This is a genomic window from Paracoccus pacificus (genome assembly GCF_042680785.1).
GTDB lineage: Bacteria > Pseudomonadota > Alphaproteobacteria > Rhodobacterales > Rhodobacteraceae > Paracoccus > Paracoccus pacificus.
Genome location: NZ_JBHUEN010000006.1, coordinates 21,238 through 136,580 on the forward strand (window position 1 = coordinate 21,238; position 115,343 = coordinate 136,580).

Annotated in this window: 89 protein-coding genes and 1 pseudogene (1 of these 90 running past the window's edge); 35 read left to right on the forward strand and 55 right to left on the reverse strand. The window is 65.6% G+C overall.

All coding sequences use genetic code 11. The features are described 5' to 3' along the window. Nucleotides 1–19 precede the first annotated feature (19 nt). From ACFSCT_RS01720 to ACFSCT_RS01730, 3 genes are read right to left on the reverse strand one after another with little or no spacing between them, the layout of a single operon-like run. A complete protein-coding gene (locus ACFSCT_RS01720) occupies nt 20–415 on the reverse strand; it encodes a hypothetical protein (protein WP_379139614.1) in 396 nt (131 codons plus the stop codon). Between the two features lie 17 nt (nt 416–432). Further along, on the reverse strand, nt 433–1,917 hold the full coding sequence (locus tag ACFSCT_RS01725; protein ID WP_379139615.1) for an FAD-binding oxidoreductase: 1,485 nt from the start codon (nt 1,915–1,917) through the stop codon (nt 433–435). Beyond that, the gene (locus ACFSCT_RS01730) at nt 1,914–2,699 is read right to left on the reverse strand and encodes an exodeoxyribonuclease III (protein WP_379139617.1); all 786 of its coding nucleotides are present in this window, start codon (nt 2,697–2,699) and stop codon (nt 1,914–1,916) included. Before ACFSCT_RS01730 ends, ACFSCT_RS01725 begins: the two co-directional genes overlap by 4 nt. A 152-nt stretch (nt 2,700–2,851) precedes the next feature. On the opposite strand from ACFSCT_RS01730, the gene ACFSCT_RS01735 reads away from it, so the two are divergent. After that, nucleotides 2,852–3,913, forward strand: a complete 1,062-nt coding sequence (locus ACFSCT_RS01735) for an aldo/keto reductase (protein WP_379139619.1) — start codon at nt 2,852–2,854, stop codon at nt 3,911–3,913. Between the two features lie 323 nt (nt 3,914–4,236). On the opposite strand, the gene ACFSCT_RS01740 is transcribed toward ACFSCT_RS01735, so the two are convergent. Next, nucleotides 4,237–4,923, reverse strand: a complete 687-nt coding sequence (locus tag ACFSCT_RS01740; protein WP_379139621.1) for a response regulator transcription factor — start codon at nt 4,921–4,923, stop codon at nt 4,237–4,239. Nucleotides 4,924–5,068: 145 nt separating this feature from the next. On the opposite strand from ACFSCT_RS01740, the gene ribA reads away from it, so the two are divergent. Both ribA and ACFSCT_RS01750 read left to right on the forward strand, forming a co-directional pair. After that, nucleotides 5,069–6,142 carry a GTP cyclohydrolase II gene (gene ribA, locus ACFSCT_RS01745; RefSeq protein WP_379139622.1) on the forward strand — a complete coding sequence of 358 codons (1,074 nt, stop codon included), beginning with the start codon at nt 5,069–5,071 and terminating at the stop codon, nt 6,140–6,142. Then, nucleotides 6,139–6,686 (forward strand): annotated as a pseudogene (locus ACFSCT_RS01750) (L,D-transpeptidase family protein). Before ribA ends, ACFSCT_RS01750 begins: the two are co-directional and overlap by 4 nt. Here the strand turns inward: ACFSCT_RS01750 and ACFSCT_RS01755 are convergent. Together ACFSCT_RS01755 and ACFSCT_RS01760 are read right to left on the reverse strand one after the other, a co-directional pair. Then, nucleotides 6,677–7,330 (reverse strand): YggS family pyridoxal phosphate-dependent enzyme, encoded by a 654-nt coding sequence (locus ACFSCT_RS01755; RefSeq protein ID WP_379139624.1) that lies wholly within the window; start codon nt 7,328–7,330, stop codon nt 6,677–6,679. The pseudogene ACFSCT_RS01750 and the gene ACFSCT_RS01755 sit on opposite strands and share 10 nt — an antisense overlap. 70 nt (nt 7,331–7,400) lie before the next feature. Next, nucleotides 7,401–8,396: a porin gene (locus tag ACFSCT_RS01760; protein ID WP_379139626.1), complete on the reverse strand. Its 996-nt coding sequence runs from the start codon at nt 8,394–8,396 to the stop codon at nt 7,401–7,403. 291 nt (nt 8,397–8,687) lie between these two features. Between ACFSCT_RS01760 and ACFSCT_RS01765 the strand changes: the two genes are divergently transcribed. The 5 genes from ACFSCT_RS01765 to ACFSCT_RS01785 all read left to right on the forward strand — a co-directional run bounded on the left by ACFSCT_RS01765 (nt 8,688) and on the right by ACFSCT_RS01785 (nt 14,528). Then, nucleotides 8,688–9,176, forward strand: coding sequence for a DUF3576 domain-containing protein (locus tag ACFSCT_RS01765; protein WP_379139627.1), 489 nt, complete (start codon nt 8,688–8,690; stop codon nt 9,174–9,176). 71 nt (nt 9,177–9,247) lie between these two features. Continuing rightward, nucleotides 9,248–11,788, forward strand: coding sequence for a leucine--tRNA ligase (gene leuS, locus ACFSCT_RS01770; RefSeq protein ID WP_379139629.1), 2,541 nt, complete (start codon nt 9,248–9,250; stop codon nt 11,786–11,788). Beyond that, nucleotides 11,775–12,278 (forward strand): LPS assembly lipoprotein LptE, encoded by a 504-nt coding sequence (gene lptE / locus ACFSCT_RS01775; RefSeq protein WP_379139631.1) that lies wholly within the window; start codon nt 11,775–11,777, stop codon nt 12,276–12,278. The genes leuS and lptE overlap by 14 nt, the downstream gene beginning before the upstream one ends. Nucleotides 12,279–12,288: 10 nt before the next feature. Next, nucleotides 12,289–13,320, forward strand: coding sequence for a DNA polymerase III subunit delta (holA, locus tag ACFSCT_RS01780; protein ID WP_379139633.1), 1,032 nt, complete (start codon nt 12,289–12,291; stop codon nt 13,318–13,320). Continuing rightward, on the forward strand, nt 13,317–14,528 hold the full coding sequence (locus ACFSCT_RS01785; RefSeq protein ID WP_379139635.1) for a TIGR03862 family flavoprotein: 1,212 nt from the start codon (nt 13,317–13,319) through the stop codon (nt 14,526–14,528). Before holA ends, ACFSCT_RS01785 begins: the two co-directional genes overlap by 4 nt. Here the strand turns inward: ACFSCT_RS01785 and ACFSCT_RS01790 are convergent. Continuing rightward, complete coding sequence (locus tag ACFSCT_RS01790) at nt 14,507–15,094, reverse strand: glutathione S-transferase family protein (protein WP_379139637.1); 588 nt, start codon at nt 15,092–15,094, stop codon at nt 14,507–14,509. The two genes, ACFSCT_RS01785 and ACFSCT_RS01790, sit on opposite strands and share 22 nt — an antisense overlap. 122 nt (nt 15,095–15,216) lie before the next feature. On the opposite strand from ACFSCT_RS01790, the gene ACFSCT_RS01795 reads away from it, so the two are divergent. Further along, complete coding sequence (locus ACFSCT_RS01795) at nt 15,217–16,470, forward strand: MFS transporter (protein WP_379139638.1); 1,254 nt, start codon at nt 15,217–15,219, stop codon at nt 16,468–16,470. A gap of 28 nt (nt 16,471–16,498) precedes the next feature. Here ACFSCT_RS01795 and ACFSCT_RS01800 read toward each other — a convergent pair whose 3' ends face one another. Together ACFSCT_RS01800 and ACFSCT_RS01805 are read right to left on the reverse strand one after the other, a co-directional pair. Further along, on the reverse strand, nt 16,499–16,912 hold the full coding sequence (locus ACFSCT_RS01800; RefSeq protein WP_379139640.1) for a PaaI family thioesterase: 414 nt from the start codon (nt 16,910–16,912) through the stop codon (nt 16,499–16,501). Between the two features lie 14 nt (nt 16,913–16,926). After that, complete coding sequence (locus ACFSCT_RS01805; protein ID WP_379139642.1) at nt 16,927–17,844, reverse strand: ornithine cyclodeaminase family protein; 918 nt, start codon at nt 17,842–17,844, stop codon at nt 16,927–16,929. 120 nt (nt 17,845–17,964) lie between these two features. On the opposite strand from ACFSCT_RS01805, the gene choX reads away from it, so the two are divergent. Both choX and betC read left to right on the forward strand, forming a co-directional pair. Continuing rightward, nucleotides 17,965–18,897, forward strand: a complete 933-nt coding sequence (gene choX, locus ACFSCT_RS01810; RefSeq protein ID WP_379139644.1) for a choline ABC transporter substrate-binding protein — start codon at nt 17,965–17,967, stop codon at nt 18,895–18,897. After that, nucleotides 18,894–20,387, forward strand: a complete 1,494-nt coding sequence (betC, locus tag ACFSCT_RS01815; protein ID WP_379139645.1) for a choline-sulfatase — start codon at nt 18,894–18,896, stop codon at nt 20,385–20,387. The genes choX and betC overlap by 4 nt, the downstream gene beginning before the upstream one ends. A 52-nt stretch (nt 20,388–20,439) precedes the next feature. Here betC and ACFSCT_RS01820 read toward each other — a convergent pair whose 3' ends face one another. The 8 genes from ACFSCT_RS01820 to ACFSCT_RS01855 all read right to left on the reverse strand — a co-directional run bounded on the left by ACFSCT_RS01820 (nt 20,440) and on the right by ACFSCT_RS01855 (nt 28,440). Beyond that, the gene (locus ACFSCT_RS01820; protein ID WP_379139647.1) at nt 20,440–21,585 is read right to left on the reverse strand and encodes an iron-containing alcohol dehydrogenase; all 1,146 of its coding nucleotides are present in this window, start codon (nt 21,583–21,585) and stop codon (nt 20,440–20,442) included. After that, nucleotides 21,582–22,970: an aldehyde dehydrogenase family protein gene (locus tag ACFSCT_RS01825; protein WP_379139649.1), complete on the reverse strand. Its 1,389-nt coding sequence runs from the start codon at nt 22,968–22,970 to the stop codon at nt 21,582–21,584. Before ACFSCT_RS01825 ends, ACFSCT_RS01820 begins: the two co-directional genes overlap by 4 nt. 7 nt (nt 22,971–22,977) lie before the next feature. After that, entirely contained in the window at nt 22,978–23,367 is a 390-nt protein-coding gene (locus tag ACFSCT_RS01830; protein WP_379139650.1) for a VOC family protein, read from the reverse strand. 5 nt (nt 23,368–23,372) lie between these two features. Then, nucleotides 23,373–24,734 carry a glutamine synthetase family protein gene (locus ACFSCT_RS01835; RefSeq protein ID WP_379139652.1) on the reverse strand — a complete coding sequence of 454 codons (1,362 nt, stop codon included), beginning with the start codon at nt 24,732–24,734 and terminating at the stop codon, nt 23,373–23,375. Between the two features lie 64 nt (nt 24,735–24,798). Beyond that, complete coding sequence (locus tag ACFSCT_RS01840) at nt 24,799–25,839, reverse strand: TRAP transporter substrate-binding protein (RefSeq protein WP_379139654.1); 1,041 nt, start codon at nt 25,837–25,839, stop codon at nt 24,799–24,801. A gap of 23 nt (nt 25,840–25,862) precedes the next feature. Next, on the reverse strand, nt 25,863–27,188 hold the full coding sequence (locus ACFSCT_RS01845; RefSeq protein ID WP_379139656.1) for a TRAP transporter large permease: 1,326 nt from the start codon (nt 27,186–27,188) through the stop codon (nt 25,863–25,865). Further along, nucleotides 27,185–27,694: a TRAP transporter small permease subunit gene (locus ACFSCT_RS01850; RefSeq protein WP_379139657.1), complete on the reverse strand. Its 510-nt coding sequence runs from the start codon at nt 27,692–27,694 to the stop codon at nt 27,185–27,187. Before ACFSCT_RS01850 ends, ACFSCT_RS01845 begins: the two co-directional genes overlap by 4 nt. Continuing rightward, nucleotides 27,694–28,440 (reverse strand): N-formylglutamate amidohydrolase, encoded by a 747-nt coding sequence (locus ACFSCT_RS01855; protein WP_379139659.1) that lies wholly within the window; start codon nt 28,438–28,440, stop codon nt 27,694–27,696. Before ACFSCT_RS01855 ends, ACFSCT_RS01850 begins: the two co-directional genes overlap by 1 nt. 96 nt (nt 28,441–28,536) lie before the next feature. Between ACFSCT_RS01855 and ACFSCT_RS01860 the strand changes: the two genes are divergently transcribed. Further along, nucleotides 28,537–29,469: a MurR/RpiR family transcriptional regulator gene (locus ACFSCT_RS01860; protein ID WP_379139661.1), complete on the forward strand. Its 933-nt coding sequence runs from the start codon at nt 28,537–28,539 to the stop codon at nt 29,467–29,469. 11 nt (nt 29,470–29,480) lie between these two features. Here the strand turns inward: ACFSCT_RS01860 and ACFSCT_RS01865 are convergent, their stop codons facing one another. The 9 genes from ACFSCT_RS01865 to ACFSCT_RS01905 all read right to left on the reverse strand — a co-directional run bounded on the left by ACFSCT_RS01865 (nt 29,481) and on the right by ACFSCT_RS01905 (nt 44,589). Next, entirely contained in the window at nt 29,481–31,058 is a 1,578-nt protein-coding gene (locus ACFSCT_RS01865) for an alpha-amylase family glycosyl hydrolase (protein WP_379139663.1), read from the reverse strand. Between the two features lie 10 nt (nt 31,059–31,068). Continuing rightward, nucleotides 31,069–32,694 (reverse strand): alpha-D-glucose phosphate-specific phosphoglucomutase, encoded by a 1,626-nt coding sequence (locus ACFSCT_RS01870; RefSeq protein WP_379139664.1) that lies wholly within the window; start codon nt 32,692–32,694, stop codon nt 31,069–31,071. Beyond that, nucleotides 32,691–34,808 carry a glycogen debranching protein GlgX gene (glgX, locus tag ACFSCT_RS01875; protein WP_379140046.1) on the reverse strand — a complete coding sequence of 706 codons (2,118 nt, stop codon included), beginning with the start codon at nt 34,806–34,808 and terminating at the stop codon, nt 32,691–32,693. Before glgX ends, ACFSCT_RS01870 begins: the two co-directional genes overlap by 4 nt. Nucleotides 34,809–34,855: 47 nt before the next feature. Continuing rightward, on the reverse strand, nt 34,856–36,289 hold the full coding sequence (gene glgA, locus ACFSCT_RS01880; RefSeq protein WP_379139666.1) for a glycogen synthase GlgA: 1,434 nt from the start codon (nt 36,287–36,289) through the stop codon (nt 34,856–34,858). Between the two features lie 4 nt (nt 36,290–36,293). Further along, on the reverse strand, nt 36,294–37,568 hold the full coding sequence (gene glgC / locus ACFSCT_RS01885; RefSeq protein WP_379139667.1) for a glucose-1-phosphate adenylyltransferase: 1,275 nt from the start codon (nt 37,566–37,568) through the stop codon (nt 36,294–36,296). 17 nt (nt 37,569–37,585) lie between these two features. Next, nucleotides 37,586–39,784, reverse strand: coding sequence for a 1,4-alpha-glucan branching protein GlgB (gene glgB, locus ACFSCT_RS01890; protein WP_379139669.1), 2,199 nt, complete (start codon nt 39,782–39,784; stop codon nt 37,586–37,588). A gap of 20 nt (nt 39,785–39,804) precedes the next feature. Further along, a complete protein-coding gene (locus ACFSCT_RS01895) occupies nt 39,805–42,207 on the reverse strand; it encodes a glycogen/starch/alpha-glucan phosphorylase (protein WP_379139671.1) in 2,403 nt (800 codons plus the stop codon). A gap of 155 nt (nt 42,208–42,362) precedes the next feature. Then, a complete protein-coding gene (locus ACFSCT_RS01900) occupies nt 42,363–43,853 on the reverse strand; it encodes a UxaA family hydrolase (RefSeq protein ID WP_379139672.1) in 1,491 nt (496 codons plus the stop codon). 25 nt (nt 43,854–43,878) lie between these two features. Then, the gene (locus tag ACFSCT_RS01905; protein WP_379139674.1) at nt 43,879–44,589 is read right to left on the reverse strand and encodes a GntR family transcriptional regulator; all 711 of its coding nucleotides are present in this window, start codon (nt 44,587–44,589) and stop codon (nt 43,879–43,881) included. A gap of 101 nt (nt 44,590–44,690) precedes the next feature. On the opposite strand from ACFSCT_RS01905, the gene uxuA reads away from it, so the two are divergent. The 11 genes from uxuA (at nt 44,691) to ACFSCT_RS01960 (ending at nt 56,413) form a co-directional block, all read left to right on the forward strand. Beyond that, complete coding sequence (gene uxuA, locus ACFSCT_RS01910) at nt 44,691–45,902, forward strand: mannonate dehydratase (protein WP_379139676.1); 1,212 nt, start codon at nt 44,691–44,693, stop codon at nt 45,900–45,902. A gap of 48 nt (nt 45,903–45,950) precedes the next feature. Further along, complete coding sequence (gene uxaC, locus ACFSCT_RS01915) at nt 45,951–47,360, forward strand: glucuronate isomerase (RefSeq protein WP_379139677.1); 1,410 nt, start codon at nt 45,951–45,953, stop codon at nt 47,358–47,360. An 8-nt stretch (nt 47,361–47,368) separates the two neighbouring features. Further along, nucleotides 47,369–48,367 (forward strand): TRAP transporter substrate-binding protein, encoded by a 999-nt coding sequence (locus ACFSCT_RS01920; RefSeq protein WP_379139679.1) that lies wholly within the window; start codon nt 47,369–47,371, stop codon nt 48,365–48,367. Between the two features lie 86 nt (nt 48,368–48,453). Next, nucleotides 48,454–49,011, forward strand: coding sequence for a TRAP transporter small permease (locus tag ACFSCT_RS01925; protein ID WP_379139681.1), 558 nt, complete (start codon nt 48,454–48,456; stop codon nt 49,009–49,011). A 3-nt stretch (nt 49,012–49,014) separates the two neighbouring features. Next, entirely contained in the window at nt 49,015–50,295 is a 1,281-nt protein-coding gene (locus tag ACFSCT_RS01930; RefSeq protein WP_379139683.1) for a TRAP transporter large permease, read from the forward strand. After that, a complete protein-coding gene (locus tag ACFSCT_RS01935; RefSeq protein ID WP_379139685.1) occupies nt 50,295–50,576 on the forward strand; it encodes a cupin domain-containing protein in 282 nt (93 codons plus the stop codon). Before ACFSCT_RS01930 ends, ACFSCT_RS01935 begins: the two co-directional genes overlap by 1 nt. A gap of 12 nt (nt 50,577–50,588) precedes the next feature. Further along, complete coding sequence (gene kduI, locus ACFSCT_RS01940; RefSeq protein WP_379139686.1) at nt 50,589–51,413, forward strand: 5-dehydro-4-deoxy-D-glucuronate isomerase; 825 nt, start codon at nt 50,589–50,591, stop codon at nt 51,411–51,413. Then, the gene (gene kduD / locus ACFSCT_RS01945) at nt 51,410–52,132 is read left to right on the forward strand and encodes a 2-dehydro-3-deoxy-D-gluconate 5-dehydrogenase KduD (protein ID WP_379139687.1); all 723 of its coding nucleotides are present in this window, start codon (nt 51,410–51,412) and stop codon (nt 52,130–52,132) included. The genes kduI and kduD overlap by 4 nt, the downstream gene beginning before the upstream one ends. Continuing rightward, complete coding sequence (locus tag ACFSCT_RS01950) at nt 52,122–53,516, forward strand: mannitol dehydrogenase family protein (RefSeq protein ID WP_379139689.1); 1,395 nt, start codon at nt 52,122–52,124, stop codon at nt 53,514–53,516. The genes kduD and ACFSCT_RS01950 overlap by 11 nt, the downstream gene beginning before the upstream one ends. After that, nucleotides 53,513–54,427 carry a sugar kinase gene (locus ACFSCT_RS01955; protein ID WP_379139691.1) on the forward strand — a complete coding sequence of 305 codons (915 nt, stop codon included), beginning with the start codon at nt 53,513–53,515 and terminating at the stop codon, nt 54,425–54,427. Before ACFSCT_RS01950 ends, ACFSCT_RS01955 begins: the two co-directional genes overlap by 4 nt. Nucleotides 54,428–54,538: 111 nt before the next feature. Then, the gene (locus tag ACFSCT_RS01960) at nt 54,539–56,413 is read left to right on the forward strand and encodes a M10 family metallopeptidase C-terminal domain-containing protein (protein WP_379139692.1); all 1,875 of its coding nucleotides are present in this window, start codon (nt 54,539–54,541) and stop codon (nt 56,411–56,413) included. Nucleotides 56,414–56,699: 286 nt separating this feature from the next. Here ACFSCT_RS01960 and ACFSCT_RS01965 read toward each other — a convergent pair whose 3' ends face one another. From ACFSCT_RS01965 to ACFSCT_RS01995, 7 genes are all read right to left on the reverse strand, one after another. Beyond that, complete coding sequence (locus ACFSCT_RS01965; protein WP_379139694.1) at nt 56,700–65,171, reverse strand: glycoside hydrolase family 94 protein; 8,472 nt, start codon at nt 65,169–65,171, stop codon at nt 56,700–56,702. A gap of 162 nt (nt 65,172–65,333) precedes the next feature. Beyond that, the gene (locus tag ACFSCT_RS01970; RefSeq protein WP_379139696.1) at nt 65,334–66,044 is read right to left on the reverse strand and encodes a ribonuclease activity regulator RraA; all 711 of its coding nucleotides are present in this window, start codon (nt 66,042–66,044) and stop codon (nt 65,334–65,336) included. A 149-nt stretch (nt 66,045–66,193) separates the two neighbouring features. Next, on the reverse strand, nt 66,194–67,159 hold the full coding sequence (locus ACFSCT_RS01975) for an ABC transporter substrate-binding protein (protein WP_379139698.1): 966 nt from the start codon (nt 67,157–67,159) through the stop codon (nt 66,194–66,196). Nucleotides 67,160–67,181: 22 nt separating this feature from the next. After that, on the reverse strand, nt 67,182–68,153 hold the full coding sequence (locus ACFSCT_RS01980) for an ABC transporter permease (RefSeq protein ID WP_379139699.1): 972 nt from the start codon (nt 68,151–68,153) through the stop codon (nt 67,182–67,184). Then, on the reverse strand, nt 68,150–69,655 hold the full coding sequence (locus ACFSCT_RS01985; RefSeq protein WP_379139701.1) for a sugar ABC transporter ATP-binding protein: 1,506 nt from the start codon (nt 69,653–69,655) through the stop codon (nt 68,150–68,152). Before ACFSCT_RS01985 ends, ACFSCT_RS01980 begins: the two co-directional genes overlap by 4 nt. Further along, nucleotides 69,631–70,737 (reverse strand): Gfo/Idh/MocA family protein, encoded by a 1,107-nt coding sequence (locus ACFSCT_RS01990; protein ID WP_379139703.1) that lies wholly within the window; start codon nt 70,735–70,737, stop codon nt 69,631–69,633. The genes ACFSCT_RS01985 and ACFSCT_RS01990 overlap by 25 nt, the downstream gene beginning before the upstream one ends. Then, nucleotides 70,734–71,789, reverse strand: a complete 1,056-nt coding sequence (locus ACFSCT_RS01995; RefSeq protein ID WP_379139705.1) for a sugar phosphate isomerase/epimerase family protein — start codon at nt 71,787–71,789, stop codon at nt 70,734–70,736. Before ACFSCT_RS01995 ends, ACFSCT_RS01990 begins: the two co-directional genes overlap by 4 nt. A 107-nt stretch (nt 71,790–71,896) precedes the next feature. On the opposite strand from ACFSCT_RS01995, the gene ACFSCT_RS02000 reads away from it, so the two are divergent. Beyond that, nucleotides 71,897–72,937 (forward strand): LacI family DNA-binding transcriptional regulator, encoded by a 1,041-nt coding sequence (locus ACFSCT_RS02000; protein ID WP_379139707.1) that lies wholly within the window; start codon nt 71,897–71,899, stop codon nt 72,935–72,937. 6 nt (nt 72,938–72,943) lie between these two features. Here the strand turns inward: ACFSCT_RS02000 and ACFSCT_RS02005 are convergent, their stop codons facing one another. The 4 genes from ACFSCT_RS02005 to ACFSCT_RS02020 are packed head-to-tail and all read right to left on the reverse strand — an operon-like array spanning nt 72,944 to nt 76,333. Further along, the gene (locus ACFSCT_RS02005; protein ID WP_379139709.1) at nt 72,944–74,071 is read right to left on the reverse strand and encodes a thioesterase family protein; all 1,128 of its coding nucleotides are present in this window, start codon (nt 74,069–74,071) and stop codon (nt 72,944–72,946) included. Further along, a complete protein-coding gene (locus ACFSCT_RS02010; RefSeq protein WP_379139710.1) occupies nt 74,064–74,840 on the reverse strand; it encodes an ABC transporter permease in 777 nt (258 codons plus the stop codon). The genes ACFSCT_RS02005 and ACFSCT_RS02010 overlap by 8 nt, the downstream gene beginning before the upstream one ends. Then, nucleotides 74,837–75,550: an ABC transporter permease gene (locus tag ACFSCT_RS02015; RefSeq protein WP_379139712.1), complete on the reverse strand. Its 714-nt coding sequence runs from the start codon at nt 75,548–75,550 to the stop codon at nt 74,837–74,839. Before ACFSCT_RS02015 ends, ACFSCT_RS02010 begins: the two co-directional genes overlap by 4 nt. Nucleotides 75,551–75,562: 12 nt before the next feature. After that, the gene (locus ACFSCT_RS02020) at nt 75,563–76,333 is read right to left on the reverse strand and encodes a transporter substrate-binding domain-containing protein (RefSeq protein WP_379139713.1); all 771 of its coding nucleotides are present in this window, start codon (nt 76,331–76,333) and stop codon (nt 75,563–75,565) included. A 130-nt stretch (nt 76,334–76,463) separates the two neighbouring features. On the opposite strand from ACFSCT_RS02020, the gene ACFSCT_RS02025 reads away from it, so the two are divergent. From ACFSCT_RS02025 to ACFSCT_RS02055, 7 genes are all read left to right on the forward strand, one after another. Further along, nucleotides 76,464–77,117, forward strand: a complete 654-nt coding sequence (locus ACFSCT_RS02025; RefSeq protein ID WP_379139715.1) for a TetR/AcrR family transcriptional regulator — start codon at nt 76,464–76,466, stop codon at nt 77,115–77,117. Further along, on the forward strand, nt 77,117–78,304 hold the full coding sequence (locus tag ACFSCT_RS02030; protein ID WP_379139716.1) for a pyridoxal phosphate-dependent aminotransferase: 1,188 nt from the start codon (nt 77,117–77,119) through the stop codon (nt 78,302–78,304). The genes ACFSCT_RS02025 and ACFSCT_RS02030 overlap by 1 nt, the downstream gene beginning before the upstream one ends. 30 nt (nt 78,305–78,334) lie before the next feature. After that, nucleotides 78,335–80,389, forward strand: a complete 2,055-nt coding sequence (locus ACFSCT_RS02035; protein WP_379139717.1) for an oxidoreductase — start codon at nt 78,335–78,337, stop codon at nt 80,387–80,389. A gap of 65 nt (nt 80,390–80,454) precedes the next feature. Further along, on the forward strand, nt 80,455–81,615 hold the full coding sequence (locus tag ACFSCT_RS02040; protein ID WP_379139718.1) for an acyl-CoA dehydrogenase family protein: 1,161 nt from the start codon (nt 80,455–80,457) through the stop codon (nt 81,613–81,615). 12 nt (nt 81,616–81,627) lie between these two features. Further along, on the forward strand, nt 81,628–83,685 hold the full coding sequence (locus ACFSCT_RS02045; protein WP_379139719.1) for an acetate--CoA ligase family protein: 2,058 nt from the start codon (nt 81,628–81,630) through the stop codon (nt 83,683–83,685). After that, nucleotides 83,682–84,470 (forward strand): enoyl-CoA hydratase-related protein, encoded by a 789-nt coding sequence (locus tag ACFSCT_RS02050; RefSeq protein ID WP_379139720.1) that lies wholly within the window; start codon nt 83,682–83,684, stop codon nt 84,468–84,470. The genes ACFSCT_RS02045 and ACFSCT_RS02050 overlap by 4 nt, the downstream gene beginning before the upstream one ends. Nucleotide 84,471: 1 nt before the next feature. After that, on the forward strand, nt 84,472–86,061 hold the full coding sequence (locus tag ACFSCT_RS02055) for a 5-guanidino-2-oxopentanoate decarboxylase (protein WP_379139721.1): 1,590 nt from the start codon (nt 84,472–84,474) through the stop codon (nt 86,059–86,061). Nucleotides 86,062–86,080: 19 nt separating this feature from the next. Here ACFSCT_RS02055 and ACFSCT_RS02060 read toward each other — a convergent pair whose 3' ends face one another. From ACFSCT_RS02060 to ACFSCT_RS02080, 5 genes are all read right to left on the reverse strand, one after another. Beyond that, entirely contained in the window at nt 86,081–86,899 is an 819-nt protein-coding gene (locus ACFSCT_RS02060; RefSeq protein ID WP_379139723.1) for an ABC transporter permease, read from the reverse strand. After that, nucleotides 86,896–87,717 (reverse strand): ABC transporter permease, encoded by an 822-nt coding sequence (locus ACFSCT_RS02065; RefSeq protein WP_379139725.1) that lies wholly within the window; start codon nt 87,715–87,717, stop codon nt 86,896–86,898. Before ACFSCT_RS02065 ends, ACFSCT_RS02060 begins: the two co-directional genes overlap by 4 nt. Nucleotides 87,718–87,745: 28 nt before the next feature. Further along, the gene (locus ACFSCT_RS02070) at nt 87,746–88,861 is read right to left on the reverse strand and encodes an ABC transporter substrate-binding protein (RefSeq protein ID WP_379139727.1); all 1,116 of its coding nucleotides are present in this window, start codon (nt 88,859–88,861) and stop codon (nt 87,746–87,748) included. 48 nt (nt 88,862–88,909) lie between these two features. Then, complete coding sequence (locus ACFSCT_RS02075) at nt 88,910–89,962, reverse strand: ABC transporter ATP-binding protein (RefSeq protein ID WP_379139729.1); 1,053 nt, start codon at nt 89,960–89,962, stop codon at nt 88,910–88,912. Between the two features lie 97 nt (nt 89,963–90,059). Next, complete coding sequence (locus tag ACFSCT_RS02080) at nt 90,060–90,950, reverse strand: LysR substrate-binding domain-containing protein (protein WP_379139731.1); 891 nt, start codon at nt 90,948–90,950, stop codon at nt 90,060–90,062. Between the two features lie 159 nt (nt 90,951–91,109). Between ACFSCT_RS02080 and ACFSCT_RS02085 the strand changes: the two genes are divergently transcribed. Genes ACFSCT_RS02085 through ACFSCT_RS02095 form a run of 3 tightly spaced genes read left to right on the forward strand, consistent with a single transcriptional unit; the run spans nt 91,110 to nt 94,969 of the window. Next, entirely contained in the window at nt 91,110–92,711 is a 1,602-nt protein-coding gene (locus tag ACFSCT_RS02085; RefSeq protein ID WP_379139733.1) for a zinc-binding metallopeptidase family protein, read from the forward strand. Between the two features lie 13 nt (nt 92,712–92,724). Then, on the forward strand, nt 92,725–93,648 hold the full coding sequence (locus ACFSCT_RS02090; RefSeq protein WP_379139735.1) for a dimethylarginine dimethylaminohydrolase family protein: 924 nt from the start codon (nt 92,725–92,727) through the stop codon (nt 93,646–93,648). Then, a complete protein-coding gene (locus ACFSCT_RS02095; RefSeq protein ID WP_379139737.1) occupies nt 93,635–94,969 on the forward strand; it encodes an FAD-binding oxidoreductase in 1,335 nt (444 codons plus the stop codon). Before ACFSCT_RS02090 ends, ACFSCT_RS02095 begins: the two co-directional genes overlap by 14 nt. Nucleotides 94,970–94,972: 3 nt before the next feature. Here the strand turns inward: ACFSCT_RS02095 and hslU are convergent, their stop codons facing one another. From hslU to hslV, 3 genes are read right to left on the reverse strand one after another with little or no spacing between them, the layout of a single operon-like run. Further along, nucleotides 94,973–96,277 carry an ATP-dependent protease ATPase subunit HslU gene (gene hslU / locus ACFSCT_RS02100; RefSeq protein WP_379139738.1) on the reverse strand — a complete coding sequence of 435 codons (1,305 nt, stop codon included), beginning with the start codon at nt 96,275–96,277 and terminating at the stop codon, nt 94,973–94,975. A 30-nt stretch (nt 96,278–96,307) separates the two neighbouring features. Then, complete coding sequence (locus ACFSCT_RS02105) at nt 96,308–97,396, reverse strand: hypothetical protein (protein WP_379139740.1); 1,089 nt, start codon at nt 97,394–97,396, stop codon at nt 96,308–96,310. After that, nucleotides 97,389–97,952 (reverse strand): ATP-dependent protease subunit HslV, encoded by a 564-nt coding sequence (gene hslV, locus ACFSCT_RS02110; protein ID WP_379139742.1) that lies wholly within the window; start codon nt 97,950–97,952, stop codon nt 97,389–97,391. The genes ACFSCT_RS02105 and hslV overlap by 8 nt, the downstream gene beginning before the upstream one ends. A 136-nt stretch (nt 97,953–98,088) precedes the next feature. Here hslV and ACFSCT_RS02115 point away from each other — a divergent pair, with 136 nt between their 5' ends. Then, nucleotides 98,089–98,988 carry a hypothetical protein gene (locus tag ACFSCT_RS02115; protein ID WP_379139743.1) on the forward strand — a complete coding sequence of 300 codons (900 nt, stop codon included), beginning with the start codon at nt 98,089–98,091 and terminating at the stop codon, nt 98,986–98,988. 39 nt (nt 98,989–99,027) lie between these two features. Here the strand turns inward: ACFSCT_RS02115 and trxA are convergent, their stop codons facing one another. The 10 genes from trxA to ACFSCT_RS02165 all read right to left on the reverse strand — a co-directional run. Then, a complete protein-coding gene (gene trxA, locus ACFSCT_RS02120) occupies nt 99,028–99,348 on the reverse strand; it encodes a thioredoxin (RefSeq protein WP_379139745.1) in 321 nt (106 codons plus the stop codon). Between the two features lie 60 nt (nt 99,349–99,408). After that, a complete protein-coding gene (gene addA, locus ACFSCT_RS02125; RefSeq protein ID WP_379139747.1) occupies nt 99,409–102,831 on the reverse strand; it encodes a double-strand break repair helicase AddA in 3,423 nt (1,140 codons plus the stop codon). Next, on the reverse strand, nt 102,821–105,811 hold the full coding sequence (gene addB, locus ACFSCT_RS02130; RefSeq protein WP_379139749.1) for a double-strand break repair protein AddB: 2,991 nt from the start codon (nt 105,809–105,811) through the stop codon (nt 102,821–102,823). The genes addA and addB overlap by 11 nt, the downstream gene beginning before the upstream one ends. Next, entirely contained in the window at nt 105,808–106,482 is a 675-nt protein-coding gene (locus ACFSCT_RS02135; protein ID WP_379139751.1) for a nucleotidyltransferase family protein, read from the reverse strand. Before ACFSCT_RS02135 ends, addB begins: the two co-directional genes overlap by 4 nt. Then, complete coding sequence (gene tsaE / locus ACFSCT_RS02140; RefSeq protein ID WP_379139753.1) at nt 106,470–107,930, reverse strand: tRNA (adenosine(37)-N6)-threonylcarbamoyltransferase complex ATPase subunit type 1 TsaE; 1,461 nt, start codon at nt 107,928–107,930, stop codon at nt 106,470–106,472. Before tsaE ends, ACFSCT_RS02135 begins: the two co-directional genes overlap by 13 nt. 70 nt (nt 107,931–108,000) lie before the next feature. Then, complete coding sequence (locus ACFSCT_RS02145; RefSeq protein ID WP_379139754.1) at nt 108,001–109,311, reverse strand: MFS transporter; 1,311 nt, start codon at nt 109,309–109,311, stop codon at nt 108,001–108,003. A gap of 117 nt (nt 109,312–109,428) precedes the next feature. Then, entirely contained in the window at nt 109,429–110,115 is a 687-nt protein-coding gene (locus ACFSCT_RS02150) for a rhodanese-like domain-containing protein (protein WP_379139756.1), read from the reverse strand. A 176-nt stretch (nt 110,116–110,291) separates the two neighbouring features. Then, complete coding sequence (rpe, locus tag ACFSCT_RS02155; protein WP_379139758.1) at nt 110,292–110,984, reverse strand: ribulose-phosphate 3-epimerase; 693 nt, start codon at nt 110,982–110,984, stop codon at nt 110,292–110,294. Nucleotides 110,985–111,082: 98 nt separating this feature from the next. Next, entirely contained in the window at nt 111,083–114,196 is a 3,114-nt protein-coding gene (locus ACFSCT_RS02160; protein WP_379139760.1) for an efflux RND transporter permease subunit, read from the reverse strand. Between the two features lie 2 nt (nt 114,197–114,198). Then, on the reverse strand, nt 114,199–115,343 hold the 3' portion of the coding sequence (locus tag ACFSCT_RS02165; protein ID WP_379139762.1) for an efflux RND transporter periplasmic adaptor subunit. It continues 280 nt past the right edge of the window; 1,145 of the gene's 1,425 nt are visible here — the last part of the coding sequence; the start codon falls outside the window, past its right edge — the gene reads right to left on this strand; its stop codon occupies nt 114,199–114,201.

Below are 115,343 nucleotides of genomic sequence, written 5' to 3' on the forward strand. Positions count from 1 at the left end.
CGCCGCAGCCAGCGCCATATCACCAACGGCGCAGCCCCATCGAAAGCGCGAAGCCGCCCAGCAGGATATGCGGCCCGCTGGCCAGAACCTTGAATTTGAACGGCTGGTCCAGCACGCCATAGTTGAAGATGCCGAGATCAAGAAAGCCCGAGCCGGTCGCCAGCCCCAGCAACCCGTCGGCCAGATAAAGCCCTCCGAAGATCAGCAGGAACTGCCGCGCCGCCCGGCCGCCGATAAGGGCCGCGAAAAACGCCCAGAGCGCCGACGCGAGGTGCAGAAGATCGTCGAAGATGTCCAGAGCGAAAATGCCGAACACGCGGCCCTGATCATCGGTCAGCCCCGGCAGATAGTTCAGCGCGGCCGCGCCCAGCAGCAACAGCGCATAAAGCATCGCGACTTTCTGTTGCGTGGTCATGCCGGTCCCCTTCTGTGTCAGACCATCGACAGATACCTGTCCCACAAAGCGTTGCGCAGCGTCAGGCCCGGGTCAAGCTGACGTTTGCGTTCGGCGAATTCGGCGGCGCGGCGATAGGCGCCGGTGAATTGCGGGATCGTGGCATGGGGACGGTACGGCAGGTAATAGCTGCCGCCGATGGCGATCATGCCGTCGATCATCTCACGGGTGATCCGGGCCATGTCCGCCTCGGCCCGCGCCGACATTTCCTGTGAAAACGACATGACCGCAGCCAGTCGCGGCGCCGGCGCATAGGCCAGCCAGCTGTCGGGGTCGGTGTCGACATGGCGGATGGTGACGTTCAGCATCTCTTGATAGCTGGGGGGAATGACCGCGCCGCAAAGCGCCACGAAGTCGCCCCAGCGGTCGGCCGGAACGAAATATTCGTGCAGGATGTCGGTGCGGGTCGGATCACCGTCGTCCAGCGTGATCACCGGCTCGTTCATCAGGCTGTTGCGGGTCGCGCTGCCGGCCAGCCGGGGGTTCAGATCGGCCTCGAGCCACCAGCGGACCGCTTTGGCCGGCTCGCGCAGCAATTGCCAGCGATAGATATGCGCCCCGATCCGGGCCACCGCGCCCGAGCCCTCGGCCGGGGGCAGATCGGTCTGGTCGGCGTCGGGGCGATAGGCGATCATCAGCCCGTCGCGCAGGAAATCGCCGCGCCCCACCGACAGCCTGCCATAGGCCATGCCGACCTGTGGATCGGCCAGCGCCCCGGCAAAGGCTTCGGCCAAGCTGACGCCCGGCACTTTCCGGAACTCCGGCGCCATGCGCAGATTCGGCGCGGCCTCGACCTGCATCGACAGGATCAGCCCGACCAGCCCATAGCCGCCCATGGCCATGCCGAACAGATCGGGATTTTCCTGACGCGAGGCGGTGATCAGTTCACCGTCCGGCAGCATCATCTCGATCTGCCGCACGGTCGAGCCCATTGGCCCATGCGGCACCGGCCAGCCATGCGCGTTCACGCTGAAGGTGGCGCCGATGCCGAAGTCGTTGTTCGACTGCATGACCTTGGGCGACAGCCCGACCGGGTCCAGTGCCGCGATGATCTGCGACCAGCGCGCGCCCGACTCGCAGCGGTAAAGCTGATTTTCGGTGTCGATCTCGATTCCGGCGGAGTCCCAGGTCAGCGCGATTCCCTCGCGCGGAATGGACTGGCCGCCCATCGAGTGGCGGGCAGCCGACAGACAAAGCGGCTGGCCGGACCCGCGCGCCTCGGCCAGCAGGGCGCGCAATTCGGCAATCATCTTGTCGCTGCGCTTCTCGGCGATCACGATGTGCTTGGCGATGGGCGTGGCCGATAGCAGCGAGGCGTCGTTCAGCCATCCATCGGGCGTAGGCGCGCTCAGCGCCACACCCGCCGCCGTGTCACGCCACGGCATCAGCCGGCTGGCGCCATAAGCGCCGACCGCGACACCCGATCCGAACAGCAAGGCGCGGCGGGTCAGTTTCAGGGTCATAGATCGAAACGCGCCAGCACCGGGACGTGGTCGCTGGGCTGTTCCCAGCCGCGCACCGGGCGTAGGATGCGGCTGCCATGCGCGGCCGAGGCGATATCGGGCGAGGCCCAGATGTGATCCAGCCGCCGGCCCTTGTCCGCCGCGTCCCAATCCCGCGCGCGATAGCTCCACCACGAGTACAACCGGCCATCGGGAATATCGCGCCGGGTCACGTCCACCCATCGGCCGGCGTCCTGCGCCGCGGCCAGATGTTCGACCTCGATCGGGGTGTGGCTGACGACCTTCAGCAATGCCTTGTGGTTCCAGACGTCATCTTCGCGCGGGGCGATGTTCAGGTCGCCCACCAGAATCGCGCGGCTGGGCGCATCGGCGTGAAAGGCGTCCCGCATCTCGGTCAGGAAATCAAGCTTCTGGCCGAATTTCGGGTTCAGATCGCGGTCTGGAATATCCGCCCCCGCCGGCACATAGAAATTATGCACCGTCACCCCGTTTTCCAGCCGGGCCGCGACATGGCGCGCATGGCCTAGGCCCGCATAGTCGCGGTCGCCGGCGTCGGTGATCGGCAGTTTCGAGATGATGGCGACGCCGTTATAACCCTTTTGCCCCCGGGCAACCATCCAGTGATAGCCAAGCGCATGGAACAGCTCGGCCGGAATCAGATCGACGGGGGACTTGCATTCCTGAAGGCACAGGATGTCGGGCGCCTCTTCGCTCATCAGCCGCGTGACCAGCCCGGATCGCAACCGGACCGAGTTGATGTTCCATGTGGCGATCGTGAACACGCGCTGCCTCATCTGCCTGCAAAACCGCCCGCGACCCTAGAACCAAGGCCCGGTTTTGTCCATCTGGCCGCCGGATCGTGCATTTCGGACTGGCATTCACCGCGCGGTATTGGTTCTTTGCGCAGGCACCGCACTTGTTTGAGGATTATCGGATGGATCAGGTCGAACTGGGCCGAAGCGGCATCAGGGTCAGCGCGGTCTGCCTTGGCACCATGACCTTCGGCAACCAGACCGGGCAGAAGGACGCCTTTGCGCAGATGGACCGGGCGCTGGACGCCGGCATCAGTTTTCTGGACACGGCCGAGATGTACCCGGTCAACCCGGTCCGCAAGGAAACCGTCGGCAACAGCGAACGGATGATCGGCGCGTGGCTGGCGGCGCGCGGCAACCGGGCAAAGGTGCAGATCGCGACCAAGATCGCCGGCCCCGGCAACATGCAGGTCCGGAACGGCCAGGGTTATGACGGCGGCAATGTCGGGACACAGATCGACGTTTCGCTGTCGCGGCTGGGGGTCGATGTCATCGACCTGTATCAGCTGCATTGGCCCTCGCGCGGCTCTTACGCCTTTCGGCAGAACTGGGGATATGATCCGTCGCGGATTGATCCGGGCAAGACGCTGGCCGAGATGGCCGATATGATCGGCGCGCTGCAAAAGGCGGTCGACGCCGGCAAGATCCGCGCCTTTGGCCTGTCGAACGATTCCGCCTGGGGAACCATTCGCTGGATCGACACCGCCGCCCGTCTGGGCGGCCCGCGCGTGGCCAGCGTACAGAACGAATATTCGCTTCTGAACCGGCATTACGATACCGACATGGCCGAGATGGCGATTGCCGAGGGGGTGACGCTGTTATCCTATTCACCCCTCGCTGCCGGCCTGTTGACCGGCAAATACCAGAATGGGGCGGTGCCGCCGGGCAGCCGCGTGGCGGTCGATATTGCGAACGGCGGTGCTGGGCATCTGGGTGGGCGCAAGACCGACCGCGCATTCGGCGCGGTCGCGGCCTATCAGGATCTGGCGAACCGGCTGGGCTGGGACCTGATCCACATGGCCAATGCGTGGGGTCTGGCCCGGCCCTTCCCGGTCATCCCGATCATCGGCGCGACCAGCGACGACCAGCTTGCCCATAACCTTGCCGGGATCGAAAAGCGGCTGAGCGCGGAGGAAGTGGCCGAGATCAACCTTGTTCACCGCGCCTGGCCGATGCCCTATTAGCGCCGCCTTCCAGCCGTTCCGCGCAACGCAATTGACCCCGATCCTGCCGACCGGGGTCAATTTGAAATGTGGCCGCATCCGCCGACCACTGGGCTTCGAAATCAAAACGTCCGGCCGGAACCACGGTTCCGGCGCGCCCTTTCAAAGGCCGACTTGTTGCCCGCTTGCCACAGCAGGGGTTCGGCCAAGAAAAAGGCCCCGGACAATGCCGGGGCCAGTCGAGACAGGGAGGGTGTGATCGCATCCCCGATCACTGGGTATCACGTGGATCACCGGTGCAACTCATCCATATTGTGGCGAGTTCCCGAGTCGCGCCACAATTTTTACGCGACCAGCCGATATCCGCCGCTTTCCGTCACCAGAAGCCGCGCGTTCGAGGGATCGGGCTCGATCTTCTGACGCAGGCGATAGATATGGGTCTCCAGCGTGTGGGTGGTGACGCCGGCGTTATACCCCCAGACCTCGTGCAGCAGCACATCGCGCGGCACCACGCCGTCGGTCGCCCGATACAGGAACTTCAGGATGTTGGTTTCCTTTTCCGTCAGACGGATTTTGCGTTCCTTGGCGTCGATCAGCATCTTCATGGCGGGCTTGAACGTATAGGGGCCAAGCTGGAAGATCGCGTCCTCGGACTGCTCATGCGTGCGCAACTGGGCGCGCAGGCGCGCCAGCAGAACCGGGAACTTGAACGGCTTGGTGATGTAGTCATTCGCACCGCTGTCCAGACCCAGAATGGTGTCCGCGTCGGTGTCATGACCGGTCAGCATGACGATGGGGCATTTCACGCCCTGCTTGCGCAGCCGCTTGCACAGCTCGCGCCCGTCGGTGTCGGGCAGGCCGACATCCAGCACCACCAGATCGAACAGTTGCGATTTGGCGCGGTCGACGGCCTCGGCGCCGTTGCCGGCCTCGAACACGTCGAAATCCTCGGTGGCGACCAGTTGTTCGGCCAGTGCTTCGCGCAGGTCGTCCTCGTCATCGACCAGCAGGATTTTCTTAAGTCCAGCCATCTCGGCCTCCTTCATCAACATTTGCGTCACAGTTGAGCCCGTGGAGCGGAACCGGCAAGCGACTTGACCCGGATCGAAATAATTCTCACATGGAGTTGTCGCAGGACGCCCTTATGTTTCAGTTTGTTTCAAAACTGGTGAGCCTTTGCCCCTGATCCCCACCCTTTCCGAAACATTGGCCCGGGCCCGGGCCGATCTGCGCGTGGGTCTGCCGGTGGTGATCCGCGACGGCGAACAGACCGCACTGGTCGCGGCCATTGAGACCCTGTCACCGGCCCGGCTGGCCGAGCTTCGCGCCCAAGGGGCGCCGCATGTCGCCCTGACCGCCCGGCGGGCCGAAACGCTGAAGGCGCGGGTCTATGACGGCGATCTGGCGCGGCTGCCGCTGCCGCCGGATCAGGGGGCGGACTGGTTGCGCGGGCTGGCCGACCCTGCCGGCGATCTGGCGAACCCGATGAAGGGGCCGCTGTTCGCCATGCGCGGCGGCGCCACCGACATCGAGCGCGCCGGCATCGCGCTGGCCAAATCGGCGCATCTTCTGCCGGCGGTTCTGGTTGTCCCGACGACGCAGGATCTGCCCGGGCTGACCCGGTTCGACGCCCTGCCCGCCATCGCCAGCCTTGCCGCCGAAACCGCCATGGCCGAGGTCGCGGCCGCGCGGGTGCCGCTGGCGCTGGCCGGGCAGTCGCGGCTGCACATCTATCGCCCCGACGACGGCGAGGCCGAGCATTACGCGGTCGAGATCGGCCAACCAGCGCGGGACAAGCCGGTGCTGGCGCGTCTGCATTCGGCCTGTTTCACCGGCGACGTGCTGGGCAGCCTGAAATGCGATTGCGGCCCGCAACTGCACGAGGCGCTGCGGATGATGGGCGAGAACGGCGCGGGCGTATTGTTGTACCTGAACCAGGAAGGTCGCGGCATCGGCCTTGCCAACAAGATGCGGGCCTATTCACTGCAGGATCAGGGTTATGACACCGTCGAGGCGAACCATCGTCTGGGCTTTGAGGATGATGAGCGTGATTTTCGCATCGGCGCAGCCCTGCTGCGCCGGCTCGGGTTCGGTCAGGTCAGGCTACTGACCAACAACCCGCGCAAGGTGCAGATGCTGGAAAACCACGGGATCGGCGTGACCGAACGCGTGCCGTTGATCACCCCGCGCAATCGGTTCAACACCGGTTATCTGGACATCAAGGCCGAGAAATCCGGTCATCTGCTGTGAGCGACGGCGATCTGGTTCTGACCCCGCTCGGCCTGCGCTTTCAGGGCCGGATCATCCCGGTCACGGTCGGGCGGGGCGGATTATCCGCATCGAAACGCGAAGGCGATGGCGCCACCCCGATCGGTACCCATCGCATCACCGGAATGTTCCATCGCCCCGACCGGGTAAGCGCGCCCGGTCATGGTCGCAGCCGATTCGACCGGGTGATCTGTGGTGCGATGATCCGCAGGACGCGGCCTATAATCGCCATGTCCGCCAGCCCTTCGCGCCCAGCCACGAAAAGCTGCGCCGCGCCGATCCGCTGTATGACGTCATCCTGACAACGGATTGGAACTGGCCGCAGGCCCGACCCGGCGCCGGTTCGGCGATTTTCCTGCATCAGTGGCGCCGGCCCGGCTTTGCGACAGCGGGATGCATCGCCATGGGCCGGACGGATCTTCTGTGGCTGGCGCCCAGGGTGGTGCGGGGGGCGCGGCTGATCATCCCCGCCCTTGGCCACCGGTTTCCGTCCCGCAGGAGCGGTGCCACAAAAGATCAGGTATAGCTGCGCTGCCCGAAAATCGCCGATCCGACGCGGATATGCGTCGCGCCATGGGCGATCGCGGTTTCGAAATCGGCACTCATCCCCATCGACAGGCCGCTCAGCCCGTTGCGCTGCGCGATCTGGCGCAGCAAGTCGAAATGGGGGGCGGGATCCTCGGATTCGGGGGGGATGCACATCAGACCCGCCAGCGGCAGATCCATGGCGCGGCAATCGGCGATGAAGGCGTCGGCCTCAGCCGGCAGCACACCGGCTTTCTGCGCCTCGGATCCGGTGTTGATCTGCACGAAAAGCTGCGGCGCCTTTCCCGACGACTGGATCTGCCGCGCCAGTTTTTGCGCCAGCGAGGGTCGGTCGAGCGTGTGGATCGCGTCGAACAGCTCGATCGCCGGCTTGGCCTTGTTGCTTTGCAGCGGGCCGATCATGTGTAGTTCGACCCCGTCGAATCTGTCGCGCCAGAGGGGCCATTTGCCCTGCGCTTCCTGCACGTAATTTTCCCCGAATATGCGATAGCCCTGATCCAGCACGGCCTCGACCCGCGCCGGGGGCTGGACCTTGCTGACCGCGATCAGCTTGACCGATCCCGCCGGTCGGTCCGCCGCACGTTCGGCGGCGCGCATGCGGGCGATGATGTCGTCGATAGCCATGGAACAATCCTGGAAAATGAAAAGAGCGGGCGCAAGGCCCGCTCTTTCCGCAAATTCACCGATCCGGAGATCAGAATTTGAATTTGATACCGAAGTCGGCGACGGTGTCGTCGATGTAATCGGATTTGGAGATGCCGCCGGCCACGGTGGCGCCGCCACCCAGGTCGTAGTCAGCGCCGATCCCGTAGGAGTCGAAGCTCTCGTCATCAACACCGGCGATCAGCGAGTTGACTTCGTCGCGGCGCCAGTTGGCTTTCACGGTCAGAGCGTTAGCCGCGTATTTGGCCGAGATGCCGTAGGTCTTGTCGAAGTCGTAGCCAGGGGCCCAGCCGCGGTCTTTGTAGTCCGCGATGACAGCTTTGACGCTGAACTGGTTGAAGGTAGCTTCACCACCCAGAACGATTTCTTTGGCGTCGCCATGACGGGCATAGCCCAGACCGACGTTGTAGTTGCCGGCGTCATAGGCGGCGGCCAGCGACCATGCGGTGTCCGACTTGTCGTCATCGCCGGGCACGTTGCAAACTGCGTCCGAACCGGTCACGGCGCCGACGCCGCAAACCAGGTTGTCCGAACCGTCCGAGGCCGAAGCGTAGAACTTGAAGTTGTTATAGCTGTACTCGTACAGGATGTTCGGACCCTGATTGAGGTTTTCGCCGTCGCCGGTCAGGTACGAGATTTCTTCGTAGTCACCAGCGAAGGAGCCTTCGGTGTAACCGATGTCGTACAGGTCGCCGACAGCAGCTTCCGAAGCCGAAACGGTGTCACCCATCGACAGCTTGCCGTAGGTGCCCGAGATCCAGACGGCGCCAGCGGTACCACGAGCGGCCGAACGGAAGCTGTTCGAGCTGTAGTTTTCCTGGTCGACGCGGAAGGTACCACCGAACGACAGGCCGGCATCCGATTCGCCGGTCATGGTGAAGCGCGCACGGATACGGCTCGAGAACTGGGCGTCGTTACCGTCATAGACGATACCCATACGGCCGTCACCGCTCAGCGCGACCTCGGCCGAAGCGACCCCTGCGGTCATCATGACGAGCGCGGTGCTCGCAAAAAGAACCTTTTTCATGTTTTCCCTCATGTCTCTCTGACTGCCCCATCCAAAGCTGTGGTTGGGTATGAGGGGGTTTTCGCGCTTTCATCCGGACAATGCAACGGAATCAGCCGCCTGCGTCGGGAATCGCTCGATTGTGGTGCACTCATGTCACAGTGCGGCGGAATGGCCACGCCGGTCTCTGCCACCGCTTATAATAAGCCCGCAGCTTCTGCCTTGTCGCACGGACGGTTTCCGCGCTATTGATCCGTTCAATCGTAATGAACGGGCGCGCGCGCCCGCGGGTAATGAACCGGGGGACTTCAGATGATCCGACGCGCAACGCGCATAATCGTGCCGCTGACGGCCGTTCTGGCACTGGCGGCTTGCGGCATCACCGGCCCCGTCGGCTCTGACCGCACCAGCGAACGCAACCCCCTTGACCGGGGAAGCGAAGGACGTCAGCGCGAATCGACGGTGTGGGATCTGTTCTCGAACTCGGGCGATCCGAACGAAACCGTCGCCGTGAACCGTTACCTGTGGAACGCCAGCCTTGAGATTCTGGACTTCCTGCCGAAGCAGTCCGTCGATCCCTTCACCGGCATCATCGTGACCGGCTATGGCACCCCGCCGGGCGGCGGGCGCCCCTATCGCGCCACGATCAAGGTCAGCGATCCGGCGCTGGACGCACGCGCGCTGAAGGTGTCGTTGCAAGGTCCGGGCGGCAGCGCCGTGGCGCCCGACACGGTCCGTGCCGTCGAGGACGCGATCCTTACCCGCGCCCGCCAGTTGCGCGTGCGTGACCGCAACCTGTAACGGCCGCGCTGGACGCCACCAAGGCGGACGGGTAAACCCGGCGGGACGCAAGATCTCCCGAAGGAACCGTTATGCCGTATGATCCCGCACAAAGCGAACCGCGCTGGCAACAGGCGTGGGCCGATGCTGGCAGCTTTACCGCGGTGCGTGACGAACGCCCGAAATATTACGTGCTGGAGATGTTTCCCTATCCCTCGGGCCGCATCCACATGGGGCATGTGCGCAACTATACCATGGGCGACGTGGTGGCCCGGTTCAAACGCGCGCAAGGGTTCAGCGTGCTGCATCCGATGGGCTGGGACGCGTTCGGCATGCCGGCCGAAAATGCGGCGATGGAGCAGGGCGGCCATCCGCGCAACTGGACCTATGCCAATATCGCCACCATGCGGGGGCAACTGAAGCCGCTGGGCCTGTCGATCGACTGGTCGCGCGAATTCGCCACCTGCGATGATGACTATGTCGCCCAGCAGCAGGCCCTGTTTCTGGACATGCTGGCCGCCGGGCTGATCACCCGCAAATCGGCACAGGTGAACTGGGATCCGGTCGACATGACCGTCTTGGCGAATGAACAGGTGATCGACGGCAAGGGCTGGCGCTCGGGCGCCGAGGTCGAGCGCAAGGAACTGACCCAGTGGTTCTTCCGCATCAGTGATTATTCCGAGGAATTGCTGTCCGCCTTGGACAGTCTGGACGGCTGGCCGGAAAAGGTCCGGCTGATGCAGCATAACTGGATCGGCAAGTCGCGCGGGCTGCAATTCCGCTTTGACACCGTCGGTGCGCCCGAAGGGTTCGACCGGATCGAGGTCTATACGACCCGCCCCGACACGCTGATGGGGGCGTCGTTTCTGGCGCTGTCGCCCGATCACCCGATGGTCAGGACGTTGGCCGAAACCAACCCCGAAATCGCCGGTTTTGTCGAGGAGTGCCGCCGCATCGGCACCACCGAGGAAGCGATCGAGACCGCGCCCAAGATGGGTTTCGATACCGGGCTGAAGGTCAGGCATCCGCTTGATCAGGCTTGGGATTTGCCGATCTGGATCGCCAATTTCGTGCTGATGGACTATGGCACCGGCGCGATTTTCGGAAGCCCCGCCCATGATGAGCGCGACCATGAATTCGCGCTGAAATACGGCCTGCCGATCCGCGCTGCCTTCGGCGAGCCGGGCATGGATCTGGCGCAGGCCGACGCGCTTGTCGCCAAGGCCCCTTACGTCCCGATGAAGTCCGAAACCGTCACCTATGTGCGCGGCTTCGCGGGTCAGCCCGACCAGACCGGCGACGAGGGCGTGGCCACCGCCATCGCGGCGGCCGAACAGCAGGGCTGGGGCGAGGGCGTCACGAAATTCCGCCTGCGCGACTGGGGCATCTCGCGCCAGCGCTATTGGGGCTGCCCGATCCCGGTCGTGCATTGCGAGGTTCATGGCACGGTGCCGGAAGCCAAGGAAAACCTGCCCGTTCTGCTGCCGCTGGATGTGACCTTCGACGTGCCCGGCAATCCGCTGGACCGGCATCCGACCTGGCGCCAGACCAGCTGTCCGGTCTGCGGTGGCCCGGCGACGCGGGAAACCGACACGATGGACACGTTCGTCGATTCGTCGTGGTATTACGCGCGCTTCACCAATCCACACGCGGCCACGCCCACGGTGCGCGCGGACGCCGATTACTGGATGAACGTCGACCAGTATATCGGCGGAATCGAGCATGCGATTCTGCATCTGCTTTATTCGCGCTTCTTCGCCCGCGCGATGGAGAAGACCGGACACCTGCCGGCCTCGGCCATCGAGCCATTCGATGCGCTTTTCACCCAAGGCATGGTCACGCATGAAATCTACATGACCCGCGACGATCGCGGCCGCCCGGTCTATCACCTGCCCGAGGATGTCAATGACGGCAAGCTGGCCGACGGCACCCCGGTCGAGGTGATTCCCTCGGCCAAGATGTCGAAATCCAAGAAGAATGTGGTCGATCCGGTGAATATCGTGGCGAATTTCGGCGCCGACACCGCGCGCTGGTTCATGCTGTCCGACAGCCCGCCCGAACGCGACGTGGAATGGACCGCCGCCGGGGCCGAGGCCGCGAACAAATTCCTGTCCCGGGTCTGGCGTCTGGCCGATGAGGCGCCTGCGGATGGCGGCGATGATCCGGACCTGACCCGCGCGGCCCACCGCGCCATCGCCGATGTGACGAAATCCATCGAAGGCTTCGCCTTCAACAAGGCCGTGGCCAAGATTTACGAACTCGCCAACGCCATCGGCAAATCCAAGGCGGGGGGCGAGGGGCGCCGCGCCGTCCTGCGGGTGATGGCGCAGTTGATGGCCCCGATGGTGCCGCATCTGGCCGAAGACGTCTGGGCGCTGGCGGGGGGCCGGGGCATGGTTGTGGACGCGGCATGGCCGAAGGCCGATCCGGCCTTGCTGGTCGATGATACGGTGACCCTGCCCATCCAGATCAACGGCAAGCGCCGCGCCGAGATCACCGTGCCCAAGGACATGGCCGAGGATGAGGTCAAGTCTCTGGTGCTGGCCGAGGATTCCGTCAGCCGCGCGCTCGAGGGTCGGGCGCCGAAAAAGCTGATCGTGGTGCCGGGAAGGATCGTCAATGTCGTTGTCTAGACGGGTATCGCGGCGCGGATTGCTGTTGTCCGGCCTTGGCGCGGGCACCGCTGTGGGACTTGCCGCATGCGGCTTTACCCCGGTCTATGGTCCGGGCGGGGGGGGCACGCGCCTTTTCGGCAAGGTGCGGCCGGTGGATCCGGTCGATGGCGACGGGTTCATGTTCGTCCGGCGCATTTCCGAACGGCTGGGGCCGGATCAGGGTGCGGTCTATGCGCTGGATTACCGCATCACCACCGCCACGGTTCCGCAGGCGATCACCCCCGATCAGGACACCACCCGCTATGCGCTGAACGGCACCGTCGATTTCAGTCTGACCGAGATCGCGACCGGGCGTAAGATCACCTCGGGGCAGGCCAGCAGTTTCACCAGTTACTCGGCCAGCGGCACGGTCATCGCCACCACCGCGGCCGAGCGTGACGCCCATCAGCGGCTGGCCGTCATGCTGGCCGATCAGGTCATCACCCGGCTTCTGGCCGCCGCACCGTGACGGCGTCCGCATGAATCTCAAGGGCGCCGAGATCGCGCGCTATCTGGCCAAGCCGGATCCGACGCGGCCGGGGCTTTTGATCTACGGCGCCGACGCGATGCGGGTGGCGCTGAAACGGGCCGAGGCCGTGGCCGCGCTGACCGGCCCCAACGCCGATCAGGAAATGCGGCTGACCCGGATCGCAGGCGGCGATCTGCGCAAAGATCCCGCGCAGCTTCTGGACGCGGTGAAGGCGGTCGGCTTTTTTCCCGGTCCGCGCGTGGTTCTTGTCGAGGATGCGCCCGACACCGCCGCACCCGCCGTCGCGACCGCGTTGCAGGACTGGGCGCGCGGCGACGCCGTCATCGTGATCACCGCCGGCGCTTTGGGCAAGGCCTCGGCGCTGCGAAAGCTGTTCGACGGGCACGCCTCGGCCGTCGCCGCGCCGATCTATGACGATCCCCCCGGCGAGGCCGAGATCGCCCGCTGGCTGGCCGATGCCGGCCTGCGCGAGGTTCCGGCCCCGGCGATGGCCGATCTGACCGCGCTGTCGCGTGCACTCGACCCCGGCGATTTCCGCCAGACGATCGAAAAGATCGGGCTCTACAAGCATGGCGACAGCGCGCCGCTGACCGCCGACGAAATCGCCCTTATGGCGCCCGCCACCATCGAAGCCGAGGTCGATGATCTGATCACCCTTGTCGCCGAGGGCAAGGCCGACGCCTTCCCCCGGCTGATGCGCCGGATCGAGGCGCAGGGGGTGGCGCCGGTGATGCTGTGCATCGCGGCCCTGCGGCATTTTCGGGCGCTTCACGCCGCGGCCTCGGATCCCGGCGGCGCGGTTGCCGGGCTGATGCGGCAGCGACCGCCGATCTTTGGTCCGCGCCGCGACCAGATGGCGCGGCAGGCCCAATCCTGGGGCATGCGCGGGCTGGAGGAGGCCGTGCGTCACCTGCTGGACACCGATCTCGCGCTGCGCTCGTCCAGCCGGGCACCGACCATGGCGGTGATGGAGCGCGCGCTGTTTCGCCTGACCCTGATGCCGCGCGGAAACCGGCGTTGAGCGAAACCGTCGAGGCGCTGGTGATCGGGGCCGGGCCGGCCGGGCTGATGGCGGCCGAGACACTTGGGCGATCAGGCGCCCGGGTCGTCGTGGCCGAAGCGATGCCGACACCGGCGCGCAAATTCCTGATGGCGGGGAAATCGGGGCTGAACCTGACCCGGGATGAGCCGCACGATCGGTTTCTGTCGCGGCTGTCGACCGGGGCGCTGCCCCGGACCCCGGGATATTTGACCAAGGAAGATTTGCTGGACGGGTTCGGTCCGGCCGAAGCGATGGGCTGGGCCACCGGATTGGGGATCACGCTGTTTACCGGCTCGACCGGGCGGGTCTTTCCGGTCGGGATGAAGGCGAGCCCGCTCTTGCGGGCATGGCTGGCACGGCTGTCGGGCCTTGGGGTCGAGCTTCGGACCCGCTGGGCGTGGCGCGGGTTCGATGCGGCCGGCGGGTTCGTTTTCGACACGCCCGGCGGCCCTGCGACGATCGCCCCGCGCGCCACGGTGCTGGCTCTGGGCGGGGCAAGCTGGCCGCGGCTGGGGTCTGACGGTGGCTGGATGGATTTCCTTGCCGCGCGCGGCGTAGGCATGACACCATTTCAACCGGCCAACATGGGGTTTCGCGTCGACTGGTCGGCGGCGATGGCGGCGCATTTCGGCGCGGCGGTGAAAGGTGTGGCGATTCATGCGGGGGGCAGGATCTCGCGCGGGGAATGGGTGGTGACCGCCGCCGGGATCGAGGGCGGCGGCATTTACGAAATCGCGGCAGCGGTGCGGGACGGGGCGCCGGCGACGGTCGATCTGATGCCCGACGTCGATGAGGATACCCTGACCGAGCGATTTTCCCACGCGCCGGCGAAGCTTTCGGTCGGCAACCGGCTGCGCCGCGTGCTGGGCGATCCGGTGCGGGCGGCGCTGATGATGGAATGGGGCCGGCCATTGCCGCGCGACGGCCGGGACCTTGCGCATCTGGCGAAACGGCTGCCGCTGCGTCATGCCGGGCCGATGGCGCTTGAACGGGCCATTTCCAGCGCCGGCGGTATCCGGCTTGACGGGCTTACCCGCGGACTGGAACTGCGTGCGGTGCCGGGGGTGTTTGTGGCCGGCGAGATGCTGGACTGGGAGGCACCGACAGGCGGCTATCTTCTGACCACCTGTCTTGCCACCGGACGCCGCGCAGGGCTGGCGGCGGCTCAGAGCCTTGCGGTGCGCTGAAACGCCGGACGGTTGCGGATCATGTCGTGATACCGGGTCAGCCGGTGCTCGACGATCGGAAACCGCGCGAGCAGCGCCCAGGTCAGGCAATGGCCCAGAATGATGTCCGGCACGGTCATCTGATCGCCCATGGCGAAATCATCCTCGGCCATGCGGTGGACCAGCGCCCTTTGACTGCGTTCAAATTCCCAGCGCAGCGTGTTCTTGATCGCCGCCACGCGCATTTCCTCGGGCAGGATGAAGCTGTGGCGGGTCGCCGTCCACAGCGCCGCGTCGAATTCATCCAGCAGGAATTGCGTCAGGCTGTCCTGCCGGGCGCGGGCAAGCGTGCCGGCGGGGTGGGTCATCGCCTGATGCCGGTCGGCGAGATACTGGATGATCGCGGTCGAGTCGGTGATCGGCGTGCCGTCGTCGATCAGCACCGGAACCTTGCCCGCCGGGTTGAAGGCGATCACGCTTTCGGTCTGCGGATTGGCCGCGACATGGTCATAATCCTGACCCAGTTCCTCAAGCATCCAGAGCACCCGGAAGGTGCGGCTTTTCGCCGTGCCGATGACGCTGTACATTCCGCCCTCACATGGTTGCGACGATCCGTTATTCGGCCAGTGCAATCCCGCCATCAGTAATGCGCAATTGACGCGGCGCCGCAATATTGCGCAACTGCCTGGCCGGTGGATGGAGGATGTTCATGCAGCAAACCCAGTCGCGATCAACGATATTTACACCGATCCTGATCGGCGGCTCGTTTATCCTGCTGCTTAATTTTTCGCTGCGGGCGAGTTTCGGCGTCTTTCAGATCCCGATCGGCAGCGAATTCGGCTGGCCGCGTACCGATTTCTCGCTGGCGATCGCCATTCAGAACCTCGCATGGGGAATCGGGCAGCCGATCTTTGGCGCGCTCGCCGAGAAGCTCGGCGACCGGATCGCGATCATTCTGGGGGCGCTGCTCTATGCGCTGGGGCTGACGATGTCGTCATTCGCGACGACCCCCGCGGCCATGCAATTCTGGGAAATCGCGGTCGGGTTCGGCATCGCGGGCACCGGTTTCGGCGTCATTCTGGCCATCGTCGGCCGCGCGGCAAGCGACGAGAACCGCAGCCTCGCGCTTGGTATCGCCACCGCTGCCGGTTCGGCCGGGCAGGTATTCGGCGCGCCGCTGGCCGAGATCCTGCTGGGCGTGATGAGCTGGCAGGGCGTGTTTCTGGTATTCGCCTGCCTTGCGCTGTGTACGATGCTGTTCCTTCCGATGCTGGGCGACAGCCGCCCCGCAAGCCGCGGCGAGCTGGAGGCGAGCCTAGGCACCGTCCTGCGCCGAGCCTTCCGCGACCCAAGCTATCTGATGATCTTCGCCGGTTTCTTTTCCTGCGGCTATCAACTGGGCTTCATCACCGCGCATTTTCCGGCACTGGTGACCGAGATGTGCGGGCCAATCCAGCCCGGCGGCATTCTTGCCAGCATCGGGATCAGCACGACCTCGGCGCTTGGGGCGCTGTCGATCGCGGTGATCGGCGCCGCCAATATCGGCGGTTCGATCCTCGCGGGCGTGCTGGGCAAGCGCTATTCCAAGAAATACCTGCTGGCCGGAATCTATACGCTGCGCACGATCATCGCCGCCGCCTTCATCCTGACCCCGATCACGCCGGCGACGGTGCTTCTGTTCTCGCTGGGCATGGGGGCGTTATGGCTGGCCACGGTGCCGCTGACCTCGGGTCTGGTCGCCTATATCTTCGGCCTGCGCTATATGGGGACGCTGTATGGCTTTGTATTCCTGTCCCATCAGCTCGGGTCGTTCCTTGGGGTTTGGCTGGGCGGAAAGCTGTATGATGTCTATGGCGATTACACGCTGGTCTGGTGGGTCGGCGTCGGCATCGGCGCCTTCAGCGCGCTGATCCACCTTCCGGTGCGCGAGGCGCCGATCCGGATTTCGCCGGTCGCCGCCTGAGGCGGCCGGGCCCGGCAAAGGTGGGCGGTCAGCCGTCCGCCTTGCCCTCGCCCTTCCACTCCAGCACCAACTGGCTTTGGGTGACGATGGCCGCGACCTTGCCGTCGCCGCGGGTGATCGTGCTTTGCCAGACCTGAAGCGTCTTGCCCCGGTGCAGCGGAATGCAGGTCGCGCGCGCCACGTCGCCGATGCGGATCGGGCGCAGGAAATTCGTCTTGCTTTCGATGGTCGTGGTGCTCAGCCCCGTTTCCAGATTCAGAAACGTCGCGGTCCCGCCGGCGTTGTCGGCAAGGCTCATGATCGCGCCGCCGTGCAGAACCCCGTTGCGGTTGGCAAGGTCGCGGGTCACCGGCATCTCCATGATGATCTCATCCGGAGAGTTGCTGATCATCACCATACCCAGCTTTCGGGCGTAATCGGGTTGTTGGCGCGCTTTGTCCATATCGGTCTGGTTCCCTAATCCTGTGCCCCGGCCACATCGAGGATATGGCGGGCGGTCATCAGGTCCAGATGCGCGCCGCCGCCGTTCTTGGCAATGGTGATTTCGGTGTCATCGTCGCGCCGATAGCCGCCGGCGGCCAGATCATAGAAATCGGCAAGGACATGATCCTTGCCGATCACGCCACGGTCGATCGGGTCCTGTATTTCGCCGATATGGCCCAGCGTGGTCGCGCGGCTGTCGACGAAAAGACGGGCGCGCGCGATGGCGGTGTCGTCGACCTCGCGCATATCGGGGCGGTAGGCGCCGATCAGATCCAGATGGGTCCCGGGCGAAATCCATTCTCCGCGGATCAGCGGCTCACGGGACATCGTGGTGGTGGCGATGATCCCGGCCGCGGCGACCGCATCCGGCAGATCGGATGCCACCGCCGCGCCGACCGCTTCGGCAAGACGCCGTGCGGCATCGGGACTGCGGTTCCAGATGGTGAAGCGGGCATCCGGGCGAATCGCGCGATAGGCCGCGACCATGCTTGCGGCGACCTTGCCCGCGCCGACGATCAACACGTCATTGGCATCGGGACGCGCCAGATGGCGGGCCGCAAGCAGGCTATCGCCGGCCGTCTTCCATTTCGTCACCAGATGAAAATCAATCAGCGCCAGCAACTGCCCGCTTTGGTCATCGAACAGATTGACCGCGCCGTTCACCGCCGGCAGATCGCGGCCCGGGTTTCCGGGGAAGATCGAGGCCGGTTTGACCGCGATTCCCAGCCCGTCGATCCATGCCGACCGGGTCAAAAGCGTGTCCTGCCCCCGGTACAGCAAGGTATCGGCGATTTCGGCCCGCGGCAGCCGGTGACCGGCCGCAAGCGCGTCGGTCAGGGCGATCCAGTCCAGCCTGGGCTCGATTTCAGTGCCGACGATTCTGATGCTCATGCTTTTTGCCCGTTTTTCCGACAGCCTAGCCCGGTTCCGGGGCGCGTCAACAGCACGGGACTTTCATCATACTGTCAAATCGGATTGACTGGGCCATATCATTATCAACGGAGCAAGACGATGAGACTGATACCCGCGGCCCTGACGGCCATTATTCTGGCGACCCCCGTGCTTGCCCAAGATCCCGCGACTTGCGAAACCGTGCGTCTGTCCGATCCGGGCTGGACCGACATCACCGCCACGAACGGCGTCGCCGCGACGGTTCTGGGCGCGCTTGGCTACAAGCCCCAGATCCAGACACTGTCGGTCCCGATCGGTTATGAGGCGCTGAAAAACGGCGAGATCGACGCGTTTCTGGGCAACTGGATGCCGGCCCAGCAAAAATTCCGCGACGATCTGGATGCCTCGGGCAAAGTCGATGTCCTTGGCCAGAACCTCGAGGGCGCAAAGTTCACGCTGGCGGTGACCAAAGCCGCCGCCGATTTGGGCATCAAGGATTTCGCCGATCTGGACGCCCAAAAGGACGCCTTCGGCGGCAAGATCTACGGGATCGAGCCCGGCGCACCGGCCAACCAGTCGATTCAGGCGATGATCGACGCCGATGAATTCGGCCTTGGCGACTGGGAGCTGGTGGAGTCGGGCGAGCAGGCGATGCTGGCGCAGGTCGGCCGCAACGATGGCGAAGGCAAGCCTACGGTTTTTCTGGCCTGGGCGCCGCATCCGATGAATGTCACCTACGCGATCACCTATCTGACCGGCGGCGACAAGCAGTTCGGCCCCAATTTCGGCGGCGCCACCGTCCACACCGTAGCCCGCAAGGACTGGGTGGCGGCCTGTCCGAACGCGGCCAAGCTGCTGGCCCAGATGAAATTCAGCGTCGACATGGAAAACGCGCTGATGGGCAAGATCCTGAATGACGGCATGTCGGGCGAGGAAGCGGCCAAGGATTGGCTGGCGGCGAATCCCGACACCGTGGATCCGTGGCTTGACGGGGTGACCACGCTGGACGGCAAGCCCGGCGCCGATGCGGTCAAGGCCGCGATCGCCGGGTGAAACCCAACATCCTGATCCTGATGGCGGACCAGCTTTCGGGGGTGCTTCTCCCCGACGGCCCCGCCGATTTTCTGCACACGCCGAACCTGCGGCGGTTGGCGGCGCGGTCCACGCGCTTCGCCCATTGCTATACCGCCAGCCCGCTTTGCGCGCCGGGCCGGGCCAGCTTCATGTCGGGGCAATTGCCGCGCCGGACCCGGGTCTATGACAATGCGGCCGAGTTCGCCTCGGACATCCCGACCTATGCGCATCACCTGCGCCGGGCGGGATGGCAGACCTGCCTGTCGGGCAAGATGCATTTCGTCGGCCCCGATCAGTTGCACGGGTTCGAGGAACGGCTGACCACCGACATCTATCCCGCCGATTTCGGCTGGACCCCGGATTACCGCAAACCCGGCGAGCGGATCGACTGGTGGTATCACAACCTCGGGTCGGTCACCGGGGCAGGGGTGGCCGAGATCACCAACCAGTATGAATATGATGACGAGGTCGCCTATAACGCCTGCCGCAAGCTTTACGACCTTGCGCGCGGCGCCGACGACCGGCCGTGGTGCCTGACGGTCAGCTTCACCCACCCGCATGATCCGTTCGTGGCGCGGCGCAAATACTGGGACCTGTATGAAGGTGCGCCGGCGTTGCAGCCGCCCGAAGCCATCGCCTATGACGACATGGATCCGCATTCGCAACGCCTGCTGGACGCCTGCGACTGGCGCAACTTCGACATCACCGACGCGCAGATCCGCCGCGCGCGGCAGGGGTATTTCGCCAATATCAGCTATATAGACGACAAGATCGGCGAAATTCTGGACGTGCTGGAACGAACCCGGCAAGAGGCGGTGATCCTGTTCCTGTCCGACCATGGCGAGATGCTGGGCGAACGCGGCATGTGGTTCAAGATGAACTTCTTCGAGCAATCGGCGCGGGTGCCCCTGATGATCTCGGCGCCGGGCATGGCGGCGGGCCGGGTTGATCGCCCGGTCAGCAGCATCGACGTGCTGCCGACGCTGTGCGATCTCGCCGGGCTGGCCATGAACGATATCGCGCCATGGACCGACGGTGAATCGCTGGCGGATGGCGGTGCGGATCGCGGCCCGGTGGCGATGGAATACGCCGCCGAGGGCTCAATCGCGCCGCTGGTCGCATTGCGGGACGGGCGCTGGAAATATATCGCCTGCTTGGCCGATCCCGAGTTGCTTTTCGATCTGGAAACCGACCCGGAGGAGCGGCGCAACCTTGCCCCCGATCCGGCCCATGCCGAGGTGCTGGAACGCATGCGGGCGATGGCGGCGGATCGTTGGGATCTGGCGGCTTATGACGACGAGGTGCGCCAATCGCAGGCGCGGCGCTGGATCGTCTATGAGGCGCTGCGGAACGGCGCCTATTTCCCCTGGGACTATCAGCCGCTGATGCGCGCCTCCGAACGCTATATGCGCAACCACATGGATCTGAACGTTCTGGAAGAAAGCAAACGCTTTCCGCGCGGCGAGTAATCGGGGACGGGTCCGGGCGGCGATCATACACCGCCCGGACCCAGCGCAACCCCTACATGCAGGCCTGATACAGCGCGCGGGTGTTTTCGCGGGTCATTTCCACCGGATTGCCGCCGGCGGTCGGATCCTGCAACGCCATCTCGGTCAACTCGTCCAGCCGGCCTTCCTCGACCCCCATTTCGCTCAGCGTATTCGGAATGGCCAGGATCGAGCGCAACTCCATCACCCGGTCGCGGAAACCGTCGAAGCCGCCCTTGATGCCAAGATAGTCGGCGGCGCGGGCGATCTTTGCCTCGATCGCCGGGCGGTTGAAGTCCAGCACCATCGGCATGACCACGGCATTGGTGGTGCCGTGATGGGTGCCATAGATCGCGCCGACCGGGTGGGACAAGGCATGGATCGCGCCAAGGCCCTTTTGGAAGGCGACGGCCCCCATGGCGGCGGCGCTCATCATCTCGGCCCGGGCATCCAGATCGTTGGGATTTTCATAGGCGCGCTGCAGGTTTTCATTCACCAGCCGCAGACCTTCAAGCGCGATCCCCTGACTCATCGGGTGATAGTAGTTGCTGGAATAAGCCTCCAGACAATGCGCGAAGGCATCCATCCCGGTCCCGGCGGTGATGAACTTCGGCATGCCGACGGTCAGTTCGGGGTCGCAAATGGTGACGGTGGGCAACAGCTTGGGGTGGAAGATGATCTTCTTGACGTGGGTTTCGGAATTGGTCAGCACGCCGGCGCGGCCGACCTCGGAACCGGTGCCGGCGGTGGTCGGCACGGCGATGATCGGGGCGATGCGGCTGGCGTCGGCGCGGGTCCACCAGTCGCCGATATCCTCAAGATCCCAGACGCTGACCGACTGGTCATGCATCAGCGCGATCATCTTGCCCAGATCCAACGCCGAGCCGCCGCCGAAACAGATCACCCCGTCATGGTTGCCGGCGCGGTAAGCCTCGATCCCGGCCCGCATGTTGCCGTCGTTCGGGTTGGGATCAACGTCAGAGAAGATCGCCCGCCCCAGCCCGGCAGCCTCCAGGTTGTCCAGTGCGGCGGCGGTGATCGGCAGGGCCGCAAGCGCCTTGTCGGTCACCAACAGCGGGCGGGTGATGCCCGCGTCGGCGCAAAGCGCGGCCAGTTCGCTGATCCGGCCAAGGCCGAATTTGACCGCGTTCGGATAAGACCAGTTCGCACGAGGGCTCATTTCGTCACCTTTTTAAGATGGTATGATTTCGGCCGGGTCACCGCCTGATAACCCAGCGCAGACAGGCTTGCGCCGCGACCCGTATCCTTGGTTCCGGTCCAGCACAAGGCCGGATCAAGATAGTCGCAGCGGTTCATGAACACGGTGCCGGTTTCCAGCCGTGAGCCGATTTCCGCCGCCGCGTCGGCATCCGCCGTCCAGATCGAGGCGGTCAGCCCATAGTCGCTGTCGTTCATCAGCCGCACCGCCTCGTCGTCATCAGCGACCGGCATGATCCCGACCACGGGACCAAAGGATTCCTCGCGCATCACGCGCATGTCGTGGTTCACGTCGACCAGCACCTGCGGCGCCAGATATGCGCCGCCATCATCGGCGGGAAACTCGGCCGGGTCGATCAGCGGCCGGGCGCCCGCCGCCACGGCATCGGCGATCTGGCCGCGCACCAGTTCGGCGAACCGGCGATGCGCCATCGGCCCCATGGTGGTTTCCGGGTCATGCGGGTTGCCCAGACGCTGGTTCCGCGCCCATGCGGCCGCCTTTTCGACGAAAGCGTCATACAGGCTTTCGTGCACATAGATCCGCTCGATCCCGCAGCAGCACTGACCGCTGTTGAACATCGCACCATCCATCAGCCCGTCGACCGCCGCGTCCAGATCGGCGTCGGCACGGACATAGCCCGGGTCCTTGCCGCCAAGCTCCAACCCGGTGCCGGCGAATGTCCCCGCCGCCGCCCGCTCGATCGCCCGCCCGCCGCCGACCGAGCCGGTGAAGTTCACGAAGCCGAAGCTGCGGTCGGCGATCAGCGCCTCGGTCGTCTGGTGGTCCAGCACGACATTCTGGAACACATCGGCGGGCACGCCACCCGCCTGCATCGCCTCGGCCAACCGCTCGCCCGCCAAAAGCGTCTGGCTGGCGTGTTTGAGGATCACCGCATTGCCGGCGATCAGGGCGGGCACGACGGCGTTGATCGCGGTCAGAAACGGATAGTTCCAGGGCGCGATGACAAAGACCACGCCGACGGGCTCGCGCCGGATCTCGCGGCGGAACTTGTCGTCATCCTCGATCACCGTGGGCGCCAATGCCTCGGGGGCGATCCGCGCCATATATCCGGCCCGGTCGTTCACGCCGCCGAATTCGCCGCCGTAACGGACCGGCCGCCCCATCTGGTCGGCCAGTTCCTTGACGACAGCATCCTTCATGCCGTTCAGCGCCGCAATGCCGGCCTCGACACGCGCGATGCGTTCGGCCAACGGCAGGGCGGCCCACGCGGGCTGAGCCGCGCGGGCGCGTGCCACGGCGTCGCGGGCCTCGGCCTCGGTCAGCACGGTCCGTTCCACGTAAACGCTGCCGTCGACGGGCGATATCAACTGAATCGTTTTACTCATGTCATCCTCATGCGGCCGGCCCGTGCGGCGGATCGTATCGGGCAATCTCGATCAGATTGCCGTCCGGGTCATTGAAATAGATCGAGGTGATGGGCCCGCGCGCGCCGGTCTTGGCCACCGGCCCTTCGGTTACGGGCACGCCTTGCGCCGCCAGATGCGCAAGCACCTGTTCCGGCGACTGGTCGGTCAAAAGACAGACGTCCCCGCAGCCGATGGCGGCATGGTTGCGGGTTTCCTGACCAAGGGTCTGCAGGTTGATCTTCTGCCCGCCGATCTGCAGGGCGCGCCGCGTCCCCGCGAAGGCGACAACCTCGACCCCCAGCACGCGGGCATAGAAAGCGCAGGCGGCGTCGATGTCGCGCACGGTCAGGACGATATGATCAATGCCGCGGATCATCATGATCAGGCGCGCTCGAATCCGCGCGCGACCTCCCAGTCGGTGACGACGCGGTTCTGTTCCTCGATCTCCCACAGCGCCGCGCGGGCGTAATGGTCGATCACGGCCTTGCCGAAGGCATCCTTCAGCATTTTCGAGCCGACCATCGCCTCGGCCGCGGCGCCAAGGGTTTTCGGTATCTCCTGCACGGCGCCGGCCTTGTAGATGTCGCCGGTGACGGGGGCGCCCAGTTTCATCTTCTTCTCGATCCCGTCGAGCCCCGCGGCCAGCAGCGCCGCACAGGCCAGATAAGGGTTCAGATCGGCCCCGCCGATCCGGCATTCGATCCGCACCGCCTTGGTATCCTCGCCGCAGACCCGGAAACCGGCGGTGCGGTTGTCGATGCTCCACACCGCCTTGGTCGGGGCAAACATGCCGGTGACGAAACGCTTGTAGCTGTTCACATAGGGCGCAAGGAAATAGGTGATCGCGGGCGCATGGGCCAGTTGCCCGGCGACGAAAGAGCGCATCAGATCGGACATGCCATGTTCGGCCTTGGCATCGAAAAACGCATTCTTGCCGTCCCGCCACAGCGATTGATGCACATGGCTGGACGAGCCAGCGCGGCGATGGTCGTATTTCGCCATGAAGGTCGCCGACTGGCCATGCGCCTGAGCTATTTCCTTGGTCGCGGCCTTGACCAGCACATGCATGTCGGCCGTGTCCATGGCGTCCGAATATCTGACGTTGACCTCGTGCTGGCCGGCCTCGGCCTCGCCCTTGGTGTTCTCGACCATGATGCCCGCGCCGTAAAGCCCGTTGCGCAGCGCCCGCATCACCGGCTCATCCGCAAAGGTGCCGGTGATCGCATAGTCGACGTTGAACCGCGCGGTGGGGGTCAGGTCGCGATAGCCGGCGTCGAACAGGTCCTTGTAGCCCTGCGCGAACAGAAAGAATTCCAACTCGGTCGCCATCATCGGGGTCAGCCCCAGCGCCTCGGCCCGCGCGATCTGCCGCCGCAGCATGGCGCGGGGCGAATGCGGGACGGGTTCGTGGGTGTGATGGTCCAGCATGTCCACCATGCAGAGCGCCGTGCCCGGCGCCCAAGGCAGGCGCCGCAGCGTGGTCAGGTCGGGCTTCATCACATAGTCGCCATAGCCTGCCGCCCATGACGTGGCCTCGTATCCCTGCACCGTCGCCATTTCCAGATCGGTGGCCAGCAGATAATTGCAGCAATGCGTCTCGTCATGGCTGTCAAGGAAATGCGCGGCGTGGAAACGCTTGCCCATCAGCCGCCCCTGCATATCGGTCATCGCCACGATCACCGTGTCGATCTCGCCCGATTTCACAGCGGTTTTCAGGGATGAAAGCGTCAGATTGGCGGGCATGAGGCACCTTTGGCAAACGAGGGGGCCGGGTGCGCCGAACTGTTCCGGCGCACCCGATGTCGGATCAGGAATAACGGTAGGGCGGTCCGGCCTTGGACATCACGTCGTTATATTCCTTGATGATGGCCACCACTTTGGCCTTGGTCTCGGATTCGGCGGCGATCTCGTCCCAGAACTTCTGCGCCGCCGCCTCGACTGTCGCCCATTCCTCGCTGGGGATGGTGGTGAGCTTCATCTTGTCGCCGGTCACCCGCAGCTTGGCCTCGCCCGACCAATACCAGTGCTGACGATAGTAATGCGACTGATCGAAGCAGACCCGCATCAGCTCTTTCAGATGATCCGGCACCTCGTCCCAACGTTTCTGATTGGCGAAGAAATGCCCGATCCACGCGCCCGAGATATTGTTGGTCAGGAAGTTGCCGGTCGCGGCGGCCCAGCCGACGGTATAGTCCTCGGTGATGCCCGACCACGCCACCCCGTCAAGCTCGCCGGTTTGCAGGGCGACCTCGATATCCTCCCACGGCAGGGTGACCGGCACGACACCGAACTGTGCGAGGAAGCGGCCGGCGGTCGGGAAGGTAAAGACGCGCTTGCCCTGCAGATCGGCAAGGCTGTTGATCGGTTGTTTGGTGGCGAAATTGCACGGATCCCACGATCCCGCCGAGATATGCTGAACACCGACCTTGGCGTATTCTGCCTTCCAGATCTCATCCAGACCGTAATGGTTGAACAGCGTCGGCACATCCAGCGAGTAACGCAGCGCGAGGGGGAAATAGCCGCCGAAAACAGTGACTTCCGTCGGACTGGCCATGCTGTCGTCATCCGATTGCACGGCGTCGATGGTGCCGTTCTGCATGGCCCGGAACAGCTCAGCCGTGGGGACAAGCTGGTCGGCGAAGAACAGCTCGATCTCCATCTGGCCATTGGCGATCTTGTTGAAGGCCTCGATCGCGGGCTTGGCGACATGTTCGCCCAGCGTCGCGCCGGCATAGGTCTGCATCCGCCATTTGATCGGTGCGCCCTGCGCCCGCACCGCCGGCGCCGCCAGCGCCGTCGCCCCGGCGGCCAGCGCGCCCGTGGTCAGAAAGCTACGTCTTGTCGTCATCTCTCTCTCCTGTCGGTTTGTGGTTATTGGCCGTAGATGCTGTGGGGTAGCCACAGCGCGATTTGCGGGAAAGCGATGATCAGCCCCAGCGTAAGCAGCATGATCAGCACGAAGGGCACGACAGAGCGATAGATCACGCCCAGCGTGAAATCCTTCGGCGCCATCGCCCGCATCAGAAACAGGTTATACCCGAAAGGCGGCGTCAGATAAGCGATCTGGCAGGTGATCGTGTAAAGCACGCCGTACCAGATCAGATCGAAGCCCAGCACCCGCGCCAGCCCGACGAATATCGGCGCGACGATGACCAGCATCGCGGTGTCATCCAGAAACATGCCCATGACCAGAAAGCTGAGCTGCATCAGCAGCAGCACCTGAAGCGGCGAAAGCCCCATTTCCCGCAGGAACAGGTTCTCGATCGCGCGCCCCGCGCCCAGCCCGTCAAAAACGGCGCCAAAGGACAGCGCGGCCATGATGATCAGCATGAACATGCAGGTGATTGCCAGCGTCTGGCGGGTCGCGACCTCGAACACCTGTCTGGTAAAGCGCCGCTTCAACACCGCGGCGATGACCGCCGACAACGCGCCGATGACGCTGGATTCGGTCAGGCTGGTCCAGCCGTTGATGAACGGGACCATCATCGCGACGAAGATCAGCACCGGCAGAATGCCGGCCCGCAGCAGGTGAAGGCGCTCGGCCCAGGTGATCCGCGCGCGTTCCTCGGCCGGCATCGGCGGGGCAAGTGCCGGGTTCAGGCTGGTGCGGATCAGGATATAGATGATGAACAGCGCCGCCATCAGCAGCCCCGGCACGATACCGGCCAGCCACAACTGGCTGACCGGCTGGCGGGCGATCAGCGAAAACAGCACCAGAACGACCGAGGGCGGAATCAGGATACCAAGGCTCGACCCGGCCTGAATCACCCCCGAGATCATCGGCTTGCCATAGCCGTGCTTGACCAGCTCGGGCAGCGCGATCGTGGCGCCGATGGCCATGCCCGCGACCGACAGCCCGTTCATCGCCGAAATCATCACCATCAACAGGATCGTCCCGATGGCCAGCCCGCCGGGCAGCGGGCCGAACCAGACGTGGAACATCCGATACAGATCTTCGGCCAGCCGCGATTCCGACATCACATAGCCCATGAACACGAACATCGGCAGCGTGAGCAGCGCGTTCCACTTCATCAGCTTCATGACGCTGGAAAAGCCCATATCGCTGCCACCCGGTCCCCACAGGAACAGCGCCGCCACCACCGCGACGAACCCGATGGCGCCAAACACCCGCTGGCCGGTGATCATCATCAGCAGCATGGTCGAGAACATCAGGATCGCGATCCACTCGTAGCTCATGGCAGTTCTTCTCCGCGCAGGATCGCGATGTCGCGGATCAGATGGACGGTGGCCTGCAGGATCATCAGGAAGAAGCTGAACGTGATGATCAGCTTGATCGGCCAAAGCGGCGGTCGCCAGGCGCTTGGCGCGCGCTCATTGATCGAAAAACTGTAGGCCGTCGATTCCCAGGCGCCCCACAGCATCACGCCCAGATAGAACAATAGCGCGAATATCGTGAACACATCCCACAGCGCCTGTTTTTTCGGCGACAGCCGCGCATACAGCAGGTCCATGCGCACATTCGCGCCAAGCTGCATCGAATAGGGCGCACCCAAAAGATAATAGGCGACCAGCGTGAACTGGGCCATTTCAAGCGTCCACAGCGCCGGCACGGAAAACACCTTGGTGATCGAGGACCACAGCAGGATCGCCATCATCACGAACAGCAGATACATCGCGATGCGTCCGATCCGGTAATTCACCGCCTCGACCACCCGCACATAGGTTCGTAGCCAAGCCGGCATCACCGCACCGCCGTGATTGCGGCCCGAAGCACGGGCGTCAGCCGGTCGGCCATTGCGGCCTGCGCGGCGGGGTCGGCCAGCAGATCGTTGCGCAGTTCCAGCATGACATTGGCCAGCCCAAGGGGCGTTGCATGGGTCGCCAGCATATGCGCGACGCCGTCGGCGGCGCTGTAGGGTTCGTTCAGCATCGTCATCAACCCGGTGTCCTGCGCGGTGATGGCGCGGGCCAGCCGGTCATCGGCGTCGTGGATGACCCCGAACTCGACCTGTCGCGGGGTGCCGTGCCAGACCGGGGTAAAGCTGTGCACCGTGATCACCACCGGACGCTGGCCCAGCGCCAGCCGCGCCGCAACCATCATCGCCACCGCGTTGTGAAAGGGCAGGTAAATCCCGGCCGTGCGGCGCAAACGCTCGGCCACCGGCAGATCGGCATTGTCGGGGATCCGGTAGATCTCGCTGGTTTCGGCCATGGCGCCCGGTGCGTGCGGCGGTCGGTTCAGATCGTAGATCAGCCGCGATATCGTACCCAGCACCAAGGGCGCATTCAGGTTGCGCGCCAGACCCCGCGCAAGGCCAAGCGCGCCGGGATCCCACGCGATATGCGCCGCCTTTTCGTCCTCGGACAATCCCAGATCGCCATATTGCGCGGGAAAGTCATTCGCGGCATGCTCGCATATGATCAGCGCGTCGCCGGGCGCATCCGCACCCTCGATTTCGACCGGAGATGGCAGCATTTTGTCGGACATCAACCCCTCGCCGCGATCAGGCTGGACCAGAGCCTGCAATCCTGTCAAGATCATTCCAGTCGTTGCAATCATGTTACAAACTTTACGGGCCAAAGCATGAGCACGCCCACGAACGGAAAGCCACCGGTCCAGCAGGACGACGACTCGCTGGGCATGATCGACGACAGGATGTCGCGGCATTTCGCCTCGCTGACCCCGGCCGAACGGCAGTTGGCGATCCATCTGACGCGCAATTATCCGATCGCCGGTCTCAGCTCGATGACCGTGCTGGCGAAGGCGGCGGGGGTGTCATCGCCGACGGTTCTGCGGCTGGTGCAGAAGCTGGGCTTTCGCGGCTATCCCGAGTTTCAGACCCAGCTTCACGCCGAGGTCGAGGCGCGGCTGGAATCGCCCATCGCCAAACATGCCCGCTGGATCGCCGATGCGCCGCAGACCCATGTCCTGAACCGCTTTGCCGATGCAATTCTGGCCAATCTGACCTCGACCCTGTCGCGTATCGACCATGCCGAGTTCGACGCCTGCGCCGATATGCTGGCCGATCCGAAACGCCGCATCATGGTGACCGGCGGCCGGATCACCCATGCGCTGGCCGAATATCTTGTGGGTCAACTGGGCATCGTGCGCCCGGGGGTCACGATGCTTTCGGCGCTGTCGAACCGTTGGCCGCCGGCGCTTCTGGATCTGCGTCCGGGCGATGTGCTGATCGTCTTTGACATCCGCCGCTATGAAAACACGATCCTTTCCCTGACCGACACCGCGGCCGAGCAGGGCGCCGAGATCGTCTTGCTGACCGACCCTTGGGTCAGCCCGGCGGCGGGCAACGCGCGCTTTCGCTTCTCGGCCCAGATCGAGGTGCCCTCGGCATGGGATTCGAACGTGGCGCTGCTGGTTCTGGTCGAGGCGTTGCTGGCGGCGGTTCTTGAACGCACATGGGACGATACCGAGACGCGGATGAAGCGGCTGGAAAGCCTTTACGACAGCGCCGGCCTGTTCCGCCGTGGCAGACCCGCCGATGGCCGGCCGCGCTAGGCGCGACCCGCTCAGGCCAGTATGGCAAAGCCGTTCGGTCCCAGCGCCAGCCCGTCGCCGTCCAGCGTTGCCGCCTGCGCGATCCGTATCTCGCCCGACGCCGGGCCGTCAAAGCGCACGCTGTCCCGCGACAGGTTGAACACACAGGTCGTGCCGCCGCCCCTGCGAAACGCCAGTATCGGATCCGGGGCGGCCAGAAATTCGGTCGCGCCCAGCCGCAGGTCATCGCTTGCCCGGCGCAAAGCCAGCATCTGGCGATAGAACGCCAGAACAGAGCCATCGCGCTGGCGGTCGGCGGCCTGCGCGGCCTGCGGTTCCTTGACCGGCAGCCAGGTCCGGTCGGCGGTCGAAAAACCGGCATGCGGGGCCTGCGCCTCCCACACCATGGGGGTGCGGCACCCATCCCGGCCCTTTTCCTCGGGCCAGAAATTGATCCCCGCCGGATCAGTCAGTTCCTCAAAGCTCAGCACGGTGTCGGTCTGGCCAAGCTCTTCGCCCTGATAAAGACAGATCGAACCCTGCATCGACAGCAACAGCGCCGCCGCCAGCTTTGCCAGCGTTTCGGGCGTATCGGCATAGCCCATCCAGCGGCTGACATGGCGCATGACATCGTGGTTCGAGAACGCCCAGCAAGGCCAGCCGTCCGGCGCGATCTCGAAGAACTCACTGATCTTGCTGCGGAAATGTTCGGGCGTGAATTGCGGACCCAGCATCTCGAACGAATAGGCCTGATGCAGCCTGCCGCCGGTCGTATATTCGCCCATCAGCTCGATCGAGCGGTGGTTGTCGCCGACCTCGCCCACCGTCATGCGATCGGGAAAGCTGTCGGTCAGCGCCCGGATGCGCCCCAGAAAAGCCGGGTTTTCCGGCTGGCTTTTCGAGAACAGGTGAAACTGCATGTCATAGGGATTGTTGTCGGGCTTTCGCTTCACCCGGTAATCCGCCGCATCGTCGCGCAGCAGACGGTCGTGGAAATAATAGTTCACCGTATCCAGCCGGAACCCGTCGACGCCGCGCTCCAGCCAGAAGCGCATGTTGTCCAGATGGAATTGCTGCACATCCGGGTTGTGAAAGTTGAAATCGGGCTGACTGGCCAGAAAATTGTGAAAATAATACTGGTGGCGCCGCGCGTCCCAGGTCCAGGCACCGCCGCCGAAGATCGCCAGCCAGTTGTTCGGCGGGGTACCGTCATGCCGGGGGTCGGCCCAGACATACCAATCCGCATGCGGGCCGCCGCGGTCCTTGCGGCTGGACCTGAACAGCGGGTGCTGGTCCGAGGAATGCGAGATCACCTGATCAATGATCACCTTCAGCCCAAGCTCATGCGCGCGGGCGACGAGCGCATCGAAATCGGCCAGTGTGCCGAAAACCGGGTCGATGTCGCGGTAATCGCTGACGTCATAGCCCATGTCGGCCATCGGCGAGGTGAACACCGGCGACAGCCAGACCGCATCCACCCCCAGATCAGCGATATAGGGCAAACGCCGCGTGATCCCCTGCAGATCGCCGATGCCATCGCCGTCATCGTCCTGAAACGACCGGGGATAGACCTGATAGGTCACCGATCCCCGCCACCACTCCGCTGTCATCAATCGCCCCTCAGGTAATCACGTCGGGGCCGGTCCGGCCGCTGATCTCGCGGATGCCGGCAAGCGCCTCGGCCGCCTGAATCAGCGGGTCCAGCGCCTGCTGAACATCCTGATCAAAGCCGCGATCGGCATAGCGTTCCAGATAAAGCCGCAGCGTCGCCCCCTCGGTCCCCGTTCCCGACAAGCGGACCACCAGACGCGAGCCGTCCGTGAACACGACGCGCAGACCCTGATTGCTGCTGACCGAACCGTCGACCGGATCGGCATAGGCGAAATCATCGGCCATCGCGATCTCCATCCCCGCGACCTTGGTGCCCGGCAAAGACGACAGCTTGCCGCGCAGCCGGTCGGTGATGGCCTGGGCGTCGGCCACAGGCAGCGCCTCGTAATCGTGGCGCGAATAGTAGTTGCGCCCGAACTTTGCCCAGTGATCGCCCATGATCTCGGCGACCGCCTGCCCGCGCGCGGCCAGCACGTTCAGCCACAGCAGCACCGCCCACAGCCCGTCTTTCTCGCGCACATGGTCCGAACCGGTGCCGAAACTTTCCTCGCCGCAGATGGTGGCGCGGCCCGCGTCCAGCAGGTTGCCGAAGAATTTCCAGCCGGTCGGCGTCTCATAGGCGGGGATGCCCAGCGCCTCGGCCACCCGGTCCGCCGCCGTCGAGGTCGGCATGGACCGCGCGATGCCCTTCAGCCCGGCGCTATAGCCCGGCGCCAGATGCGCATTCGCCGCCAGCACCGCCAGACTGTCCGAGGGGCTGACATAGATGCCGCGACCGACGACCATGTTGCGGTCGCCGTCCCCGTCCGAGGCGGCGCCGAAATCGGGCGCGTCCGGGCCCATCATCTCATCCATCAGCGCCTTGGCCCAGGTCGGGTTCGGGTCGGGGTGCAGACCGCCGAAATCCGGCAGGGGCGTGGCGTTTACTACTGTCCCCGCCGGGGCCTCCAGACGGTTCTGGATGATCTCGGTCGCATAGGGGCCGGTGATCGCGTTCATCGCGTCGTAGCGCATGCGAAAGCCACCGGCGAACAGCGATTTCAGCGCCGCGAAGTCGAACAGGCTTTCCATCAGCGCGGCATAATCGGCGACCGGATCCACCACCTCGACCACCATCCCGTCCAGATCGACCTCGCCCAGACGGCTCAGGTCAATGTCCGCTGCGTCCGAGATATGTATCTGCGAAAGCTTCCCGCTGGCCGCGAAAATCGCGTCCGTCACCGCTTCGGGCGCGGGGCCACCGTTCGTGGTGTTGAATTTAAGCCCGAAATCCTCGTCCGGGCCGCCGGGGTTGTGGCTGGCCGACATGATGAAACCGCCATCGGTTCCGCGCAGCCGGATCAGATGACTGGCCGCCGGCGTGGACAAAAGCGCGTCCCGCCCCACGATCACCCGCGCCGCGCCATTGGCTGCCGCCATTTTAAGGATGATCTGCGCGGCCTCGGCACCAAAGAAACGGCCGTCACCCCCGAGCACGAACGTCTTGCCCGCGCCGCCGCCGATCGCGTCGAAAATGGCCTGAACGAAATTCTCCAGATAGCCCGGCTGCATGAAGACGCGGGTTTTCTTGCGCAGACCCGAGGTGCCGGGCTTTTGCCCCTCGATCGGTTTGGTGGGCCGGGTGGTCGCGGTCATGCGGGGTCTCCCTCAACTTGGGTGGGCTCGTCTTGGGTGGGCTCGTCGCCCGGGGGGCGGGTGAATACGACAACGGATTGCGCCGCGATCGCCGCATTCCGGCTGGCGGGGCTTGACGGGGCAGCGGGGGCGGCGGTGTCCAATGCGCGGCGCCAGACGCCGGACGGCAAGGCGACCTGACCCGAGGGGCCGGCGTTGAACACGGCAAAAACCTCGGTCGCGCCCGCATCCAGATCGGTTTCGGCAGAACCGCGAATGACGGCGCAGAGCGTTTTCCATTCCGGCTGTTGCCAGTCCTGCGGGCTGGGCGTCGAGCCATCGGGCAACCGCCATTCCAGATCGGGAAGCCCGTCGACGGCGCGGATATTGCTGTGCAGGAAATGCCGTTGCGACAGAACCGGGCTGGACCGGCGCAGCGCGATCAGCCGGCTTACGAAACCCATCATCGCCGGGTCCGAGCCCGCCCAATCGACCCAGCCGGTCGGATTGTCCTGCGCGTAGGCGTTGTTGTTGCCGTTCTGCGAATTGCCGATTTCATCCCCCGCAAGGATCATCGGCAGCCCCTGCGCCAGCATCACCGTCGCCAGCATGTTGCGGGCGCGCTGACTGCGCGCCGCGATGATCGCGGGATCGTCGCTCGGCCCCTCGACCCCCATGTTCGACGCGTAATTCTCGGCATGGCCATCGCGATTGTCCTCGCCATTCGCCTCGTTGTGGCGGGTGCTGTAGCTGACCACGTCACGCAGAGTGAACCCGTCGTGACAGGCGACGAAATTGACGCTGCTGGCGGCGCTGCGGTTGGCGTGGTCGAACAATTCGGCCGAGCCGAGCAGCCGCTGCGCCAGCGCCGGAGTCATACCGTTGTCGCCGCGCCAGAAACGCCGGACATCGTCACGGAAACGGTCGTTCCATTCGTGAAACGGGTGCGGGAACGCGCCAAGCCGATAGCCGCCCGGCCCGACATCCCAGGGCTCGGCGATCAGTTTCACGTTGGACAGCACCGGATCCTGCGCCAGCGTATCCAGAAAAGCCGATCCCGGCACGAAACCGTTGGGGCCGCGCGTCAGCACCGTGGCAAGGTCAAAGCGGAACCCGTCGACACCCATCGACTGAACCCAGTAGCGCATCGAATCCATCACCATTCGCAGCACCGCCGGCTGGTTCATGTCCAGACAGTTTCCGGTGCCGGTGTGGTTCTGGTAATAGCGCCCGCCCTCAGCCAGCATGTAATAGCTGCGATTGTCCAGACCCCGGAACGACAGCGTCGGGCCCAGCTCATCGCCTTCGCCCGAATGATTATAGACAACATCCAGCACGACCTCGATCCCGGCGCCATGAAGCCGGTCGACCATGCGGGCGAATTCGTCCTGCGCGCCCGAAAGATAGCGCGGTTCGGGCGCGAAAAAGCCGATGGTCTGATAGCCCCAATAATTGTCCAGCCCCCGGTCGATCAGAAACCGGTCGGTCAGAAACGCCTGAACCGGCAAAAGCTCGACCGTGGTGACGCCCAGATTGGTCAGATGCGCCAGTATCGCTTCGGACCCCAAACCCGCGAACTTGCCGCGCAGATCGGCGGGCACCTCGGGGTGGGTGACGGTCAGTCCCTTGACATGCGCCTCATAGATGACGGTGTCGCGGGTGGTTCGGCGCAATGCCCGCCGCGGGTTCACCTCGGGCGCCGCCGTCACGACCGATCGGGGGACGAAGGGCGCGCTGTCACGGTCGTCGAACGACAGGTCCGCCTGCGGGTTTCCCACCTGATAGCCGTAAAGCGCATCATCCCAGATCAGGGGCCCGTGCAGCGCGCGGGCATAGGGGTCGATCAGCAGTTTGTTTGGGTTGAACCTGTGCCCCTCGGCCGGCGCATAAGGGCCGTGGGCGCGCAGCCCGTAAAGCGCGCCCGGCGCCAGCCCAGGAACGAAACCGTGCCAGACATCGCCGTTCCGGGCCGGAAGCGGCAGCCGCGCCGTCTCGGTCCCGTCGACGGCGAAAAGGCAAAGCTCGATCTGCGTCGCGTTCGCCGAAAAAACCGCAAAGTTGACCCCGCCATCAACCACGGTCGCGCCCATCGGATAGGGCCGGCCGGGCAGAATGCGGGCCGGGCGGGGCGGCATGACTCGGCGTGCGCCCGGGGGCTTTTCGTTCATGGTAAGGGTTCGGTTCACGTCAGCAGGTTCCGGTAAAGCGCGGCGTATTGGCCGGCCGGCTCTTGCCAGCCGACCTGCGCCTTCATGGCCCGGCGGACCAGCGCCGTCCAGCCCGCCCGATCCGCATAAAGCGCGGATAGCCGCCGAAGCGCGGCCGCGAAGGCGGTGGCGTCGACGGGATGAAAGCTGATCCCGGTCGCAACCGCCTCGGCCGCCGGGGTCAGGCCGATCACCGTATCGTTCAGCCCCCCGGTCGCCGCGACCACTGGCACCGCGCCATAGCGCAGGCCATACATCTGCGTCAGTCCGCAAGGCTCGAACCGCGACGGCACGAGAATCGCGTCACCGCCGGCGAACATGCGATGGCTCAGCGCCTCGTCATAACCGATGCGGACGCCGACCCGGTCGGGATGGCGCGCGGCCAGATCACGCATCCCGGCCTCTAGCGCCGGCTCGCCCGAACCCAGCAGCACAAGCCCGCCGCCCGCTGCGATGAACGCCGGCATGGTCTCGGCCAAAAGGTCGATGCCCTTCTGATGGGTCAGGCGGCTGACCACGATGGCCAGCGGCCCCGGTAGCTCGGACAGACCGAACTCGGCCAGCAAGGCGGCGCGGTTCTGTGCCTTGCGGGCCAGCGACGCCGGGCCATAGTCGCGCAGAATCGCCGGATCGGCGCCGGGCGACCAGACCGCTTCATCCACCCCGTTCAATATCCCGTGCAGGACATCGGCGCGTGACGCCACGACGCCCTCAAGCCCCATGCCGAATTGGGGCCGCATCAGCTCCTCGGCATAGGTGGGCGACACGGTGGTCAGCGCATCCGCCGTCACCAGCCCGGCCTTGAGCGTCGAGATGCCGCCCCAGTATTCCAGCCCCTCGCGGTGAAATTCGGACGCGGGCAGGCGCAGCGCCGCCAGCCGGTCGGCCGGCGCATTGCCCTGAAAGGCGATGTTGTGAATGGTCAGGACCGATTTCACATCCGACCCGGCGTAGCGCAGATAGGCGGGCGCGAGGCCACCCTGCCAGTCATGAGCGTGCAAGATCCTTGGCCGCCAGCCGTCCGATGTCCCGCGCATGGCGATCTGCGCCGCCGCCCAGCTTAGTGCCGCGAAGCGTTCGGGGTTGTCGGGATAGTCGCCGTTCGCACCGGCATAGATACCGCCCTGCCGGTCATACAGATGCGGCGCATCCAGCAATAGAAAGGTCGTGCCTTCGACCACGCCGCGCAGGACCCGCGCCGGGCCGCCGAACAGATCGGGATCGTCCCAGACCACCTTGGGCGAGGTCAGGCGCGGCAGCAGGCCCGGATAGGCCGGCAGGATGATCTGCATCCCGACATCTTCGGGAATAAGCGCCGCGGGCAGCGCGCCCACGACATCCGCCAGACCACCGGTCTTGACCAGCGGCACGGCCTCGGATGCGACGGACAGGACGGGCAGCGCGGCCATGGCGTCACCCGACCTGGGCTTCGCGGCGGTCGATCATGTCCTGCGTGATCAGGACGATGCCGGAATCCGTGCGGCGGAACCAGCGCGCGTCCTCTTCGGGGTCCTGACCGACGACGAGACCCTCAGGGATGATCACGCCCCGGTCGATGACGCAGTTCTTCAGCTGGGCCCGGCGGTTCACGGTCACATAGGGCAGCACCACCGCATATTCCAGCGACGAAAAACTGTGCGCCCTGACCCCGGTGAACAGCAGTGAGTTCTTCACCTCGGACCCCGAAACGATACAGTCCCCCGACACCAGCGAGCTGATCGCCATACCGCGCCGCCCGTCCTCGTCATGGATGAACTTGGCGGGTGGGACCAGCTCGGCATAGGTCCAGATCGGCCAGGAGTTGTCGTAAAGATCCAGCTTGGGAATGAAGTCGGTCAGGTCGATATTCGCCTGCCAGAAGGCGTCGATGGTGCCGACGTCGCGCCAATAGGGCTCTTTCTCCAGCCCCGAGCGCACGCAGCTGTCGGCGAACTGATGCGCCATCGCCTTGCCGTTCTTGACGATCTGCGGGATCAGGTCATTGCCGAAATCGTGGCTGGAATTCGGATCCTCGGCGTCCCGGATCAGCAGGTCACGCAGGAATTGCCAGTCGAAGATGTAGATCCCCATCGAGGCCAGCGTATGGTCGGGATCGCCCGGCATCCCCGGCGGATCCTTCGGCTTTTCCAGAAAAGCGGTGATCCGTCCGGTCTCGTCCACGTCCATCACGCCAAAGGCCGACGCCTCGGCGCGCGGAACGGTCAGGCAGCCGATGGTCACGTCGGCGCCGCTGTCGACATGGGCCGCCAGCATGATCTCGTAATCCATCTTGTAGATATGATCACCGGCCAGAACGATGATGTATTTCACCCCATAGCTGTCGACGATGTCGATGTTCTGGGTGACCGCATCAGCGGTGCCCATATACCATTTATGTTCCGAAACCCGCTGGCTGGCGGGCAGGATGTCCAGATACTCGTTCCGCTCGGCGCGGAAAAAGGACCAGCCGCGCTGCATGTGGCGGATCAGGCTGTGCGCCTTGTACTGGGTCGCGATGGCCATCTTGCGGATGCCCGAGTTCAGCGCGTTCGACAGCGCGAAGTCGATGATCCGGGTCTTGCCGCCGAAGAACACGGCGGGCTTGGCGCGCCGGTCGGTCAGTTCCTTCAGGCGGCTGCCACGACCGCCGGCCAGCACGAACGCCATCGCCTGCGAGGAAAGTCGTTGATTGGGTCGCTGGTCCTGCATCTAAAATGAACTCCCCCTTATGAATGCGCTTCGGCGCGCCTGAACATCAGAACCGACAATGGCGGCAAGACGATGCTGGCCGAATCCGCCTGCCCGTGCCAGCCGACCGGCTCGGTCGCGACATGGCCCATATTGCCGCGATTGCCGCCGCCATATTCCGCCGCGTCCGAGTTGATGATCTCTTCCCAGTCACCGGGCGACGGAAAGCCCAGCCGATAGTCCGGGCGTTCGACCGGCGTGAAATTCGCGACCACCACGATCTGCGGGTCCTTCGGGGCCCCGCGCCGCATGAAGGCGAGTGTCGACTGCGCGGCATCGCCCGGCTCGATCCAGGCGAAGCCTTCGGGCCGCGTGTCGTTCAGGTGCAGCGCCGGGTTTTCACGATAGACCCGGTTCAGGTCGCGCACGAAAAGCTGGACACCGCGATGGGCGGGCTGCTGTTCACGGCCCCAATCCAGCGACTGGTTATGGTCCCATTCCTGCGGCTGGGCGAATTCCTGTCCCATGAACAGCAGTTTCTTGCCCGGATGGCCCCACATGAAGCCGTAATAGGCGCGCAGATTGGCAAACTTCTCCCACTCGTTGCCCGGCATCTTGCCCAGCATCGAGCCCTTGCCATGCACGACCTCGTCATGGCTGATCGGCAGCACGAAATTCTCTGAAAACGCATAGACCAGCCCGAAGGTCAGATTGTCGTGGTGATAGCGGCGATGGATCGGGTCGCGGTGGATATAGGCCAGCGTATCGTTCATCCAGCCCATGTTCCATTTGAAACCAAAGCCGAGGCCACCCTGATCCACGGGCCGCGATACGCCGGGAAAGGCGGTCGATTCCTCGGCCACGGTCATGATGCCGGGATAACTGCCGTAAGCCTTGGTATTGACCTGCCGCAGAAGCTCGATCGCCTCGTAATTCTCGCGGCCGCCGTCCTTGTTCGGGATCCACTCGCCGTCGCGGCGGGAATAGTCGCGGTAAAGCATCGAGGCGACCGCATCCACCCGCAGCCCGTCGATGTGGTATTCGTCCAGCCAATACAAGGCGTTGGCGGTCAGGTAATTGGCGACCTCGCGGCGGCCGTAGTTATAGATCAGGGTGTTCCAGTCGATGTGAAACCCTTCCTTCGGGTCGGCGTGTTCGTAAAGCGGCGTGCCGTCGAACCGGCCGAGCCCATGCGGATCGGTCGGGAAATGGCCGGGCACCCAGTCAAGGATGACCCCGATGCCCCGGCGGTGGGCGGCATCGACCAATGCGGCGAATTCCTGCGGCGTGCCGTGGCGGATGGTGGGCGCGAACAGCCCGACCGGCTGATAGCCCCACGACCCGTCAAAGGGAAACTCGCTGACCGGCATCAGTTCCAGATGCGTGAAGCCCATCCAATCGGCGTATCCGACAAGCTGTTCGGCGAGTTCGGCATAGGACAGCATGCGGCCATCCGGTGCGCGCCGCCAACTGCCCAGATGCACCTCATAGATGGAGATCGGCGCGTCGACCGAATTGGCCTTGGCCCGGCGTTCCAGCCAGTCCGCATCCCGCCAGTCCGCAGCGCCCGGACGGCGCACGACCGATCCGGTCGCGGGCGGGTGCTCGGCGCCGAAGCCGACCGGATCGGCCTTCAGGGGCAGGATCGTCCCATCCGCGCCGCGAATTTCGTATTTATAGATCGCACCCTCGGTCAGATCGGGCAGGAAAAGCTCCCACACGCCGGTGGCGCCACGGCGGCGCATCGGATGGGTCAGGCCGTTCCACAGGTTGAAGTCGCCGACGACCGAGACCCTTTGCGCATTCGGGGCCCAGACCGCGAAATGGACGCCGGTCTCGCCCTCATGCTGGATCAGATGGGCGCCGAGAACATGCCAAAGCTGGCTGTGGCTGCCTTCACCGATCAGATATTCATCCATCTCGCCCAGCACCGGGCCAAAGCGATAGGGGTCCTGAAACGACCATTCGGCGCCGTTGGCGCCGGCCCGCAGCCGATACGCACCCGGACCGACCGGGCCGCTGAACACACCCGGCGCGCCCGGGGTCGGGGCAAGCTGAACCGGGGTGTCGCCCTGTTCCAGCCAGACGGTTTCGGCGCCGGGCACCAATACGGTCAGCACCCCGTCGCGCGGGCCAAGGATCGCGAAAGGATCGCCGTGCCGCCCCTCGGCCAGCGCTAGGGCCGCATCGGACCCGGGCGGTTGCGCCGTGACACCTCTTCTGGTCTTTCGCGCCATCCCCCCCGATCCCTTTTAGCTCAGATTGCCGATTCGACGGACCATATGTCGTTCATGTAACCACGGATCGCCCGGTCAGAGGAAAAGAAACCCATTCGCGCGGTATTCAACGCCGCCATGCGCGCCCAGTCGTCGGGTCGCCGCCACACCCCGTCGACCTGCGATTGCGCGTCATCGTAGGCGGTGAAATCCGACGCGACGAGGAAATAGTCGTGGTTCCAGACCCGGTCCACGACGCCATGATAGCGATCCGGCTGATCGGGGCTGAACCGACCCTCGGCAATCATCTGCAACACGTCACGCAGCGGCTGGCTGGCCTCGATGGCGTGGCGGGCGTGGTCCACGTCCTTGCGGCGCTGGATGACCTGATCGGCGGTCAGGCCGAACAGGAAAAAATTCTCCGGTCCGACCCGCTCGCGGATCTCAACATTGGCGCCGTCCAGCGTGCCGATGGTCAGCGCCCCGTTCAGCGACAGCTTCATGTTGCCGGTGCCCGAGGCCTCTTTCCCCGCGGTCGAGATCTGTTCGGACAGATCGGCGGCCGGCATCAGCTTTTCGGCCATCGAGACGTTGTAATTCGCCGGGAACACGACCTTCAGCAGCCCCTTGACCGCCGGATCGGCGTTGATCGTCGCGGCGACATCATTGATCAGGTGGATGATCTCCTTCGCCACCGCATAGCCCGGCGCGGATTTGCCGCCGAAGATGCGGACCCGGGGCACATGGTCGCCGTTCGGCGTGTCGCGGATACGCTGCCATTGCGCGATGGTTTGCAGGATGTTCAGCAACTGCCGCTTGTATTCGTGGATGCGCTTGACCTGAACGTCAAAGATCGCATCGGGATCGGCCTGCACCCCGGTGCGTTTGGCCAGCCAGTCGCTGGTCGCGGCCTTGTTGGCGCGCTTGATCGCCATGAAACGGTCGCGGAACGCCCGATCCTCGACATGGGCCTCCAGCCCCGACAACCGGTCCAGATCGGCCTCCCAGCCCTCGCCGATAGTGTCGGTGATCAGGCCCGACAGGCCGGGATTGGCCAGCTTCAGCCAGCGCCGGGGCGTCACGCCGTTGGTCTCATTGATGATCCGGCCGGGATGCAGCCGGTCCAGATCGGCGAACAGGTTGCGCCGGACCAGATCGGTGTGAAGCGCCGAGACGCCGTTGACCTTGTGCGAGGTGATGAAGGCCAGCTCGCCCATCTTTACCTCGTTGCCGGCAACGATGGCGGTATGCGCCGGGCGCGCCGGATAGTCCTGCGCATGTTCGGCGTCGATCGCCTCGATGATCTGCATGTGCCGGGGCAGGACCGTGCCCATCAGCCATGTCGACCAACGTTCCAGCGCCTCGGGCAGCAGGGTGTGGTTGGTATAGCCCAGACATTCGCGGGCGATGCGGGAGGCCTCGGCGAAGGCGATGCCGTGATGGTCTACCAGAAGCCGGATCAGCTCGGGGCCCGCCAGCGCCGGATGGGTGTCGTTCATCTGGATCGCCACCTTGTCGGGCAATTGGCGCAGATCGTCATGGGTCTTGAGGAACCGCCGCAGGATGTCCTGAATCGCCGCCGAGGTCAGGAAATATTCCTGTTTCAGCCGCAACTCCTTGCCCTGATAGGTGGTGTCGTCGGGGTAAAGCACCCGCGACAGCGTGCGCGCCAGAATCTCGGGTTCGGCCGCCGCGGCATAGTCACCGCGGTTGAACCGTTCCAGATCGAACAGCGTCGTCGGACGTGCCGCCCACAGCCGCAGCGTGTTGGCCCAGTTCGCCCGCCAGCCGACCACCGGCATGTCATGGGCCGAGGCCAGCACGGTTTCCCCCGGGATCCAGCGCACGCGGCCGTCGACATTCTCGACATGGCCCTTGAACCCGATGGTATAGGCGCTTTCGGGCCGCTCGAAATCCCATGGCTGGCGCTGGGTCAGCCAGTCCTCGGGCGCCTCAACCTGCTGACCGCTTTCGAACCGCTGCCGGAACAGGCCGTTTTCATAGCGGATGCCATAGCCATAGGCCGGGCAGCCCAGCGTTGCCATGCTTTCCATATAGCAGGCCGCCAGCCGGCCAAGGCCGCCGTTGCCCAGGGCCGCGTCGGGTTCGCCTTCGGCAAGGGTGGTGAAATCCTGACCCAGCAACGCCAGCGCCCCGGCCGCGATGTCGCGCAGGCCGATGTTGATCGCCGCGTCCTCGAGCACGCGGCCGATCAGGAACTCCATCGACAGGTAATAGACCCGCTTGCTATCCTCGGTCCAGGTGCGCCGGGTGGACGCGAACCATGGCTCGACCACGCGGTCACGCAGCGCAAAGGACAGCGCCAGCCGCCAGTCATAGGACGAGGCATGTTCGGGGTCCGTGCCGACCGAATAGGTCAGATGGCGCAGGATGTCGTCGCGGAACTGGTCGATGGTGACCGGCGGAAGCAGGGGCGTTGTCATGGCGGATCAGCGTTCAGATGTGCGGACGGGTTCCCTTTGCCAGAACCACGCCCCATTGCCCGTTGCAAGCCCGCAAAGCCAGCGAAACGGCCGCGGCGTAGCGGCTGTTACCGCAAACACACGGCCGGAAGCCGCCCTGCCGCCGGTTTGCGCGCCTAAAGCGTCGCGCCGATCTTCCACGGCACGAATTCGTTGTCGCCATAACCGAAGATCTCGGATTTGGTCTGCTTGCCGGACGCGGTATCCAGCAGCAGGTCATAGATCTGCGCGCCCATCTCGGTCAGCGACACGCCGTCGACCACCGGGCCGCAGTTGATGTCCATGTCTTCGGTCATGCTGGCGTAAAGCGCGCTGTTCGAGGCGAGCTTGATCGACGGCGCCGGCTTGGAGCCGAAGCACGAGCCCCGTCCGGTGGTGAAGGCGATCAGATTGGCGCCCGAGGCGATCTGCCCGGTCGCGGCAACGGGATCATAGCCGGGGCTGTCCATATAGACGAACCCGGTCTTGTCCACCGGCTGCGAATAGGCATAGGCGGCGGTCAGCGGCGCCGAGCCGCCCTTGGCCACCGCGCCCAGCGATTTTTCAAGGATCGTGGTCAGGCCGCCGCGCTTGTTGCCGGGGCTGGGGTTGTTGTCCAGCTCGGCCCCGCTGCGGGCGGCATAGCTGCGCCACCAGTCGATCATGTCGCGGATCTGCTGCCCGGTCTGGGGGTCGGCGCGCTGGATCAGAAGATGTTCGGCGCCATAGATCTCGGGCGTCTCGGACAGGATCGAGGTGCCCCCCGCCGCGACCAGCATGTCCGAGGCCACGCCCAGCGCCGGGTTCGCGGTGATGCCGGAATAGCCGTCCGAGCCGCCGCATTGCATACCCAGAACCAGCCCGCTGACCGGGACTTCGGTCCGTTTGTCCTGATTGGCGGCCTCGGCGATCGGGGTCAGGATCTCGACCGCGCGCTTGACCGCCGAAGACGACCCGCCGACCTCCTGAATGTTGAAGGTGGCGAAACGCTCGCGGGTCCAGCCGTCGGGTTTGTAAAGCGTCAGCTGGTTCACCTCGCATCCCAGCCCGACGATCAGCACGCCGCCGAAATTCGGGTGATCGCGATAGCCCTTCAGGGTGCGGACCAGCGCCTCGAAGCCCTCGCCCCGGTTGGCCATGCCGCAACCCTGATCGTGGATGATGGCGGTAAAGCCGTCGATGCCCGGAAAACGCGGCAGAAGCTCGCGGTTCGCGGCGGCGGCGATGGCGTTGCAGACCGTGGTCGAGCAGTTGACCGAGGCGAGGATGCCGATGAAGTTCCGGGTTCCCACCTTGCCGTTCGGGCGCAGATAGCCGTCAAAGGTGCGCCGCGCCGGCGGCTCGGGCAGGTGGCCGCGCTCGCTGGTGTCGCCGGCCCGCATTTCAGCCATGCCGAGGTTGTGGCTGTGGACATGATCGCCCGCCGCGATGGGGTGCGTCGCCTGACCGATGACCTGACCGTATTTCAGCACCGGCTGACCCTGCGCCACATCCACAAGCGCGAATTTGTGCCCGTTGGGAATGCTGGATTTCAGCGTGACGCCGGCGAGGGTCGCGCCGGCGGCCAGTTCGCGCAAGGCGACGGCGACGTTATCGCGGGCGTTCAGGTGCAGGTAATCTTGGCTCATGATGATTGGCTCGGATGCTGTGGGGTCAGGGGTTTTGCGGATCTGAATCCAGATCGAAATATTGGGACGCGACGGCGACAATGCCAGGCAGGTCGTCCAGAACCTTGCGCAAGTGACGGCGCATGGCGGTTTCGGCGGCATCCGGGTCGCCCGAGGCGATGGCGTCCAGCACATCGCGGTGCTGGTCCAGCATGACCGATTTCGGCACCGTCGCCGTGGTCAGATGACGCACCCGATCCAGATGGATCTTGAGACCCTGCAGCTTGTCCCAGACATGCAGCTTGCCCGCGGCGCGCGCGAGCGTGGCATGAAAGTTCTCGTCCAGCCGCATCAGCTCCAGCCCCAGCCCATCGGGCAGATCCGCCTGCGCCTGCAACTGCCGGGCAAGATCGGCGATCTGATCGGCCGTTGCCTGACGGGCGGCGATGCGGACGATATCCGCCTCGACCGCCTCGCGGATGAAGCGGGTGTCGCGCACGAAGCCAAGGTTGATCCGCGACACGAACGTGCCGCGCTGGGGCCGCACCTCGACCAGCCCCTCGACCGCCAGACGTATGAAGGCTTCGCGCACCGGCTGGCGGGAAATGTCGTATTGGGTGGCGATTTCCTGTTCCGAAAGACGGGTGCCGGGAACCAGCGCGCCCTGTACGATCCGATCACGCAATGCGGTCACGACCTGCGGCGCAACCGGCCCAGGTCCATCGGGTCGTGGCAACTGTGGGGGCAGTGTGTTCATCCTCCCCTCCCTCGGCTTTTTCATATCCACCATACTACCATACTTGTCAATCGCGTTGAATCGCGTTAGCGTGCCGCCGAACTGCGTTTTCGGGGGGAAAGATGCGGCAGACGTGGCGCTGGTTTGGACCGAACGATCTTGTCGGCATTGACGAGATGCTGCAAGCCGGTGTTCAGGGCGCCGTCTCGGCGCTGCATCACGTTCCGACCGGCGCGGTATGGGCACCATCCGAAATCGCGCGCCGTCAGGCCGAGATCGGCACCCGCCGCAACGGCAGCCCTTCGGGCATCGCGTGGGAAGTGGTCGAAAGCCTGCCGGTCAGCGAGGCGATCAAGAAGCAGTCGGGGCCGTGGCGCGATCATATCGCGGCGTACAAAGAAAGCATGGCGAACCTTGCCGAGGCGGGTTTGCAGGTCATCTGCTATAATTTCATGCCGGTTCTGGACTGGACGCGCACCGATCTGGCCTATCGTGTCGCTCATGGTGGCACCGCGATGCGCTTTGACCTGATCGACTTCGCCGCCTTCGACATCCACATTCTGAAACGCCCGGGTGCCGCCGACAGCTTCCCCGATGACATCGCCGAAAAAGCCGCCCGCCGGTTTGCGGAAATGGACGCGGACGCGCGCGATCAGCTTTCCCGCAACGTGGTCTTTGGCCTGCCGGGCGCCGCTGAAAACTTTTCGCTGGACGACGTGCGCACCCATCTGGCCGAATATGCCGACATGAGCGCCGAGCAATTGCGCGCCAACATGATCGAATTTCTGGCCGAGGTCGCGCCCGAGGCCGAGCGTCTGGGCCTGCGGCTGTGCTGTCACCCCGACGACCCGCCGTTTCCGCTGCTTGGCCTGCCGCGCGTGGTGTCGACCGAGGCGGATTACCGCGCCTTTCTGGATGCGGTCGATCTGCCGGCGAATGGCGTCACGCTGTGCTCGGGCAGCCTTGGCGCCCGGCCCGACAACGACCTGCCGGGCATGATGCAGCGCCTGGGCCCGCGCGTGCATTTCCTGCATATGCGCAACGTCATCCGCGAAGGCGAAGGCATTCCGGTGTCCTTCTATGAAGCCGAGCATCTGGGCGGGGGCACCGACATGGTGGCGCTGGCCGCCGCCGTCGTCGCCGAGGAAAAGCGCCGCCGCGACGCGGGCCGCGCGGATGCCAGCATCCCGATGCGCCCCGACCATGGCCAGGACATTCTTGACGACCTGAACCGGCGCGCCCAGCCGGGCTATCCGGCGATCGGGCGGCTGAAAGGTCTGGCGGAACTGCGCGGGATCTTTACCGCGCTGGAGCATCCGGCGTTTCAGGCATGAGCCGTTCCTTCCAGAATTCCGGCAATTGATCAGGGAAAAGCGTAACCGATGGCGATTCTGAACCCCGACCGCTTGTTCCCGGTAGAGCCGCAGGCCCGCAACCTCGCGCGTGAGCTTTATGAACAGGTCGCCGACCTGCCGATCATCAGCCCCCACGGCCACACCGATCCGCGCTGGTACGCCGAAAACGAACCCTTCCCGGATCCGGCGCAGCTGTTCGTCACCCCCGATCACTATGTTTTCCGTATGCTGGCCTCGCAGGGCGTGGCGCTGACCGATCTGGGCGTGCCGCGCGCCGATGGCGGCCCGACCGAGACGGACGGCCGCAAGATCTGGCGCCGTTTCGCCGAACATTACTATCTGTTCCGCGCCACGCCCTCGCGCATGTGGATCGACCATGTCTTTGAACATGTGTTCGGTCTTGATCAGCGCCTGACGCCCGCCAATGCCGACGCGGCCTATGATCACATCGCCGATTGCCTGACCCGGCCCGAGTTCCGACCCCGCGCCCTGTTCGAGCGGTTCCGGATCGAGGCGATATCGACCACGGAGCCCGCGACCGACGACCTGCGCTGGCACCGGATGATCCGCGATTCCGGCTGGAAGGGCCGTGTCGTCACCGCTTATCGGCCCGATGCGGTGATCGATCCCGAATTCGACGGCTTCGCGGCCAATCTCGATCTGCTGGGCGCGCAGACCGGCGAGGATACCGGCACCTGGGACGGCTATCTGGCGGCGCATCGCAAGCGGCGCGCCTTTTTCAAAGAGGTCGGCGGCGCCACCTCGACCGACCACGGTCACGCCACCGCGCGGACCGAGAACCTGCGCGAGGCCGAGGCGCGCGCCCTGTTCGACCGGGTGCGCAGCGGCAAGGCGACGCCAGAGGAAGCCGATCGGTTCCGCGGCCAGATGCTGACCGAAATGGCCCGGATGAGCGTTGACGACGGCTTGGTCATGCAGATCCACCCGGGATCGCTGCGCAACCACAGCGGGCAGATCATGGCCCGGTTCGGCCGCGACAAGGGTTTCGACATCCCGACCCAGACGAATTATGTCCACGCGCTGCGCCCGATGCTGGATGCCGTGGGGATGGAACCCAATCTGCGCGTCATCCTGTTCACGCTGGACGAAACCGCCTATGCCCGCGAACTGGCGCCTCTGGCCGGTGCATGGCCATGCCTCCGCCTTGGCCCGGCATGGTGGTTCTTTGACAGTCCCGAAGGCATGCGCCGCTATCGCGAACAGACGACCGAGACCGCCGGTTTCTATAACACCGTCGGTTTCAACGACGACACCCGCGCCTTTTGCTCGATCCCCGCGCGCCACGACATGGCGCGGCGGGTGGACTGCGGCTGGCTGGCCGATCTGGTGATGACCGGCCGGCTGGATCGGGACGAGGCGCCCGGACTGGCCAATGATCTGGCTTATGGTCTGGCCAAGAACGCCTATCGACTGTGAAGTTCAAAATGGGAGGAACGACCTTGAAAACCCTAAATACCCTGCTGGCCGCGCTGCTGGCCACCGCTGCGGGCGTGGCCGCCGCGCAAGCCTGCGACGTGACGCTCCGGTCCTCGGACACCCACCCGGACGGCTATCCGACCGTGGAAGGGGTCAAGTTCATGGCCAAGCAAGTCGAGGAAAAGACCAACGGCCGGGTCTGTATCGAAGTGTTCCCCTCGTCCCAGCTGGGCGAGGAAAAGGATACCATCGAGCAGACCCAGTTCGGCGTGATCGACATGGTGCGCGCCAGCTTCGGCAGCTTTAACAACATCGTCCCCGAAGCACAGCTTCTGTCGCTGCCCTATCTGTTCCGCGACGTAGAGCACATGTACAAGGTCATGGACGGCCCGATCGGGCAGGAAACGCTGGTGAAAGCCTTCGAGGCCCATGATTTGGTGCCGCTGGCCTATTACGACGGCGGTTCGCGCAGCTTCTACAACTCGCAAAAGCCGATCAAGTCCATCGACGACCTGAAAGGCATGAAGTTCCGCGTCATGCAGTCGGACGTCTTTGTCGACATGATGGGCGCGCTTGGCGCGAACGCCACGCCGATGCCCTATGGCGAGGTCTATTCGGCCATCCAGACCGGTGTCATCGACGGTGCGGAAAACAACTATCCCAGCTTTGACACCTCGGGCCATGCCGAGGTCGCCAAATATTACACGCAGGACCAGCATCTGATGGTCCCCGAGGTGGTGGCGATGTCCAAGCTGAGCTGGGACAAGCTCAGCCCCGAGGATCAGGCGATCGTCCGTCAGGCGGCGCTGGATTCCGTCCCGGTCGAGCGCAAGCTGTGGGCCGAGCAGGAAAAAGCCTCGGAAGAAAAGGTGAAGGCGGCGGGTGTCGAGATCATCAAGGATATCGACAAGACCCCGTTCATCGAAGCGATGGTCCCGGTCTACGAAAAATACGTGACCACCCCCGAGTTCAAGGCGATCGTCAAACAGATCCAGGACACCAAGTGATCCTGTGCCCGCCGCGGAACGCCGCGGCGGGCATTTTCAAGGCGCGCGCGTGACAATGCGCCAATTCCGGAAAAAAGGGGGGGCCGATGCGGGAAAAAATGGAAACGGCGGCGCTTTGGCTGGGCACGATCGCCCGGGTCGCGCTGTGGTTGGCGGGAATCGGGCTGGTGCTTATGACGGCAATCGTCTTTGCTCAGGTCTTTTACCGCTATGTTCTGGGCACCAGCCTGTTCTGGGCCGAACCGTCAAGCGTCATGCTGATGGGGTGGTTCATCTTTCTGGGCGCGGCGGTCGGCGTGCGCGAAGGCTATCACCTGTCTTTCGACGTGCTGCTTTACTTTCTGCCGGACCGTTTCGGGTCGTGGCTGCATAGCCTGTCGGATCTGGTGGTGGCCGCTTTCGGCTTCGGGATGAGCTGGTACGGGCTGCAACTGGCCGACAAGGCCGCGAACGATATCGTGCCGGGCGTCGGCATCTCGCGGTTTTTCGATTTTCTTCCGGTGATCGTCGGGGGTGTCCTGCTGATCCTGTTCTCGGTCGAGCGGATCATGCGACGGCTGGCCGGTCTACCGACCTCGCGGTTCGGCGAGGATCACGACGACGACGGTACGATTTCGCCCGACGAAATCGGGACGGGGGCATAAAAGGTGGAATACTGGATTCTGTTCGGAAGTTTCGTCTTCCTTCTGCTGATCGGCACGCCGGTCGCCTTCTGCCTTGGCGTCAGCAGCTTCGCCACGGTGCTTTATCTGGGGCTACCCCCGGTCGTGGTGTTTCAGCGCCTGAACTCGGGCGTGTCGGTGTTCGCGCTGATGGCGATCCCGTTCTTCATCTATTCGGGCGATCTGATGGTGCGCGGCGACATCGCCCGCAGACTGGTGGCCCTTGCCGGGGCCATGGTCGGGCATCTTCGGGGCGGGCTGGGTCAGGTCAACGTCATGGCCTCGGTCATGTTCGGCGGCGTCTCGGGTTCGGCGGCGGCCGATGCCAGCGCCGTCGGCGGGCTGATGGTGCCGCAGATGAAGGCGCGGGGCTATGATGTCGATTACGCGGTGAACCTGACCGTGGTCGGGTCGATCATCGCGCTTCTGATCCCACCGTCGCATAACATGATCATCTATTCGATCGCGGCCGGCGGCAGGCTGTCCATCGCCGATCTGTTCACCGCCGGCATCATTCCCGGCCTGATGCTGGCCCTGTCGCTGATGATCGCGGCGTGGCTCGTCGCCACCCGGCGCGGCTACCCGACCGAGAAGTTTCCCGGCATGGCGGTGCTGGGCCAGATGTTCGTCTCGGCGGTGCCGGGCCTGATCCTGATCGCCATCATCTTCGGCGGCGTGCGTTCGGGCGTGTTCACCGCCTCGGAATCCTCGAATATCGCGGTCGTCTATGCGCTTCTGGTCACGATCATTGTCTATCGCACGCTGAACTGGTCGGAATTCGTCCACGCCACGCTGGCGGCGGTGCGCACCACCTCGATGGTGCTTCTGGTGATCGGCTGCGCGGCCTGTTTCGGTTGGCTGCTGGCCTATCTGAAGGTGCCGACCGCCATGGTCGAGTTCCTGCAGGGCGTCTCGGATAATCCGCTGGTGATCCTGCTTCTGATGAACGTGGTCCTGCTGATCCTTGGCACGTTTATGGACATGTCGCCGCTGATCGTGATCACCACGCCGATCTTTCTGCCGGTGGCGATGGCCTTCGGCGTCGATCCGATCCATTTCGGCGTGATCCTGATCCTGAACCTTGGCATCGGGCTTTGCACGCCGCCGGTGGGCGCGGTGCTGTTCGTCGGCTGCGCCGTGGGGCGGATCTCGATCTGGCAGGCGATGCGCACGATCTGGCCCTTCTACGCGGCCGCATTTGCCACGCTGATGCTGGTCACGTACATTCCGGCCCTGTCCCTTTGGCTTCCACAGGTGTTCCGCTGATGGCTGATCCGGTCCGCACGATTCTTGCCCATTCACCCGAGCTGATGGTGGTGTCCTTCGTCTTCGAGAAAGGCGACGAGGGCGCCCCTCACAGCCATCCCCATGTCCAGTCGACCTATGTCAAATCGGGTCGTTTCGCCTTTCACGTCGCGGGTGAAACGCGCGAGGTCGGGCCGGGGGACAGTTTCGTCATCCCCTCGAACGCCGTCCATGGCTGCACATGTCTGGCGGCGGGCGAGCTGATCGACAATTTCACCCCGCGCCGCGACGATTTTCTATAAGAAGGACGACCCATGCTTAGCGTCGAAACCCGCCACGCCGTTCATGCCGAACATGCCAAGGTCATGGATACTCAGGCGCTTCGCCGCCACTTCCTTGCCGAAGACCTGTTCCGCACCGGCGAGATACGGCTGGTGTATACCCATTACGACCGCTTTACGCTTGGCGGCGTGGTCCCGGCGGGCGAGCGGCTGGTCCTCGACAAGGTGGACGAGACCCGCACCCCCAATTTTCTGGACCGGCGCGAGCTCGGGATAGTCAATATCGGCGAAACCGGCACCGTCGAGGCCTCGGGCGAGGTCTGGAAGATGGAGCGCGGCGACGTTCTGTATCTGGGCATGGGCTCGGGGCCGGTCACCTTCGGCGGTCAGGGGCGGTTCTATCTGGCCTCGGCACCGGCGCACCAGCCTTATCCCAACCGGCTGATCACCGTCGGTGAGGCCAAAGAGATGAAAACCGGCAGCGTAGAGACCTCGAACAAGCGCACCATCCGGCAGTTCATTCATCCGCTGGTCATGGAAAGCTGTCAGCTTGTGCTGGGCTATACCACGCTGGAGGATGGCTCGGTCTGGAACACGATGCCGGCCCATGTCCATGACCGCCGGATGGAGGCTTACCTGTATTTCGGCATGGATGAGACCGCCCGCGTCCTGCACCTGATGGGCGAGCCGCAGGAAACCCGGCATCTGTTCGTGGCCAATGAGCAGGCCACGATCTCGCCGCCGTGGTCGATCCATTCCGGCGCCGGCATCGGCGGCTATACCTTCATCTGGGCCATGGCCGGCGATAACGTCGACTACACGGACATGGACATTATCCAGCCGGAGGATCTGCGATGAACCCGTTTTCGCTGACCGGCAAGACCGCCCTTGTGACCGGCGCGAACACCGGCATCGGGCAGGCGGTCGCGGTGGCGATGGCGGGGGCCGGCGCGCATGTGATCGCAGCCGGCAGGTCGTCCAGCGCCGAAACCGTGGCGCTTGGCGCCGCCGAGGAACTGCATCTGGATTTCAGCGATCCGATGGCCGCGCAGGACCTGTTCGGCCAGCGACAGATCGACATTCTGGTGAATAACGCCGGCATCATCCGCCGCGCCGACAGCGTCGATTTCTCGGAAGCCGATTGGGATGACGTGATCGACGTCAACCTGAAGGCGGTGTTCTTCACCTGTCAGGCCTTCGCGCGTGCCGCCCTGCCGCGCGGTCAGGGCAAGATCATCAACATCGCCAGCCTGCTGAGCTTTCAGGGCGGCATTCGCGTGCCCAGCTATACCGCAAGCAAGCATGGCGTGGCCGGTCTGACCAAGCTTCTGGCCAATGAATGGGCGGCGCGCGGCCTGAACGTCAACGCCATCGCGCCGGGCTATATCGAGACCAACAACACCGATGCCCTGCGCGCCGATCCCGACCGTTTCCGCGCCATTCTGGAACGCATTCCGGCAAACCGCTGGGGCAAACCGGATGATATCGCGCAGACGGCCGTGTTTCTGGCCGCCCCGGCCTCGGACTATATCAATGGCGCAGTGATCAATGTTGACGGAGGCTGGCTTGCCCGCTGACAAACCCGCGATAGGTTGGGTCCATCTGGGCCTTGGTGCGTTTTTCCGCGCCCATGGCGCCATCTATGTGGCCGAGGCGATGCAGGCCTCGGGCGGGGATTGGGGCATTCTGGGCGTCAGCCTGCAAAGCCCCGGCACCCGCGACGCCATGGCAAAATCGGATTTCGGCTATACCGCGGTCGAGCTTGGCCCGGATGGCCAGTCAAGCCGCTGGATCGAGGTGATCCGGGACGTGCTGGTCGCACCGGAAAATCCGCAGGCCGTGCTTGACGCGATGGCCGATCCGGCGGTGCATGTGGTCAGCCTGACCGTGACCGAGAAAGGCTATTGCCACAACCCGGCGACGGGGCGGCTGAACCCCGATCATCCCGATATCCGCCATGACCTTGAAAACCCGTTGCCGCGCAGCGCCCCGGGCTTTCTGGTACGGGCTTTGCAGATGCGGAAGGACCGTGGGTTGCGTCCGTTCACGGTGCTGTCCTGCGACAATCTGCCGGAAAACGGGCGCGTCGTGCGCGGCGTAGTGCTGGATCTGGCGAAGCTGATCGACCCCGATCTGGCCGCATGGATCGAGACCGAGGGCCGGTTTCCGGCCACCATGGTCGACCGCATCGTCCCGGCAACCAAGCCCGAGGACATTGCTTTCGTCGCCACGGCCACCGGCCGCGCCGATGCCGCACCCGTCATGCACGAACCGTTTCGCCAATGGGTGATCGAGGATGATTTCGTCGACGGTATCCGCCCCGACCTCGGCGCGGTCGGCGTTCAGATGGTCAGGGATGTGACCCCGTTCGAGCATATGAAACTGCGCATGCTGAACGGCGCCCATTCCAGCCTCGCCTATCTTGGCTATCTCTCGGGGCATGAGACCATCGCCGACGCGATGGCCGACCCGGCGCTGTCCGGCTTTGTCCGCGCGCTGTGGCGCGACGAGATCATTCCCGCACTGGACCCGCCGCCGGGCGAGGATCTGGCCGCCTATGCCGCGGCGCTGGCGCAGCGTTTCTCGAACCCCGGCATCCGGCACCGGACCTGGCAGATCGCCATGGATGGCAGCCAAAAACTGCCGCAGCGGCTGCTGGCCACGCTGTCGGAGAATCTGGCGGCGGGCCGCGCCTCGCCCCGGCTGGCGCTGGGGGTGGCGGCATGGATGCGCTATGTCGGCGGCGTCGATGAAAACGGCCAGCCGATCGAGGTCAAGGACCCGCTGGCCGCGCGGCTGCGCAGCCTTTCCGATGGCGCCGATTCGCCGCCGGAGGCGCTGCTGGCGGTGACCGAGGTGTTCACACCGGATCAGGCCCGCGCCTTCGCCGAACCGGTCAGCGCGGCTTATGACGGGCTGGTCGCAGATGGCGCCCGAAAATCCGCCGAGGCGCTGGCGTGACCGATTTCCTGTCCGTCGGCGAATGCATGGTCGAGCTTTCCGGTGCTGGTGACGGCCTGTGGCGGCAGGCGTTCGCGGGCGACACCTTCAACACCGCATGGTATGTGCGCGCCTGCGCGCCGTCCGATCGCAGCGTCGGCTATCTGACATCGGTCGGCCGCGACGCAATTTCCGATGCGATGGTGAGTTTCATGGACAGCGCCGGTGTCGATACCCGCTGGATCTCTCGTCACCCGACCCGCGCGCCCGGCCTTTACATGATCGACCTCAAGGACGGCGAGCGCAGCTTTACCTATTGGCGCGATGCCTCGGCCGCGCGCACGCTGGCCGACGATCCCGACCATCTGGCGCGGTCGTTCGCGCAGGCGCGGATGATCTATTTTTCCGGCATCACTCTGGCGATCCTGACCCCGGAACGCCGGCAGGTCCTGCTGGACGCGATGAAGGCCAGCCCGGCACAGGTCGCCTTTGACCCCAACCTGCGCCCCCGTCTGTGGGCGTCGGGCGATGAGATGCGCGACTGGATCATGCGGGGCGCCGCCGTTTCCGACATCGCGCTGCCCAGTCACGACGACGAAGCCGCGCATTTCGGCGATGCCGATGTGGAGGCGACGGCACGCCGCTATGCCGATGCCGGCGTGACCGAGGTGGTGGTCAAGAACGGCGGCGGCCCGATGCTGGCGATGGCCGGGGGCGTGCCGCAGCCGCTGCCCGGCGGCAGCCGCCAGACCCCCGTCGATACGACCGGCGCCGGCGACAGCTATAACGGCGGCTATCTGGCGGCGCGTCTGGCCGGGGCCGATATGACCCGCGCCGCACGCTGCGGCCATGAAATGGCGCTTCAGGTCATCGCCACGCGCGGGGCGCTTTTGCCGATGGACCGGATACGCAACCCATATACCGGCGAATAACGCCCGTCTTAATAAATATGATTTTAGGCAACCGGTCCTAAATTCATAATTTGTTAAGTTTTTGGCAGGACATTCCCATGAAATTTAACCCTCCGGGATCGGGAAACTGCCATGCGCGATTACAACCTCAGGGATTTTTCGGCCGCGTTGACGCAAAGCAGCTGGTCGGACGACAAGGTCCGGAAATGGGATCTGGGGGCGGATCATGCGCTGACCGTCAATCTGACCGGTCTGACCGCGCAGGAAACCGGGCTGGCCCGCGCCGCACTGGCGGAATGGTCGACGATCAGCGGGATCCGCTTCATCGAAACCACTGGCGGGGCGGAACTGACCTATGTCCACACCGGGACCAAGGCCACGACCCGGCAAACCGCCTCGGGCGATTACACATCTTCCGCGACGGTCGAAATTCCGCAATCCAAGGTCGCCCCGGGCGATACGATCGGCAGCTATGTCTTCCGGACCTATATGCATGAAACCGGCCATGCGCTTGGCCTTTCACATCCGCAGGATTACGGGACCGTCAAGACGCCGGACCTTGGCGAGATCCGCAACGACAGCTGGCAATTGTCGGTCATGTCCTATTTCTCGCAGGTCGAGAACAGCTATGTGAACGCGACTAAAGCCTATCCGATCACGCCGATGTCTGCGGACGTTCTGGCCATTTCCATCTTTTACGGTGCGCCGGGCGCGGTGCGGGCCGGCAATACCACCTATGGCGACAACTCGACCGCGGGCGGCGCGCTTGACCAGTTGTCGGCGCTTGGCGCGGATGCGGCTTTCACGCTTGTCGACACGTCAGGGATCGACAGCATTTCGTTGAAAAGCGCGACGGCGGCGCAGCTTATTGATCTGCGCCCGGGCAGCTTTTCCAACGTTCTGGGCGCAACCGGCAACATGTCGATCATGCCCGGCACGATCATCGAAAACGCCACCGGCGGCGGGGGAAATGACCAGATCATCGGCAATGACGCGGCAAACATCCTTGACGGGTTCCTGGGCAATGACACGCTGATCGGCGGCACGGGCAACGACACCTACATCACCGACGGGCTCGACAGGATCGTCGAGGCGACGGGCCAGGGCACGGACCACGTGATCAGCAGCGGCAGCATCACCCTTGGCGCGAATATCGAGCGGCTGACCCTGAGCGGAAAGGCCGCGATCAACGCAATCGGTAACGACGACGCCAACCAGATCACCGGCAATGCCGGGGCCAACGTGCTGGACGGGCGCGGTGGTGTCGACACGCTGACGGGCGGCGCCGGCAACGACACCTATATCACCGATGGCCGCGACCGGATTTTCGAAGCCGCCGGGGGCGGGGTCGATCTGGTGCGCAGCAGCGTTTCGCTCGCGCTGGGGGCGAACCTAGAAAACCTGACCCTCAGCGGTGATGCGGCCAACGCGATTGGCAACACCCTGAGCAACCGGCTGGTCGGCAACGACAAGGCCAACGTCCTTGATGGCCGCACCGGACAGGATTTCCTGTTCGGGGGCAAGGGCAACGACACCTATGTCACCGATGGCGGCGACCGGATAGGCGAGGCTGCGGGCGCGGGCATCGACCGGGTGATTTCCACCGCCGCCGTCGTGCTGGCCCCGAATCTCGAGATCGCGCAACTGCGCGGCAATGCGGCGGTCAACGTCGTCGGCAACGACATCGACAACATCATCGTCGGAAACGGCGCCGCCAACGTCCTGTCGGGCAGGGGCGGCAACGACCGGCTGACCGGGGGCGGCGGCGCCGATTCCTTCGTATTCGACGGCGGCAAGGACGTGGTCGCGGATTTTCAGGACAATGTCGACACGCTGCGTCTGGACAACGCCCTGTGGAACAGCGCCTCCCGCTCCATCGACGAGGCGTTGTCCCATGCGCGCGTTGCCGGCGGTAATGTCGTGTTCGACTTCGACGGCGGCAACCGGCTCGTGGTTCTGGGCGTGAACGACCTTGACCTTTTGCGCGACGATCTTCTGGTGGTCTGACCCACTGCATGCGGGGCGTTCGCGGTTCCGACGCCGCGCGAAACCCGGAAGATCGATGATAATCGGGACGGATTCGCATCGACAGCCGCGCATGGCGTTGCACCCTGCGATGTAGGCCAACGTGCGGGCAAAGCCACGGAAGATCCGGCGGGTATTCCGTCGGGATTCTCCGGCAGGCGGGCGGGAAGCGGGCCCGGTCCTTCTCTGCAACGCCCGTGAAAACGGCGCCCTTTCCCGGCCGGTCGGCAGTGCACACCCCAAAAGGAGCATCGCCAGCCGAGGCGGCCTATAGCGGATCTATCCGCACCTCCGGTTCACCTGTTTCCGCATTTCGGGTAACGGTGACCCGGTGGCCTTTGCCGTCCAGAAAGATCTCGGCGGTATATCCCGGCCAGCCGTCCGGCAGCGCCGGATCGACCTCCAGATCGGCGCCGTCGCGACGCCTGATGCCCAAAATGCCCTCGACCGCCGCGCGATACATCCAGCCGGCTGAGCCGGTGTACCACGTCCACCCCCCACGGCCGCGCTTTTCGTCGTCAGAGCCATAGACATCGGCCGCGATGACATAGGGCTCGACCCGGTAAAGCTCGGCCGCCGCGCGGTTCTGCGCATGGGTGATCGGGTTCAGGATGTCGAACAGGTCATAGGCATCGCTGCCGCGCCCGTTGCGCCCCAGCGCATAAACCATCCACGCCGCGGCATGGGTGTACTGACCGCCGTTTTCGCGCACGCCGGGGGGATAGGCCTTGATATAGCCCGGCTCATGCGGCGTCTTGTCAAAGGCCGGCGTGAACAGCCGCAGGAACCGCCCATCGCGGTCCAGCAAACGCGTCAGCGCGGAATCCGCCGCCTGCGCGGCCCGGGCGGGATCCCCGACCCCGGATATCAGCGCCCAGCTTTGCGCGATCGAATCGATCTGGCATTCCCCCGATTCGGCCGAGCCGAGTGGCGCGCCATCGTCGTAATAGCCGCGCCGATACCACGCACCGTCCCAACCCGCCGTTTCCAGGGCCGCCGGCAGGTCCGCGCGGCGCTTTCGCCAATTGGCAACCCGCGCCGCATCGCCGCGCGCTTCGGCCACCGGGATGAAGGCGTCGAGCGTCGCGGCCAGAAACCAGCCCATCCAGACGCTTTCACCGCGGCCTTCCTCGCCGACGCGGTTCATCCCGTCGTTCCAGTCGCCGCCCAGAATAAGCGGCAATCCATGCGCCCCGGTGCGGCCGATCGCCAGATCAAGGGCGCGGGCGCAATGCTCGTAAAGCGGCGCCGATTCCTCGCTGGGGGTGGGGGTGAAAAAGGCGTCATGCTGACCCTTCGCCAGCTCCGGGCCGGTCAGCCACGGCAAGGGTTCGTCCAGTATCGCCCGATCGCCGGTCGCGGCCAGATACAGCGCGGTGATATGGCCCAGCCAAACCACATCATCGACGATCATCGTGCGCACCCCCGCGCCTGTCGCCGGAAGCCACCAGTGCTGAACGTCGCCCTCGGCGAATTGCCGCGCGGCTGCGTTCAGGATTTGCCGCCGCGCCAGCGACGGGTCATGCAGCATCAGCGCGCTTGCATCCTGCAACTGATCGCGAAAGCCGAACGCGCCCGAGGCCTGATAGAAGGCCGTGCGTGCCAGCAAACGGCATCCCAGCGCCTGATAGGGCAGCCATGTGTTCACCATGAGGTCGAATTTCGGGTCCGGCGTGGTGACCTTGACCCGCCCCAGAAAATCGCCCCAGCCCGCGCGCGCCGCCTGCTCGGCCCGTTGCACGGCGTCACCCGCGCGCGCGTCCGCAAGCACCCCGGCGATCTGATCGGCCGGGGCGTCGGCAAGGATCAGCACCAGATCCCGCGTCTCGCCCGGCGCCAGCGACAGCCCGGTCCGGATCACAGCGCAAGGGTCGCCACGGGTCGAGTTGGTCGAGGCCGCGCTTTGCCCGGTTCTGGGGCTGGGCCAATCCGCCACCGCGGCCGGCTGCGCCGGATTGCCGCCATGTCCCAGCCACGTCCGGCGCGAGGTCAGACAGCCATTCAGCGGAACGTCCCAGGCCAGCGCGGTGACGCGGCCCTGAATTTCGGTGGCATAGGGGTTTCGCGCCAGCAGCGCCTGCTTTTCCGCGTCCAACTCGATCCTGATCGTGCTTTGGCTGCGGTTGCGGTCATTGCCAAGGACCAGTTCGGCGGCAGCGAAACATTCCAGATTGAGCGTGATCGGGGCCACGTTGGTCAACCGCAGCCGGGTCAGCTTGGCGGGCTGGTTCTGGGCCAGCAGTTGCGTGGCTTCGACCCGCAGCCAGTCGGTTTCGGATGACAGAACCGCATAGCCAAGCCCGTGGCGGGTCTGATAGCGGGCGGCGGGGTCCGAGGACAGCGCCGCGAATGGCGTCGTCACCCGCCCGGTGTTGCGATCACGGATCAGGATCGATTCGCCGACCGGGTTGCAGACCGGGTCATTCGACCAGGGCGTGATCTGGTAATCGCGCGAGTTCGCGGCCCAGGTGAATCCGGCCCCTCCGGCCGAGACGTGAAAGCCGAAATCCTCGCGCGCGATCACATTGATCCACGGATGCGGCGTGCGCTGACCGTGACGCAGCCGCACCACATATTCGCGGCCGTCAGCCGAAAAGCCGCCGAAGCCGTTCCAGAACAACAGATCCTCGCCGGTTTCCGCCGGGGTCTCGACCGGATGGGCGGGCCGGGGCAGCGCCGGCGGCATGGTGCGGGCGCGGGTCGGCGGGGTTTGCGCCGCCAGTTGCCGCGCCAGTTGCTGGGCCAATGTGCCGTTCCGGGTATGCAGCGAGATCCGCGCCACCGCCATCAGCGTGCCATAGGATTGCGGCGAAATCTCGTCCTTGCGCAGCGGGAAGATATGGGCGCGCAGATCCTGAGAGCCCGGCACATGCGCCACCGCGTCCGCCATGGCCTGAAGGGTCGATTGCAGGTCCTGCACATAGGAACTGTCACGCTCGTTCAGGATCACCAGATCGGCGCGCACCCCGCGCGCCCGCAAAAACCGCAGCATCCGCAAGGCGTCATGCACGATCGGCAGGTCGCTTTCATCGTCGATGCGGATCAGGATGATCGGCTCGTCACCCGAGATCGCCATCGGCCACAAATCGGACTGCGGCCCGAGCCGGTCGAGCCCGTCCTCTTCCCGCGCCGACATGATCATGTCGGGATAGACGAGCAGCGCGGCAAAGGCGCGGAACAGGGTCGCGTCTTCCAGCGACAGGCCAAGATGGCGCAGCTGCACCTGCGAATAGGTCCAGGCCAGCCGCAATTCGTGATCGAAACTTTGCGGCAGCGTGTAGTGTTCGGCCGCGCGGTCGCGTTCCTCGGCACTGTCCGAGACGATGGTCCAGAAGATCACGCTTGCGGTCTTGCCCGCCCCGATACGCAGCCGCCGGCGCAGGCCGAATATCGGGTCGAGCGTAAATCCGTCGCTGCCGGACAGCCGCGCATCGGCCTCAAACGCGGCCGCGGTCGCAAGGCTATGGCCGCGCCCGATGAACTTGCGGCGATCGGTTTCCGCCTGTTGATCGACCGCCGGTTGCGCCCCGCCGCCGCCGGTTACCAGATGGGCCAGATACAGGGGCGTGCCCTTGGGATCGCGGGGCTTGCGCTCGGCCGCGATCAGCGTCGCCTCGCGCCGGATCTCGGTGCGCACGAACATCTTCGAGAAGGCCGGATGCGCCCGGTCCGAGGCCGGAAGGTCCAGCACGATCTCGCCATACGAGGTCACCTCGATCTCGCGATCCAGATCGCTGCGGTTGCGGATGGTCAGGCGGCGGCCTTCGGCGTTGGATTCGGTGGCCGCGATCACCTCCATCCGCGATTCGATCCCGTTGGCGGTCTTGAAGAACTCGGCCTTGTGATCGGAAAACACCGTCCATGCATGTTCGTCGGTCGCCCGGCGCGGCGAGGTCGAGGCCGACCACCAATCCCCGGTCTGCACGTCCTTCATGAACAGAAACACCCCGCCGGTATCGGTGGTCGGATCGGGGCGCCAGCGGTTGACCGCGCGTTCGGCCAGCATGATCTGCCCCGCCCCGGTCGAGGAGATCACCGAGTTGAACGGGCCATCCGACAGGATCGCAAGATCACGCTGGGCGTTTTCCGGGTCGCGCGTCTCGGACTGATCCATCGCGCCGGAAAAACTGCCGATCTGCGGCACCCCCATCTGCACCCGGCGCACGACCGGCACGATTTCCTGCGGGGCCTTTTCCTGCAACATCAACTCGGCCGCCTGAATGACCGGATCGTCGTGGAAACGCTCGCGGTGGATGCCGTCCAGCACCGTGTTCGCGACCGCGAGGATCGACATGCCGTGGTGATGCGCCATCACGTTCCGCACGATCGCGAATGTCTCGCCCTCGACCAGCCGGCTGGGGGTGAAGTCGATGGCGTCGAAAAAGCCGTAAGGGCCCTGCACGCCCAGTTTCGTCAACCGCAAAAGGTTGCGCACGGCGGCGCGGGGCCGGAACTGGCTGGCCAGAAGCGTGGCATAGGGCGCCACCACCAGATCATTGCTGAACACCCGCTTCAGCCCAAGCCGGGGTACGCCGAAGGCGTAATACTGATAGTTCATGTCGCGATCGCGGGCGTTGAACGCGCATTCCGACACCCCCCAGGGCGCGCCGCGCTGACGGCCGAAATCGATCTGCACATCGACCGCGACCTGATCGGACATGTTCAGGATACCGCCCTGCCGTTCCTTCATGATCAGCGGCGGCATCAGATATTCGAACATGCAGCCGGACCACGACATCAACACCGCCTCGGTCCTGAATGAGGTGAAGGGCCGGCCCAGATGGCCCCAATGTTCATAGTTCAGGTCGCCCTTGGCGATGGCGAACAGGCTGGTCAGCCGCGCCTCGGATGCCAGCAGGTCATAGCATGACCGGTCGAGTTCATCCGATTCCGTGCGGTAGCCGATGGAAAGCAGCTTTTTCTCGGGGTCCACCAGCAGGGTGAAATCCATGTCGAAGGCCATTTTGCGGGCGCGTTCGGCCAGCGCATTCAGCCGGATCCGCAGATCGGCGGTTTCGGCGCGCGACAGGGCGGTGTCGGACTGCGCTTCCTCGCAGTTGCGCCGCAGGGCTCCGGCCCACCACAGGATTTCGGCCGTCGCGGGGGTGGAGATCTCGCTGTCGAGATCCGCGGCCAGATTCGAGATTCCGGCCGCGATGACGGTCAGGTTGATCGCCCGGACCGAGGCCAGTTGCGTGTCGGCCGAAATCGTCGCGTGCAGCGTGGCGAATTCCTGAAGCGCCTTTTCCAGTCGCTGATACAGCGGCCGCAAAGCCCGCCGCTCGCGCGGCAGTTCGGACAGAAGTTCGGTCATCACTGCAAGCGTGTCCGCCGGCCCGGTCAGGTTCAGCTGCAACTGAACCGCCGGATTGCGCGCCCAGATCTTCAGCCCCGAGGACAGCGCCACCAGCAACCCCGCAAGGTTGCCGCTGTCCACCGATGAAATATAGGGCGCCGGCAGCACCCTCAGGTCGCGGGTGTCATACCAGTTGAAGAAATGGCCGCGATAGCGGTCCAGCCGCTCCATCGTCGCCATCGTTGCCTCGATGCGCTCGATGGCCTGATGCAACCCGATCCAGCCAAGATCGCGCGCCGACATCACGGACATCAGGTAAAGCCCCATATTGGTGGGCGAGGTCCGCTCGGCCAGTTTGGGCGCCGGGTAATCCTGATAATTGTCGGGCGGCAGATGGTTGGTCTGCTCGGTGACGAAGGTCTCGAAGAACCGCCATGTGCGCCGGGCGATGCGGCGCAGCGTCGCGGCATCGGCGGGGTCGAGGTTCAGCCGATCCTCGGTTTCCAGCGTCCGGGACGCCGCCCACGCCGCCAGCGGCGCCAGAACCCAAAGCGCGCCGATGACATAGGCATCCGACAACCCGGCAGGGTTGACCATCGCGGTCACCGCCATCGCCGCGATCGCCACCAGCACCGAAGGCCACATCCGCCGCGCGAAATCCGCCACCGTATCGCCGCTGGTGCGATGCGCCTCGGAGGCCGAGGTCCATTCCAGCAGCTTCCTGCGGCTGATCGCCATGCGATAGAGCGAGCGGACAACGGCGTCGGCCATCGCCACGGCCCGGTCCAACGCAAAGGCGATGCGCAGGAAAACCTCGGTCAGCACCTTACCGGTTTCGTCCAGAAGCCGGCGCAGCTTGTAGCTGATCGAGATGCCCCGCTCGGCCGTTGCGGCACCCAGCGCCACGTTCAGCAGGCGCGGGAAAAGCATCAGCAGGACCAGACCCAACTGCCAGTTGACCGCCCCGCGGCCCGGCAGGGTCCACCAGCCGATGATCGACGCGGCGGCCCAGCAGACCGGCACCAGACTGCGCCGCAGGTTGTCCAGCATCTTCAGCCGCGCCAGCCCGGCAAGCCCGTTTTTCGGGTCAAGCATGAACGGGATAAGCTGCCAGTCACCGCGCGCCCAGCGATGCTGGCGGCCAAGCTCTACGCTGTAGCGGATCGGGAAATCCTCGACCAGTTCCACATCCGTGACCAGCGCGGCGCGGGCAAGCGCACCCTCCAGAAGATCGTGGCTCAGAACCGTGTTTTCGGAAATCCGGTCGCCTATCGCCGTTTCGAACGCGTCGACGTCATAGATCCCCTTGCCGGTGAAGGTACCCCGGCCCAGCAGATCCTGATAAAGGTCGGACACCGTGAAAACGTAGGGATCCAGACCGCGCGTGATCGAAAAGACCCGCTGATAGACCGAGCTTTCCGCCCCGGTGGTCAGCGAGGGCGTGACGCGCGGCTGCATGATGCCATAGCCCTTGATCACCACCCCCGTTTCGGGATCGGTGACCGGCTGGTTGACCGGGTGGGCCATCTTGCCGACCAGCCGCCCGACCGTCCCGCGCGGCATCCGCGTATCGGCGTCCAGCGTGATGACATAGCGCACCCCTTCCGGCGGGGCCGCGCCGGTGTCGATGAAGGTGGTGTCGGAATGGCCGCGCAGCAGCAGGTTCAGCTCGTTCAGCTTGCCCCGCTTGCGCTCCCACCCCATCCAGACGCCTTCCTGAGGGTTCCACAGCCGCTTGCGGTGCAGAAGGAAGAAGCGCCGGATGCCGCCATGCCCATAGCGGTCGGCCAGCGCGTTGATCCGCGACAGCGCATGGCGCAGCAGGCGCTGATCGTCGGCATGGGTTTCCTGGCCGTTGTCGCGCCAATCCGACAAAAGCGCGAAGCTGACATTGTCCAGCGGATTGGCCAGATAATGCAGCTCCAGCGTCTGGGCCAGTTCGTCGATCGTGTCCAGATCGGTCAGCAGGCAGGGGATCACGACGATGGTGCGATGCTGCGCCGGCACCCCCTTGGCGAAATCGCACCCCGGCAACCGCGATGGCGGCACAAGGCGGGCGGCCAATGTGCCGACCATTCCCATCGCGGTGTCCGAGGCCGGCAACGCCGCCAGAAGCAGCAGCGGAACCGCAACCCATCCGGCATCGGCGGGCAGTCCCAGCGACAACAGCGCCACGAGCATGACTGTGAACAGCGCCAGCGGCGCCGCGATTCCCACCCAATCCAGCTTGCGATAGCGCCTCAGCGCGGTCTCGCGCCAGGTTGGCTGATAGCCGCAGGCGATCTCGAACGCGGGCAGGCCATCGCCCAGAAGGATCGTCCCGACCGCATTTTCCGGCGCCGAATCCAGCGCGCGGCGCGCCACCTCGATCTCGGTCAGGTCAGAGCGGCGGGCGATGCGCTCCACCGTGTTGCGATAGGCGGTGCGGCTGGGCTGATCCAGCGCGCTGAACTCGGACCTTTCCTGAAGCATCCGGTCGACGCGGCTGACCTTTTCGAACCAGTTCAGCCAGTCGATGTTGCCCATCGTCTTGAGGCTGCCGATGATATTGCCGACCGTGACATTGCCGCCGGATTGCCGGGCGTATTCCGCCTGAATGGCGTCATCGGCGGTCACCCCGCGCTGCGCCAGCCGGCGCGAGACCCATTCGTCGACCCGGTCGTCAAAACCCGGCGCGTTGGACAGACGATACAAAAGCTGCATGGCGAAAGTATCGTCCTGAAGCCCCAGATCGGCGGCCTTCAGCAAGGCGACCGGGTCGTCATCCGGCCCGATCTGGTCCAGTTCGTCGGCAAGCTGATTGGCCTCGTCCCGGCGCAGGCGGGCGGCCGTGACCCGGTCCGACAGCCGACGCAGGTTTTCCAGCAGGACAAAGCGCAGGAAGGTGGGGATCGCCCAAAGCTCGGCGATCGTCAGCACGCGCTCGGACTGATAACCCTCGACCATCTCGGTCAGAAGCGCGTCGCTCACATCGGAATTCGTAAGCGCGATATAATACCACGCCAGCACCAGCGCCCGCGGTACCGCGCGCCCGTCGGGCAGCGGCATGGTCGGCAGATAGCGCAGCAGACGCGGGCTTATTGCCTGCCGCAGCAGGCGAAAGTTTTCCTCGACGATGTGATGGTTGTCGACCAGCCATTCGGCGGCCGGGGTCAGGATGGCGCCGCTCTGGCCGGCCTCGACATGTTCAAAGTAATTCTTGCGGATGGAAAGCTGGCCGTGGCGGATCTGGGCGGCAAGCGACTGGTCGGGAAAGCCGTCAAGCGTGGCGACCTCGGCCTTGGCCAGATCGCGACCGGCGGCGGCCAACCCCTCGCCCGCCCAGAAATTCATCCGGATCGGCGTCTCGGGCGTGGCAAAGGCGCGCTCGACCCGGGACAGCGCCGCAGCATCGCGCCGCGCGCGCAGCCGGTCGGTTACCCGGGTCCAAGTACCATCGTCCATCGCCTTCCCCCAAGTGCCACCACATCGCGTCAGACGCCCCACCACCAGACTGCGGCACCCGAAACGGGCTGACAACCGTCGGGCGTCTGAAAAGGGTTAACTTGCCACCCCCGCTTGCAGTTGCCAAATCGCCCCAGAATTAAGCGCGCGAAAGCTGCGTGGCTATTCCTTGCCCGCTGCCAGATGCGCGGCATAGCGCGCCTTGGTCGCGTCGTTCATCGGGTAAAGACCGGGCAGTTTTTCGCCGCGTTCGACCTCGGACACGATCCATGTCTCCATCGCCTCTTGCGCGGGGGCTTCGGCCAGAACCTCTGCCAGCAGGGCTTGCGGAATCACCACCGCGCCGTCGCTGTCGATGACGATGATGTCCTGCGGGATCACCGCGACACCGCCGCAGCCGATGGTTTCGTTCCAGCCGACAAAGGTCAGCCCGGCGACCGAAGGCGGGGCCGCGGCACCCCGGCACCAAACCGGAAGGCCCGTGGCCAGAACCCCGGTCAGGTCGCGCACCACCCCATCGGTGACCAGCGCGGCGACGTTGCGTTTCGCCATGCGGGCGCAGAGGATATCGCCAAACACCCCGGCATCGGTGATGCCCATGGCGTCGATGACGCAGACGCAGCCCTCGGGCATATCCTCGATCGCGGCGCGGGTGGAAATCGGGCTGCCCCAGGACGCCGGCGTCGCCAGATCCTCGCGCGCGGGGACAAAGCGCAGCGTGAAGGCCGGACCGACGATGCGCGGCTGATCGGGACGAAGCGGCATCGCGCCCCGGATCCAGACGTTCCGCAGCCCCTTCTTCAACAGAATGGTGGTCAGGGTCGCGGTTGTGACATTTTGCAGAATGTCGCGGGCCTCGGCGGTCAGCGTCATCGGATGGGTCCTTTCACGGGCAGTTCGTCATACGGCCGTCCCGCGACCGCGCCGCCATGAAAGCCCGTGGGCCGGGGCGATACAAGAGGGGTGATACAAGGGGGCGATGCCGGTGATCGCCCGCCTGTGAGCTTGGGAACCCGCGCCGATCAGAACGGGCTGTCGGGGAAATAGAACTGCGCGGCATTGTCGGGCGTGATCAGCTTCGAGCCGATGATGAACCGCCCATAGACCGGCGCATCCGACACAAAGGCCAGCGCCGTCATCTCGATCGCGGACGAGATCAGCGCCGGCGGATAGGTCACGTCCACCGGAAGCTGCGGGTCCTTGTCCATGATACGCTTGACGATTTCCTTCATCCCGGCGCCGCCGACGACCACCATTTCGCTTTCGCGCTTGGCCGCCGCGATCGCTTCCAGCACGCCCATGGCCATGTCGTCATCCGCCGCCCAGACCGCGTCGATCTTGGGGTATTTGGCCAGATAGTCCTGCATCACCGCGAATGCGTCGTCGCGGTTCCAGTTGCCGTGCTGCATGTCGAGGATCTTGATGTCGGACCCTTCCAGCGCCTTCTGGAAGGCGTCGACGCGTTCATTGTCCAGCGTGGTCGGGATGCCGCGCAGCACCACGATCTGGGCGCCCGGCTTCAGGTTGGCCTTGAAATACTCGCCCGCGACGCGGCCGAAAGCGGTGTTGTCGCCGGCGACATACAGATCCTCGATGCCTTCCTCGGACAGGCCGCGATCGACCACCGTCACCCATTTGCCGGCTTCCTTCACCGATTTGACCGTCGGGGTCAAAGGCTCGGATTCAAAGGGCAGAACCACCAGCGCATCGATGTTGCGGGTGGCGATCATATCCTCGATATCATTGACCATCTTGGCGCTGTCGCCGGCCGTGGTCAGCACGAATTCAAGGTTCGGATAGGCTTTGCCCAGCCGGTCGATGGTCTGCTGCGCATGCCAGTTCAGGCCGCCCATGAAACCATGCGTGGCCGAGGGAATGGCCACGCCGATGATCTTCTTTTCCGCGTCCTGCGCCAGCACCGGACCAACGCCCACGGCGGCGACCGCGGCGGCGGCAAGCGGCAGTTTCAACAGGTTTCTGCGTTCCATAAGGTATTCCTCCCCAGAAAAATCACCGCTCGTCGGCGGTGCGTTTCTCGCGTTGCAGGACGACTGCAAGTACGATGATAATGCCCTGAATCGCGCCGTTCAGATACGGGCTGACCAGATCGGCGAGGTTCAGGATATTGTCGATCAGCGACAGGATCAGCACGCCGATCACCGTGCCCCAGACGCGCCCGGTTCCGCCCTTCAGCGCGGTGCCGCCGATGATCACGGCCGCGATCGCCTCCAGCTCCCACAAGACGCCGGTCGAGCCCGAGGCCGAACCCAGCCGCGGAATGTACATGATGGTGGCAAGCCCGACCAAACCGCCCAGCAGGACATAGGTCATCAGCTTGACCCGGTCGACATCCACCGCCGAATAACGCGCCACGCGGTCGTTCGACCCGATCGCCTCGACATGGCGGCCAAAGCGGGTGTGGCGCATGACCCACTCGCCCAGCACCGCGACCACGACCAGCGCGATGATCGGCCAGGTGATCCAGCCGATGCCGCCGTAATAGACCGGCCGGTAAAGCGTGCGCAGACCGGAATCGAGGCTAAGCGTGCCGCCGTCCGCGAGCCACGTGACCAGACTGCGGAAAATGCCCATGGTGCCCAGCGTGACGATGAACGGCTCGATCCGCGCCCGCGTGATCAGCACGCCATTGAACAGCCCGGCGAGCAGGCCGCCCGCCATGGCCACCCCCATGCCGATCAGGATGGTGCCCCAGTTGACGCCGGTGGTGCCGACCAGCGCATCCATCGCCATGATCGAGACCCCGGCCAGAAACGCCGCCATCGAGCCGACCGACAGGTCAAGACCGCCCGAGGTGATGACGAAGGTCATCCCGACCGCGATCATCCCGATAAAGGCCGAGCGCGCCAGCACGTTGGTGATATTCGCCGGCGCCAGAAACGCGGGGTTCAGGATGGCACCCAGAATGATCAGCGCAACCAGCGCGAGGATCGGGCCAAGTGTGTGAAAGTCCAGCCGCTTCATGCCGCCCCCTCGCTGACGCCCATGGCAAGGCGCACGATGTTTTCCTCGGTCATCGCGGCGCCCGTCACCTCGCCGGCCAGCCGCCCCTGCCGCATGACCAGCACGCGGTCGGCCAGACCCATGACCTCGGTCAGTTCCGAAGAGATCACGATGATCCCCTTTCCCTCGGCGGCGAGCCGGCGGATGAAGGCATAGATCTGGCGCTTGGTGCCGACGTCGATGCCGCGTGTCGGCTCGTCGATAATGACGATTTCGGGCTGGGTCAGCATGGTCTTGGCCAGCAAGAGCTTCTGCTGATTGCCGCCCGACAGGTTGCCCGCCTTCATCGCGGGCGAGGCCGCGCGGATGTCGAAATCCTGCGTGGCCTTGGCCATGGCGGCATTCTCGGCCCGGCGGTCGATGCGAAAGCCGAAACGGTCCAGCGCCGCCAGCGTCAGGTTTTCGGGCAGGGGTTTGTTCAGCAAAAGGCCGGCGTCCTTGCGATCCTCGGTCAGATAGGCAAGGCCGTGACGTGCGGCGTCACGCGGGTTCGCGATGGTGACGGGCTGGCCCGCACGCAAGATCCGCGCGGTCGCCGGTCGCAGCCCGACAAGCCCCTCGGCCAGTTCGGTGCGCCCCGACCCGACAAGCCCGGCGATGCCCAGAACCTCGCCCCGATGCAGCGTCAGGTCGACGTCATGGACCCGGCCCGGGACCGTCAGCCCGCGAACCTCCAGCAGGACATCATCGGGATGCCCCGGTTTCGGCGGAAAGAAATCGGTCAGCTCGCGCCCGACCATGGCGGTGGCCATGCCATCCTCGGTCATTTCGCCGCGCAGCGCCCGCCGCACGACCGTTCCGTCGCGCAGCACCGTAATCCGGTCGGCCAGATGCGCGACTTCATCAAGGCGATGGCTGCAGAACATGACCGCCACGCCCTCGCGCCGCAGCCGTTCGATCTGATCATACAGCGCGCCGACCTCGCGATCGGTCAGCACGGCGCTGGGTTCATCCATGATCAGGACCAGCGCCCGGCGCGACAGCGCCTTGGCGATCTCGACCATCTGACGGTCGGGGACGGAAAGGTCGCGGATCAGGGCATCGGGGTCGATCCGGCTGTGCAGACGGTCCAAGAGCGCGCTGGTCTGCTGGCGCATGGCAGCGTGGTCGATGCGCCAGCCGCCGATCTCGCGCCCCAGAAAGACGTTCGCGGCGACGGACAGATCGGGGGCAAGGTTGAATTCCTGATGGATGACCACGACGCCCGCCGCCTCGGCCTCGGGGCCCGAGTGCCACGGCACCGGCGCGCCATCCATCAGCACCTGCCCGCTGGTCGGGGCCAGAAAACCGCCGAGGATTTTCATGATGGTGGATTTGCCGGCGCCGTTTTCACCGATCAGCGCGTGAACCTCGCCCGCGTTCAGGGCCAGATCAATGCCATGCAGCACCTCGATCGGTCCAAAGCTGCGGGTCACATTTTCCAGCGCCAGAACCGGGGTCATGCGGTTTTGACCTTTGTCCATGCGCCGTCCGCGTCCGAAGATTCGCGCGCCGCGGCGATGAAGGCCATGCCCGACAGGCCGTCGGTCAGACCGGGCAGCCGCGCGGCCACCGCCTCATCACCCTGGATCACATCGGCTATGTCTTTGTAAAGATTTGCAAAACCTTCAAGATAGCCTTCGGGATGGCCGGGCGGGGTGCGATAGGACTGGCTGCGATCCTGCACCCGGGTCAGGATCTGGCGCGGCTTGTCTTTCGGCGCATAGATCAGCCGCTCGGAATCCTCCTGCGCCCATTCAAGGCTGCCTTTGGTGCCGAAGATCCGCAAACGCAGCTCATTCCCGGCACCGACGGCGACCTGACTGACCCAAAGGCCGCCCTTGGCGCCGCTGGCATAGCGCAGGGCGACGCGCGCATCGTCATCGACGCGCCGGCCCGGCACCATGCTGGACAGTTCGGCCGAGATTTCGGACGGAGTCTGCCCGGTGACGAAAGCCGCGAGCTGCCATGCGTGGGTGCCGATGTCGCCGATCGCGCCCGCGCCCGCACGCGCCGGATCGGTCCGCCAGTCGGCCTGTTTGTTCGTGCCCGCGATGTCGTCGGCAAGCCAGCCCTGCAGATATTCGGCCTGCACCAGCCGCAGATCGCCGATCGCGCCGTCGGCGACCATCGCGCGCGCCTCGCGCACCATCGGCAGGGCGGAATAGTTATGGGTCAGGAAGAACCGGGCGGTCGAGGCCTTTGCGGCGGCGGCGATGGCGGCCGCATCCTCGGCCGTCGCGGTCAGGGGCTTGTCGCAGATGACATGAATGCCGGCGTTCAGAAAGGCGATCGCCGGGGCGGCGTGCAGGTGGTTCGGGGTGACGATGGCGACCGCCTGAATCCCGTCCTCGCGCAGCGATTCCTGCTGGGCCATATCCTCGAAACTGTCATAGCTGCGGGCAAGCCCCAGTTCCTCGGCCGAGGCCGCCGCCCGCGCCGGGTCCGAGGAAAGCGCCCCGGCCACAAGCTCGAACCGGTCGTCCATGCGCGCCGCGATACGGTGGACCGCGCCGATAAAGGCGCCCGCGCCGCCGCCGACCATGCCCAGCGATATGCGTTTCATGACAGCCCCAATACCTTGTCGACGGCCGCCTGATCGACCGCACCGGTTGCGAAATCGTCGAATGCATGCGGCGTGACGCGGATGATGTGGTCGCGGACGAACGCGGCCCCTTCGCGCGCCCCATCCTCGGGGTGTTTCAGCGCGCATTCCCATTCGACGACCGCCCAGCCGTCGAAATCATACTGCGTCAGGCGCGAAAACACCCCCCCGAAATCGACCTGCCCGTCGCCGAGACTGCGGAACCGTCCGGCGCGGTTCACCCACGATTGAAAGCCGCCATAGACGCCCTGCCGGCCAGTCGGGTTGAACTCGGCATCCTTGGCGTGGAACATGCGGATGCGATCGTGGTAGATGTCGATGTTTTCCAGATAATCGAGCCGTTGCAGCAGGTAATGCGAGGGGTCGTAAAGCATGTTGGCGCGGGGATGGCCGCCCAGACGATCCAGAAACATCTCGAAGGTGACGCCGTCATGCAGATCCTCGCCAGGATGGATCTCGAAACAGACATCGACGCCCTGATCCTCGGCCAGATCCAGCAGCGGCCGCCAGCGGCTGGCCAGCGTGTCAAAGGCGGTTTCCACCAGCCCCGGGGCGCGTTGCGGCCAGGGGTACAGATAGGGCCACGCCAGCGCGCCCGAGAACGTGCCCATCGCCGACAGCCCCAGCGCGGCGCTGGCGCGGATGGATTTCTGGACCTGATCGACCGCCCAGCGCTGCCGTTCGGCCGGCTTGCCGTGAACCGCGGCCGGGGCGAAACCGTCGAAGGCCGCGTCATAGGCGGGATGGACGGCGACAAGCTGGCCCTGCAAATGGCAGGTCAGCTCGGTCACTTCGACCCCGTTGTCGCGGGCGATACCCAGAAATTCATCCCGCCATTCGGCCGAATCGACGGCCAGATCCAGATCGAACAGCCGCGCATCCCAGGTCGGGACCTGAACGCCCTTATAGCCCAGATCGGCCGCCCAGCGGGTAATGCCGCGCCAGTCGTCATAGGGCGGTTGATCGCCGGCGAACTGGGCCAGAAACAACGCCGGCCCCTTGATCGTGCGCATGAATTCCTCCGTCCCTCTGGCGGTTCAGTCTGCACGGAATGTAAACGATTGCAAGTCAGTCGCTACGGCGTTGAATGCCGGCCCGTCGCGGCTTACTCTGCGGTGGAATGAATGATGAGATTGTTCCCAAGGCCCCGGTGCGCATCACCGATGTGGCGCGGCTGGCGGGCGTGTCGAACGCGACGGTCAGCCGGGTGCTGAGCCGGCCTGCGCTGGTCGCCGATGCGACGCGCGATTCGGTCATGCGGGCGGTTGCCGCCACCGGCTACCGTGTCAACCACGCGGCGCGGAACCTGCGCAAGCAGCGCACCGGCGCGGTGGTGGCTTTGCTGCCCAATCTGGGCAACCCGTTCTTTGCCAAGATCATTGCCGCCATGGGCCGGGAACTTGGCCGCGCCGGCTATGATCTGCTGATCAGCGACACGCAGGGTGACGGCGCGCGGGGCGAGGCGGCGCGCGGTCAGGCGATGCGGCGTTTCCTTGATCCTTCGCGCGCCGACGGGATCGTGCTGTTCGACGGGCTGGTCCCGCCCGAGGCGGTCTCGGGGTCCGGCCCGCTGCCACCCGTTGTCAGCGCCTGCGAATGGATCGAGGGCGCGGCCTTGCCGCGGGTGATGCTGGACAACGCCGCCGGAACCCGGATCGCCGCCGAACATCTGCGGCAGCTTGGCCATCGCCGCATCGCCTGTATCGGCGGACCGGCGCGCAACGTCCTGCACCTGACCCGGATGGCGGGAATGAATGCCGCGCTGGGCCCGGACGGGTTTCAGGTTTTCACCGGGGATTTCACGCTGGAAACCGGGGTTCGGGCGGCGGCCGAGTGGCGCGCGCTTGCGCCCGACCGGCGCCCGACCGGCATTGTCGCCTTCAGCGATGAAATGGCCTGGGGCTTCATTTCCGATCTGTTGCATCACGGGTTCACGGTGCCGCGCGATGTCTCGGTGGTCGGTTTCGACGATATCGAGCTTGCCGCCCATCTGATCCCGCCGCTGACCACCGTCCGGCAGCCAAAGCGCGAGATCGGCCGGCTGGCCGCGCTGGCCATTCTGGCGCTGATCGAAGGCAGGCCAGTCGCCGACCACACCACCCTGACGCCGGAACTGATCATCCGCCAGTCGACCGCGCCGCCACCGGGTGATCGCGGCTAAGGCGGCTTATTTCTGCAGCGAACGGATGCCGCGCCCGGCAAAAGCCGGTGCCCCCGTGTCATTCTGGGCCGCCACCAGCCGCCGCAGCCGCTCGGCCATCGCATCGGGCATCGGGACCGACTTTCCCGCAGCCATGTCGACATGGATCGTGATCAGCTCGCAAGTGGCGATTTCAGCGCCCGTCGGCCCATACATGCGGTGCAGGATGCGGATCCGGCGGGTGTCATGCTCCAACACCCGGGTGGCGATGCGGATACGCTCGCCGACATGGGCCTCATCCAGATGCCGCAGATGGGTCTCCAAAGTGTAAAAGCTGAAACCGCGGGCACGGTGGGCGGCGTCGGCGCCGAGGGCGGTGAACAGCCCCTCGGTCCCGTCGCCGAAAGCCTGATGATAGCGGGATTCGGTCAGATGACCGTTATAGTCAAGCCACGCGCCCGGGACGTGAAACGCCAGATCCGGCAAGCCGGCCATGCGGTCGGTCCCGATATGGGCGCGGCGGTTGAACCGATCCTCCATCGCGGCAAGCGCGGCGCCGATGGGGTGCGTGCCGCCGCGCAGGGCCTGCATCATCGCGATCAGATCATCCTCGGCCCGCGTGTCGAGCGCATCGTCCGCCGCCCCCTGCGCCAGCCGCAACCCGCCGCCCGCGATCATGAATGTGTCCGGCACAGGCCCGGCGGGAATGTCGCGGCGCAGCACGGTCATGCCGATTTCGCCCAGCAATTGCTCGGCCCGCAGCAGCTTTTCGGGATCGGCGGCGGCGGGCAGTGTCAGCGCCACCCCCGGCAGCAGCCAGACCGGCCGGATCGGATCGGCGCTGATCGCCCCGGCAGGCGCCGGACTGGCCCCCGACCACAGCAGCACACGCGCGTCTGCCGGCGCCAGAGCCGCATCGGTGACATGGACCAGTTCCGCGTCCCTGACCGCCTCATGCGGATCGTCCGATACCGCCGGGGCCTGCAAATCGCCAAGCGGCGCCAGCAGCATGCGGGTCAGACCCCGCTCGGCCCGCGCCAGCGCGCCGGACCAATCAGCGTCACCGAAAACCGCGACCTGATTGCCGAACACCACATGCCGCGCCGCCCATTCGGCGGCCAGCGCGTCATGCCCAAGGACCGCGATCTTAACCATCCGTCGGGAACCCCTTTTCGACCCGGCGCAGCAGCACGATCAGAACGCCGGCAAGGATCATATACATCGCCGCCAGCAACAAAAGCGGCGCATAGATCTGAAACGTCTCCTGCCGGACTTTCGAGATCACGGCATAGATGTCGATCATCGTCACCGTCGCGACAAGGGGCGTGGATTTCAGTTGCAGGATCACCTCGCCGGTCAGGGTCGGCAGCGCACGCAGAAAGGCGCGCGGCAGCCAGACCCGGCGCAGAACCTGACCGCGCGACATGCCGAAGGCGCGGGCGGCCTCCAGCTCGCCCTTCGGCACGCCGGCGAAGGCGCCGCGCATTACCTCGCCCTCGTACCCCGCGAAGGAAAGCGTCAGCGCGGCCAGCGCGAACGGCCAGGCCTCGCGCAGATAGGGCCAAAGCCAGGTGTCACGGATGCCCGGTATCTGCGGGAAAAGCGAGCCGAGCCCGTAATAGATCAGCCAAAGCTGCAAAAGCAGCGGCGTGCCGCGGATGATGGTGCAAAAGCCGCGCGCCAGCCACGCCAGCGGGCGCGGGCCGGTGACCTGCACCAGCCCGATCGGCACCGCCATCAGAAAGCCAAGGCCGACGCTGGCGAACAAAAGCCAGACCGTCGTCCACAACCCCTGTCCCAGAAGCGGCAGGTATTTAGGCAACCAGTCCCAGTTCAGCCCCCGGATCGCCGCGACGAACAGGGCCGTGCCGATCAGCGCATAAAGGATCCGGTGCGGGGGAATGATACGGAAAAGCGCGCTCATGCCCGGGGCGCCTGCATATGGCGCCTGCTGCGCCTTTCCAGCCAGCGGAACAGGACGGTCGAGATCAGCGTGACCGCCAGATACAAAACCCCGGCGGCGCAGAAGAAGGTCAGGTAATGCTTGGTCGTGCCCGCGGCCTGCCGGGTCGCCAGCGTCAGTTCGGTAAAGCCCACCACCGCCAGAAGCGCCGTGTCCTTGGTCGCGATCAGCCACAGGTTGGCCAACCCCGGCAGCGCATGCGGCAGCATCGCCGGCAGGACGATACGGCGCAGCAGGCGCCCCCGGGTCAGGCCAAAGGCGGCGGCGGCCTCGATCTGGCCGCGGGGGATGGCCTGGATGGCGCCGCGGATGACCTCGGTCGCGTAGGCGCCCTGAACCAGCGCGATGACCGTGATCCCCGCCGCAAAGGGCGACACCTCGATGGCGGCAAGCCCCAGCCGCTCCAGCCCCGCGTTCAGCGCCGCGGTGCCGGCGAAATAGATCAGCAGGATCAGCACCAGTTCGGGTATGGCGCGGATCAGGGTGGTGTAGATCACCACCAGATCGCGCAGCCAAAGCGGGCCGGACAGCCGCGCGATCGCCCCGCAGAACCCGATCAGAAGTCCAAGCCCGTAACCCGCACCCGCGACCTGCAACGACGTCGCCAGCCCGCGCAGCAATACCCCGCCCCAGCCGGGCGGGGAAAGCGCCAGAAGCTGCGGATCAAACACCGCCTGCCCTGCTTATTCTCCGAATACGTCGAAGGTGAAATACTTGTCGTTGATGGTCTTATAGGTGCCATCGGCGCGGATATCGGCAATCGCCTTGTTCACCTTGTCCTTCAGCGCGGTGTCGCCCTTGCGCAGGCCGACCCCGACGCCGTTGCCCAGAATCGCCTTGTCCGCCTCGACCTGACCCACGATCCGGCAGCAGGCCTTGCCGGTTTCGGTATTCACGTAATCGGTCATCGGCAGGATATCGGCCTGCACATAGTCGATGCGCCCCGAGGCAAGGTCCTGATTGGCCTCGTCCTGGGTCTGATAGACCTTGATGTCGGCGATCCCGGCGAAATGCTTGTCGGCATAACTTTGATGGGTGGTCGCGGTCTGGACCCCCAGAATCTTGCCCTTCAGCTGATCCGGCCCGGTATAGTCGGGCGCGTCCTTCGCCCCGACCAGAACCGCCGGGGTGTTATAATAGGGGTCTGAAAAGTCGATCGTCTTCATCCGATCCTCGGTGATCGACATGGAGGCTACGATCATGTCGATCTTCTTGCTGGTCAGGGCCGGGATTATACCGTCCCACGAGGTCGGCGTGATCTCGCAGGTATCGCCCATCTTGGCGCAGATGGCGTTGGCAAAGTCGATCTCGAAGCCGCTCCAGTTGCCAGACACGTCGGGGACGGTGAAGGGCGGATAGGGTTCGGCCGCGATCCCGACCTTCAGCGTTTCGGCCATGGCGCCGCCGGTTGTCAGCGCCAATGCGGCGACGATCGCAATACGAAAAGCAGTCATGATGATATTTCCCCCTTGTTGGCAGTCCGGGCCGTTTCGCCCCTGTTTATTGACAGCAAGGTTAGACAGCCGTCAGAAACTATGCAATTGCATAGTGATTGGCCGTCTCAACTTATCGAGGTTTCCGGAATTGTCCGCGCCCGCCACATCCCCGCGCCATTTCAGACGCGTCGCCGCGGATGAGCGTCGCGCCGGGCTGATCGAGGCGACGTTGGATTGCGTGGCCGAACACGGGTTGCGCGGCACCACATTGCGCGAGGTCGCGGCCCGCGCCGGGGTGACGAACGGGCTGATCCGGCACCATTTCGACAACAAGGAACAGCTTTTGCTGGCGGCCTATCGCCATACCATCGACCGGCTGACCGTGCCCGGTCGCGCGGCGCTGGCCCGCGCCGATCTGCCGCCCCATGCCCGGCTTGGCCTGTTCGTCGCCGCCAATCTGGGCGGCGCCGTCGTCGATCCGCGGATGTTTTCGCTTTGGGCGAATTTCATCTCGATGATCCATGCCGATCCGGCGATCGGGGCCGTGCACCGCGACGGCTATCTTGGCTTTCGCGAGCAGGTCGAACCGCTGATCGCCGATGTTCTGTCCGCCGAGGGCAGGCCGGCCGGCCCGGAACGTTGCCGGGCGCTCGCCATCGCCGTCAACGCGCTTCTGGACGGGCTGTGGCTTGAGGGCAGCATGCTGTCCAGTGATTTTGCCGGGGGCGAGGTGGTCGCGCTGGGCGTGAACGGCGTGGCCAGCCTTATGGGCGTCACCCTGGAAATCCCAAAGGAGGAATGATGCGCTATTCGTCGGTGGGCGCCCGGCTTGACGGGCTTGGTTCGGGCAAATGGGCGGTGCATTTTCTGGGCCGCAAGCTGCGGGCGCAGGGCCGTGACATCATCGAACTGACCATCGGCGAACCCGATCTGCCCGTCGACCCCGATCTGATCGAGGTTGCCGTGGACGCGATGCGGGCGGGGCGCACGGCCTATTCGGACGGCCACGGCGAATCGGCGCTGCTGGCGGCCATCGCCGCGAAATACAGCCGCCGCAGCGGACGGCAGATCGGCACAGATCAGGTGATCTGCCTGCCGGGCACCCAGAATGCGCTTTATGCCGTCATGCAGACTCTGGTCGAAACCGGCGATGCGGTGGCCGTGCCGGACCCGTGCTATGCGACCTATGAGGGCGTCATCCGCGCCACCGGCGCCCGCATGGTCCCGGTGCCGATGCCGCAGCAAAACGGCTTTCGCCTGACCCCACAGGCGCTTGAGGCCGCGCTGACCCCCGATTGCCGCGCGCTGTTGCTGAATACGCCCCATAACCCGACCGGGGTGGTTCTGAATGCGGCGGAGATCGCCGCCATCACCGAGGTTTGCCGGCGCCGCGATCTGTGGATCATCAGCGATGAGGTTTATGAGGAGCTGATCTTCGGCGAGACGGCCTTCGCCTCGCCTTTCGATCGCGCCGATGCCGCCGAACGGACGGTGGTCGTATCCTCGATCTCCAAATCCCACGCGGCACCGGGCTTTCGCAGCGGCTGGGTGGTGGGACCGGCGGAATTCTGCAACCGCCTGCTGCCGCTTGCGGAAATGATGCTGTTCGGCAATCAGCCGTTCATCGCCGATATGACCGTGGCCGCGCTGACCCGTCCGAACCCGACCGCCGCCACATTGCGCCAAATGCTGTCCCGCCGGGCGCGTCTGGTCTGCGACGCGGCGAATGCGACGCCGGGTTTGCGGGCGGACCTGCCGCAGGCGGGTATGTTCGTGATGCTCGACGTATCGGGCACCGGCATGGACGGTGATCAATTCGCCCGCTCGCTGCTGGTCGAACAGGGCGTCTCGACGATGCCCGGTGGATCGTTCGGGCATGCGGCGCGGGATTTTCTGCGATTGTCGCTGACGGTGCCCGACGAAACCCTGACGCAGGCCATGCAGCGGATTTCCGACCACGCCCGGGCAATGCGCGAGCGTACCGCCTGATCCGAAACACCCCTTAGCCAGAGGTCCGACATGCGCGATCCCCGCCACGATATCCTGTTTCAGCCGATCCAGATCGGCCCGAAAACGGCGAAGAACCGTTTTTATCAGGTGCCGCATTGCAACGGCATGGGCCACCGTGAACCGAATGCGTTGGCCGGGATGCGCGGCATGAAGGCCGCCGGCGGCTGGGCCGTCGTCTGCACCGAAGAGGTCGAGATCCACCCGTCAAGCGAGGTCGCGCCCGCGCAAGAGGGCCGGATCTGGCAGGATGAGGACATTCCGCTTCATGCCCGGGTGGTCGAGGCGATCCACGAACACGGGGCGCTTGCGGGGTGCGAGCTGGTCTATAACGCGCCGCGCACCAACCTGTATTCGCGCATGGTGCCGATGGGGCCGGGGCCGGGCTCGGTCATCTCGGGCGCGATGGAGCCGCAGCAGGCCCGGGTCATGGATCTGTCCGACATTCGCGCCCTGCGCCGCTGGCATCGCGCGGCGGCGCTTCGGGCGCGTACGGCGGGCTATGACATGATCTTCGTCTATGCCGGGCACGGGCTGACGATGACGCAGCAATTCCTGTCCCGAGCCACCAACCAGCGCAGCGACGCCTATGGCGGCAGTCTGGAGAACCGCGCCCGGCTGTTGCGGGAACTGATCGAGGACACGCGCGACGCCGTCGGCCATGATTGCGCGGTGCCGGTCCGCATCGCCGTGGCCGAGCTTGGCGTGAAGGACGGGTTGGCGCGTGCCGAGATCGAGGATCTGATCGGCATGCTGGGCGAACTGCCCGACCTGTGGGACTTCTGCATGGGATCCTGGCCCACCGACAGCCAGACCTCGCGCTTTTCGCCCGAGGGCTTCCAAGAGGAATATTTCCGCGGGCTGAAGGCGCTGACCAGCAAGCCGGTGGTGGGGGTCGGGCGCTATACCTCGCCCGATGCCATGGCGGCGCTGGTCAAGGGCGGGGTGATGGACCTGATCGGGGCGGCGCGCCCCTCGATCGCCGACCCGTTCCTGCCGCTGAAAATCGCCGAGGGGCGTTCCGACGATCTGCGCGAATGCATCGGCTGCAATATCTGCATCGCCTCGGACAATCAGTCGGTGCCGATCCGCTGCACCCAGAACCCGACCATGGGCGAGGAATGGCGCCGCGGCTGGCACCCCGAGATCATCCAGCCCCGCGCCTCGGACGCGCGCGTACTGGTCGTCGGTGCGGGGCCCGCCGGGCTCGAGGCCGCGCACCAACTGGGCAAGCGCGGTTACGCGGTTGCGCTGGCCGAAGCGGCCGACCGGCTGGGCGGGCGGGTGCTGGCCGAATCGGCGCTGCCGGGGCTGGCGGCATGGCGCCGCGTGGCCGATTACCGGATCGGGCAGATCGAGCGGTTGGATCAGCTGGAAACCTATCCGGCCAGCCGCCTGACCGCCGAGGATGTGCTGGAATTCGGCGCGACCCATGTGGCCATCGCAACCGGCGCCGACTGGGCGCGGAACGGCTTTGGCCGTCATCACCCGCAGGGTTTCGACATCGCCCCCGGTGCGACCGTTCTGACCCCGGACGACATTTTCGCCGGCGCGCGGCCGACCGGTCGGGTCGTGGTCTATGACGATGACCATTATTCGGTTGGCGGCGCGATCGCCGAATTGCTGGCGCTGAACGGCGCCCGGGTGACGCTGGCGACGCCGGCGCCCTTGGTCTCGAACTGGACGGTGAACACGCTGGAGCAAGGGGTCATCGAGGCGCGGCTGGTCGCCGCCGGGGTGACGCTGGCGACCCGGACCGCGGCGACCTCGGTCGGCCCCGGGGGTTTGCACGCCGCAAGCAACGTCACCGGCACCCCTTCGGTGATCGAGGCCGATGCGGTCGTGCTGGTCGGCAACCGCCTGCCACGGGACGGGCTGGCAAAGGCCCTCATGTCCCGCGCCGCCGACTGGGCCGATGCCGGGCTGCAATCCGTGACCACCATCGGCGATGCGCTGGCTCCCGCGATGATCGTCCATGCGGTCTATCAGGGCCACCGCTATGCCCGCGAATTGGAATGCCCGCCCGATCCCGATGTGGTACCCTTCCGGCGCGATCTGCCGCGCTGAATTGGTCTTGAAATCGTTGCTATGCAATTGCATAGTTTCGCGTCACCTGGGGGGAGATGGCGGCCATGGATTTCGGCCTGAGCGAAGAACAGCAACTGATCGTCGACACCGTGCGCCGCTTTGTCGAGCGCGAGATCCAGCCGCATGAGGCTGAGGTCGAGCGGACCGGCGTGGTGCCGCCGGAACTGGCCCGGCAGATCAAGCAGCGGACCATCGAGCTTGGCTTCTATGCCTGCAACTTTCCCGATACGGTCGGCGCGGCGGGGCTGACGCATCTTGAATTCGCGCTGGTCGAGCGTGAACTCGGCCGTGGCTCGATGGCGCTGACCCATTTCTTCGGCCGGCCGCAGAACATCCTGATGGCCTGCAAGGGCGACCAGATCGACCGTTACCTGATGCCCGCCGTCCGGGGCGAGCGGATGGATGCGCTGGCCATGACCGAACCCGACGCCGGGTCCGACGTCCGCGGCATGAAGACATTCGCACGCCGGGACGGCGGCGATTGGGTGGTGAACGGCACCAAGCATTTCATCTCGGGCGCGGATCACGCCGATTTCGTGATCGTCTTTGTCGCCACCGGGGAAGAGGCGACCGGATCGGGTCCGAAGAAAAAGCTGACCGCGTTTCTGGTCGACCGGGGGACGCCGGGGTTCACCATCCGCGACGGCTACCGCTCGGTCAGTCATCGCGGCTATCGCAACATGATCCTTGAATTCGACGATTGCCGGCTGCCCGACGCGCAGGTGCTGGGCGAGGTCGATGGCGGCTTCGCGGTGATGAACGAATGGCTGTATGCAACCCGGCTGACCGTCGCCGCCATGGCCGTGGGCCGGGCGCGCCGGGTGGCTGATCTGATGATCGAGCAGGCGGCCAGCCGCCAGCAGTTCGGCCAGCCGATCGGGCGGTTTCAGGGCATCGGCTTTCAGCTTGCCGATTGCGTGACCGAGATTGATGCGGCCGACTGGCTGACACTCGCGGCGGCGTGGCGGCTGGACCAGGGCCTGCCCGCGAACCGCGAAATCGCCTCGGCCAAGCTCTATGCCTCGGAAATGCTGGCCCACGTCACCGATGCCGCCATTCAGGTTCACGGCGGCATGGGGTTGATGGACGACCTGCCGCTGGAACGGTTCTGGCGCGATGCAAGGGTCGAACGTATCTGGGACGGCACCAGCGAAATTCAGCGCCACATCATCGCGCGCGAGTTGCTGCGGCCGCTTGGCGCCTGATCGGGGGGCATGATGCGCGATCTGTCCCGGCTGCTTCGCCCGCAATCCATCGCTGTCGTCGGTGGAAAATGGTCGGCCAACGTGCTGCGCCAGTGCCGCAAGATGGGGTTTCAGGGCGATCTGTGGCCCATTCACCCGACCCGCGACACCATCGAGGGGCTGGCGTGCTACAAAAGCGTGGCCGATCTGCCCGCCGCGCCTGACGCCAGTTTCATCGGCGTGAACCGCGATGCCAGCATCCAGATATTGCGCGAGCTGGCGGAACGGGGCGCCGGCGGGGCGGTCTGCTTCGCCTCGGGCTTTGGCGAGGTGACCGATGGCGCGGCGCGTCAGGCCGATCTGGTCGCCGCGGCGGCCGACATGCCGTTTCTGGGCCCGAACTGCTATGGTTTCATCAACTATTTGGACGGTGCGCTGATGTGGCCCGACCAGCATGGCGGCATCCGTGTCGACCGGGGCGTGGCGATCATCGTGCAATCCTCGAACATCGCGATAAACATGACCATGCATCGCCGGGGGCTGCCGATCGCCTATCTGCTGACCGCCGGCAATCAGGCGCAGACCGGCGTCTCGGACCTGATCGAGGCCACGCTGGCCGACCCCCGGGTCACCGCCATCGGCCTGCATCTGGAAGGCTTCGACGACCCGCCCCGGATGGAGGCCGCGATGCGCCACGCCCGCGACAAGGGCGTGCCGATCGTGGCGCTGAAGGTCGGCAAATCGCAGGCCGCGCAGGCGATGACGCTGTCCCATACCGCAAGCCTCGCCGGGCCCGAGCATCTGTCGGATGCCTTCTTCGCCCGCGCCGGCGTGGCCCGTGTGCGCACGCTGGATGAATTCGTCGAGACGCTGAAACTGCTGCATGTCCTCGGCCCGTCGCCCGATATGACGCTGGGCTCGATGTCGTGCTCGGGCGGCGAGGCATCGCTGGTCGGTGATCTGGCCGAGGCTGCCGGCCTGCAAATGCCGCCGCTGACCGACGCTCAGGCGGCGGCGCTGCGCGCCACGCTGAATCCCATGGTCACCATATCCAACCCTTTGGATTACCACACTTTTCACTGGGGCGACGGCCCGGCGATGACAGCAACCTATGCCGCGATGCTGGACTGTCGCCACGGGCTTGACATTCTGGTCATGGATTTTCCGCGTCTGGACCGCTGCGACGACAATGGCAGCGAGACCGCGCTTGACGCCGCCATCGCCGCCCATGCCATGACCCCCGGCGCGCGTTTCGCGGTCGTCGCCAGCCTGCCCGAAAACATGACCGAGGATATTGCCCGAAAGCTGATGGACAGTGGCATCGCGCCGCTGATGGGGCTGGATACCGCGATGTCGGCGGCCGCCCACGCGGCGCGGATCGGGACCGCCAGGCCGCCAAAGGCGCCGATGCCGCGCCGGCGCCCCGCCATCCCCCGGGGCGAGGTGATCACCCTGCATGAGGCCGAGGCAAAGGATCTGCTGGCCGCCTCGGGCATGTCGCGCCCGGCGGGCCGTTTCGCCGCGGACGCCGACGCGGCGGTGGCTGCGGCCGAGGAACTGGGCTATCCGGTGGTTCTGAAGGCGGTCAGCCGCGACCTGCCGCACAAGACCGAATTCGGCGCGGTGGCGCTGCACCTTCACGACGCCGAGGCGGTGCGCGCCGCGGCCGGACGCATGGCCCGTCTGAACGCGCCCTTTCTGGTCGAGCGGATGGTGACCGGCGCGGTGGCGGAACTGATCCTTGGCATCGGCCGCGATCCGGCGCTGGGTCACTACCTGACCATCGGCACCGGCGGCATTCTGGTCGAGTTGTGGAACGACATGCAGTCGCTGCTGCTGCCGGTCGATCGCGATCAGGTGCGCGCGGCGCTGGCGGCGCTGCGCTCGGCCCCGCTTCTGGCCGGCTATCGCGGCCATCCCGCCGCGCCGATCGAGCGCATCGTCGATGCGGCAATGGCGGTCGCGGATTTCGCGGCCGAGAATGCCGATACGCTGGAAGAGCTCGACATCAACCCGCTTATGGTGACGCCCGAGGATGCCATCGCCGCCGACGCGCTGCTGCGGATGCGCCCGACCGAGGAGATTTCATGACCGATATCGTCAAGACCCGCCGCGACGGCCCGATCTGGGAAATCACCCTTGACCGGCCCAAGGCGAATGCCATCGACCGCGCCACCAGCCATGCGATGGGCGCCGTCTTTGCCGCGTTCCGCGACGATCCCGTGGCGCGCGTCGCCATCCTGACCGGGGGCGGCGAGAAGTTCTTTTCCGCCGGCTGGGACCTGAACGAAGCGGCCGAGGTCGGCGGCGAGGGTTATACCGGCGATTACGGGCCGGGCGGGCTTTACGGCTTCCCCGAGCTTCCGGGGCTGGAAAAGCCGGTCATCTGCGCGGTCAACGGCTATGCCGTGGGTGCGGGGTTCGAGGTGACCCTGCTGGCCGATTTCGTGGTCATGGCCGACCATGCCCGGCTGTGGCTGCCGGAAACCATGCTGGGAATCGTGCCCGATGTAGGGTCCTTCATGCTGCCCAAGATCCTGCCGCCGGTGATCGCGAACGAGATCCTTTATGCCGGCCGCCGGCTGGAGGCGGCCGAGGCGCTGGCGCTTGGCCTTGCCAATGCCGTGGTGCCGCAAGCCGCGTTGATGGACACGGCCCGCGCGCTTGGCCAGCGGGTGCTGCGCGCCGCACCCCTTGCCATCGCGGCGGCGCGTGAAACGGCGCGCATGGCCCGCAACATGTCGCTGGCCGAATGCTATGCCGCGCTGCGCTCGGGCGGGTTTCCGGCGATGGCCCGGATGATCAGCAGCGAGGATGCGCTGGAAGGTCCGCGCGCCATGCTGGAAAAGCGCGAACCGATCTGGAAAGGACGTTGACATGACCACCACCGGCGAACACCTGATGCACCTTCTGCGCGCGCGGGGGGTCGAGGTGGTTTTCGGCATCCCCGGCGTCCACACCATCGAGATGTATCGCGGGCTGGAAAACAGCGGCATCCGCCACATCACCCCCCGGCACGAGCAGGGGGCGGGCTTCATGGCCGACGGTTATGCCCGCGCCACCGGCAAGCCGGGGGTCGCGCTGATCATCAGCGGGCCGGGCATGACCAATATAATGACCGCCATGGGCCAGGCCTATGCCGACAGCATCCCGATGCTGGTCATCTCGGCCGTGAACGCCCATGGCCGCATGGGCTCGGGCGAGGGCTGGCTGCACGAACTGCCGAACCAGCAGGCGACGGTCTCGGGCGTGGCGGCATTCTCGCGCACCATCAACCGCCCCGAGGAACTGGGCCCGGCGCTGGATCAGGCGTTCGCGGTGTTCGAGGGCGGGCGGCCGCGTCCGGTACATCTGGAAATTCCGCTGAACGTGGTCCTGATGCCCGCCGCCGGTCCGGTCGAGGCACCGTCCCCCCTTGCCCCGCCCGCGCCTTCGCCCGATGTGCTGGATCAGGCGGCCGGTCTGTTGTCCGACGCGGCGCGGCCGGTGATCCTTGCCGGGGGCGGCGCGCATGGCCCGGTTCGCGAACTGGCCGAAATGCTGGATGCACCGGTGGTGATGACCACGAACGGGCGCGGGCTGCTGGCGCATGATCACCCGCTTGCCGTGCCGCTCAGCGCGACGCGCCCCTCGGTCCGGGCGCTGGTGGCGGATGCCGATGTGGTGCTGGCGCTGGGGACCGAGATCGGCCCGACGGATTACGATTTCGACGAGGATGGCGGCTTTCGCATCCCCGGCACGCTGATCCGCTGCGATATAGACCCGACGATGATCCGGCGCGGCCCAAGGGCGGCGCTGGGGCTGGTCGGTGACGCGCGCGCCGCCGCGAAAGGCCTGATTCTGCGGCTGGGCCACCGCCGGGTCGGTGATGGCGCCGCACGGGCCGAGGCCGCCCGCGCCGGCGCCGATCTGACCGACGCAATCCGCCGCGATCTGGTCATTCTGGACGCATTGCGCGATGCGCTGGCCGATTGCGTGATGGTGGGCGATTCAACGCAACTGACCTATTCGGGCAATATCGGCTATGCCCCCGACCGCCCGCGCAGCTACTGGTCCTCGGCCACGGGGTTCGGGACCTTGGGTTACGCGCTGCCGGCCGCGATTGGCGCATCCATCGGCACGCCGGATCGGTCAGTCCTGTCGCTATGCGGCGACGGTGGGTTGCAATTCACGCTGCCCGAACTGGCCAGTGCGACCGAGGCGGGGGCGCGGGTGATCCTGATCCTGCACGACAACAGCGGTTATGGCGAAATCAAGACCCATATGGCCAATGCCGGCGTGGCACCCATCGGCGTCGATCTGTACACCCCCAATCTGGCGGCCATCGCACGGGCCAATGGCTGGCGGGTGGCCGAGCCGCAAACGCTGGACGAATTGATCGACGCGGCGGTCACGGCGGCCGGGCATGACGGCCCGACGATGATCCGCATCACCGACCGGCTGCGCGGATCGGTGCCGCTGACGTAGGCCCCCGGCGGCCGGCCGTTCAGCCCCTTTCGGCACGCCGCCGCGCCGACCATTGCCAGATGCTTTTGGCCACCAGCACCGTCACCACGATCACGATCAGCACGACCGAGATCGCGGCGATGGCCGGGTCGATGTTGTCGCGCAGCCCCATCCACATCATGCGCGGCAAGGTCACCGCGTTGACCGAGGTGATGAACAGCGTCACCCCGATTTCCTCCCACGACAGGACGAAGGTCAGAAACAGCGCCGCGATGACGCCAAAGCGGATGTTCGGCAGGATCACCCTGAAGATACGCTGCCACAGGGTGGCGCCCATGCTGCGGGCCACAAGGTCGATCCTCCGGTCGACCTGCGACAGCGATACCGTCACCAGCACCACCGCGAAAGGCGCCACCATGACCGAATGGGCCAGCGCCACCCCGGCCCATGTATCGAAGGCCACAAAGCTGTTCACCTTGGACAGGTTGATCAGAAAGAAATACAGCGTCAGCGCCGAGACGACGGGCGGCGCCACCATCGGCAAAAGCGCGATACCCATCCAAAGCCCCGCCAGCCGTGGCCGCAGCATCCACAGCCCCAGGCTGAAGGCGGTCGCAAGCGTGGTCGCGACGACCGAGGCCACGACGCCGATACGGATCGACAGCCACAGCCCCTGCGCCCATTGCGGATTCTCGATCAGCGCCCGGTAATGGCGCAGCGACCATTCGCCTTCGGGCATCGACAAAAGCCGGCGCGGGGTGAAGCTGACCGGAATCACCGCGATCAGCGGCATCAGCAGAAAGACCGCGACCAGCACGGCCAAAATCAGGGCGACCGGGCCGGGTCGGCGCGCCATCATATCCCGGTCCCCCGGCGCGCCTGTTTCAGGATCACCACCAGCAACCCGCCGACGGCGATCATCATGATCATGCTGATCGCGGCGGCCAGACCCCAGTCGGGGCTTTGCAACACGCGGGTATAGATCAGTTCGGCCACAAGCACGCTGCGGCCGCCGCCCAGCAGGGCGGGTGTCACGAAGAAGCCCAGCGAGAACACGAACACCACCAGCGCCGCCCCAAGGATGCCCGGCGCGGTCATCGGTACGAACACCTGCCAGAACACCCGCGCCCGCGACGCCCCCATGCCGCGCGCGGCCAGAAGCACGCGCTCGTCCACGCTGCGGATCGCCGAGGCCAGCGGGAAGGCGGCGAAGGGGATCAGAAAATGCACCATCCCCACCACCACGCCGAATTCGTTGCGCACAAGGGCCAATGGCTCGGACAGGATGCCCAGCGATTGCAGCCAGGTGTTGATAAGCCCCCGGTTCGACAGCAGCGCCAGCCAGCCAAAGGCGCGGGTCAGGACCGAGATCCAGAACGGAATCAGGATCGCCAGTTCCGCGAACAGCCGCCAGCCCGGGCTGCCGCGCACCCAGACAAGGGTGATCGCATAGGCCCCAAGCACCGCACAGACCGTGACCAGCGCGCAGATCCGCAGCGTGCGCCAGATCACGCCCAGCACCAGCGGGTCGGTCAGCGCGGTGCGGTATTGACCAAGCCCGGGCTCGGGCAGGGTCACGCTCCACCGCATGATGCCAAGGAAGGGGACCAGATAGGCCGCCACCAAAAGCAGCAGCAGCGGCCCGAGAAGGATCAGGAAACGCGCCTGTCTGGTCATGTCCTTACCCCGGGCCGCCGCATCTCGGTCAGGCCGAAATGATCTTCAGATATTCGTCCAGCGCGGCGGTATAGTTTTCCTCGTACCAGGCCATGTCCAGCGGAAGCTGTCCCTTGGCATTCTCGGGATCGACGGCGTTATAGCGGCGGTCCTCTTCCGGAACCAGCGCGTCGGTCGCCGGGTTGGCGGGGCTTTGGCCCAGCATGTTGAACATCACCAACTGCTTTTCTGGATCCTGCGTCGAGGCGATGAATTTCATCGCATTGTCCTTGCCGCCCGGGTTGTTCTTCATCACCCCCAGCGCCCCGGGCGAGATCAGCCCCTGCGCATAGGTGAATTTGATGTCGCCGCCCGAATCCTGCTCGATCAGCTTGCCGCGCGTGGACCAGATCAGCGCCATGCTGACCTCACCGTCAAGCAAGAGCTGCTGGCTTTCCGCGCCGCCGCCCCAATAGGCCAGAACGTTATCCTTGAACGCGGCGATCTTCTTGTGCGCGCGCTCCAGATCCAGCGGATAAAGCTGGTCCATCGGCACCCCGTCGGCCATCAATGCGGCCTCCCACATGGCGACGCCCCATTTATACATGCTGCGCTTGCCGGGATATTTCTCGACATCGAAGAAATCGGCCATGCTGGTCGGGGGATTGTCGCCGAACTTGGCGGCGTCATAGGCAATCACGTAAGAAAAGAAATAGGTCGAGGCCGCATATTCCCAGCCGAAACCTTCGCGGAATTTGGCCTTGTCGACGACGTTATAGTCGATCGGCTCCATCATCCCCTTCTTGCCCAGCGTTTCAGCGGAAAACGCATCCACATCCATCACGTCCCAGCTTGGCTTGCCGGATTTGAACTGCGCCTCGATCGCGCCCTCGGTCGGGCCCGAGCCGTCCTGTTTGACGGTGATGCCGGTTTCGGCCTTGAAGGGCTCGCCATAGGCCTTGTCATAGGCGGTCGAGGCATCGCCGCCCCAGTTGACCATGACCAGTTCGCCCGATTGCGCGGCCGCCGGACCGGCGCGGAAGCCGATGGCCGCGGTACCCAACAACAGCGCGGCGGTGCGGGTAAAATCGCGGCGCGAGATCTGGCCGCGGGCGGCGCGGATTTTCAGGATCTCCGCCTGATCCTTCAGGAATGGTCCGTTCATCTTAAAACTCCCCGTTTATATTGGCCGGTTCCGCGGCCGATTATCATGTCACAGCAAAAACCCGCGGTCCTGCGGCCAGCACACCCAGACCTGCGCCCCGGGCCGCAACGTCGTGGGCAGTTCATCGGTGGGGCGGGTCAGGATCAGACCGTTGCCGCCGGCCGTTTGCAGCGCGACCCGCGTTTCCGCGCCCAGATAGGTGAAATCCTGAACGACCGCCGGCAACCCGTTGGCGCCGGCGGTCTTTTCGGTGGACAGGTGCATATGCTCGGGCCGGATCGCCAGATTTTCACCCGCACCCCCCGGAACACCCAGCCTTTCGCCCTCGATCATAACCGCGCCACCATCGCGGCCGGCGACCGGCAATATGTTGATATCGCCCAGAAACTCGGCGACGAAGCGGTTCGCGGGCTGCTCATAGACCTCGCGCGGCGGGGCGAGTTGTTGCAGCTTGCCCTTTTCAAAGATCGCGATCCGGGTCGACAGGGCCAAAGCCTCTTCCTGGTCATGGGTGACAAAGACGAACGTGGTGCCGGTCTGGCGATGGATGCGACGCATTTCCTCTTGCATCTGGCCGCGCAGGTTCTTGTCCAGCGCCGAGAACGGCTCATCAAGCAACAGAACCGGCGGTTCATAGGCCAGTGCCCGGGCCAGCGCGACCCGCTGTTGCTGGCCGCCCGACAGACCCGAGGGCCGCTTGTCGGCATGGCCGGTCAGGCCGACCATCTGCACCATCTCGTCCACGCGCGCGCGTATCTGCGCGGCGGACCGGCCCTGAACCTTCAGCGGAAAGGCGATATTGTCGGCCACGCTCATATGCGGAAACAGCGCATAGCCCTGAAACACCATGCCGAAGGCGCGCTGTTCGGGGGGCATATCGGTGATGTCGCGCCCGTCCAGCAACAGCTTGCCGCTGGTCGCCGGCTCGAACCCGGCAAGGATCATCAGAAACGTGGTTTTGCCGGATCCCGACGGCCCCAGAAGGGTCAGGAACTCACCCCGGCCAATGGTCAGCGAGATATCCTCCAGCGCTGTGAACCGGCCGAAAACCTTGCCGATCTGCTGGGCCGTGATTTCTGCCGCAGCCTGGTGTCCCGCCATTGTGGCCCTTGCCCCCGATCGCGCCTCCAGATCAGGGTAGAAAGCGGAAACGCCGGAAAGCAACAAAAATCGCTTTGCCGGCACGACAAATTCCATTTCACGTCGCCTGACTTTGCAACTGGTCGCGCAACCAACCCCGAAAGGCGACGACCGCCGCATTGTCCGATTTCTCGGGCGGCAGAACCATGTAATAGGATCTGGGCGAGGGGATGGATTGCTCGAACGGCTGGACAAGCTGGCCCTGCCGGATCGCTTCATGGCAGATAAAGCGGTCGCCCATGGCCACGCCCTGCGTGGCGATGGCGGCCGAATAGACAAGGTTCATGTCGGAAAACACCACCCCGGTCCGGGCCGCATCCTCGGGCAGGCGGGTCTGCCGGAACCACATCTGCCAATCGTCGAAATCGGCCAGATGCAGCAGGTTCGCCGCCAGAAGATCACCGGGGCGCGACAACCCGTCCAGCTTGTCGACCAACAGCGGGCTGCACAGCGGCGTGAAGGCAACCTCTTGTAAAAGCTCGATATCTTGACCGGGCAGATTGCCATGGCCGAATGTGATGAACAGATCCACATCGGGGTTGCTGACGTCGTCCAGCCGCCGCGGCGTGACCAGCGACAGCGCGACATCGGGGAAATCGTCGTGAAACCGGCCGATCTTGGGGCACAGCCAGCTTGACGCCAGCCCGGGCGGACAGCTTACGGTCAACACCCCGGTGGCGCCGCGCCCGGCGTGACGCGCGGCCGATCCGGCGATGGTGGACAGGGCGCGGCGCACATCCAGCGCATAGGCGGCGCCCTGCGGCGTCAGTTCGACCCGCGCGCCGACCCGGCTCATCAACTGAAACCCCAGCGAGGATTCAAGCAGGCGCAACTGATGGCTGACCGCGCTTCGGGTCAGGTTCAGCTCATCCGCGGCCTGCCAGACGGTGCCGTGCCGGGCGAAACTTTCCAGCGCCCGAAGCGCCTGTGTCGACGGTATCCGCGTCATCATCCACCTGCCTTTCACCGGTCAGACTAGCGACCGGGCCCGGCCCGTGCCAGCGGCCCGGTGAATATGATTTGTCGACCGGGCGCAGCGATTTCACTTTTTTCGGGCCTGATCGCAGGTGTAGCGATGGGAAAGTCCCGCAAGGCGCAGGAACCGAACGTGGCCCGAGAAACCGAATTGTCAGGCGCCCAGATAACAGGTGCCCAGAAAACCGCGCTCGCCGCCGTGCAGGCCCGCGCCGGCGAGCTTTCGGACTGGTGCGCGACGATCTTCGACTTCGGCGAAACCGCGTGGCGCGAATACCGGTCGGCCGAATGGTATGTGGCGCGGCTTCGGGCCGAGGGGTTTTCGGTCGAGGAAGGCTCGGCCGGGATGCCGACCGCCTTCTGCGCGGAATGGTCGAATGGCGACGGGCCGGTGGTGGGGATGTACGCCGAATACGATGCCGTGCCCGGCAATTGTCAGGCCGCCACGACCCGCCGCGAGCCCCGCGCCGGGCTTGGCTTTCAGGCCGGCGGCCACACCGACCCGCATTCCGGCCTTGGCATCGGCGCGCTTGGCGGTCTGTTGGCGATCAAGACGGCGATGGAAAAACACAACATCCCCGGCGGATTGCGTTTTACCGGAGAGCCGGCCGAGAAGGTGCGCGGATCGAAACCGATCCACGCCGCAAAGGGCTATTACGACGGGCTGGCGGGGATGCTGTCGTTTCATCCGTTCTACATGCTGCCGATGTGCAACACGGTGCGCTGGGACACGCATTGCGGTGCTGCCTATGCGATGATCTATCGCTTTATCTGCGACGCGCCGCAGGATTGGGGGCACAGCGACGGCGCCCCGATCCCGCAATCGCACAGCGCGGTGCGGGCGCCCGGTGCGAATGATGCGCTGAACCTGATGTATCTGACCAGCAAATCCTTGCGCGAATCGATGCTGTCGCATCAGGGCGGATGGTCGCTGTCCGAGGCGATCCTGACCGCTGGCCAGGCCACCGCCGATAACCTGCCCGCCGGTCTGGCCGAGATACAGTATATGCTGCGCGTGCCGACGCTTGCGATGGCCGAGACCGTCACCGAGGCGCTGGACCGCAACGCCGCCGCCGCCGCCGCGATGACCGGCTGCCGCTGGGAACGGCATTGGGTCTGCAAGTCGCGGCCCGGGCTGGCCAATCACGCCATGGCGGATATCGTCTGGCAAGCGATGCAGGCGGTCGGCGCGCCGCAATGGGATGCCGCCGCCGTGGCCGCCGCACATGACATCCAGCGCAATCTGGGGATCGCGCCGATGGACGACCCGTTCATCCCGGAAATGTCGCGACTGATCGCCCCGCAGGACGCCGAGGCGATCCTGCGCCGCGACCTGCCGCCCAGCCAGACGCATTCGACCTCGGACGATTATACCGATATGTGCTGGCACGCGCCCACCGCGCGCTTCTATGTCGCGCGGCCGGCGCTGCGCGGCGGTCCCTATCCGCCATGGGTGATGAACGCCTTGGGCGGCATTCCCACCACCATCGACCCGATGGTCCGCACCGCCGCATCCATCCTTGCGCTGTCGGCGCTGCGGCTGTTGCAGGATGCCGGCGCCCGCGACGCGGCGATGAATGAATTCCGTCAGCGCACCGGTGGCGGCATCGGCGGCGCGGACTGGATCCCGCCGCTTTGCGATTATGACCCGCCGATTCATTTCCGCTGGCCGGAATATGTCACGACCCACCGCGGCCGGGACTGGTGGATACCCTCTGCCATGCCCGGCGCCTGACAGGAGCATTGCCATGAACGCACCCCTTCGCGAACCGTTTTCCCTGCGCCGCCGCAACCTTTCGGGCGGCACCAAGCCGCTGACCGGCTGGGGTTTCGCCAATGAGACCGACCGGCTGACCGACGTTCTGCTGGGCAGCCCGGCCAATCTGCGGCATCTCTCGACCAGTTCGCTGTCGCGCAAGCATCTGCGCGAGGCGCCCTGCAATATCCAGGTCGCCCAGTCACAGCATGCCGAAATGGTCGCGGCCTATGAGCATTTCGGCGTCAAGGTCCATATGCACGCGCCCGAATCGGAACTGCCGATGCAGGTCTATGCCCGCGATTCCAGCGTGATGACCCCTTATGGCGCGATCATCACCGCCATGGCGCAATGGTGGCGGCGGGGCGAGAATTATGCCGCGATCCGCAGCTATGAGAAACTCGGCATCCCGATCTATGACATGGTGACCGCCGGCACTTTCGAGGGCGGCGACTTCAACGTCATCGAAGAGGGCTGCGTTCTGATCGGCTGCGGCGGCGCCCGCACGCAGGAGGAAGGCGCGCGTCAGGTGGCCGGCTGGTTCGAGGCCGAGGGCTGGGAAACCCGCATCGCCTTCATCGACGAATATTATGTCCATATCGACCTGATGGTGGTGCCGATCGCGCCGAAGCTGACGGCGGTCTGCCTGACCTGCACCGAACCCGGCATCGTCGAATGGCTGCGCGCCAAGGGGCATGAGATCATCGACGTGCCGTTTCAGGACACAATGGCGCTTGGCTGCAACTTCATGTCCTTGGGCGGTGATCGGGTGATCGCGCCCAAATCCTCGCAGGCGCTGATCGGCCAGTTGCGGGCGCGGGGCTTCGAGGTCGCCGATATCGACATGAGCGAGATTTCCAAGACCGGCGGCGGCATCCATTGCATGGCGCAGGCGCTGCGGCGTGACGCTGCTTGACGAACTTACGGCTGTGCTCGGCCCCGCCGGTTGCCTGACCGACGGGCTGGAGGGTGCCAAAAGCGACGCCAGCGGCACCGGACGCACCGCGCCGCTGGCGCTGTTGCGGCCCGCGACGGTCGCCGAGGTTTCGGCCGCGCTGGCCATCTGTCACCGCCATCGCCAACCCGTCGTCCCGCAAGGCGGCATGACCGGCCTTGCCGGCGGGGCGAATCCCGGCCCCGGGCAGATCGCGCTGTCGCTGTCGCGGCTGTCGGGGGTCGAGGAAATCGACCCGGACGTGCCGGCGATGCTGGTCTGCGCCGGGACGGTTCTGGAAACCGCGCAGAAGGCCGCAGAGGCCGCCGGGTTCCTGCTGCCCATCGACCTTGGCGCGCGCGGGTCCGCCCAGATCGGCGGGTTGATCGCGACCAATGCCGGCGGCCTGCGCGTGATCCGCCATGGCACCACGCGCGACAATCTGCTGGGGGTCGAGGCGGTGCTGGCCGACGGTACGGTGCTGTCGCATCTGAACCGCTCGGTCAAGGACAACACCGGCTATGACCTCCGCCACCTGATCGCTGGCTCCGAGGGCACGCTGGCCGTCATCACCCGCGCCGTCCTGCGCCTGCGTCCGCAAGGGCCGCCGCCCGCCACCGCACTGGTCGCGCTGGACGGTTACCCGCAGGTTCTGGCGCTGCTGCGGCTTGCCGGCGCCCGGCTGACCGTTTCCGCCTTCGAGGCGATGTGGCGCGATTATTTCGCGCTGAACCAGCAGCTTGCAAATGTCACCGCCTTTGCCGATCCGCCCGCCTTTGCGGTGATCGTCGAGACCGAAAGCGGCGATGCGGCGCTTGGCGCGTTTCTTGAGGAAGCCTTCGAGGCCGGCCTGATCACCGACGCCCTGCCGGCGCAGTCGCTTGCCGATGCCCGCCGGTTCTGGGACATCCGCGAGGGGCACGCGATGGACCGCGCCCTGCCGCATCTTCTGAACCTCGACGTGGCGCTGCCGGTCGGTCGGCTGGACGCATTCGCCGCTGCCTGCCGCGCCCGGCTGCTGGCGCGCTATCCCGACGCGCATCTGTCGTTCTTCGGCCATATCGGCGACGGCAACCTGCATATCGCCGTCGACGCCGGCTCGGATGCCGCGCATGAGGTCGACCGGATCGCCTACGGGATCGTGAGGGATATGGGCGGGTCAATCTCGGCTGAACATGGCATCGGGTTGCTGAAACGCGACTGGCTGGACCATTCGCGCAGCCCGGCAGAACTGGCCACGATGCGGGCGATCAAGGCCGCGCTGGACCCTGCCGGGATACTGAACCCCGGCAAGGTGATTTAGCCGCTACAGGACATAGCGCGACAGGTCGGTCGACCGCGACAGATCGCCCAAGTGCTTTTCGACAAAGGCTGCGTCCACGGTCACTTTCTCGCCGCTGCGGTCGGGGGCGGTGAAAGACAGTTCTTCGAACACCCGCTCGATCACCGTATACAGCCGCCGGGCGCCGATGTTCTCGACGCTGGTGTTCACCTCGGCCGCGATCCGGGCCAATGCGGCGATGCCGTTTTCGGTGAATTCGACCTCGACCCCTTCGGTCCCCATCAGGGCCTTGTATTGCAGGGTCAGCGCGTTGTCGGTCTCGGTCAGGATGCGGACGAAATCTTCCTCGGTCAGGGCGCGCAATTCGACCCGGATCGGCAGACGGCCCTGCAATTCGGGCAAAAGATCGCTGGGCTTGGCGATGTGGAAGGCGCCCGAGGCGATGAACAGGATATGGTCGGTCTTGACCGGGCCGTATTTGGTTGAAACCGTCGTCCCCTCGATCAGCGGCAGCAGGTCGCGCTGCACCCCCTCGCGGCTGACATCGCCGCCGCGCGCATCGGTCCGGGCCGCGACCTTGTCGATTTCGTCGATGAAGACGATGCCGTTTTCCTGCACCGATTCCAGCGCCGCCGCCTTGACGGTATCGTCGTCCAAAAGCTTGTCGGCCTCTTCCGCGATCAGCAGGTCATAGCTTTCCGCCACGGTGATCTTGCGGCGCACGCGGCGGCCGCCGAAGGCCTTCATCAGCCCCGACAGGTCCATCATGCCGCCGATGGCGCCGGGCTGGCCAGGAATTTCCATCATGCCCAGCGGGTTCGAGTTGTCCTGCAGCTCCAGTTCGATCACGGTGTCGTCCAGCTCGCCGCGCTTCAGCTTGTCGCGAAACATCTGCCGGGTCTGTTCGCGCGCGTTTTCGCCGGCCAAAGCCTCGACCACGCGGTCCTCGGCCGCCTTGTGGGCGCGGGCCTTGACCTCTTCGCGCATCTGCTCGCGCGTCTCGACGATTGCGGCGTCGGCCAGATCGCGGATGATCTGTTCCACATCACGGCCGACATAGCCCACCTCGGTGAACTTGGTCGCCTCGACCTTCAGGAACGGGGCGCGGGCCAGCTTGGCCAGTCGGCGGCTGATCTCGGTCTTGCCGACGCCGGTCGGGCCGATCATCAGGATGTTCTTCGGATAGACCTCGTCGCGCAGGTCATCGGACAGTTGCTTGCGCCGCCAGCGGTTGCGCAGCGCCACGGCGACCGCGCGCTTGGCATCCTTCTGGCCGATGATGAACCGGTCCAGTTCCGACACGATTTCCCGGGGGGTAAGATCGCTCATGATTAGCCTTTCGTTTGATGGCCGGCCCGGTCAGGCCGTCCGATAGGGCGGCAGACGGTCCTTGCCGGGAAAATCGGGCAGCGCGCGCATGACCGCCGAACGCATCGGCGTCCAGCCGGCGCCCAGCGCCGTCACCGCCGAGCCGATCAGGATGAACACCACCGGCAGGTCCAGCCCTTCGCCGTTCTGCCGGGTCAGCATCCAGATCAGCCATGCGAAATAGCCGATCGCCGCGGTCAGGAAGCTGCGCCGGTCCAGAACCAGCGCCAGAAGCGTGATCGCGACCAGCGACACCACCATGTAGATATAGCGCGCGGTTCCGTCCGAGTTCATCGCGGTCTGGCCCAGCGTATTGACGATGGCGGGCGCGGCCAGCAGATGCAGCCAGAAACCGGCGGCCGAGGCGCGCCCGACCCGGTGCGGGTCGCGCGTGTCGAACCAGGTGCCCGCGATCAGCGCCAGAATGCCGAAGACCAGCGTTCCGATCGCCAGACCCGAGCCGTTCTGAAGATTGAACAGCGATTGCCATTCCGCGAAAGGCAGGCCGGTCAGCCGCAGCGATATGACGATCACGATGCCAAGGCCGACAAGCCCGATCAGGAAAACCGTGAACGGCACCCGGAACACCCGGTACCAGATGAGCAGCCCGACACCGACCGCCGCCAGCGTCATCAGCATCTCCTGATCGGGGCGCAGCGTCGCGCCCTCCATCAGCCGGGTGCCGGCGCGCTGGACCATGAACCAGCCGATCAACCCCGCGATCGCCGCCGCATAGCCGCAGACCAGCACGATCGAGGGCAGCACCATCCGCCGCACCCGGGTGAAGTACATGGCAAGCAGCACGCAGGCCGCGATGCAGGCCAGAAAGATCATCGTCGGGTTCTGCAGCACGACCGAGACCCCGGCCACGCCGACCAGAAGGACCACCAGCCCGACCGAGATGAAGACCTCGGCGAAACCGCGAAACAGCTCAAACGGTTCTTCATCGGCGGACATGGACTGACGGACCGACAGCCGTTCCTGCGCCAGTGCCGTCAGCGAGGCCGCCTGCGCCTCGGTCAGCCGGCCGGCGGCCACGGCGGCGCGCAGGTCGTCCGGCAGGATGGTGATGTCAGGCATCCGAAGCGATCTCCTCAACGGTCAGGTTACCGTTGGTATAGACGCAGATTTCCGCCGCGATCGCCATGGCCTTGCGGGCCACGGCTTCGGCATCCAGCTCGGATTCCATAAGCCCGCGCGCCGCCGCCAGCGCGAAATTCCCGCCCGATCCGATCGCCGCGACGTCATGTTCGGGTTCCAGCACATCGCCCGCGCCGGTCACCACCAACAGCGATTTGCCGTCGGTCACGATCAGCATGGCTTCCAGGTTGCGCAGGTATTTGTCGGTCCGCCAGTCCTTGGCCAGTTCGACCGCGGCGCGCTGAAGCTGTCCGGGCGCTGCCTCGAGCTTTTTCTCCAGCCGCTCCAGCAGGGTGAAGGCGTCGGCGGTCGATCCCGCGAAACCCACAATCACGTCATGGCCACCGGGCGACAGCCGACGCACCTTGCGCGCCGTGCCCTTCATCACCGTCTGGCCGACGCTGACCTGCCCGTCGCCGGCGACGACGACCCGTCCGCCGCGCCGAACCGCAAGGATGGTGGTGCCGTGCCAACCGGGAAACCTGTCTTCGGCCATGAAAATCTCCTTCGGGTCGCGGCCGCGCCTTGGCGGCCCTCAGCCGGTCAGATATGGCCGCCGGCGCCACGTTGCAACCTTGATCCCGGCCTGATCGCTGCTTGAACCTTGCGCGGGTGGCTTCTAAGGCTTGGTCATGGCACGCGCGCCCGTCCTGCGAATTTACCTTGATCCCCCGACGCTTAAGGGCGCGCGGGCGGGTGGGCAGAATTTTCCCCGGCTGGTCATGGCCGCCGTTCAGTCGCGCGGCTGGCGGGCCGAGCTGCGCGAATCCGGCGATGCCGAGCGTCTGGCGGCGCGTCTGCGGGGCGGATACGCACTGTTTCACATGGAAAGCCCGACCCACGAACGCGCGCTGACCTATCGGCGCAGCTATATCTATCCGTTCTGGCGGATCGAAAAACGGGCCGAGCGCTGGCTGTGGCCGGTGGCGCAGGCGCGGTTCGACGCGGAAAGCGTCGATCCCGGCCCGGCGCGGGATTTCGTTGCCCGCACCCGTGCGCGGGTATGGCCGGACGCCCGGCTTCCGGCGCGCCGGGCGGATTGGATATATGTTCCCCTGCAAGGCATACTGACCCGCCAGCGCAGTTTTCAAACCGCCAGTCCGCTGACGATGCTGGAACGGGTGGCCCAGACCTTCCCGAACCGCGAGATTCGCGCCTCGCTTCACCCGCGAGAGGTCTATACCGCCGCAGACCTGTTCGCGCTGGAGGCATTGACCGGGCACCACAAGAACCTGACCGTCGGGCCACTGAACCCGGACCGGGCATTGTCCGAATGCGCATTCGTGGTGACGGAAAACAGCGCCGTCGCTTTTCAGGGCTATTTCTACCACTGCCCGGCGGTTCTGTTCGCCGGCGCGGATTTTCACCACATCGCGCTTGGCCCCGACCGCTTGACCGAGGCCCCTGACCACCGCCCCGATTATGATCGCTATCTGTGGTGGTTCCTGCGCGAAAACGCCATCAACGCCGGCGCGCCGGGGGTCGAGGACGCCATTCTGGAAGCGATGAAAAAGGGCGGCTGGCCATTGTGACCCGCCGCCCGGATTGTCTGCTTCGGCCGGGTGAAAACCTCAGATCTCGCTGTCGATCCAGCTTTTCAGCGCCGCTTTCGGCGCCGCGCCGATCTTGTTCGACACGACCTGACCGTCCTTGAACATGAACAGGGCGGGAATGCCGCGCACACCCAGCTCGGCCGGGCTGTTGGGGTTTTCGTCGACGTTGACTTTGACGATTTTCAGCTTGTCGCCATATTCGTCGGCCAGCGCCTCGAGCGAGGGACCGATCTGGCGGCAGGGACTGCACCATTCGGCCCAGAAATCAACGACGACGGGAACTTTGGATTGGCGCACCTCGGCGTCAAACGTGGCATCGGTTACTTTATGGGTTGCCATGCGAATCTCTCCGGTTATGCGCGACAACACGCTGTCGCGGGTGAGGCCTTGATTTCACAGCTAGGTTTCCGACCGGGCCGGGTCAAGACCCGCGGACGGCCCTAATGCGCCGTCCATCACCGCATCGGGCAGGTCCATCAACCGCCCGCTGCGGGTCCAAAGCACCGCGCATTCCACCGACCTGTCGGGATAGATCTGGCGCAAGGCGGCGCGATAGGCGGCCATCTGGCGCAGGATGCCCAGCGGCACCCCTGCGGGATCGTCGGGAATCAGCGCGTTGGTCTTGTAATCCACGGCGAGCACGCGGTCGGGCAGCAGAACCAGCCGGTCGACGATGCCGTTCAGCACCTGTCCGCCCAGTTCGGGCAGACGCGCGGTCAGTTCAACCTCGGCCAGAACCTGCGCCGTCGGGCCGAACACGGGCGCCAGATCGGGGGCATCGGCCAGTGCCGTGACCTCGGCCAGCAGATCGTTCAGGACAGGCTCGGGCGGCAACCCATCCTCGGTCGCGGCAAGAACCGCGCGGGCCAGTGCCGGCCAATCAGAGCGGTCGCGGCCCGGCAGATGTTCCAGCAGCAGATGCAGCCGGGTGCCGGCAAGCATGGCGGTTTCGGCGTCCACCGCGCCTTCGGCGTAACCGGCAAGCACCTTGGCCCCGCCCAGACCGCTGGCTGCGACCGGTTGGGGCGGGTGCGGCATCGCGGGCGCGGTCTGGTGGAAAACCGCCGGCAGATCGGGCGCGACCTCGGTCGTCGCGATGCGCGCGGCCCCCAGCGCATCCGCGGGCCAGTCGCCAAAGGAAAGCCGCCGGATCTGCCCCCCCTGACCACCGGGCATCGGGATCAGCGATTGGTCCAGCGTGCCCGCGGCCCGGTCAAAACCGGCTTCGATCTGGGCATACCAACTGTCGTCGGTCTCACCTGCGGCGGCGATGATCAGCCAGCTTTCGGCACGGGTCGTCGCGACGTAAAGCAGCCGACGTCGTTCCGCCAGATCCGCCTGTCTGTGGTCATCGAGCAGCATTTGCACGCTATCCGGGCGGGCGTTGTCGCTGCCGGTCCAGATCGGCCGGCCGTCCCTTTCCAGAAACTTTGGCGGTTGCCGCGTTCGGATCTTGCCGGTGTCGGGCAGGATCACCACCGGGCTTTCCAGCCCTTTCGCGCCATGCACGGTCATCACCCGGATCAACCCCGCGCCGGTGCCGCCCTGCGGGCGCTTGACCTCGACCTCGCCCGCCGAAAGCCAGACCAGAAACCCGGTCAGCGAGGGCACCTCGGACTGTTCATAGGCCAGCGCCTGCGAGATCAGCTCGTTGATGCCGTCCGCCGCCTCGGCGCCCAGCCGCGCCAGCAGCCGCGCCCGGCCGCCATGACGGATCAGCAGCCGCGAAATCAGGTCATAGGGCCGCATGAAACCGGCCTGCCCGCGCAGATCGGTCAAGATCTCCCGCGCCTCGGGATGCCGGTCCGAGGTATCAAGCGCACCCCACAGATTACCGCCGCGCCCATGGGCCAGCCGGAACAGCGCATCCTCGGACAGACCGAACAGGGGTGACCGCAGCGCCGCCGCAAGTGCCAGATCATCGTCGGGCGTGGCCAGAAAGGCCAGAACGGCGGTGATGTCCTTGACGGCCAGCTCGGCCCCCAGACGCAGCCGGTCGGCGCCCGCAACCGGCAGATCGGCGGCTTTCAGCGCGGTGATGATGTCGTGAAAGATGCGGCTGCGCTTGCGGACAAGGATCAGGAAATCGCCGGCGCGCAGCAGCCGGTCCTGACCCGAGCGCGCGTCGGCGATCATCGCCCGGCTGTCCAGCAGATCCTTGATCTGTGCCGCCAATGCCCGCGCCAGCACCGTGCTTGCCGCATCGGGAAGCGGTTGATCGACCGGATCATACCAATCGGCATCGTCGGGGTTTTGCGGATTGGGCACCGCCGGCCACAGATCGACGCGCCCGGGCAGCCGCGATTTATGCGCGATATGCCGCACCGTCCCGCCCAGACCGGCGCCGCCCGCATCCTCGAACGTGCGATCGACCAGCGTCAGGATGGCGGGCGAGGAGCGGAACGAGTGGTCCAGCGACAGGTTCTGCATCGGTTGCAGCACCGCATCGAACGCGGCACTGAACCCCTCGCGACGGGCGCTGAACACCGACATATCAGCGCCCTGAAAGGAATAGATCGACTGTTTCGGATCCCCGACGACGAACAGGGTCCGCTCTCCGGCGTCGCGCACGCCCTGACCCGAGGTGAATTCGGCGGTCAGGCTTTCGATGACCTGCCATTGGGCCGGGCTGGTGTCCTGCGCCTCGTCCACCAGAATATGGTCGATGCCACCGTCCAGCCGGAACAGCACCCATTGGGCCAGCGCCGGGTTGGACAAAAGCCGGCCGGTCCGCTCGATCAGGTCATCGAAATCCAGCCAGCCCCGCGCCGCCTTGGCCGCATCATAGCGGGTCAGAAACGCATGACCGAAGCGCGCCAATGCCTGAGAGCGCAGCCCAAGCTGATAGGCCAGCCGCTGTGGCCGCGCCTCGGCCACGCGGACCAGCAGATCGTCAAGATCAGGCATGATCGCCGCCGCCGAACTGCGCACCGCCTTGGTCGGGAATCTGGCCGAGGGCTGGCCCGCATTCTCGCCGGTTTTGGTCAGGCCAACATCTTCCAATATCTCGACCTCGGCCAGACTGGTGTTGGCCCAATCGCCGCGAAGCAGTTTGGCGGCAGCCTTGTTGTCATTGGCGCCGCTTGCCGTCAGCGCCGGGATCAGCGTGCCGAAGATATCGCGTTCATTGCCGACAAACACCCCGCCAATCAGCGCGTCATAGTCAAAGCCGCGCGGCAGCCCGACCGCCTGCATGATCGCTTCGGGGTCGGGCGGCTGGGCCAGCACCTGCCGCGACCCCGCCACTGCCGCCAGAAACGCATCCGATCCTTCGGACACCAGCGAGACGAGATCGTCGATTTCCGGCGCGCCCTGTTCGGCCATGGCATCGACGATTTCGGCGCGCAGCAACTGACCGCTGCGGTCGTCCATCTCGGTGAAACCATGCGGCACCCCGGCCTCCAGCGGAAAGCGGCGCAGGACCGCGGCACAGAAGGAGTGGATGGTCTGCACCTTCAGGCCGCCCGGCGTCTCGATCGCCATGGCGAACAGGCGCCGCGCGCCGGACAGATCGGCCGTGCCGCCATCGCCCAGCCGCGCCAACTGATCGCGAAGCTCTTCGCTCGGCAGCATGGCCCATTTCCCCAGCTGCCCCAGAAGCCGGTTCTGCATCTCCGATGCGGCGGCCTTGGTGTAGGTCAGGCACAGGATCCGGGCCGGGTCGGTTCCGGCCAGCAAAAGCCGTGCGACGCGATCGGTCAGAACCCGGGTCTTACCCGAGCCGGCATTCGCCGTGAGCCAGGTTGAAAGCGCGGGATTGGCCGCCTTGATCTGGCGCAGCGTGGCGTCATCCGGTGTGACAGGCGCGCGATCACCGCTCATCGCCACCTCCGCCTGTGTCTGCGCCTGCGCCGACCGGTTGCGCAATCGCGTCATCGCTCATCGACCATTCGCCATAGCGTGAAAGATGGTCGTAATCGCTCGAATCCGTGGTCTTTTGCATGGCAAGCCGTGCGGTGAACCCGCGATCGCCGTTTTGATAGGTCGCGATCAGGCGCTGAAACTTGGCCCAGATTTCCGGGTCGGCGTCCCGCTGGCTGGTCGCGCCGTCACCGCCAAGCTGGATATAGCTGACGCCCTGCACCTCGGTCGGCAGGTCCGGGCCAAAGGCGCCGCGCTGGACCATCGCCGCCTCAAGCGGCAATTGCAGGTCAAAGCTGTCGACCTGCTTCTGCGAGGGCGGCGTGCCGGTCTTGTAGTCGTAGACATGGACGGTTCCGTCATGCAGCACGTCGATGCGGTCGGGTTTGGCGTTCAACTCGAAAGACAGGCCGGGCAGGCTGATCCGCCCCCCGGTTTCGACGATGGCGGGCCGCCCGCAGGCCGCGCGCGGCAGTTCATCGGCAACCAGCCGGTCCACGACCGATTCCATCCGCGCCAGCCAGAACCGGCGCGCCGCCGGCCATGGCACTTCGCTTTCCAGAACCTCGGCGGTGGTCCGCAGAAAACGGTCGCGCAGGGCCGAATGCGGCAGGTCCGGGTCGATCGGCGTGGCCAGCATCCGCTGCACGACCTTGTGCAGAACCGTTCCGCGCAGCGCCGCGTCGGGATCGGCGCGCAAGGGCGACAGCGGCTTCAACCCCAGAACGCGGCGCGCATAAACGGCATAGGGATCGCGGATCAACTGACGAACGCCGGTCACCGAAAGGCCCGACAGCGCCGGAGCGGGCGGGATCGGCGCGGGCCGGCGTTCCGGGGCGATCTGTTCCGCGGGTGCAAGCACCCGGTCGGCCAGCACCAGCCACCTCGCGCCGCGATCGCGCATCGCCTGAACCGCCTCGGGCCCGCGTTGCGCCGGCAGGCCGTTCATCAGGTTCAAAAGCCGGTTCAGCCAGCGCGCGCAGATGGTTTCCGATTCCGCGTCCCGACGGGCGCGGGTCAGCACGATCCGCGGCGCGGCAATGGCCTGCTGAAAATCATGGGCGGAAAGGCCGATCTGGCGTTCGGGAAGCAAAAGCCCCGCGTCGCGCCGCATCGGACGCGACAGCCATGGGTCGGGGGCTGGCGCTGCGGGCCAGTTGCCTTCGTTCAGACCGGCCAGAACGGTGATACCACCCGGCTGGCCCGCGGCCTCGGTCCGGGCCTCACGCGGGCCACGGATGCGGATCAGCGGATGGGCGCGTTCGTCGCTGCGGATCGAATCGGCCATAAGCTGCGCGGTCAGCAGCGCGGCGAAATCATGGGCCGTCAGCGGATAACCAGCACCCGCCTGGTCGGACAGGCTTTCCATGACGGCAAGCGCCTTGCCGCCGGCGTCCTTGGCCCAAAGCTCGCTGTCCTCGGCCCGGGCGCCGGGACCGGCGGCCAGTTCCCCGGCCAGCGCCAGATGCTCGGCCAGCCGGTCCGACAATGGCCGCAGACCGCGATCCGAGGCCAGAGCGGCCATGCGGTCCATGACCCGCGCCAGCCATTCGCCCCAATCCTGCGCCACCGGATCGGCGCGGCGTTTGATCCAGTCACGCACCGCCTGCCCGTCGGGGAATGCGGGACCACGGTCACGCAAGCGCAGCTCCAGCCCCTGTATCAGGCCCAGATGGCGGGGGCGAAAATCGCCGCCGGTGCAGGTAATCGGGTGTTTCAGGATGGTCAGCGCCGCATCGACGGTCAGCGGCTGGCCGAAAAGCTCGGCCACGTGGCGCAGGAAAAGACCGGGCGCGGTCAGTGAAAGCGGCCGCCCGGCGCTGTCATCCGCGATCAGCCGCCAGCGATCCAGCGCCGACTGAAGCCGGCGGATCAGCATTTGGTCGGCGGTGATGACGGTGACCGGCGTTTCCTCGGCCACCGCCTGCCTGATCAGCGTCGCGATCGCCTCGGCCTCGCCGGTCGGGCTGTCGGCCTCGATCAGGGTAAGGTCGCGGCTGGCGTCGGGCAGATCGCCAAGCGTCGGGCCTTCGGCCACCCACTGGTCGGTCACCGGCGCCGGGCGCAGGGCCAGCGAGACCAGCGCATTGCGCGCCGGCGCCGGTGGCCCGGCCTGCGTCCAGCCGGTCACATCGCCGGGGCTGATCCCGGCCTGACGCAGCATCGCGGCAAAGCGGTATTGCGGATGCTCCTCGGAGTGCTCGTTCAGGCCCCGCCACACCGCGTCGGGCGTATCGGTGTCAAATCCGGGCAGCACGACCGCGCCGTTCGGCAGAGCCGCGACCGCCTGCATGAAGAGCCGCGTCGCCCCGTGCGAGCCGGTCGAGCCCGCGACGATCACCGGACCCTCGGGCAGATTCCGCCCCGCGGCCCAATCCTCGGCCGCCTGTTCGGCGGCCTGTCGCTGACGGCTTTCGCGATCGCGCGACGGGCCGGTCAGATAGAATTTCGCCGCGATCCGCAGGAAAGTCTGGGCTAGCTGCCAATGCGCGGCATGGTTGGCGACGCGGATCTGGTCAAGCGCGGCGGGGCTCGCGCCCTCAAGCTGCATCTCGGCCATCAGCCCGGCAAGCGATTCCGCAAGCGCCGGCACCGATTGACCATTCCCCAGACGCGGCTGATCCAGGATCAACCGCGCGATAAGCTGACCAAGCTCCAACCGCCGGCGCAGGCGCGGATCAAGGGGCGGCTGACCCGGGCGCGGCGCGGCGCCAAGGTCCGAGATCAGCCGCAGCCGTGGCAGCAGCAGCGGACCATGTTCGTCCAGCGCGGCCCGAAAGGCGCGCAATGTGCGTCCGGCGTTAAGATAGACGGTGGTGCGCGCCATCACCTCGGGCGGCTGACCGTGCAGCCGCTGGACAAGGCCGGCGGCAAGCTCTCGGGCGAAATCGACGCCCAAGGGTAAACCGAAAAACCCGTTCCGCCAGCCCGCTGGTATCATCCCGCCGCCAGCATTTCTTCGGCCAGCGGAATGCAATCCGGGCGCCCAACATCACACCACCCGCCGGGATGGATCAGCCCGAACGCCCGGCCATCGGCGATCAGCAGATCCCACAGGCGATTGATCGAAAAGGATTCTTCCTTGATCTCGGCCAGCCGGTCGGTGCGGATGATCTGCGCGCCGCCATAGATCAAATCGCCGCGCCGGATAAGCCGGCCCTGCGGATCCATGCTGAAATCACCGCCGCCGACCCGTCCCCGCGCCCGCGCCACCGGGACAAGCGACAAAAGCGCATCCATCCGCTTGCCGTCCCACGCCCCTGCAAGCTGGACGAGCGGGTTCGGGCCGGCCCAGACCACATCGGGGTTCAGGGTGGCGACCACCTCCGCACCGAGCAGCGGCAGCGCCTTGCGCAGCCCCCCGCCGGTCTCCAAAAGCGCGTCGCTTTCATCCGAGATCAGCACATCGGTGCCGGCAAGACGATCACGGATCTGATCGCCCAGATGGTGGATGTTTACCACGATACGGCTGGCATCGGTTTTCCGCGCCATATCCAGCGCGCGATCCAGCAGGGTTTGCCCCGCGACGGGGATCATCGGCTTGGGCATCCGGTCGGTCAGGGGTGCCATCCGGGTGCCGCGCCCGGCCGCAAAGATCATCAGCGGGGGCATCGGGACATGATCCTTTCGACGATGGCCGGATCGGGCGCCGGCATGCGTTCGACGATGGCCGCCAGATCGGCAAGCGCGGGATCGGCAAGCGCCTGACCGATCTGCGCCCAGACCCGGGGCATGAAGGCCAGATAGCGCGGCTTTCCCGACAGCGCCAGACGGGTGAAAATGCCCATGATCCGCAGGTTCCGCTGGGCCGTCAACAAGCCACAGACGGTTGCGAAACGGACCGGATCGCGGCCGGTCATTTCGGCATAGCGCCGCATCTCGGCCTGCGCGACCCCGGGCGGCGTATCGCGACGGACATCGGCCAGCACCGAAATCAGATCATAGGCCGGATGCGCCGCCACCGCATCCTGAAAATCCAGCAGACCCAGCCGCGCCACATCCGGCCGCTCGGGCAGCCAAAGCAGGTTTTCGGCATGAAAATCGCGCAGGGCAAGGACCGGCGCGTCGCCCGCATGACGCCCATACAGGGCCGCGATTGCCGGGCCGATACCGCGCGCCAACGCCCGCTGATCTGTCGTTGCTCCGACGGCGGTCAGATAATGCTCGGCGAACAGGCCGACCTGATCGGACAGGGCGGGACCGTCCAGCACCGGCGCCCAGTCGGGCGGTGCGTGTTGGTGAAGCGCTACCAGAAAGGCGGTGATGGCCGGATAGATTTCGGGGTGCGCGTCGATCAGCCGCGCCACCAGATCGTCGCCCAGGTCCTCAAGCAGCAGAAAGCCCCGTTCTGCGTCTTCGGCAAGGATCCGGGGGGCGGAAAAGCCGCGCTCGGTCAGCCAGCGGGCGACGCGGGTGAACCGCTCGGGCGGCCCGTTGCCGTCGACCGGCGCATCCATAAGGATCGCCGGACCCAAGCCACCCGTCAGCCGGAAATAGCGCCGTGCCGAGGCGTCACCGGCCAGCGCGGTGACGCGCTGATCGCCGCGACCCGTGCTTTCGATGAACGCCGCCCGCTCAATCGCACGCGGCAAATCTGCCAGCCGCGCCGCCCACCCGGCGCCGCGCAGGGTGATGTCGCGGGCATCCGCATCGGCCCCGACCATGATGGTGACGCTCAATGCGCCATCGGGGGCGAAACCCAGCCGTTCGGGCCATTCGACAAGCGTGATTGCATGGTCGCGTGCCTCGTCCAGACCAAGCTCGGTCAGTTCATCGGCGTGGGTCAGCCGATACAGGTCGGCGTGCCAGATCTCGGTTCCCTGCGGATCGTCATAGGTCTGCACGATGGTGAAGGTCGGGCTTGGAACATCCTCGGCCATATCGCCCTGTCGCGCCTGTATGACGGCGCGGGCAAGATGGGTTTTGCCGGCACCCACCTGACCCGACAAAAGCACGCTGTCGCCGGGCCGCAAGGCCGCGGCAAGGGCCTGCGCCAGCGCGGTGGTTTGCGCGGGCGAGGCGCTGTGAAGCGTCAGGAAGGGTGGCGAATGGTCGTCCATGCGCCCTTATCGCCAATGTGCCGCCGTCCGTCCAGACGCCCGCATTGCCGCCATCATCCGGCCCGCGCCGCTAACCGATCGGCCGGTCGCGGGTCTCGACCCTGATCGTCACCGCAACCAGCGCCGCAAGGAACAGAAGTGCTGCGAACAGGCCGATTGTCAGACCGAAGCCCTGCGCGACGATGGCCGGCAGGATGAAGGGCGCGCAAAGGCCGCCCAGACGGGCGAAGGCGCTGGCCATGCCCATGCCGGTGCCGCGCAGATGCGTCGGATAAAGCTCGGGCGTAAAGGCATAAAGCGCGCCCCATGTCCCAAGCAGCGCAAAGCTCATCAAAATCAGCGAGATGGCGATGACGGTCGGTGACGGTGCCAGCGTGAACAATAGACAGGCACATGCCGACAGCAGCAGGAACCCGATCAACGTCGGGCGCCGTCCCCAACGCTCGACCCCATGCGCGGCCAGCGCATAGCCGGGAATCTGGGCAAGCGCCAGAATGACCAGAAAGCCATAGCCGCGCACGAAGCCGAAGCCGTCCGTCGCCAGACGCGGCGGCAGCCAGGTGAAAACGCCGTAGTAAGACAGCGACACCAGAAACCAAAGCGCGAGGACGGCGATGGTAAGGCCCCGCATCGCCCCGTCGAAAAGCCCGTCCGTGCGGGTGACCTGCGGCAGGACAAGCCGGGCTTCGGCGGGCAGGGGCGGGGCGTCGTTGTTTTGCAGAACCTGCGCGACGACCTTTCGCGCGCCGGGCTCATCGCCGCTTTTCAACAGAAACATCGGCGATTCCGGCACCCACAGGCGCAGCCAGATGCCGATCAATGCGGGTACGGCGGCGACCGCGAAGATCCAGCGCCAAGCCTCGGTCGAACCCGCGCTTGCCGCCAGCCATGCGGTCAGGGCGACGATGATCGTGCCGACGGCCCAGAAACCTTCCAGCCAGACCAGCCAGCGGCCGCGGTTTCTGGGCGGCAGGAACTCGGCCATCATCGCATAATCGACGGGCAAGGTGCCGCCAACCGCCACCCCGGTCAGGAACCGCAGCCCAAGCAGGACCCCGAAACTGGGGGCAAAGACCGACAAAAGCCCGAAGATCGCGTCGCACGCCACCGTAAGGATCAGAACCCGGCGCCGGCCATAGCGGTCGGCAAGGCGGCCGAACAGGGTGGCGCCGATGAACATGCCCAGAAAGAACAAAGTGCCGGTTTGCAGGGCCTGCGGAACGGTCAGCCCGAAACTTGCGGCGATGGACGCAGCCGAGAATCCGACCGCGATCACCTGCATCGCGTCCGCGGCCCATACGAGACCGAAAATGCCCAGCAGCTTGCGTTGGAACTTTCCCGCGCCGCCCTGCGTCAGCGCCTCGTCTATCGTCATTTTCATGATTGCGTCCCCAGCCATCCGTTCCGCCCGGATCGGGTCAGCTTATGGCATGGCTACCGGGCTTCTTGGCAAGCCTTTTCGGCGAATCCGCGCAAATCGCGCGGTTTTCGGGCCGGTTTACGGGCCATCGGGCATCACCGGGGTCAAGGCATCGCCATTCTCTTGCCAGCCATCGGTGCCATCGGGAAACCAGATCACCCCGGTATAGCCCATCTCGACCGCGCGGCGGGCCGCGTTCCACGACATCCAGCAATCGGCCGAGCAGAAAAACACCATCCTGCCGTCCAGGTTGCCGTGGCTGGCCTGTATCAGCCCCTGTTTCAGCGTCGCCATTTGCGGGGTGGTAAGCGTTTCATAGCCGGTGTCGGCCAGCCAAAGCGCGCCGGGAATGGTCATGTGCTGGGGCTCGACCCAGATGGTGCCAAGCGGGGTGTCGTCTGGCCGCATCGGGCGCGGCAGGACATCGACGAACGGCACGCCCTGATCGTGCAACTGCCGCGCCTGTACGGCATCGACCACGGTCGCGCCGCTCAACGTCGCCGGCACCGGCCCGAAATAGGGTGCGGCCCTGTAATTATCCGGCTCGGGGACGGTGGGGCGGCGCGGCTTTGGTTCGGGCTCTGCCGGTGGCTCCCACCCCAGTTCCTGCGTCCCGCGCAGCCGCGCCGCCAGAAGCGCCGCCATATTGGCGTCGGCCGCGATCGAGGGCTGGCTGTTCGCGGGCACCATAAGCTGCGCCGTCGCGGGCAGGGCGGCCGCCAGAACCATCAGACCCGAGACAAGCGCGAACAGCCAGCCACGCAACGGCGAAGATCCGCGGGGCGGCGGGCATGCGGCCGGGATTTCTGTACTTCGCATGGGATGGAAACCTTCCGCTGCCGGATCTTACATGGAAAGGATAACCACCCCGACGCGCCCCGTGCAGTCACAGTTTGGTTTTTGCGCGGGTCGCTGCTTACGCCGGGATTCGGGCGCCCCGGCTATTTCACCAGCGCGGATTCGGCGGCCTCGCGGATGGCGCGGATGTTCTCGCCATAGCGGGCGCTGTTCGAGACCGAGCCGCCATTGAACACCGCCGACCCCGCGACCAGCACATCGGCGCCCGCCGCGACGACCAGCGGTGCGGTGACCACATCAATGCCGCCGTCGACCTCGATATGCACCGGGCGGTCGCCGATCATCTCGCGCAACCGGCGGATCTTGCCGGTCATATCCAGGAATTTCTGGCCGCCGAAACCCGGATTGACCGTCATCACGCAGACCAGATCGGTCAGGTCCAGAAGATGCTCGACCGCGTCAGCGGGGGTGCCGGGGTTAAGCGCCACACCCGGGCGCATGCCGGCATCGCGGATCGCCTGCAATGTGCGGTGGATATGCGGCCCCGATTCGACATGCGCGGTCAGGATGTCGGCGCCGGCTTTGGCGAAGGCGTCGATGAACGGGTCGACCGGCGCGATCATCAGATGCACATCCATGACCGTGTTGACGTGCTTGCGAAAGGCGGCGACCGCCGGTGGCCCGAAGGTCAGGTTCGGCACGAAATGGCCGTCCATCACATCGACATGGACCCAGTCGGCGCCCTGATCCTCGACGGCGCGGATCTCGCGCCCGAAATCGGCGAAATCGGCGGCGAGGATTGAGGGCGCGATCTTGATCTTGCGGTCAAAGCTCATGACGGGTCCTTTCAGGGCGCTTCGCCCCCGGATATGCCGCCGGGCGCGCCTGCGTCAACCGCCTGCGACCCGGGAATCGCGGGCGGCGCGGCCCGGGTTCAGATCTCGGCTTCCAGCGTATCCTGACGGCGCAGCATCCGGCGCATCAGCACGAAGAACAGCGGCACGAACAGGATGCCCAGCACCGTGGCCGAAAGGGTGCCGCCAAGCACCGTCGCGCCGATGGTGTTTCGCCCGTTGGCACCGGCGCCGGTGGACAAGACCAGCGGCGTCACCCCAAGCGAGAAGGCGACCGAGGTCATGATGATCGGGCGGAAACGCTGGCGCGCGGCCTCGACCACCGCCTCGTAAAGCGGGCGCCCGGCCTGCACCTGCTCGCGCGCGAATTCGACGATCAGGATGGCGTTCTTGCCGGTAAGGCCGATCACGGTCAGAAGCCCGACCTGAAAGAACACGCCATTGTCGAACCCGCCCAGCCATGCGCCGACCAACGCGCCGACGACACCGATGGGCATGGCAAGCATGACCGCGAAGGGAATGGCCCAGCTTTCATAAAGCGCCGCGAGACACAGGAACACGACCGCCAGCGACAAGCCGTAAAGCAGCGTCGTCTGGTTGCCGGCGTCGGCCTCTTCCAGCGAAAGGCCGGTCCAGGACACGCCGTAACCGGCCGGCAGTTGCGATGCCAGATTCTCGATCTCGGCCATCGCCTGACCGGATGAGACGCCGGGCGCGGGGCCGCCCTGAATATTCATCGCCGGGATGCCGTTATAACGGTTCAGGCCCTGCGGCCCGTAGGTCCAGCGGCCTTCGGCGAAATTCGAGAAGGGCACGAGCCCCCCCGATGAGTTGCGCACCCGCCACTGGTTTATGTCGATGGGGGTCGCGCGCGAACTCGCCTCGCCCTGCACATAGACGCGTTTGATCCGGCCCTGATCGATGAAGTCGTTCACATATCGACCGGCCCAGGCGACCGACAGCAGATTGCCCACATCAAGCGCCGTCAGTCCCATCGCGCCGGCCTTGCGCCAGTCGATGTCCAGATTGTACTGCGCCGCATCCTCAAGCCCGTTCGGGCGCGCCGACCCGATCAGCGGGCTTTGCGCCGCCATCCCAAGCAGTTGGTTGCGGGCTTCCAGCAATTGTTCATTCGACTGCCCGGCGCGCGCCTGAAGATAGAAGTCGAACCCCGAGACGTTGCCCAGTTCGATGACCGAAGGCGGGACGATCGGGAACACCATCGCGTCGCGGATCTGGCTGAGCGCGCCAAACGCGCGTCCGGCGATGGCCTGAACCGATTGCGACGGATCGGTTCGCTCCTCCCACGGTTTCAGACGGACGAAGGCCATGCCCATGTTCTGGCCCTGACCGGCAAAGCTGAACCCGGTGACGCCAAAGAACGAATCGACGCTGGCGGCCTCTTGGGTCTGGAAATAGTTGCCGACTTGCTCGATCACCTTCGCGGTGCGTTCCGTCGTCGCCCCGGTCGGGCCCTGAATCAGCGCGAACATGATGCCCTGATCCTCGTCGGGCAGGAAGCCGGTGGGGGTGCGCAGGAACAGAAACACCATCAGCGCGCCCAGCCCGATATAGACCAGCAACACCCGAAGCGGGCGGCGGATCATCCAGTTCACCGTATTCGTGTACCCGTGCTGAACGCCGTCGAAGCCACGGTTGAACAGGCCGAAAAAGCCGCGCTTGGTGCCGTGACCGGTGTTGCGCAGCAGCGTCGCGCAAAGCGCGGGGGTCAGGGTCAGCGCCACCACCACCGAAAGCCCCATGGCCGAGGCGATGGTTATGGCGAACTGCTTGTAGATGATCCCGGTCGAGCCGCCGAAAAACGCCATCGGCACGAACACGGCCGACAGGACCAGTGCGATGCCGATCAGCGCGCCGGTGATCTGATCCATGGATTTGCGTGTCGCATCGCGCGGCGAAAGCCCTTCGTCCGCCATGATCCGTTCGACGTTCTCGACCACCACGATGGCGTCGTCGACCAAAAGACCGATGGCCAGAACCATGGCCAGCATGGTCAGCGTGTTGATGGTGAAGCCAAGGAAAGAGAGGATGCCGAAGGTTCCCAGCAGAACCACCGGCACCGCCAACGTCGGAATAAGGGTCGCACGCCAGTTCTGAAGGAAAAGGAACATGACCAGAAACACCAGAACGATGGCCTCGATCAGCGTCTTGACCACCTCGTCGATTGAAATTTCTACGAAAGGCGTGGTGTCGAAGGGGATCACATAGGTCATGCCCTCGGGGAAGAACTGGGCGAACTCCGCCATCCGGGCCTTGACCGCCTCGGCGGTATCAAGCGCGTTGGCGCCCGATGACATGCTGATCGCCATCCCGGCCGAGGGCTGGCCGTTATACCGGGCTTCGGCGGCATAGCTTTGCGCGCCGATTTCGACCCGGGCCACGTCCTTCAGCAGCACAAGACCGCCGTCGGGCTCGGCCCGCAGAACAATCTGCTCGAAATCCTCGGGCGTCGACAGCAGGGATTGCGCGGTGATGGTCGCGTTCAACTGCTGGCCGGGCACGGTCGGCATGTCGCCGAAAGCGCCCGCCGAAATCTGCGCGTTCTGCGCCGACACCGCCGCCGTCACATCCGAAGGCGTCAGGTCATAGGCCGACAGCTTCGAGGGATCGAGCCAGATCCGCATCGCATATTGCGAGCCAAAGACCTGAACCGAGCCCACACCTGCCACCCGGCTGAGATCGTTGACAAGGTTGGTGGTCATGTAGTCGGCAAGGTCAACGTCCTGATACTGGCCGTTCTCGGCGATCAGGGCGATGACCATCAGAAACCCCGAGGACGATTTTTCGACCGTTACGCCCTGTCTTTGCACGGGCTCGGGCAACAGCGCGGTCGCCTGCGCAAGTTTGTTCTGGACCTGAACCTGCGCGATGTCGGGATCGGTCCCGGTCTCGAACGTCATGGTGATGCTGGCTGTCCCGGCCGCGGTGGAGCTCGACGAGAAATATCGCAGACCGTCAAGGCCGGTCATCTGCTGCTCGATGACCTGCGTCACCGTATTCGCCACGGTTTCGGCCGAGGCGCCGGGATAGACCGCGCGCACGCTGACCGAGGGCGGCGCGATCTGGGGATATTGCGCGATGGGCAGGGTCATGATCGACAAGACGCCCAGTCCCATGATCAGGATCGAGACGACCCAGGCGAAGACCGGGCGATCAATGAAAAACCGTGCCATGATCAGTTGGCCGGCTGCGAGGAGCCGGCGGGCGCCGTCTCAGTTGCGGGTGCGTTGCCGGCGGCCGCATCACCGGCGGCATCGGCAGCCGGGGCGTCGCCGGCCGGGGTATCGGGCGTATCGGCGGGCGCGGCGGCGGCGGGTTTCGCGTCGGCCGCCGCGTCGGCGCCGGGCTGACCGCCGGGCGCCGCATCGGAGGGCGGCTGACCCGCACCATCGGCAGCGGCGGGTTCCGCACCTTCGGCGGCGGGCGACGCGCCTTCTGCGCCGCCGCTGCCTTCGGCCGGCGCGGCCGCGAGTTCCTCGGGGGTCACCTTCATGCCGGGGGCGATCCGTTGCACGCCCTCGACGATGATGCGGTCACCGTCTTTTAGGCCGGCGCTGACCACCCATTTGTTGCCCAGATCCTGAAGAACCGTAAGCGTCCGCGATTCGACCACGTTTTCCGGCGTGACGACCAGCGCGGTCGGCTCGCCCCGGCGGTCGCGCGTCACGCCCTCTTGCGGGGCGAGAACGACATTCTTGACGGTTTCCTGAGGCACCACGGCCTGCACATACATACCCGGCAAAAGCAGTTTGTCGGGGTTATCGAAACTCAGCCGCAGCACGACGACGCCGGTGGTTTCGTTCACAAAGGCCTCGGCGGCGGTCAGTGTCCCGGTCTGGGAAAACTCGCTGCCATCGGCCAGCCGCAGCCGCACGGTGCGGTCTATGTCGCCCTGATCCGCGCCGCCCGGGCCGTGGTTGCGGCGCCATTGCAGCACTTCGGCGGCGGATTGGGTCACATCGACCTGCACCGGGTCGAGCCGGCGGATAACCGCAAGCGGCGTCGCCTGACTGGCGGTCACCAGCGCGCCCTGACTGACCTGCGCAAGGCCGATCTGGCCGGTCAACGGCGCGCGAATGGTGGTCCGGTCAAGCTCGATCCTGGCGGATTGCAACTGCGCCTCGGCCATCTTCAGCGCCGCATCGGCCGCGTCGCGCGCGGCGACCGCGGTTTCCTGGGTCTGTTCGCTGGCAACGCGACGATCGCGCAATTCGGCCACCCGCGTGGCTTCGCGCCGGGCGGCGTCGGCCTGCGCCTGCGCCTGTGCCACATTTGCCTCGGCCAGCGCGATCGCGGCTTCATAGGTGGTCGGGTCGATGC

Bases quoted from the DNA above. Each gene is read 5' to 3' on its own strand.
- ACFSCT_RS02145 (WP_379139754.1), bottom strand. From the start codon at position 109,311: ATGAAAATGACGATAGACGAGGCGCTGACGCAGGGCGGCGCGGGAAAG.
- ACFSCT_RS01855 (WP_379139659.1), bottom strand. From the start codon at position 28,440: ATGTCCGACAAAATGCTGCCATCTCCGGTCGAAATCGAGGGTGCGGAT.
- ACFSCT_RS01935 (WP_379139685.1), top strand. From the start codon at position 50,295: ATGGCTGATCCGGTCCGCACGATTCTTGCCCATTCACCCGAGCTGATG.
- ACFSCT_RS02060 (WP_379139723.1), bottom strand. From the start codon at position 86,899: ATGATGGCGCGCCGACCCGGCCCGGTCGCCCTGATTTTGGCCGTGCTG.
- ACFSCT_RS01840 (WP_379139654.1), bottom strand. From the start codon at position 25,839: ATGACGACAAGACGTAGCTTTCTGACCACGGGCGCGCTGGCCGCCGGG.
- ACFSCT_RS01765 (WP_379139627.1), top strand. From the start codon at position 8,688: ATGATCCGACGCGCAACGCGCATAATCGTGCCGCTGACGGCCGTTCTG.
- ACFSCT_RS01925 (WP_379139681.1), top strand. From the start codon at position 48,454: ATGCGGGAAAAAATGGAAACGGCGGCGCTTTGGCTGGGCACGATCGCC.
- ACFSCT_RS02135 (WP_379139751.1), bottom strand. From the start codon at position 106,482: ATGCCCCCGCTGATGATCTTTGCGGCCGGGCGCGGCACCCGGATGGCA.
- ACFSCT_RS02030 (WP_379139716.1), top strand. From the start codon at position 77,117: ATGCGCTATTCGTCGGTGGGCGCCCGGCTTGACGGGCTTGGTTCGGGC.
- ACFSCT_RS01845 (WP_379139656.1), bottom strand. From the start codon at position 27,188: ATGAGCTACGAGTGGATCGCGATCCTGATGTTCTCGACCATGCTGCTG.
- ACFSCT_RS01755 (WP_379139624.1), bottom strand. From the start codon at position 7,330: ATGGCTATCGACGACATCATCGCCCGCATGCGCGCCGCCGAACGTGCG.
- hslU (WP_379139738.1), bottom strand. From the start codon at position 96,277: ATGAGCGATCTTACCCCCCGGGAAATCGTGTCGGAACTGGACCGGTTC.
- ACFSCT_RS01795 (WP_379139638.1), top strand. From the start codon at position 15,217: ATGCAGCAAACCCAGTCGCGATCAACGATATTTACACCGATCCTGATC.
- holA (WP_379139633.1), top strand. From the start codon at position 12,289: ATGAATCTCAAGGGCGCCGAGATCGCGCGCTATCTGGCCAAGCCGGAT.
- ACFSCT_RS01865 (WP_379139663.1), bottom strand. From the start codon at position 31,058: ATGACAGCGGAGTGGTGGCGGGGATCGGTGACCTATCAGGTCTATCCC.
- ACFSCT_RS02005 (WP_379139709.1), bottom strand. From the start codon at position 74,071: ATGGTTAAGATCGCGGTCCTTGGGCATGACGCGCTGGCCGCCGAATGG.
- ACFSCT_RS02065 (WP_379139725.1), bottom strand. From the start codon at position 87,717: ATGACCAGACAGGCGCGTTTCCTGATCCTTCTCGGGCCGCTGCTGCTG.
- ACFSCT_RS01725 (WP_379139615.1), bottom strand. From the start codon at position 1,917: ATGACCCTGAAACTGACCCGCCGCGCCTTGCTGTTCGGATCGGGTGTC.
- ACFSCT_RS02080 (WP_379139731.1), bottom strand. From the start codon at position 90,950: ATGACGCGGATACCGTCGACACAGGCGCTTCGGGCGCTGGAAAGTTTC.
- ACFSCT_RS02055 (WP_379139721.1), top strand. From the start codon at position 84,472: ATGACCACCACCGGCGAACACCTGATGCACCTTCTGCGCGCGCGGGGG.
- ACFSCT_RS01990 (WP_379139703.1), bottom strand. From the start codon at position 70,737: ATGAAACGCATATCGCTGGGCATGGTCGGCGGCGGCGCGGGCGCCTTT.
- tsaE (WP_379139753.1), bottom strand. From the start codon at position 107,930: ATGGACGACCATTCGCCACCCTTCCTGACGCTTCACAGCGCCTCGCCC.
- ACFSCT_RS01920 (WP_379139679.1), top strand. From the start codon at position 47,369: ATGGGAGGAACGACCTTGAAAACCCTAAATACCCTGCTGGCCGCGCTG.
- lptE (WP_379139631.1), top strand. From the start codon at position 11,775: ATGTCGTTGTCTAGACGGGTATCGCGGCGCGGATTGCTGTTGTCCGGC.
- ACFSCT_RS02045 (WP_379139719.1), top strand. From the start codon at position 81,628: ATGCGCGATCTGTCCCGGCTGCTTCGCCCGCAATCCATCGCTGTCGTC.
- uxuA (WP_379139676.1), top strand. From the start codon at position 44,691: ATGCGGCAGACGTGGCGCTGGTTTGGACCGAACGATCTTGTCGGCATT.
- ACFSCT_RS01870 (WP_379139664.1), bottom strand. From the start codon at position 32,694: ATGACCGCGACCACCCGGCCCACCAAACCGATCGAGGGGCAAAAGCCC.
- trxA (WP_379139745.1), bottom strand. From the start codon at position 99,348: ATGGCAACCCATAAAGTAACCGATGCCACGTTTGACGCCGAGGTGCGC.
- ACFSCT_RS01995 (WP_379139705.1), bottom strand. From the start codon at position 71,789: ATGCGCACGATCAAGGGGCCGGCGTTGTTTCTGGCCCAGTTCGCCGGC.
- rpe (WP_379139758.1), bottom strand. From the start codon at position 110,984: ATGAGCTTTGACCGCAAGATCAAGATCGCGCCCTCAATCCTCGCCGCC.
- ACFSCT_RS01980 (WP_379139699.1), bottom strand. From the start codon at position 68,153: ATGAAGCGGCTGGACTTTCACACACTTGGCCCGATCCTCGCGCTGGTT.
- addA (WP_379139747.1), bottom strand. From the start codon at position 102,831: ATGAGCGGTGATCGCGCGCCTGTCACACCGGATGACGCCACGCTGCGC.
- ACFSCT_RS01830 (WP_379139650.1), bottom strand. From the start codon at position 23,367: ATGATCCGCGGCATTGATCATATCGTCCTGACCGTGCGCGACATCGAC.
- ACFSCT_RS02090 (WP_379139735.1), top strand. From the start codon at position 92,725: ATGAACGCACCCCTTCGCGAACCGTTTTCCCTGCGCCGCCGCAACCTT.
- ACFSCT_RS01720 (WP_379139614.1), bottom strand. From the start codon at position 415: ATGACCACGCAACAGAAAGTCGCGATGCTTTATGCGCTGTTGCTGCTG.
- ACFSCT_RS01825 (WP_379139649.1), bottom strand. From the start codon at position 22,970: ATGAGTAAAACGATTCAGTTGATATCGCCCGTCGACGGCAGCGTTTAC.
- ACFSCT_RS01905 (WP_379139674.1), bottom strand. From the start codon at position 44,589: ATGAACACACTGCCCCCACAGTTGCCACGACCCGATGGACCTGGGCCG.
- kduI (WP_379139686.1), top strand. From the start codon at position 50,589: ATGCTTAGCGTCGAAACCCGCCACGCCGTTCATGCCGAACATGCCAAG.
- ACFSCT_RS02010 (WP_379139710.1), bottom strand. From the start codon at position 74,840: ATGAGCGCGCTTTTCCGTATCATTCCCCCGCACCGGATCCTTTATGCG.
- ACFSCT_RS01800 (WP_379139640.1), bottom strand. From the start codon at position 16,912: ATGGACAAAGCGCGCCAACAACCCGATTACGCCCGAAAGCTGGGTATG.
- ACFSCT_RS02160 (WP_379139760.1), bottom strand. From the start codon at position 114,196: ATGGCACGGTTTTTCATTGATCGCCCGGTCTTCGCCTGGGTCGTCTCG.
- ACFSCT_RS01900 (WP_379139672.1), bottom strand. From the start codon at position 43,853: ATGAGCCAAGATTACCTGCACCTGAACGCCCGCGATAACGTCGCCGTC.
- hslV (WP_379139742.1), bottom strand. From the start codon at position 97,952: ATGGCCGAAGACAGGTTTCCCGGTTGGCACGGCACCACCATCCTTGCG.
- ACFSCT_RS01740 (WP_379139621.1), bottom strand. From the start codon at position 4,923: ATGGCTGGACTTAAGAAAATCCTGCTGGTCGATGACGAGGACGACCTG.
- leuS (WP_379139629.1), top strand. From the start codon at position 9,248: ATGCCGTATGATCCCGCACAAAGCGAACCGCGCTGGCAACAGGCGTGG.
- ACFSCT_RS01835 (WP_379139652.1), bottom strand. From the start codon at position 24,734: ATGCCCGCCAATCTGACGCTTTCATCCCTGAAAACCGCTGTGAAATCG.
- ACFSCT_RS01860 (WP_379139661.1), top strand. From the start codon at position 28,537: ATGAGCACGCCCACGAACGGAAAGCCACCGGTCCAGCAGGACGACGAC.
- glgB (WP_379139669.1), bottom strand. From the start codon at position 39,784: ATGGCGCGAAAGACCAGAAGAGGTGTCACGGCGCAACCGCCCGGGTCC.
- glgA (WP_379139666.1), bottom strand. From the start codon at position 36,289: ATGGCCGCGCTGCCCGTCCTGTCCGTCGCATCCGAGGCCGTGCCGCTG.
- addB (WP_379139749.1), bottom strand. From the start codon at position 105,811: ATGATACCAGCGGGCTGGCGGAACGGGTTTTTCGGTTTACCCTTGGGC.
- ACFSCT_RS01965 (WP_379139694.1), bottom strand. From the start codon at position 65,171: ATGGACGATGGTACTTGGACCCGGGTAACCGACCGGCTGCGCGCGCGG.
- choX (WP_379139644.1), top strand. From the start codon at position 17,965: ATGAGACTGATACCCGCGGCCCTGACGGCCATTATTCTGGCGACCCCC.
- ACFSCT_RS01895 (WP_379139671.1), bottom strand. From the start codon at position 42,207: ATGACAACGCCCCTGCTTCCGCCGGTCACCATCGACCAGTTCCGCGAC.
- ACFSCT_RS01850 (WP_379139657.1), bottom strand. From the start codon at position 27,694: ATGCCGGCTTGGCTACGAACCTATGTGCGGGTGGTCGAGGCGGTGAAT.
- ACFSCT_RS02000 (WP_379139707.1), top strand. From the start codon at position 71,897: ATGAATGATGAGATTGTTCCCAAGGCCCCGGTGCGCATCACCGATGTG.
- glgX (WP_379140046.1), bottom strand. From the start codon at position 34,808: ATGCCGCCCCGCCCGGCCCGCATTCTGCCCGGCCGGCCCTATCCGATG.
- ACFSCT_RS01970 (WP_379139696.1), bottom strand. From the start codon at position 66,044: ATGACGCTGACCGCCGAGGCCCGCGACATTCTGCAAAATGTCACAACC.
- glgC (WP_379139667.1), bottom strand. From the start codon at position 37,568: ATGCAGGACCAGCGACCCAATCAACGACTTTCCTCGCAGGCGATGGCG.
- kduD (WP_379139687.1), top strand. From the start codon at position 51,410: ATGAACCCGTTTTCGCTGACCGGCAAGACCGCCCTTGTGACCGGCGCG.
- uxaC (WP_379139677.1), top strand. From the start codon at position 45,951: ATGGCGATTCTGAACCCCGACCGCTTGTTCCCGGTAGAGCCGCAGGCC.
- ACFSCT_RS01805 (WP_379139642.1), bottom strand. From the start codon at position 17,844: ATGAGCATCAGAATCGTCGGCACTGAAATCGAGCCCAGGCTGGACTGG.
- ACFSCT_RS02035 (WP_379139717.1), top strand. From the start codon at position 78,335: ATGCGCGATCCCCGCCACGATATCCTGTTTCAGCCGATCCAGATCGGC.
- ACFSCT_RS02115 (WP_379139743.1), top strand. From the start codon at position 98,089: ATGGCACGCGCGCCCGTCCTGCGAATTTACCTTGATCCCCCGACGCTT.
- ACFSCT_RS01790 (WP_379139637.1), bottom strand. From the start codon at position 15,094: ATGTACAGCGTCATCGGCACGGCGAAAAGCCGCACCTTCCGGGTGCTC.
- ACFSCT_RS02020 (WP_379139713.1), bottom strand. From the start codon at position 76,333: ATGACTGCTTTTCGTATTGCGATCGTCGCCGCATTGGCGCTGACAACC.
- ACFSCT_RS01820 (WP_379139647.1), bottom strand. From the start codon at position 21,585: ATGAGCCCTCGTGCGAACTGGTCTTATCCGAACGCGGTCAAATTCGGC.
- ACFSCT_RS02070 (WP_379139727.1), bottom strand. From the start codon at position 88,861: ATGAACGGACCATTCCTGAAGGATCAGGCGGAGATCCTGAAAATCCGC.
- ACFSCT_RS01985 (WP_379139701.1), bottom strand. From the start codon at position 69,655: ATGGACAAAGGTCAAAACCGCATGACCCCGGTTCTGGCGCTGGAAAAT.
- ACFSCT_RS02075 (WP_379139729.1), bottom strand. From the start codon at position 89,962: ATGGCGGGACACCAGGCTGCGGCAGAAATCACGGCCCAGCAGATCGGC.
- ACFSCT_RS01735 (WP_379139619.1), top strand. From the start codon at position 2,852: ATGGATCAGGTCGAACTGGGCCGAAGCGGCATCAGGGTCAGCGCGGTC.
- ACFSCT_RS02050 (WP_379139720.1), top strand. From the start codon at position 83,682: ATGACCGATATCGTCAAGACCCGCCGCGACGGCCCGATCTGGGAAATC.
- ACFSCT_RS02040 (WP_379139718.1), top strand. From the start codon at position 80,455: ATGGATTTCGGCCTGAGCGAAGAACAGCAACTGATCGTCGACACCGTG.
- ACFSCT_RS01960 (WP_379139692.1), top strand. From the start codon at position 54,539: ATGCGCGATTACAACCTCAGGGATTTTTCGGCCGCGTTGACGCAAAGC.
- ACFSCT_RS01760 (WP_379139626.1), bottom strand. From the start codon at position 8,396: ATGAAAAAGGTTCTTTTTGCGAGCACCGCGCTCGTCATGATGACCGCA.
- ACFSCT_RS02105 (WP_379139740.1), bottom strand. From the start codon at position 97,396: ATGCCTGACATCACCATCCTGCCGGACGACCTGCGCGCCGCCGTGGCC.
- ACFSCT_RS01975 (WP_379139698.1), bottom strand. From the start codon at position 67,159: ATGGAACGCAGAAACCTGTTGAAACTGCCGCTTGCCGCCGCCGCGGTC.